Genomic DNA, 93,604 nt, shown 5'->3' with positions numbered 1-93,604 from the left:
CAGGTCCGGATCACGGAACTTTTCCAGTAATTCGAAGCTCAAAGCATAATCCTTTAGGCTGATTGCGGAACCGATTTCTTTAGGTTAGCGACAGTCATATACCCTCTGAATGATATGAGCAAATGAAAAACCCGGCGAGTCGGCCGGTACCCTCGACAGGGGTGGAAATGCGCGCGGGAAGGGGAATTCCTACTCCGCTTCCCGCCCCCGGGCCATGTTGCGGATCATGCACAGGGCGGCCATTTCGGCCGCCGCCAGGACCGGAAACATCAGGGCGGTGACGGCCACGGCCAGAGGCCCGGACAGATAATAGGCGAAGCGGTCCGGGCTGATCAGGATGGCGAGGGTCCGCGATCCGTTGAGCAGGGCGAACAGGAAGTAGCACACCCCCGCGATGGTGACCGCCCGGCTCTCCATATTGGAGAGGAAAAGGGCCATGGACAGGTTCGCGGACAGGATGAGCAGGACCACGCAGGTGATGGTCAACCGAACCTGATAGGCGGGCTCGACGAAATAAAACCAGAAAACGCCGATGGCCTCGCCCGCCAGCAGCAGGATCGACACAACCGCGGCCGTGCGCCTTATCCGGCCTTCCAGGAAGAGGTGGGTCCCTACCCAGATCACGGCCATTCCGCCGGTCAGAAGCAGATGGGTGACGAATCCCTTGATCCAGTCGCCGTAATAGAAATCCACCCCCGTGCCGATGGCCGCCAGCCCCATGGCCGAGTACCCCGTCACCCACCAGGAAACGCCCGCCAGGCCGAGATTCCGGTTCTTGCGGCGCATGCGCCAAGCCAGGCAAAGGACGGCCAGTCCGCCCAAAAAAAAGGCCATGTGCAATATGACTTCACCCTTCACCGGGTTCCTCCCATTGTGGCATGGTTAGCACAACCGCCGGGAGACCGCCAGAATACGGTAAAAAAGAATAATCAGGATGGCAGCCGGTCCGTTTTTCCGGGGGGCGCCCGCTTTCTTTTTTCGGTTCGGGCTGATAGATGAAATCCATCGGATGCGCTTGTGCATCCCGGCCAACCCGACGCGCTTCGCGTACGTATGCCATGTCCGCCAAGGAAAACACCGCCCAGGCAGCCGGTCCCCACCGGTCGCCGCTGCCCCCGCCGCCACCGGCCCTGCCCGATCCCGACCTGTTCGTCCCGGACGACGTCCAATGCGCCCGGTACTGGGAGGAGTACGCCATGCTCGACAATGTGGCCGAACACAGCCGCATGGTCGCGACCGTGGCCACCTTCCTGTCCAAGCGGGCTGTTGAACAGGGGCTGGACGTGGACGTGCCCACGGTGCGCGCCTCGGCCATGCTGCATGATCTGGCCAAGACCTACTGCATCCGCCACGGCGGCAACCACAGCCAACTGGGCGGAGCCTGGGTGGCTGAATTGACCGGAAACCCGATCATCGCCTGCGGCGTGACCCACCACGTCTACTGGCCCTTCGCCATGGACCTTTCGCGCTACTTCCCGCCCCTGGCCGTGCTCTACGCGGACAAGCGCGTGAACCACAACCGACTGGTGTCCATCGAAGATCGATTCCGGGACTTGATCATCCGGTACGGCATTCCCCTGAATCTCCAGGACCGCATCAACGAAACCAAACGACAGGCCCTGGAGCTGGAACAACTCTTATGCGACACACTCAAGGTGAATCTCAATGCATGTGATTTTGATAGCGGGCGGCTGGTCTGACGAACGCGACGTCTCCCTGTCCGGAGCCAAGAAAATTCAGGCCTCCCTCGATGAACTCGGCCACACCGTCACGTTCTTCGACCCGGCCGACGACTTCCGCAACCTCCTTTCCATTGCCCGGAACGCGGACTTCGCCTTCATCAACCTGCACGGCTCGCCCGGCGAGGACGGCCTGATCCAGGCGGTCCTCGACAAAGCGGGCTGTCCCTACCAAGGGGCGGGCCCGGCCGCTTCCTACCTGGCCCTGAATAAGGCGGCCGCCAAGGAAGTCTTCGAGGCCAACGGCATCAAGACCCCGGACTGGCAGTTGATCACCCCCACCCAGGGACGCGAAGCGCCGCTGACGCTCGATCTGCCCGTGTTCGTCAAGCCGGACAAGGGCGGCTCGTCTCTGGGCATGTCCCTGGTACGCACCGCCGAGGACTTCCCGGCGGCGCTGGACAAGGTCTTCGCCATGTGCCAATCCGCCCTGGTGGAGACCTTCATCCCCGGCGTAGAGCTGACCTGCGGCATCCTCGGCAACGAGGCCCTGCCCCTGATCCTGATCACCCCGCGGGACGGTTCCGACTTCTTCGACTACGAGAACAAGTACGCGGCCGACGGGGCCGAGGAAATCTGCCCGGCCCCGGTGGACGAGGCGCTGAGTACGGCCATTCAGGAACAGATGCTCGTCGCCCATACGGCTCTGGGACTGACCGGCTACAGCCGGGGCGACTTCATCGCCACCGCCGATGGCGAGGCCTACCTGCTCGAAGTCAACACCCTGCCCGGCATGACTCCCACCAGCCTGCTGCCCAGGGCCGCGGCCCACGTGGGCTACTCCTTCACTGGACTCATCGCCGAGCTCATTCGGCTCGGCCTGGAAGGCAGGGTTTAGATGGGGAAGAACGCCACGGACCTGGCACTCAAAATCTACGGCCTGGCCTGGAAGGCCGTCCTACCCTGCCTCCGGTTCAACGGACGGCTCAAGGACGGCTGGGAGCAACGGACCCTGGCTGGCGGCGTCCCCGCCCCGGCCCGCCTGTGGATGCAGGCGGCCAGTGGCGGCGAGGCCTACCTGGCCTGGGAGGTCCTCAAGCACCTCAAGCCGACCGGAACCGATACTCTGCGCGTGCTGGTGACCACCAACACCCTCCAAGGATACCAGACCCTGGTCCGGGCCGCCTCCGAAATCAACGGGCGCAAGGCCGGACTGGCCGTCCAGCCGTGGTACTTTCCCTTCGACGCGCCGGGGCTCATGCGCCGCATGCTCGAACGGGTCCGTCCCGAATTGGCCGTCCTCCTCGAAACCGAAATCTGGCCGGGCTTCCTGTCCGCCTGCAAAAAGAGCGGCGTGCCCGTGCTGTTGGCCAATGGCCGCATGAGCACCAAATCCCTGGCCGGTTACATGACCTGGCCGGGGCTGTTCCAAGCGTTCGCCCCGGACCGGATCATGGCCGTGTCCGAAACCGACGGCCGCCGCTTCGCCACCCTGTTCGGACGCGAACGGGTTCAGGTCATGCCGAACGTCAAGTTCGACCGCATGGGCGACACCCGGCCCATGCCCCGAAGCGCCAACCCGCTCCGGGACCTCATCGCCGCCGAGACCCCGTTCGTCATCTTCGGTTCGGTGCGCAGGGAGGAAGAGCACGACGTCACCCGCCTGGCCGCCGGACTCATGTCCGCCAGACCGGCCACCGTGCTCGGCCTGTTTCCCAGGCACATGCACCACCTGGACCTGTGGCGCAGGGCCATGGACGGGGCCGGGCTCAACTGGGTCCTGCGCTCGAAGCTCAACGGCCCGGCGCGCCCCGGCACAGTCGTCCTGTGGGACACTTTCGGCGAATTGGTCCCGGCCTACGGGCTGGCCGCGGCCGCCTTCATCGGCGGCTCACTGGCCCCGCTGGGGGGACAAAATTTCCTCGAACCCCTGACCTCCGGTGTGACCCCGGTGACCGGTCCGCACTGGAAGAACTTCGCCTGGGTGGGCCGGGAAGTCCTCGAATCCGGCTTGGCCGTGGAAGCTTGCGGCTGGCAAGACGCTCTGGAATCGTTAAAGAAAATTATCGACAACACCCCGTCACGCAGAGAGGTGGCCGCTGCTGCGGGCCGATATATTCGCGACCGCAGGGGCGGCGCGGAAGCGGTCGCCAAACAGGTTGCCGATTTGCTTAATAAGGATTAAACACGCTACCCAACAACCATGAACGAATTCCCCGAATGTCACGGCATCATCCCCGCCAGGTATGACTCCTCGCGGTTCCCGGGCAAGCCTCTGGTGGAGATCGGCGGCAAGCCCATGTTCTGGCACGTCTGGTCGCGCGCCTCGGCCTGTCCGATGATGACCAGCGTCACACTGGCCACGGACGACGCGCGCATCCTCGACGCGGCCACGGCATTGGCCGTCCCCGTGGTCATGACCCGGCGCGATCACAGCAGCGGCACGGATCGGGTGCTCGAAGCGGCCCGGGCCCTGTCCATTGACTCGGACGCGGTAGTGGTTAACATCCAAGGCGATGAACCGTGCCTGGAACCGGAGATGCTCACCGAACTGGTCCGGCCTTTCGAGAACCGGCGGGTCCGGGTGACCACCTTGGCCACATCCATCGGCCCGGAGGAAGCCGCTTCGCCCGACCGGGTCAAGGTGGTCCGCGCCAGGGACGGACGCGCGCTCTACTTCTCCCGTTCGCAGGTGCCGTTCGACCGCGACGGGAAAATGCACGGTTTTTTGCTGCACATCGGGCTCTACGGCTTCCGCATGGAGGCGCTGGAACGATTCGGCAGTCTGGACCCGAGCCCGCTGGAACAGCGGGAAAAGTTGGAACAGCTCCGTCTGCTCGAGGACGGCATCGATATTTATGTGACCGAGACGCGGCACTCCTGCCACGGGGTAGACAGGCCCGAAGACCTCGTCAAGATCAAGACCATTCTGGAGAACCATTGATGAAAGCGATTCTTGCCCTCGAAGACGGCACGATTTTCAAGGGGACGAGTTTCACCGGCCAGGGAGAGGCCTCCGGTGAGGTCATCTTCAACACCGGCATGACCGGCTACCAGGAGATCCTGACCGACCCGTCCTACACCGGGCAGATGGTCACCATGACCTATCCGCTCATCGGCAACTACGGGGTCAACCCCGAAGACGTGGAGTCGCACAAGGTCCAGGCCGCAGGCTTCATCGTCAAGGAATGTTGCAAGAGGCCAAGCAACTGGCGGTCTACCATGTCCCTGCCCGACTACCTGACCCAAGCCGGGGTCATGGGCATCGAAGGCATCGACACCCGGGCCCTGACCCGCCATCTGCGCATCAACGGCGCCCAGCGCGGCTTCATGGCCGCCGGCGACGTTGATCCGGCGGAACTGGTCGAAAAGGCCCGGTCCATCGAAAAGATGGAAGGCCTCAACCTGGCCGACCGCGTGTCCTGCGACAAGCCCTACACCTGGGACGGCAAAAAGCCCGCGTTCATCGACGACCTCAAGGACTTCGCCTGGAAGGGCGTCGGCCCCAAGCTGGCCGTATACGACTTCGGCATCAAGTGGAACATCCTGCGCCTCATGGAGGCCGAGGGCTTCGACATGATCGTGCTGCCCTCCCACTTCACCGCGGCCCAGGTTCGCGAACTCGGCCCGGACGCCGTGTTTCTGTCCAACGGCCCCGGTGATCCAGCGGCGGTGACCACCGCCGTGGAGGCGGCCCGCGACCTCTGCGAAGACCTGCCCGTGGCGGGCATCTGCCTGGGCCACCAGATTCTCGGCCTGGCCATGGGCGGAACCACCTACAAGCTCAAGTTCGGCCACCACGGCTGCAACCACCCGGTCATGGATCTCCAGACCGAGAAGATCGAAATATCCTCCCAGAACCACGGCTTCTGCGTGGATGTGGACGGCCTCGACTTCCTCGAAAAGACCCACGTCAATCTCAACGACAACACCCTGGAAGGATTCCGTCACCGCGAAAAGCCCATCCTGGCCATCCAGCACCATCCCGAGGCCGGGCCAGGTCCCCACGACAGTCGCTATTTCTTCCCAAGATTTCGTGATATGGTCAGAAAAAGCACCGGGGTATAACCCCCGACAAACCCAGCCAGGAACGCCGCATGTCCACTGATCTGATCAAATCGCGCAAGAAACTGAATTCCGTCGCCACCCTCCTGAAAAAGGGCAAATATATGCCCGCGGTTCAGGCGGTTCACGACGGGCTCATTCTCTTCCTCAAAAATCAGGTCCTGAAGAACGAACGTGACGAGTTCGAGGACATCCTCAAAAAAGTCACCTATGTCCTCAACTCGGACAAGGAGCTGCGCAAGATCTACCCCTTGGTCATCAGCTACGAGCCCGGCCAGGAGCGCCCTCTGCTCGACGCCATGCGCGAACTGCTCCAGGAGTTGCAAAAGGCCCTCAACGAGGAAGTTCAGGGCGACATGGACGCCTTCAACGCCCAGAAGCAGACCGAGTTGGAAAAAGGCCAGGCCTTCCTGGACGCCCAGGATTGGGACAAGGCCAAGGAAGTCTTCGACCAATTGGTGCGCTCTTTCAGCGGGGACTCCGAACTCAAGGCCGACATCGCCGACCGCTACCTCAACGCGGGCCGGTACAAGGAAGCCTACGCCATGTTGGACGACGCCCTGAAGGACGACCCCAACGCCATCCACCTGTACAACCGCATCGGCATGGTCCTGCGCAAAATGAAGGACTTCGAGACCGCCGAAAAATATTACCTCAAGGCCCTGACCCTGACCTCCAACGACGAATACCTGCACTACAACATGGGCCGACTCTACTACGACTGGCGCAAATGGGGCAAAATGGCCAGCTCAGCCAACAAGGCCGTGGAAATCAATCCCAATTTCGCCGAAGCCGTCAAAATGCTTAAATTCGCCCAGAAAAAAATGGGCTGACGCCGACGAAGCCATACGCCAACGAAAAGGGCTCCCAAACGGGAGCCCTTTTCGTTGGGGATACCTCCGGCGGCCAGGGGGGAAACTTTTGAAAAAATGTCCCCCCTGGACCCACTTTCCAAACTTTTTATGTGCCTGCGGCAAGGGCGTGCGAATGAGGAAGGTCCGTCCCCTTCTCCCTCGCAACATCGTAAAGAAAAGCCGTCTCCCCACGAGAGCGACAACAAGAAGTTTAGGAAGGAGAATGGGAGGGAGGCCAGGGGCGCTGCACACCCTACAGCAAACTTTCAATGTACAGGGCGGCGGCGAAGAGATCGTCGCAGACATGGTCGGCGCGGGGGGCGCATTGGGCTTCCTGTTGCGCGCCCTTGCCGGTGCGCACGAGGATGGTGCCCGCGCCGGTGTTGCGGCCCAGGTCGATGTCGGCGGCCTTGTCGCCGATCATGAAGGCCTGGGCGGGATCGAAATCGAGTTCGGCGGCGGCCCGTTGCATCAGGCCGGGCTTGGGCTTGCGGCAATTGCAGTTGTCCCCGGGCGCATGCGGGCAGAAAAAGACGCCGTCGATGACCACGCCCTGCCCGGCGAGGAGTTCGGTCATGCGCCGGTTGCAGGCAATGACCGAGTCCTCGTCATAGTAGCCGCGCCCGATGCCGCTCTGGTTGGTCAGCACGGCCAGTCCGAACCCCATGCCCTGCATGCGTTTCAATCCTTCGGCGGCCTGGGGCAAAAGCTCCACGCCGTCGGGGTCGTGCAGGTAGTGCTTGTCCCGGATGATGGTCCCGTCGCGATCGAGGAGGACGTAGCGCTTGAACATGGTCATCCAGGTCGGCCGACGAGCTTGCGGAGCATGTCGAGGGCGGCGTGAAAGCTGTCGATGGAGGCCTCGCCCGTACCCACAAGGTCGTAGCCGGTGCCGTGGTCGGGCGAGGTGCGCGGGTACGGCAGGCCGAGGGTGACGTTCACGGCGCGGCTGAAGTGCAGCAGCTTGAGCGGGGCCAGCCCCTGGTCATGATACATGGCCAACACGGCCGGAAAACGGCCTTGGGCGGCGAAATGAAAGATGGTGTCCCCCGGTACGGGCCCGACGGCCTGAATGCCTTCGGCCGCAGCCTGTTCCAGGGCCGGAATGACGGTGACGATCTCCTCGTCCCCGATGCGCCCGGACTCCCCGGCATGGGGATTGAGGCCGCAGACCCCGATGGAGCCGTCCAGGCCGAGGGTGCGCAGGAAGTCGGCGGTCAGGCGCAGGCAGTGCAGGATACGCTCACGGGTGACCAGCCCGGGGACGTCGCGCAGACGCGGATGGGTGGTCACCAGACTGACGCGCAGCTTGGGCGAGGGATCATTCGGGTCATGGCCGCACAGGTGCATGCACACGTTGTCACGGCCTACGCCAAGCTTTTCGGCCAGAAATTCGGTGTGCCCGGGGAAGTCGAACCCGGCGGCGTTGAGCATGGCCTTGTTCAGCGGGCAGGTCAGCAACCCCTCGGCCAAGCCGGATTTAAGCGCGCGCACGGCGGCATCCAGGCTGACACCGGCGGACAGTCCGCCCTCGCGGCAGGGTACGCCGGGCGGGAAGGAGACGCCGTCAAGCTCGGGCGGCTGATAAATATAGACGCCGGGTTTCTTGTCGGCGATAGCCTCAAGACTGTCGATGGGGGTGAAGAATCGCGGCGCGCCCAGCCGGGCCAGTTCTCGGTCCAGGGCAGGGGGCGGGCCGATAAGCAGAAAACGGTCCCCGGCGGTATCGCCGTTCAGGAAATGTCGGGTCACCAGCTCGGGCCCGAGGCCGCAGGGATCGCCGAGGGTTATGCATAGAGTTCGCATGGTCGTCTCTCCTTGGATGCGGTCTGTCCGGGAATATCCGGTCCCGGGAAGCTACCCCCGCCCCCGGCCCAAGTCAATGCGCGCCCGGCCGACGCTCGCGCCGAGCCAAAAAGTCGGCCAAAATTCGGGCGTGATCAAAGGCCAGCTCAGGCCAACGCCCCAGGGGAAATATTTCGGCATCGGCCGCATCGTCGCCCGCCACAAGGCTGGCCGGATCTTCGGGCACGCCGGTATAGACCACGCTCATGGTATGCCCGCGCGGATCGCGATCCGGGTCCGAATAGACCCCGAGCAATCCGGTCAGACGCACGTCCAGCCCGGTCTCCTCCTTCATCTCGCGCACGGCGGCCCGCTCACAGGTCTCGCCGTAGTCCACGAACCCGCCGGGCAAGGCCCAGCCCAATGGCGGGTTGCGCCGCTTGATGAGGACCACGCCCTCCCCGCCATCCGGCAGGTCCATGACGATGACCACATCCACCGTGGGGGTGGGATTCCGATACACCTCGATCTCGCCCCCGCAATGGGGGCAGGTCCGAATTCTGCCCATGATACGCTCCCTTGGCTGTGTTCAGACCGGACTGTCCCCAAACACGGCCGCCAAGTCAAATCCCGCGCGACCCGATTCCACTTTTTCTACCGGTCCGCTTCGTTCCAACAATGGCCTCCGCCCTCCGCAGAGGGCCGAAACTTTTCCGCAATGAGTGCCAGTCGATGCTTTAACATATTGTTTTAATTTGATTTATATTTAAAATACAAACCATACGAGAAAGGCTTCATCGGATTATCCGGTGAAGCCTTGGCTTTCTCGTGTGCAAAAAAAGGAAGAAGTTATTTGGGATATAGCAATCGGCGTGCCAACACTCTCATAAAGAGGCTGTTTTTAAATATATTTAATAATACCAACATATTGCTCGGAGAGACGTTGGAAGAAAAAAAATCCCGCACCCACAAGGGGTACAGGATTTTTTACTTCGATCCGGGAAAGGTCCATTTCCCGTGTATGTCGGTTCAAGGATTTGAACCGGCCGGGTCAGGCGTTGCGCACGGCCACGGAAAATCCCTTGTCGCACAATTTCTTGATGGAGATTTCGCCCTCGCGGATAATTTCGAGTTTGCTCGAACCGAGCATGCGGACCACGGTGGAGGCCTTGTGCCCGCGCGGCCACGGCGGATCGAAATAGGACCCGTCAACCATCTCCAGGAGCGCGGGGTCGATGTCCTCGGGCAGGGCCGCCGGGGCTTTGCCGGACAGGTTCGCGCTGGTGGCCACGATGGGTTTGCGGAACCGGCGGGACAACTCGGAGGCGAAGGGGTGACCGGACCAGCGCACCGAGGTGTAGCCCTCGTCGTCGGACAGCCAGCCGGGCAGCTCGGGCAGCGCCTTGACCAGAATGGACAGCGGCCCGGGCCAAAACGCCTCGGCCAGATCCAACAGGGAGCGGGACTTCTGGCTGGTGACAAGATCAAGCATATCCATGCCCCCGATGATCAGGGGCAGGGGCCGCTCTTCGGAACGCCCCTTGACCGTGGCCACGCGATTGCAGGCCGCTTCGCTGGTGGCGTCGCAACCAAGCGCATAGAGCGTCTCCGTGGGATAGATGACGATGCCGCCGGAACGCAGGATCTTGAGCAATTCTTGCATGAAAGTCTCCTTACCTCGAATACCATTGGAGTTTGAGGGATTCCAGTTCCTCCCTGGAGAAGGAGGGTTCGTCGTACATGCCTGCAGCGTCCCGCTGGGTGAACGCCTGATACAATATGATGGCCGCAGCGACCGACACGTTAAAGCTCTGGACCATGCCCTGCATGGGAATGTATATTTCGTCGGGAACCAGGGCGGCCAGATCCGGGGAAGTGCCCCGGTGCTCGTTGCTCAGGATGATCGCCGTGGGCTTGGTGAAATCGAAATCCATGACCGGACGGGCCGTCTCCGAAAACCCGGTCCTGAGGATGCGCATACCCTGCCCTTTGAGTTCGGCGACCATCTCGGCCGCATCGACGTGCTCGGTGCGCTCGATCCATTTCTTGGCCGAGGCCGAACTCTTCTGGGCCAGGTCCGGCCACTGGGAATCCGTATAATAGAGATGGACCCCGGCCACGCCGAAGGCGTCGCAGCTTCTGAGGACCGCCGAGACGTTGTGCGGATCCCAGATGTTGTCCATGACCAGGGTCAGGTCCGTCTGCCGCCTGGCCAACACCGCGTCGATGCGCTTTTTCCTCGCTTCCGTTATCTGTTTGGGCATGCGGGGTTGGTATCCATTCCGCAATGATTTGGCAACCCCGGACAACGGTCGGCGCCGACATGGAAGAACAGATTATAATGTGATGCGGATGATTAATCTTTATCATCATATTGACATTTTTTCACTTTACATAGGAAAAGAAGACTTGGAGACTCTTTCCCGGTAAGAAAGCGGAGTTTGTAATGCGTGCACTCATTGTCGAAGACGAATTCCTAAGCCGCAAGGTCCTGCGGTCTTTCCTGATGACCCTTTTCGACGTGGACATTGTGGTCAACGGCCGGGAAGCGGTCGAGGCCTTCAAGATGGGTCACAGCGAGAACAGGCCGTATGACCTGATCCTCATGGACATCATGATGCCCGAGGTGGACGGCATCGAGGCGCTACAAAAGATTCGAGCCCTCGAAGTGGACAACGACTATCGCCCGCGGGCCAAGGTGATCATGACCACGGCCCTGGACGATCCCCGAACGGTCATCCGAACCTTTCACGACGGCGAGGCCTCGGCCTACATCGTCAAGCCGGTCGCCAAGGACAAACTGTATGCCGAGCTGGAAAAGCTCGGGCTCCTGCACAAGTAAGATCAAGGACCCGTGATGAGCGAAGACCCGATGGTTGAGGAGTTCTTCTCCGAAGTAAACGACAAGTACTATCCCCAGGTGATGGAGGGGCTCGAATTGCTTGAAGGCGACGAACTCGCCCAAGGCATCGAGATCCTGGCCCGTCCCCTGCACACCATCAAGGGCGTCACCGGCTTCATGGCGGGGTTCGAGACGGCCTCCCACTTCACCCACAAAATCGAGGACTTCCTGAAGAAGGTACAGTCCGGCGAGGTGGAGTCCACCCCGGACAACGTGACCCTGCTCTCGCGCGGGGTAAACATGATCTTCCAGGTTCTGGAGCAGCTCCGCGAGGGCGACCTGGACACCGAAGAGCAGGAGGAGGTCCTGGGCCTGATTGCAGAAGCCTCCTCCTCCGAACAGGTCGAAAGCGAAGCCCTGGGCGCAGGCGTGGAGGTGGAGACCCGCGACGGGGTGACCATCATCAAGGTCAAGGACCCGCGCGTCCACATGGATGGACAGTTCAAGCCGATCATCTCCGCCATCCTGTCCATCGAACCCGGGGACCCCGTGCTGTTGGACCTGTCCGGGGTGCTGACCTTCGGCTCCGGGGCGTGGGCCGCCGTGGCGAGCATGGGCACCACCTTCAAGATCGCGGCCTGCAATGTCTCCCCCGACGCCCGGCAAACCCTCATAGGCTGGGGCCTCGACAAGACCATTTCCGTATATCCCGACAGGGAAACCTACTTCACCGCGCAATAAGGGGAAATCATGCAGGACAGCATCATCCAGTGCATCGAGGACATCGAGAAGCAGATTCTCGAAGTGGACGCCACCGGCCAAGGGGTCGAGGCGGTTATCGATGCCCTAGGCCTGTCGTGCATGCAGCTCTCCTCGGCCGGGGTCATCGCCCTGATCGACATGCTCAAGGACGGCATCACGCCGGTCAACAACGAAATCATCACCGCCATGCTGGGCATCTGCGAAGCCCAGAAGAAATTTTTCTTCGCCTTGGGCGGCCTGCTCCAGGGCAGCACCGACGCCCTGGCCAAGATCAAGACCGCTCCGTCCGCACCGGCCGTCGAGGAATCCGAGGAGGATGCGGCCAAGGCCTTCGAAGAACCGCCCACCGCCGAGGCCGAAGCGACCGAAGCAGAAGAGGAGGAGAAGGCGCCCGCAACGCCCGCCCTGGCCGCAAAGTCCGACAACAAACCCGACGCCAAGGGTTCGACCACGGCCATTTCCTCCATCCGCGTGGCCACGGACCGCCTCGACCGGGTCATCGAACTGGTGGGCAAGCTCATGGTCACCTACGCGGTCATCGCCCAGGGAGGAGCCACCAGCATGACGCAGATGGCCTCCAGCCTGCGCGAGTTGGACAACGTCATCACCCGCCTCCAGCAGGAGGTCAACGCCATCCGCCTGGTGCCCCTCAAGCAAATTTTCATGCCCATGCACCGGCTGGTCAAGAGCCTGTCCCAGAAGATCGGCAAGAAGCTCGACTTCGAAGTCAAGGGAGACGACCTGGCCCTGGACAAGACCATCGTCGAGTCCCTGAACGAACCTCTGGTCCACCTGCTCCGGAACGCCGTGGACCACGGGCTGGAAGATCCCGCGGGGCGCAAGGCCGCGGGCAAATCCGAGTCCGGCACCGTGACCCTGTCCGCCTGGCGCAAGGGCGACAGCGCCTTCATCCAGGTGGCCGACGACGGGCGCGGCCTGGATCCCGACCGCATCCTGGCCAAGGCCCTGGAAAAAGGGTTGGCCGATCCGGACAAGGAATACAAAACCGAGGAGATCCTCCAGTTCGTACTCCAGAGCGGCTTTTCCACCGCCGAAAAGATCACCGACGTGTCCGGGCGCGGCGTGGGCATGGACGCCGTGGTCAACGCCATCAAGGTCGCCCTGGACGGCGAGGTGTCCATCCAAAGCGAGCTGGGCAAGGGCGCGGCCTTCACCATTTCCATTCCGCTGGACCGCTCGGCCAACGAAGGCATCGTGGACGCCCTGGTCTGCAAGGTCGGCGGCGACACCTTCATCATGCCCAGCCGCGACGTGGTCGAGATTTACATGCCCCGGCGCAACGACGTGGTCGAACTGCCGGACGGCCGTGAAACCGTGGACGTGCGCGGCGAGATTCATTCCCTGCTCCGGTTGGCCGACCTCCTTGAGCTAACCCCGGAGATCGACAACATCGAGATGGCCCAAGCCATCGTGGTCCGAGTAGGCGACTACAAGGGCGCCATCCTGGTGGATGAGGTCCTCAGGCAGCAACAGGTGGTCATCACCGGCTTCACCGTCCCGGTCCAGGAAATCTTCAACATACCCATCCTGGGTTACGGTATGATGGGCGAATCCGACGCCCTGGTCATCGACGCCGAGGAGATGATCCAGCAGTTCCAGGAACGTATCACCAGGAACGCACGGTCGTCCTTGACATAAACGCCCTCCGGAGCATAGTTCACAATCTTCAGGTGTCCTCGGACTCAATAGGGAATCCCGTGCGAATCGGGAGCGGACCCGCCGCCGTGACGTTCTGCCGAACCATTTCCACACATGCCACTGGGGCTTGCCCCGGGAAGGCGGAAACGGGAGGGACCAGCCGGAAGACCTGCCTGGAGCGATCACATGGACTTGCCGCGGTGGTACGTGGGCTTGCCGCTGAGGTATAGAAGGGAAAATACGGATCCCCTTCCTCTAAATTCGAAGAGGAAGGGGATTTTCTTTCCCCACCCGCCCTTTATCGGAGAACATCATGACGTTCGTCAGAAACGCCGTCTTCCTGCTGCTCGCCCTGCTCCTGGCCGTCCCGGCCCAGGCCGGGCACCACGACGAAGGCCCGGCCAAACAGGCCGTGGTCCTGGCCGCCTTCGGCACTTCCTATCCCGAAGCGGTCAAATCCATCCTGAACATCAAGGCCAAAGTGGAACAGGCCAACCCCGGCGTGCCTGTGCGGCTGGCCTTCACCTCCAACATCATCCGCAAGATATGGCAGGAGCGCCAGAACGACGCGGCCTGGAAAAAGGCGCACGCCGACATCCCCGAGGAAGTCCTGTACGTCAAGCACCCCCTGGCGACCATCGCGGACCTCCAGAACGACGGCTACCGCGACATCACCGTGCAGTCCCTGCATGTCTTCGCGGGCGAGGAGTTCCACGACCTGATCACCCTGGTCGGCTCTCTCAGGTCCATTCGCACCCTGAAGCCGCGCCATGCGCCCTTTGTCCGGCTGGCTCTGGGCCGCCCGGCTCTGGGCATGCCCGGCGAGGCTCATCCCTATACAGAGGATCTGGCCACTGCGGCCAAGACCTTGAAAGCCGATGTGGACCGTGCCCGCAAGATGGACGCCGCCCTGGTCTACATGGGCCACGGCAACGACTACTTCTCCACCGGCATCTACTCGGAATTCCAGAAGGTCATGCGCGAAACCTACGACTACCCGATCTACATCGGCTGTGTCGAAGGGTTCCCCGCCTTCTCCGACATGGCCGTGGCGCTCAAGCATTCGGGCAAGAAGAACATCCTGCTCAAGCCGTTCATGATCGTGGCCGGCGACCATGCCTCCAACGACATGGCCGGCGACGAGGACGACTCGTGGAAGGTCCAGCTCACCAAGGCCGGATACAAGGTCACCCCGGACCTGACCGGCCTGGGCATGCTCGACGCCTGGGCCGAACTGTACGTGGCCCACGTCAAGGACGCCATGGCCCCGCGCCCGGGCGTGAAATAACCGTATGATCCACGCCGCCTCCCGCACTCCATTGCGCAATGGTCTGATCGTCGGGCTGCTCGCCGCCACGCTGGCCGGGCTGGCCCTGGCCGCCTGCGCCCTGGGGGTCATCCACATCCCGCCGAGCGAGGTCCTGCACGGCCTGGCAAGCGGATTGCGGGGGGCGGCGGACGCCCTGAACTCGACCACGGCGGGCATCCTCCTCGACGTCCGAGTGCCGCGCATCCTGACTTGTCTGGCCGTGGGCTTCGGCCTGGCCATGGCGGGCGCGGTCTTCCAGGGGCTGCTCCTCAACCCCCTGGCCGATCCATTCACCCTGGGCGTATCCTCGGGCGCGGCCTTCGGCGCGGCCCTGGCCCTGCTTCTGGGGCTGAGCTTTTTCGGCCCGGCCACGCTCCTGGCCCTGGCCTTCGCGGGCGCGGTTCTGACGCTGGCGGCCGTCATCGGGCTGGCCGGCCGGGACGGCGAACTCTCCCCGGCCTCGCTCATCCTGGCCGGGGTCATCGTCTCGGCCATTCTCTCGGCGGGCATCAGCTTCATCAAATATCTGGCCGACGAGCGCGTCTCGGTCATCGTCTTCTGGCTCATGGGCAGCTTCGTGGGCCGGACCATGAACGACGCTGCCCTGGCGGGCGCGGCCACCCTGTTCGCCTTTGCGGTCTGCCTCTATTTTGGGCGGGACCTGAACATTATGAGCCTGGGCACGCGCCCGGCGCGCAGCCTGGGCGTGGACACCGGCCGAGTCCGGTTGATCCTGCTGGTTACCGCCTCCCTGGTCAGCGCAGTCTGCGTGGCCGTGAGCGGCGTCATCGGCTTCGTCGGGCTCATCGTGCCCCATCTCATGCGCATGGTCGTGGGCCCGGACAACCGCTGGCTGCTGCCCGCATCCGGCCTGGGCGGGGCCATCCTCCTGCTCGCGGCCGACACCGTGACTCGAGCCCTGTTGCCCCACGAGGTGCCCATCGGCGTGCTCACCGCCCTCATCGGCGGCCCGGTCTTCTGCTGGATATTCAGCCAGTCGCGGAGGCCAGCCCGTGGATAATGCCACCTTCTCGCTCCAGGACCTCGGCTTCGCCTATGGAGACACCCCGGTCCTCCACGGCCTGGCCCTGGACTTCGCGCCCGGCCTGGTGCATGGGGTGGTAGGTCCCAACGGCAGCGGCAAATCCACCCTGCTCCACCTGCTCGCCGGGCACCTTGCGCCCACGGAAGGCGCGGTGCGTCTCAACGGCGAGGACATCTCGGCCTGCCCCCCGGCCCGGCTGGCGCTCCGTTGCGCCCTGGTCTCCCAGGACCAGACCCTGCGGTTCCCCTTCACCGTGGCCGAGACCGTGCTCATGGGGCGGCATCCGCACATCCCCCGGTTCAGCAGGGCCGAGGCCCGCGACCTGGAAATCGTCGAACAAGCCCTGTCCGTCATGGACCTGTTCGACCTGCGCCGCCGGGCGGTGGCCGACCTGTCCGGGGGCGAACGCCAACGCACCGCCGTAGCGCGGGGCCTGGCCCAGGAAACCCCGGCCCTGCTCATGGACGAGCCTACCTCGGCCATGGACATCCGCCACGCCATGACGACCATGGAGGAACTGACCCGGCTGGCCCGGGCGGGCCGCACCGTGGTGGCCGTGCTCCACGACCTGAACCTGGCCGCCCGCTACTGCGACACCATCCTCATGCTGGACAAAGGGACCGTTCACGCCTATGGCAACGTGTCCCGGACGCTTACTCCCGACAACATCTTCGCGGTCTTCGGCGTGCGCGCCGCTGTCCTGGACACCCAATACGGACCGCATATTGCCTATATCCAAGGAACCCGATTTTGAAACGCCTTCTCTTCACCTTCGCCTTCATTCTGCTTTTCTGCTCCACCGCCCAGGCCCGCGCCATCACCGACGACTCGGGCCGGACCATCACCTTCGACAAGCCGTTCACCCGGATCATCTCCCTGTACGGCGCACACACCGAGAACCTCTTCAGCCTCGGCCTGGACGAACAGATCATCGGTGTGTCCACAAGCGAGGACTATCCGGCCGCAGCCCTGTCCAGACCGAGCTTCAACGCCCGCGACGGAGTGGAGAAATTCCTGGCCACCAAGCCGGACCTGATCCTCATCCGGCCCATGCACATGCGCGCCTACGCCGGGCTGTGGAACGCCCTTGCGCGTCACGGCGTGACCGTGGTTTCGCTCCAGCCCGATAGCGTGGAGGCCATGTACGACTACTGGCGCACCCTGGGCAAGCTGACCGGCCGCGACCTCCAGGCCGAATACATGATCGAGGACTTCCGCGAGGGCATAAGCCGCGCCGAAGACCGGCTGGCGACCATCCCCATGGACGAACGGCCCGGCGTGTTCTTCGAGTCCATCCACAGCAAGTCCGCCACCTTCTCCCCCGGCTCCATGCCTCTGTTCGTCCTGGAAAAGGCCGGCGGCACCAACGTGGCCACCGACGCCCGCCCCCGGCACGGCACGAACATCGCGAACTACGGCCTGGAACGCCTGCTGGGCAAGGGCCCCCAAATCGACGTTTATCTGGCCCAACGCGGAACCATGAACGACGTCTCGGTGCGGGACATCGTGAACAGCCCGGCCGCCTCGCGCATCAAGGCGGTCCTGACCCGCAACGTCTTCCTGGTGGACGAACGGCTGGTCTCCCGGCCCACCCTGCGCCTGCTCGAAGGCATCGACATCATATTCCGCTTCCTCCATCCCTAGGCCCGAGTTGACGCACCCGCGCAAAACAGACACAGTCGGCTACCGGCACAAACAGAACGGATATCCATCGTGACCCAAAAAGGCACCCTCTACGGCATCGGAGTCGGCCCCGGCGACCCGGAACTGCTCACCCTCAAGGCCGTGCGCGTCCTCGGACAAGTGGACGTGATCTTTGCCGCCGCCTCCACCAAAAACGACTACTCCACGGCCTATGCAATCGCCCGGCCGCACCTCAAGGACGATGTGAAGATCGTCCGCCTCGGCTTTCCCATGACCACGGATAAGGATGCCCTGGAGGCCGCCTGGTCCGAAAACGCCCGTCTCGTGGCCGAAGTCCTGGACCGAGGCGAGGACGCCGCCTTCCTGACCCTGGGCGACCCCCTGACCTACTCGACCTACGGCTATCTCCAGCGCACGCTGCTGGCCATGAACCCGGACCTCAGGCTCCGGGCCATTCCGGGCATCACCTCCTTCCACGCCGCCGCCGCACGCATCGGCCTGGTCCTGTGCGAATCCAAGGAATCCCTGCTGATCACCTCGGGCGTGGCCGATTCCGCCCGCCTGGAGGAACAGCTCAACTGCGCCGACAACGCGGTCATCCTCAAGGCATACAAGAATTTCGACGAGATCCGCACCCTGCTGACCAAACTCCGCCTGGCCGACACCACGGTCCTGGTCTCCCGCCTGGGCATGGATGAGGAATCCATCCTCATGGACATCAAGGACGCCCCCAGCCAGCCGCATTACTTCTCCCTGGCCCTGGTCAAGAGGAACAAATCGTGAGCACCGCCATCGTCCTGGCCGCCTTCGGCTCCCGCCACAAGAACGCCATGGCCTCGCTGACCCACATCGTGCAACGGGTCAAAGCGGCCTATCCCGACCTGCCCGTGCGCGTGGCCTACACCTCCAAAACCATCCGGGGGCACATGAAAAAGGCGGGCGAAGAGGTGGATTCCGTGGCCGCCGCCCTGGACAAACTGCTCGACGAGGGCGTGACCCACGTGGCCGTCCAATCCCTGCACCTCATTCCCGGCACGGAGTTTCACGAACTCCTGGGCCTGGCCAACGAACGAGTACTCCGCGAGGGCGGCTTCCACCGCGTGGAGGTCGGCTTCCCGCTGGTTGCGGGCGAGGCGGGCATCGACGAAGTGGCCGACGCGGTCCTGACCATCGCCGAACAGGGCAAGGGCGAGAATGACGCCGTGCTGTTCATGGGCCACGGCACCAAACACGACGGCAATGTCTACTACGAGGCCCTGCACCGCGCCTTCCAGAAGCGCGACCGGTCCGTGCACCTGGGGGCCATGGAGGCCGAACCCGGCATCGAAGCGATCATCGAGCGGTTCCGGGCCGACGGCGTGAAAAAGGCGCACCTCCTGCCCTTCCTTTTCGGCGCGGGGTGGCACGCCGCCCGCGACATGGTCGGCGACTCCGCAACGAGCTGGAAGAGCCGCCTCGAACAGGCGGGCATCGAATGCGAGCCCATGCTCAAGGGGACGGGCGAATACGACTGCCTCGTGGACATCTGGTTGAGCCACCTCCACGACGCCCTGCGGCGCATGGACCGCTGCTAGGGGGCCTTCACCCCCACCTCCCTCACTCCTGAGCGGATCGCCGCCGGGCCGCCGACCGCATGTGTTCGGCCATGGCGTCCACGATGCGCGGCCAGACCGGCGTCGGCAGGTCGTGCCCCATCCCCTTGATAATCAGCAACTTCGCGCCCGGTATGAGTTGGGCCGTCTCCCGACCGCCCTCCACGGACATGAAGGGATCCCTGTCGCCGTGGATCACGAGCGTGGGTGCCTGAATCGAGGCGATGGAGGACTTTCGATAGCCGTGGGCCATGACGGCCAGTCCCTGGCGGGCCATGCCCTGCGGATAGTAGGACCGGTCAAACCCCTCGCCCAGGAGTCGCCGCAACCGCTCCTCCTCGAAGGGGAACCCGGGGCTCCACAGCTTCCGCCACATGGTCACTTGGTGCGCGACGAACGCCTCCCGCTCGGCCGGGATCGGCTTGTACACCTCGGCCAGGACGTCGTCCGCAATCTTGGGCAATTCGGGATTACCCGTGCTCGACATGATGGACGTCAGGCTCAGGACGCGGTCCGGATGCCGGTACGCAACGACCTGAGCGATCATGCCCCCGACCGAGGCGCCGCAGATGTGGGCCTTGCCGATGCCCAGGGCGTCGAGCAGGCCCACGGCGTCGTCCGCCATGTCCTCCAGGGTGTAGGCGGGCTCCACGGGCCGACCGGCCATGGCCGCCGCGATATCGGGCTCGCCCGCCTCGTCGAATTTGGTGGACAGGCCGATGTCCCGGTTGTCGAAACGGATCACATGGAATCCCCGTTCCGCCAGCATCCTGCAGAATCCGGACTCCCAGTAGATCATCTGGCTTCCCCCGCCCATAATCAGCAACAACGCGGGCCCCTTGTCGTCGCCGAACGAATCATACTCGATGTCGATGCCATTGGCCTTTATCCGGGACATGAATACCTTCCTTTTTATTGATTCCTTATCGTCTGCAATCCCTACCAGCCTTCACGGCGGCCGCCAAGCGGTTCCCCGCCGTTTACACGGGCACTGCCTTGGGCTAGTCTGCCTCCCTACGGAGAAGACGTGAGCATACTGATACACACTTTCGACGGCGAGCGCTTCGCCCTGGAGCCGCATCCGGGCGACACTCTGGCCCGGACCATCTTTCTCTCCCGGCTGTGGCACGGCGTGCCGCTGTGCTCGGGCCTGGGGAAATGCGGCCTGTGCCGCGTGCGCTTCCTTGCGAACGCACCCGAACCGGGCCGCGAGGAGCTGAAGAAACTCGGCCGGGACAAACTCGACCAGGGGTGGCGGCTGGCCTGCCTGCACCCGTCCGAACCATGCGAGATCGAACTGCCCGAACCGGTACGCAGCCCGCGCGCCGTGCGCGCCCTCAAACAGGCGAACGGCGATTTTGCCCTGGCCGTGGACCTGGGAACCACATCCATCCACTGGACAGCCCTGGTGGACGGAGAGCCCGTGGCCACGGGCCGGGAACTCAATCCGCAGATGGGCATGGGCTCCGAGGTCATGTCCCGACTGGCCGCGGCCGCCGACGCCGAAGGGCGGTTCGTGCTCCGCGCCCTGATCACCGATCACATCACCGAGCTGGCCACGCTCGCCGCGCGCAACCTGGGCGGCCAATGCGTCGGCCTGGCCATATCCGGCAACCCGGCCATGACCTATATCCTGCTCGGCAAAAAGCCAGACGGACTGGCGACCGCGCCCTACGGGCTGTCCTATTCCGGCGGCGACGAGAAACGCCTCGGCGCGGAGTTGCCGCCCGCATACATCCCGCCCCTGCTCGCGCCATTCGTCGGGGCCGACCTGTCCGCCGGGCTGACCGCCGTCGAGTACGGCGGCTCACCGCAATACCCCTTTCTGCTGGCCGACCTGGGCACCAACGGTGAATTCATCCTGGCCCTGTCACCCGAAAAGCGGCTGTGCGCCAGCGTGCCCATGGGCCCGGCCCTGGAAGGTGTGGGGTTGTCCTTCGGACGCACCGCCGGACCGGGGGCCGTCACCGGCTTCCGGCTGACCCCCAAAGGGTTGGAGACTCGCTACTTTGACGACTCGAACGCAGGCCGATCGGGGATGACCGGCACGGGCTACCTGTCCCTGGCCGCCATCCTGCGCACCCACGGCGTGCTGGACGAATCCGGACGGTTCGCCCCGGGGGCCACCCCCCTGGCCGCGAGACTGGCCGAACGGGTGGCGACAGTGGACGGCGAGCCCGCCTTCACTGTCAACGACGCGATCCGCTTTCCGGCCTCGGACGTGGAGGAAATATTGAAGGTCAAGGCGGCCTTCAACCTGGCCGTGTCCGCCCTGCTCGAAGCCGCCGGAATCGGCCCCGGCTCACTCAAGGAAATATATCTGGCCGGGGCGCTGGGCGAACACGTCCCCCCTTCCGACCTGGAGATCCTGGGCTTTATTCCCCCCGGCTGCGCGGCCCGGACCGTCAAGGCGGGCAATACGTCGCTCAGGGGCACGGAACTGTTTTTGACCGACCCGGCGGCGCGAACCTTCGCCGAGGCCCTGCCCGAAGGGTTGACCCGCGTGGATTTGACCGGCGATGCCGATTTCGGCGACCAATTTATCAAGAGGATGCGTTTCCGCTATGTCGATTGACGGCCTGTTTCCCAATTTGACCGAGGACAACTGCGAGCAACTCGCCCGCTTCGTGACTATCCTCAAGGACGTCTGGCCGCTGAAGGGCAAGCACCGCGACCAGCTCAAGTACGACATCCGCGATATGTCGCGCAGCCTGACCAACGAACGGTCCACGCGACGCAAGGAATACATGACGGACGCGAAGTTCCTGTCGCCGTACCTTTACTATTTCCTGCCCTGGAACCTGTTCCGCCTCTCCCGCCTGTTCACCGGCCTGGAGCTGGACATCCCGGAGGACGGCCAAGTGGCCGATCTCGGCACCGGTCCGCTGACCACGGTCCTGGCCCTGTGGATGGCCCGGCCGCACCTGCGCACCCGGCGGCTGTCCTTCACCTGCGTGGACATCGCGCCCAAGAGCATGCAGACGGGCGTAAAGCTCTTCCAGGCCCTGGCGGGCAAGGATTCGCCCTGGCGCATCAAGACGGTCAAGGGCGGATTCACGGAGCACCTCCGCGACAAAGCGGACCTGCTCATGGCCGCCAACGCCTTCAACGAACTGGACTGGTCCGGCCGGGCGACCCGGCCTCAGGCGGAAAAGCTGGCCGCACACATGGTCGGAGCCACCAAGGAGACCGGCCGCATCCTGGTGGTGGAAACCGGCGTACGGCTGGCCGGACGAATCATGGCCGAGATGCGAGCCCAGTTCCTGGAAAAGGGCTGCAAGCCCATCGCGCCCTGCCCGCACGCGGGCGAATGTCCCATGCCCGCCATGGGCCAGGGGCCATGGTGCCACTTCAACTTCTCCACCAAGGGCGCGCCCGACTGGCTGGAAGCCGTGTCCGCCGAGGCGTCCCTGGAAAAGGACAATGTGTCCCTCAACTTCCTCTACTTTTCGCCCGGTGGCGCAGCGCACCGGGGGCTGGTCCGGACCGTGTCCGAACCGTTCAAGCTGCATGGCGGCAAGGGGCAGTATGCCTGCTCCGACCGGGGGCTGACCTTGCTCGAATACGCACCCGGGACCCGGCCCCTGTTCCCGGGCCAAATCTTCGCGCCCGACTGGCCGTCCAACCCCCGGACGGATCTCAAGTCCAAGGCGCTCATCCTCCCCTACAAGGGCCAGAACACGAAATGAAGATCGTCGATCTCGGGCTTATCGGCTACAAAGACGCCGAGACCCTGCAACTTGAGGCCTTGGCAGCCGTGACCGCCGGCGAACGGACGAACACCCTGTTCCTGTTGGAGCACCCCAAGGTCATCACCCTGGGCCGCCAGGGCGGTATCGAGAACCTGCACCTGAACCCGGAGCAATTGGACGCCCACGGCATCGAGCTGGTCCAGACCACGCGCGGCGGGAACATCACCTGCCACTTCCCCGGACAGTTGGTGGCCTACCCCATCTGGCGGGTGGAAAAGCGCCCCGGCGGCATGCGCGAATTCTTCCACGACATGGAACAGGCGGTCATGGACACCTGTGCGCACTTCGGGGTTGAAACCATACGGCGGCCCAAGCACCCCGGCGTCTGGGTGGACGAAACCCGCAAGATATGTTCCATGGGCATCGGCGTGCGCCACTGGGTGACCTACCATGGTCTGGCCCTGAACGTGGCCCGCGACGTCAGCCTGTTCAACGCCATAACCCTGTGCGGCATCCAAGGCGCGGTGCCCACCTCCCTGTCCGCCGAAGCCGGACGGGACATAGACATGGAGGAAGTCAAGGATGTCTTCAAGCGAGCCTTTGCAAAAGCCTTTGCGGATTCCGCCGTGGCTGCGGGTCAAGCTGCCGAGTAACGAGAACTTCTCCAACACCTCGGAGCTCATCGGCGACCTCAACCTGAACACGGTCTGCCAATCCGCCAAATGTCCCAACAAATGGGAGTGTTTCTCCAAGAATGTGGCCACGTTCCTGATCATGGGGGCCATCTGCACGCGCAACTGCGCCTTCTGCAACATCGCCTCCGGGGACATGGAACCGCTGGATCCGACCGAACCGGCCCGCGTGGCCGAGGCCGCAAGACGGCTCGCGCTCAAACACGTAGTCATCACTTCGGTCACCCGCGACGACCTCCCGGACGGCGGGTCCGCGCACTTCGCGGCGACCATCCGGGCCGTACGCGAGGCCATGCCCCGCTGCACCGTGGAAGTCCTCATCCCGGACTTCCAGGGCGACGAGGCGGCGCTCGGAACCGTGCTCGACGCCGGGCCCAACGTGCTCAACCACAACTTGGAGACCGTGCCGGTCCTGTACGGGGACATCCGACCCCAGGCCGACTACCGCCAGTCCCTGACCGTGTTGGAAAACGCCAAGCGCTCACGCCCGGACATCCCGACCAAGTCCGGAATCATGGTCGGCCTGGGCGAAACGGACGAACAAATTCTGACCGTGCTGGACGATCTCGCGGCCATCGACTGCGACATCGTGACCATCGGCCAGTACATGCAGCCCAGCCGCCAACACCCCATGGTCAAGCGATACGTGGAACCCGAGGTCTTCGACCGATATGCCGAGGAAGGCAAAAAACGCGGCATCCGCCACATGTTCAGCGCCCCTCTGGTGCGGTCGAGCTACAATGCGGCGGACTTCGTTTAAACGGCGCGCGAGGGAATGAAACGGCAAGGCCGACGCGATGTTGTCATCGCGTCGGCCTTTTCCTTCCGATTTCCTTTCCCTGACGGCTAAAAGATCCAATCCCGAATGCGCAGGTCGATGCTCGGAATGCCCCGGAAGCGGTCGATCTTGGGGGTGAAGGCAAAGCGCATGGTCTTGCCGTGCACCGCGCGGGTCAGGGTGTCGGCCATACGCCACGCCTTGCCCGGCAGCTTGGTGCCGGTCGTTTCGTCTTCCAGGACGAGCTTGACGTGTTCGCCTTCCCGGCCGAACAGGGCGTGCTCGGCCACGCGTACCGGCTTGGTGGCAAAGACCGGCTCGGGGTTGCCCATGCCGAAGGGCTGGAGCAATTCCAGCTCCTTGAGCAGGGTGTTGTTGATGTTGGAAAATGCCAGTTCGTGATCGAGCTTGAGGGTCGGCGTGAGCGGTTCGGCTCCAAGGGTCTCGATCACGTGGTCGTTGAACCGCTCGCGCAGGACGGCGAGATTCTCGGGCTTGAGAGAAAGCCCGGCGGCCTGGGCGTGGCCGCCGAACCCCGCAAGCACATCGGCCACCGAGGCCAGCCCGTCATGAAGATTGAACTCTGGTATGCTCCGGCCCGAGCCCTTGAGCAGTCCTTCGGGGCCGTCGGGCGCACAAAGCAGCATTGTGGGGCGGTAGTATTTTTCCGCCACGCGCGAGGCCACGATGCCGATGATGCCCGGATGCCAGTGATCCGCGAACAGGACCAGTCCGGCCATACGGCGCATGGTTTCGGCCTGGGCCAGGGCCTCGTCCGCGATCTCCTGCTCCTGGCGGCGGCGCTCCATGTTGATGGCGTCGAGTTCCTCGGCAATGGGCATGGCCGTGTCGAAATCCTTGGCCAGCAGCAGGTTGAGCGCCTTTTCCGGGTCGCCCATGCGTCCGGCCGCATTGATCCTCGGAGCCAGATGGAAGCCGATTTGCCCCGCCCCCAGCTCTGCCTGGCGGGCATAGTCGCTGACCACTTTCAGCGCCGCCATGCCGGGCCGCCGGGCTTCCTTGATGACCAGCAGACCGTTCTTGACCAGGATACGATTCTGGCCGGTCAGCCGGACGATGTCCGCAATAGTTCCCAGCGCCACCAAGTCGAGAAGCGGGCGCACATCCACGGGCTCGCCGGGCAACAGCCGGTTCAGGGCGACCACGAGCATGAAAGCCACGCCCACCCCGGCCAAGTCGTCGCACGACCCGCCCTCTCCGAGGCGCGGATCGCACACGGCATGGGCTTCGGGCAGGGTCTCGCCGGGCAGGTGATGGTCCGTGACCACCACGGTCATGCCCAGTTCGCGGGCGCGGGCCACGGGCGCGAGGTCCGAGATACCGCAGTCCACGGTCAAAAGCAGGGTCGCCCCCTGGGCGTGAAGTGCCTCCACGCCGGGCACGTTCATGCCGTACCCTTCCTCCATGCGGTTGGGCAGGTGGTGCAGGACCTCCCGGCCGCGCAGGGCGAAGAATTCCTTGATGACCGCCGTGGCCGTAATGCCGTCCACGTCATAATCGCCCCAGACCGCGAGCTGGCGGCCCTCGTCCAGTCCCCGGGCGATGGTCTCGGCGGCCTCGGTCAGGCCGGGCACCTCGGCCGGGTTGGCCATATGCCGGAGCAGCGGACTCAAAAAGCGATCCATTTCGCCCACGTCGGTCAACCCCCGGTTCCAGAGGATTTCCACAATGAGCGGTGATACGTTCAGTTCCTCGGCCATGGCCGATGCCGACGACGGCGCGGTCCCCTCGTTGCGGGGTTTCCAGATGCAAGGCAAGATGATGATCCCGTGTGGTCAGGAGAGTATGTTCACGAATTGTTCGATGTCGTCCGAGTCAACCAACTCCTCGGCGACTTCCATAAGGTCGTCCATGTCCACGTCCACGGCCTGGCAAAGCTCGTCCACCCGCTCCCCGTAACGCCCGTCCGGGTCGTCCACGGCATGGACCACGCTGTCGGCCAGGCTGATGACGTTGGCCTCGCTGGAGAATTCCGGCGACAGGTCCGGCGAATGGTGCCAGTTAACCGGTTCCACCAGTGCGGCGGGCAGATCCCAGGAGCGCAACACGAGCGCGCCGATGACTGCGTGGTCAAGGCTCCAGTATTTTTCCTCCGCGTCACTGTCCGCCAGTTCCTCGCTCTCGGCCAGCTCACGGATGGCGGCCCAGTCCTCGGGCCGTTTCAAGGCCATGACCAACTTGCCGAAATCATGGAGCAACCCGGAAGTGAACAGATTTTCCGGCTTGCCCACGTCGGTCATGTCGGACAGTTCCTTGGCCACCATGGCCACCATGAACTGATGGGTCCAGTAGCGGCCGAGGTCAAAATCCTCGGGCATGGGATAACGCTTGGTCAGGCCGTCCACGCCGAGCGCCAGGACGATGTTGCGGATTTCGGCCATGCCCAGAACAGCGGCCGCGCGCGGCACGGACAAGACTGCGGCCTGGAGCCCGTAATAGGCGGAATTGGCCAGCTTCAGGATACGGGCGGTCAGCCCCTGATCCCGGCTCAGGGTTTCTCCCACGTCCTCCATGGAGGCCAGGGAGCCGTTGCCCGTCTGGATAAACAGCCGGCTCAAAACCTCGGGCGAGAATGGCAGGTCCTCGCGCATGAGCGGCAGTTCCTGAAGAAAACCCTGGATCTTGTCCTGATTCATGAACACTCCTGCCCCGAGCCGACCGGCGACTCACCGGACGCCTCAATCCAGCTTGATAGGCGCGGCCGGGACCGGCTTTTCCCCGTCCGCCGCTTTGGCATCACTCCTGGTGCGCGCGGCGGGCTTGGCCTCCCGCACGTCCGCGCCCTCGTCCTTGGACACGTATCCCTTTTCCTTGAGAAAGGCCCAAAATTTAAGACTCGCTTCAAGGTTCGGATTCAGCTCCAGGCTCTTGAGCAGATATTTCTTGCACCCCTCGATGTTCCCCTTCTCGAAGTAGCAGCGGGCGATGTTGTGGAACAGATGCTCGTCGTTCTGGACCAGTTGCTCGGCCCGAAGGTAATACTGCAGGGCCTGATCGTACATCCTGTTCTTGCGCATGTTGATGCCGAAATCGTTGAACAGGTGTTTATGCTCGGGGGCGAAGGCCGCTTCAAGCCCCACCAGTCGCTCGAAAATGTCGTTGGCCTTGGTCTGGTCGCCCCGGTCGAGGTAGGTCAGCCCCAGGCCGAAATTGGCACGGACGTTATCCTCGTCAATGGCCATGGCCTGCTGGTATTCGAACTCGGCGGAATAGGCCGCGCCGCGTTCGCGATGCTTTTCGCCGCGCACGATGGCCCCGTCCATCTCCTTGATGGCCGGGTAGACCGTGGAGACGTAGAATTCCGGCTCGGGATTAAACTTGGTCAGGAAATCATCGCGCGGAATACTGCGCTTGGGGCCGGACGGCACGTAGTTGCGGTTCAGGGGCTGGACGGAAATTTCGCCGGTGTCGAGTTCCTCGGCGTCCCAGTAAGTCTTCTGGATCGTCTTGCGCTGCGTGGTCCCCGTGCCGACCTTGGCCACGGTCTGTGTGGAGAAGACCCCCATGATCTTCTCCGCTCCATCCCGGACTATCTCGTGCCGAGATTCGGCACCCTGCTCCTGTTCGGCCATCCAACGCTCCTATTGAGCCCGGTCCATCTCCTCGATGATCGCCCGGGCCACTGCTTCGGGCCGTTCGGCCCTTGTCACCGGCCTACCCACCACCAGAAAGTCCGACCCGTTGCGAACCGCGTCCCCCGGAGTAACCACCCGCCGCTGATCACCGGCCTCGGCTGAAGCCGGGCGAATACCGGGGGTCAGGCAGGCGAACGAACTCCCGCAAGCCGCTTTGATCCGCTCCACCTCCAGGCCGGAGCAGACCACTCCATTTAAGCCATATTGCTTGGCTTTCACAGCCAGGTCAAGGACCATCTCCGAGGGTTCGGGAGCGCCCTCCACGGGCAGGTCGCCCGCCGCCATGCTGGTCAGCATGGTCACGGCCAGAACCAGGGGCGGCGTCTGCCCGGAGACCACGCCCTCGGCGCATCCGTCCATGGCCGCCCTGGCCATGCGTTCGCCGCCCAAGGCGTGGATGCTGACCATGTCCACGCCCAGGCTCGCCGCCGAACGCACCGCGCCCTGTACCGTATTGGGGATGTCGAAGAATTTCAGATCCAAAAAGATCTTGAAGCCCAACTCCTTGAGTCCGCAGATGACCCGGGGCCCCTCGGCCGTGAACAGTTCCAGGCCGACCTTCATCCACGGGACCACGCCCCGCAGAGTACGAGCCATGTCCAGCGCCTGCCCGGCGTCTCTAAAATCCAGTGCAACAACGAGTTCAGCCATCGTTTTCCCACGTCCTCATAATGTTGTCCAGAATGCCGGGGCGCAGCGACGGCTTGCACTTCCCGGCCAGATAGACAGCCTTGAGCTCACTGTAGGCCTCGTTCAGATCGTCGTTGACCACCCAGTAATCGAACCACTCGGCCTGGGCCAGTTCGCCAGAGGCATTGGCCAGCCTTTTCGCGATGGACTCCTCGGAGTCGGTGCCGCGCCCCTTGAGACGGCGGACCAGTTCCTCGCGGGACGGCGGAAGCAGAAAGACGAAGGTACCCTTGTAAAAGGTCTTCCTGAGCTGCTTGGCACCCTGGACATCGATGTCGAAGAGCACATCCCGCCCCCGGTGCAGCATCTCCTCCACCGGCTTGGTGGCCGTGCCGTAGAAGTTGCCGTGGACCTCGGCCCATTCGCAGAAAGCTCCCCTGCTGCGCATGGCCACGAAGGTATCGCGGGACACGAAGTGGTATTCCCGGCCGTCCTGTTCCGTGCCGCGCGGGGCGCGGGTGGTGTAGGAAATGGAAAAGCCGAAGTCCGGGTATTCCTCGCGCAACATGGCGATGAGCGTGCTCTTGCCCGTGCCGCTGGGGGCGCAGACCACCAGGACCTGCCCCAGCCGGAACGTATGATCGTCAAAGGTCACCTATTCCCCCTCGTCCGCGCTGAACCGCTGCCCGATGGTCTCGGCCTGAATGGCGGACAAGACAACGTGGTTGGAGTCGGTGACGATGATCGCCCGAGTCTTGCGACCCTGGGTCGCGTCAATAAGCCGCCCGTCTGCGCGGGCGTCCTCGCGCAGACGCCGCATGGGCGCACTGGATGGATTGACGATGGAAATAACCCGGTCAAGCACCACGAAATTGCCGAAACCGACGTTGAGTAATCCCTGTTTCTGCATGCGCACCTACTCGATGTTTTGCACCTGTTCGCGGCAGCGTTCCAGCTCCGCCTTGAAATCCACCACCAACCGGCTGACCTCGGTGTCCTGGGCCTTGTTGCCGCAGGTGTTGATCTCGCGGAAGGTCTCCTGAACCAGGAAATCGAGCTTCTTGCCCACGTCGTCCTTCTCTGCAAGGACTTCGGACAGCCGTTCCAGATGAGCGTCCAGACGGGTCAATTCCTCGGACACGTCGAGCTTGTCCGTAAGGTAGGCCACCTCCTGGAGCATGCGGTCCTCGGAAAATTCGACGTTGGCCGAGTCCAGCATGTCGGTGATGCGCTGCCGCAGCCCGGCCTTCTTGGCCTCCAAAATCTCCGGAACGCGCTCGCGGACCTTGTCCGCCAGCTCCCGCAAGGTGATCATGCGGGCCTTCAGATCGGCCACCAGGGCCTCGCCTTCCCGGGCGCGGGCATCCACCCAGTTCTTGAGCGCCGCTTCCAGGCCCTTGTTCAGGCTTTCGGCCAGCCCTGGATCGGGCTCGTTGGAGTTGTCGCGCCACAGGTTCGGCATGGCCAGGAGCCGATTATAATCCGGGTTGAAGATCTCGCCCCGGGCCTCGGCCAGCTTCTCCATCTGGCTGATCATGGCCGTAGCCATGGTTTCGTTGAAGGACACGCCGAGCACTCCGGCGTCCAGAACCTCAAGGTTCAGGGAAACGTCCACCCGGCCGCGCGAGGCGTAGGTGCGCACGATGCGCTCCCAGCCGTTCTCCAGGGAACGCAGGGAGCTGGGCATGCGCCATTTGACGTCCAAAAACCTGCCGTTGACGCTCTTGATCTCCCAGACGTGCGTCCAGGCGTGTTCATTGGTCTCGAACCGGCCAAAGCCGGTCATGCTAACTGGCATATATCTTTCCTTATGGTTGGGAGCCGCGTATTGCGCGAAAACGTCACGTTTGCGGCTTGCTGAGCTTGTTTTTATACGACAGGCGCAGCTTTGTCAGCCGCGTTTTCATGGCCTCGCCCGCGTAATCCGGGAAGGTCCAGGGAAAATCCACCCACCGCTTGCGCTGCCACATGAGGGTCAAGTCCGCCCAGATGCCGTCCTTGAGATAAACGCGGTGGGAAAAATTCTTGCCCGTGGCCAGGACCAGGGATTGCAGGGTCAGGAAGCCCGGGTCCAGGTTGAACAGCCGCCGCCCGTCCTGGGCGAAGCGCTGCTCCACCGCGTTGGTCCACAGCTTGATGTCGGCCAAATCACCGAGCGGGCGCAGTTCCTCGAAGGCGACGAGCCGCCGGGTGATGGGAGTCCCCAGTTCCTCGTCGTAATATTCGGTCTCGACGAAGGGAAACGGCTCCGAGGCCGAGAACGGGCCGAACCGCTGTTCAAGCTCCGCGCTCACCCCGGGCCAGAACGCGGACCAATCCGCGCTCAGCACGGAGATGACCAGCATCCCCGGATCGGGTGTCCTGGGCGTGCTCATGCCACCGCCTCCAAGGGCTCGACCACGACCACGCCCTTGTCCACGCGCACGGGGCGCGCCCGGGCCAGAGAACGCGGGGGGACGCCCGGCGATTCCTCGAAGCGGCAGGCCGCGTAATACTCGGACACCCCGCGCCCGCGCGCATCCTGAACCAGAACGTCGAGATGCGGCAGGGTCAGGAGCCGTTGCAGAAAGGTCGTCTTTTTTCGGCCGACCAGCTTGCGCAGTCGGGCCGCGCGCTCCTTGCGCACCGCCACGTCAACCGCGCCGGGCAGGTCCGCCGCGCGAGTGCCGGGACGTTCGGAATAAGGAAAGACATGGCCGTAGGTCAGCGGCAGGGCCCGGCACAATTCCAGGGTATGCTCGAACTGGGACTCGGTCTCGCCCGGGAACCCGGTGATCAAGTCCGCCCCCAATCCCATGACCGGCCAACGGGGCTTCAGCCGCTCCATGAAGTCCACGGCGGATTGCGGCGAATAATGGCCGCGCCCCATGGCCTTGAGCACATCCGAGTCGCCGCTTTGCAGGGACAGGTGCAGTTGCGGGCAGACCAGTCGGGACGCGCCGAGCACGTCGAGCGCCTTGTCGGTCAACTGCCCCGGCTCCACGGAGGAGATGCGCAGACGCGCCCGCCCGGCCCAGTCCAGGGCGAACGTCTTCTCCAAGCGGGCCACCAGGTCCCAGAAGTCCGGCTTGCCGGGGAGATCTCGCCCGAAATGGCGCAGGTTGATGCCGCTCAGGATGAATTCGCGGAATCCCGCCCCGAGCAGCCGGGACACCTCGGCCTCCACCTCGGCCATGTCGCGGCTCACGGATCGGCCGCGCGTCAGGGGCACGATGCAGTAGGTGCAGAAATGGGAACAGCCGTCCTGGACCTTGACCACGGCCCGGGCCCGACCGTAGCCGGTGATGGAAAAGGGCGCGAATCCCGGTTTTTCCCCGTCGAGCCCCGATTCCTCCCCGCCCGCCTCGGGGCCGTCCAGCAGCCGGGCCTTGTCCGCCTGGGCCACCACCCGGATCACGCCGGGAAGCTGCACCAGTTCGTCGGGCAGGACTTGGGCCGCGCACCCGGTGATGATGATCCCGGCCTCGGGGTTGTCGCGGTGAAAGCGACGCACGGCCTGGCGCAGATCGGCCACGGCATTGGCGGTCACGGCGCAGGAATTGACCAGGATGAGGTCCGCCTCGCGCGGGTCCGCCACCTCAACGGCCGACCGCCCGGTCCAGGCCTCGGCAATGGAGCGCGTCTCGTACTGGTTGATCTTGCAGCCCAGGGTGGCGGTATGGAAGGTTGTCATGCTAGGATTCGCCTGTCCGATTTATAAAAAATTTCATACAGCATAGCCGAGGAGTCCCCCATGAAGCAAACCACTGCCGTTCCCCGCCGATCCGGCACCGCGCCCCGCCCTCCGGCCCGACTGTCGGCCGTCCTGCTCGTCACCCTGCTGGCCTCCCTGTTGCCGACGGCCTGCGTGGGCACCTCCCTCGGCGTGGGCGTGGGCACGGGCGGCACCCGGGTGGGCGTCGGCGTGGGAACGGGCTCGACCTCGGTAGGCGTGGGCGTTGGCGGGTTCGGCATCGCCCTGAACAGTTCCGGCGACTTCCTGAACAATGGCCCGAACGAGGCCTATCTCAACAACAAGGCCGGAATCAAGCAATTGAACGACGGAAATTTCGAAGCGGCCCGAAAAATCTTCACCGACACTCTCGAAAAATACCCGGACCTGCCCGACTCTACCTACTATCTCGGCCTCACGCTCATCTATCTGGACCAGCGCGAAACGGGGTTCGGACTGCTCAAAACCTATCGGGAACCCCTTTATTACCGGGCCACCAGCGCGGTGCAACGCATGGCCGCCTATCTGGAGAAAAAGCCGGAACTGACCGCCGAGGAAATCCACAAGGCCATGAACAGGGAACGGCGCGACGGATTCAACCGGGATCTTGATGAACGGCTGGAACGCAACCGCGACTGGTAGCTACAGGGCTTCCTCGATGATCCCGCCGCCGAGCACGGTTCCGGCGTCGTCAAAGACCGCGGCCACCTGGCCGGGCGTGGGCCGGGTGTGCGGTTCCAGAAAATCGAAATACAGCCGCCCTCCGGTCAGCCGCACCGAGGCGGGCTTGGCCTTCTGCCGGTAGCGGGTCTGGACCAGCACGGTCTCGGGCCAGGACTCCGCCGGGCACATGAGATTGACCTGCCCGGCCACGCATCCCCTGGCGGCCAGATGCTCCCGGGGGCCCACTATCAGGGTATTCGCGGACACATCCTTGTCCAGGACGTAGAGCGGCTCGGACCAGGCTATACCCAGACCGCGCCGCTGGCCCTGGGTGTGCCGCCACAACCCCCGGTGCGCGCCGATGACCCGTCCGTCCGGGAGGGCTGTCGGGCCCGGACCGGGCATATCGCAGCGCGCGGTCAAAAAGTGCTGGTAGTCATCGTCCGGCACGAAGCAGATCTCCTGGCTCTCGGACGGCAGCGGCGGGGTCAATCCGTGGGCCTTGAGCATGGCTGGCACGTCCCGCTTGAACGTCCCGGCCAGAGGAAACTCGGCCAGGCGCAGCTTTTCCACCGGAACCATGGACAGGAAATAGCTCTGGTCCTTGGCCGCGTCCTCGCCGCGCACCAGCATGCGCCCCTGCTCCCGGTCCCGCATGCTGACATAATGCCCCGTGGCCAGCCGGTCCGCCCCGAGGTTGCGGGCCGCGTCGAAAAGCACCCCGAACTTCATGCGCGGGTTGCACATGGCGCACGGATTGGGCGTCAGCCCGGCCTTGTACTCGGCCACAAACGGTTTGATCACCCGGTCGTCGAAGGATTCGTGCAGGTCGAGGGCATGGAAGGGCACGCCCAGGATATCGCAGACCTCGGTCAGACCCCGGGCCACCCGCTCCCAGCCGGGATTCGGCGGCAGGAAATGGCCGTGCACGGCCATGAGCGACTCACCCCGCTCCTTGAGCAGGGTGAGCGCGAGCAGGCTGTCCATGCCGCCCGACACGGCCACGGCTATGGTCATGAGACATACCCCCGGTTCATCATGTGCGGCATCCTACGAAACCGGGGAGGAAATGGAAAGATATTATAATATGGTGGTATCCCGGGACGATGATACGATCGGCACGGTTTTCGGAACATCATCAAGGAGTCTTCCATGAAATCCCCCGCCCTTGCGGCCGCAATTTTATGCCTGGCCACCCTGCTCGCGATTCCATCGGCCCTGGCCTGCACCACCATGATCGTCACTCCCGGGGCCAGCGCCGACGAGTCCATGCTGGTCGCTCATTCGGACGACGACGAGTTGGGCGACCAGCGGATCATCTTCGTCCCGGCCCGAAAACAGGAAGGGGAGCGCAAGATATTCTCCGACGCCTACCGCTACCCGCGCATCGTCACCGGCGACCGGGGACCGGGGTACGACACGCCCGGCTTCAAGCCCACCCCATACCTGGCCAAGATCCCCTATGAGCGCATCTGGAAGCTGCTCGGCAGACGGCAGGAGACCTCATTCGCCTACTTCGACGGCAACTACGGGATCATGAACGAAAAGAACCTGATGATGGGCGAATGCACCAACGGGGCCAATTACGAGCCCCGCCCCGGCCGCAAGGGCAAAAACGGGATGCCGCAACGCATCTTCTACAGCGCGGAGCTGTCGCGCATAGCCCTTGAGAACTGCGCCACGGCCCGCGAAGCGGTCAAGCTCATGGGCGCGCTCATCGACGAGTACGGCTTTTTCTCCACCGGCGAGACCCTACTGGTGGGCGACCAAAAGGAGGCCTGGGTCTTCGAGATGTGCGCCCTGCCCGACGCCAAGTACCACTCGGCCTGGGTGGCCCAGCGCGTGCCCGACGGAGAATACTTCGTGGCCGCCAACACCTTCCGCATCCGCGACGTGGTCAAGGACGACCCGGACAACTTCCGATACTCCAAGCTGCTCATCCCCGGCCTGCGGAAGCTCGGCTGGTGGGACGAGACCAGACAGGGGCCCGTGGACTGGCTGCGCGCGGTCAGCCCCGGCGAGTACAACCACCCCTACTATTCCCTGCGCCGCGTCTGGCGGGCCATGGACCGGGTCAACCCCGACCTCGGCCTGTCCCCGTGGGTCAAGGACACCTACACCCGTGATTATCCGTTCTCCATCCCGCCCCGGAAAAAGCTGGCCGTGACCGACGTCTTCGCCCTGTACCGCGACCACTACGAGGGCACGCCGTTCGACCTGACCAAGGGCGTGGCCGCCGGGCCCTACGGCGATCCGCACCGTTTTGTCGGCCCCTACGACGGCAACCAGAACAACGTGGACAAGGAAAAGAAGTTCTACGGCGCATGGGAACGGGCCATCTCGGTCTTCTACCAGGGATACACCTTCGTCTGCCAGACCCGGCCCGACGCCCCGGACATGACCAAGGGACTGGTCTGGTTTGGCCCGGACGTCTCCTCCACCACGGTCTTCGCCCCGTTCTTCGCCAAGGCCACGCAACTGCCCAAGTCCTACCAGACCGGCTCCCCGCAGCGATACGACCCGGCCTCGGCCTGGTGGGCCTTCAACCTCCTGGCCAACTGGTCGCGCCTGAACTTCCAGCGCATGACCAAAGTGGACATCCAACCCGCGCAGCGCGCCCTGGAGGCCGACGCCCTGGCCGCGATCCCGGCCCTGGACAAGGCCGTGGCGGGCCAGCCGGAGGCCGAGCAGCGACGCATGGTCACGGACTTCGGCATGAAGACGGCGGCCAAGACGCTCGACGCCTGGAAGAAGCTGACCTACACCCTGTTCGCCAAATATTCGGATGGCTACATCAACCTGCCCGACCGCGACGCCATCCCCGTGGGCTACCCCTCCGGCTGGCTCGGCGAAACCCAGTACCGCAACGGGCCCACCAAGTACGACATGCCGTAATCGCACCGGCACGGCCTCAGCGTTCCAAAACAAAAAAGCCGGTCCCGGACATCTGTCCGGGACCGGCTTTGCATTGCTCGCGTCCGCCCCTACAACTCGGGCATGGACAGGGGCGGCAGGACGCGCTCCAGGCGCTCGGCCACGGAGAGCATGTCCGCCTCGCAGAAGGCCGGGCCCATGAGTTGCAGCCCCACCGGCATGGCCGAATCCTTGCCCAGGCCCACGGGCAGGGACATGGCCGGGATGCCCGCCAGGTTCGCGGAAATGGTGAAGATGTCCATGAGGTACATCTGCAACGGGTCGGCCTTGTCGCCCTTGACGAAGGCCGTGGTCGGGCAGACCGGACCGGCGATGAGATCGCACTGTTCGAACGCCTTGTCGAAATCCTGGCGCAGCAGTCGGCGGACCTTGGCGGCCTTGTTGTAGTAGGCGTCGTAGTAGCCGCTGGAAAGCACGTAGGTACCCATGATGATACGGCGCTGGACCTCGTCGCCAAACCCTTCGGTGCGGCTGGCGGTGTACATGTCGATCAGTTCCTCGGCCTTGGTGTTGCGGTAGCCGAACCGCACACCGTCGAAGCGCGACAGGTTGGACGAAGCCTCGGCCATGGCGATGATGTAGTAGGTGGCGATGGCGTACTCGGTCAGGGCCAGCTTGACCGGCACGGTCTCGGCCCCGAGCTTGCGCATCTCGTCCACCGCGCCCGCGCAGGCTTCCTTGACTTCCTCATCCAGCCCCGCGCCCCAGTACTCCTCGGGCAGGCCGATACGCACGCCCTTGAGGTCCTCGCGGCCCAGGGCCGCCAGGTAGTCCGGGACCTCTACGTCAACGGACGTGGAATCCTTGGGATCGTGTCCGGCCATGACCTGAAGCAGACGCGCGGCGTCCTCCACGGATCGGGTCATGGGCCCGATCTGGTCCAGGGACGAGCCGTAGGCGATGAGCCCAAAGCGGGAGATGCGCCCGTAGGTGGGCTTGAGCCCGACGATGCCGCAGAAGGACGACGGGGTGCGGATGGACCCGCCGGTGTCGGTGCCGAGCGCGCCGAAGCACTGCCCCGCCGCCACCGTGGCCCCGGAGCCGCCCGAGGACCCGCCGGGCACGCGCTCCACGTCCCAGGGGTTGGCGGTCATGAAGAAGGCGGAATTCTCGGTGGAGGAGCCCATGGCGAACTCGTCCATGTTGGCCTTGCCGATGAACACGGCGCCGGCCTCCTCCAACCTGGCCACGGCCGTGGCGTCGTAGAAGGGCACGAAATTCTCCAGGATCCTTGATCCGCAGGTGGTCTTGACACCCTTGGTGGTCAGAAGGTCCTTGAGGACGATGGGCACGCCCCACAGCGGCTTGGACGCGTCGGGTCCGGCCGCGTCCAGGGCCTCGGCCCGTTGCAGCGCCTCGTCGCCCATGACCGTGATGAGCGCCTTGACCTTGGGCTCGGTGGCCTCGATACGGTCCAGGCAGTGCTTGACCACCTCGACAACCGTCACGTCTTTGCCTTGCAGCAGGGCCGCGATCTCGGAAAGAGTCTTCGTATGCAGTTCAGACATTAATCAATCCTGAATTATTACAAAATATTACACAATGCGCGGAACAATGAAGAACTGGCCGTCCTGTTTCGGAGCATTGGCCAGGATCTCCTCGCGCCGGTAGTCCTTGCGCACCTCGTCCCGGCGCAGCACCGTGGTGTGTTGGACCGGGCTGTACAGGGGGGCCACGTCGTCCGTATCGAGCTCGCCGAGCTTGTCCATGTAGGCAAGGATATCGCCGAGCTGTCCAGCGAACAGTTCCAGCTTGTCCTCGGGCAGGTCGAGCCGGGAAAGCTTGGCGACCTTGGCCACTTCTTCGGGACTGATTTTCATAGGGAATCTCCTTTATGCGCCGCCTAAGGGGCCGACGGCAGATCGGGGCTGGCGACGGGAGTGCCCGCCTCCTCCAGCCGCTTCTCGTAATTTTCCATGCGCTTCTCACGCCGGGCCCGGGCCCGGGCGATGCGCTCGGCGAACTTTTCGGGATCCACGATGCGCTTGCCGTTGGCCGCCGGGGTGAACAGGTACAGGTTCTGGCTGGCCATGCCGTTCGTGTCCCAGGTCATGGGGGCCATGCTGAAGTCCATGTGCTCGGCCGCGTGGATGCGCTTATTGACCAGATCACTGTTCCAGGACGTGGGCAGGGTGCCGAGCTTCCCGGCGAAACGCAAAAAGTCGTAGCCCAGCGCGACCCAGAAATCGGCCTGTCCCAGCCCTTCTTCGGTCAGGGCCGCCTGGAGCGTCCGCCCGCCGTCGGAACCGTCCCACCACGCGCCGGGGCAGACCGCCAGCCGGTAGTAATGCTCGTCCACGTTGCGGGTGTCGTCCAGCGCCCGGCTCCACAGGCCGGGGCCGAGAAAGACCAGTTGGTCGCCCTCATAGAAAAAGAAATTGGGCAGCAGGGTCTGGGCCTGACGCCAGCCGTCCGGGATGAACACGGCTCCGAAGTCCGGCATGGGCAGGGGCACGTCCTTGTTGTCGCTGAAATCGGCGGGCACGTTCAGGAGCTTGCCCACGCGGTGGGTCCACTGCTTGAGCGCGTGCGGCGGATAGGACTGCATGCCCTTGATCCGCCCGCCCAGCGGTGCGGCCTCGCCGTAAAAGGTCTGCGCCATGGTTCGGCCGAATTTCTCCTCGGGGTAGAAGACGGCCAGGTCGGTGATGCCGAGCTTGTCCACGGTCAGGTGGACCAGGCTGCGCACTTCATCGTTGCGGCTGGTGAAGAACCGCCAGGCGTCGCGCCCCTCGGTCAGATCGCCCAGGGAAGACAGGAAGGCGAACACGGCGCGCTTCCGGAACACCCCGTCGGCCGGGGAACCGGCTTCATACAACCGCTTGAAGGCGTCGATGCGAAGCGGGCCGCCGACCACAGTGAAATGGCTCGGCAACTGGGCCAACCGGGTTTCCCAGCCGGGGGCCTCGGTGTTGATCACCCTGAGATCCACATCCACGCCTTCCTGGGCCAACCGCCATTGGGCCAGCCCGGCACCGCGCAGGATCTTCACGCCCACCTTGGCATAGGGTCCGGTCACGGGCAAGGCCAGAGCCAGACCGATGCGCGGCACGCCGAAGCGCGCCTCAAGCTCGGCCAGTTTGTTCCGCAACGGGAGGGGATCGGCCAGTTCGCTCGATGAGGCCAAGTCGCGCAGGGTACGCCAGTCAGCGGACCATGCGTCCTTGTCCGAGGCCGTGCGCACACCGCGCTCGAAAGCCGCCAGGGCATAGGGAAAACGCCATTGATTGGCCGGGGTGACCGCCTTGGCCAGGTCGTCCACCCGAGTATCGTCCATGTCGGCCAGCTTCCGGGAAAAGGCGTGCTCGAGCAGGGACCGGGCCCGGTCGTCCGGGGCCTTGGCGTAGAACGTGTCGAGTACGTCCAAAGCCCGGGGGGAGTCGTCGTGGGCGCGGAAATAATCCGAGTACCACAGGGCCACTTCCTGCTTGGTCTCCCAGGGCACGTTGGCGGCGTCCAGGACCCACTGCAGGTGGTTTCGCAGCCGCTCGGTCTTGCCCAGGGCGGCCATGGCCCCAAGATAGAGACGTTCCCAGTCGGCCCGTTCCAGGGCGGTGGTGTCCATGTTGGCCCACTGCTCCAGGGCGATGCGCGCCTGATGGTAATGGCCGTTTTGCGAGGCGGCCTCGGCCAGCCGGACGTAGAGGGTCGGCAGTTCGCTCTTGACCAGATCGGGACGTTCCAGGGCGGCGGCGTAATACAGCTCGACGGCCTCCCAATGTTCGGCCCGCCATGCGGCGTCGGCCTCCAGCAGGAGATTGGGCGTGGACAGCAGATCCGCACTTTTTACGGGTTGGGTCCGAGGGGCGCAGCCCCAGGCCACGAGGACGACCAGGACCAGGGCGACGGCTATCTTGACGATGTATGTGGAGTTTTTCATGGGGCGGTTCAGTGCATTGTCGGTTCGGCGACGGCCGCAGGCCGCAACCAGATAAAAAAACCCGGCCCGCAATAGTGCGGACCGGGTAATGCTATACTTCGCTTGGCCTGTGAAGGCAAGCCGAACTACTTGACTTCGGTGTAGTCGGCATCCACCACGTCGTCGTCATCCTTGGCCGAGGAGGCTCCGGCGTCGGCTCCGGCCGCGCCAGCCGCCCCGCCGGGGTTGGCGTTCTCGGCGTTCTGCTGGGCGTAGAGCTGTTCGGCCAGCTTGTGGGAAGCCTGGGCCAATTCGTCGGTGCGGGCCTTGATCTGATCGGGATCGTCGGTCTCAAGGGCCTTCTTGACGGCTTCGATCTTGCTCTCGATGTCCGCCTTCAGGGTCGAATCGACCTTGTCGCCCAGGTCGCGCAGGGACTTCTCCGAGGTGTAGACCAGGGTGTCGGCCTGGTTGCGGACCTCAATAAGCGCCTGCTTCTTCTTGTCCTCGTCGGCATGGGCTTCGGCGTCCTTGACCATCTGGTTGATCTCGTCCTCGGACAAGCCGGAGCTGGCCGTGATCTGGATGGACTGTTCGCGGCCGGTGCCCAGGTCCTTGGCGTTGACGTGCACGATGCCGTTGGCGTCGATGTCAAAGGAGACCTCGATCTGCGGCACGCCGCGCGGCGCCGGCGGAATGCCGGTCAGCTCGAAATTGCCGAGCAGCTTGTTGTCGGCGCACATGGGGCGTTCGCCCTGGAAAACCCGGATGGACACGGACGGCTGGTTATCGGCCGCGGTGGTGAAGACCTGGGACTTCTTGGTCGGGATGGTCGTGTTACGCTCGATCAGGTGCGTCATCACGCCGCCCATGGTCTCGATGCCCAGCGACAGCGGGGTCACGTCGAGGAGCAGGACGTCCTTGACGTCACCGGCCAGGATGCCGCCCTGAATGGCCGCGCCCATGGACACGACCTCGTCCGGGTTCACGGAGCGGTTGGGCTCCTTGCCGAAGAAGGACTTCACCTTCGCCTGGACCAAGGGCATACGGGTCATACCGCCGACGAGAATGACCTCGTCGATGTCGGAGGCGGACAGGCCAGCGTCCTTCAGGGCCTTGCGGCACGGCTCGGCGGTGCGGTCCACCAGGTCCTCGACGAGCTTCTCCAGCTTGCCGCGGCTGATCTTGACCATCATGTGCTTGGGACCGTTCTGGTCGGCCGTGATGAACGGCAGGTTGACCTCGGTCTCCACGGAGGAGGACAGCTCGTGCTTGGCCTTCTCGGCGGCTTCCTTCAGCCGCTGCAACGCCATGCGGTCCTTGGACAGGTCGATGCCGTTCTCCTTCTTGAACTCGTCCACCAGGTACTCGATGATCCGATGGTCGAAGTCCTCGCCGCCCAGGAAGGTGTCGCCGTTGGTGGCGCGCACTTCCACGACGTTGTCGCCGACTTCCAGGATGGAGATATCGAACGTGCCGCCGCCGAGGTCGAAGACCGCGATCTTCTCGTTGGCCTTCTTGTCGAAGCCGTAGGCCAGCGACGCGGCGGTGGGCTCGTTGATGATGCGCTTGACTTCGAGACCGGCGATCTTGCCCGCGTCCTTGGTGGCCTGGCGCTGAGAGTCGTTGAAGTAGGCGGGGACGGTGATGACGGCCTCGGTGACGGGCTCGCCCAGATAGGTCTCGGCGTCCTTCTTCAGCTTCTGCAGGATGATGGCGGAGACTTCGGGCGGAGAATACTTCTTGCCGTCGATCTCGACCCAGGCGTCATTGCCGTTTCCGGCCACGATTTTGTAGGGACAGTGTTCCTTCCACTTGTTGACCTCGGGGGAATTCGCGGAGCGACCCATGAGGCGTTTGATGGCGAAGACGGTCTTCTCGGGGTTGGTGACGGACTGACGCTTGGCGATGTCGCCCACCAACCGTTCCTTGTCGGTGAAGGCCACCACGGACGGGGTGGTCCGGCCGCCTTCGGGGTTGGTGATGCATTTCGGATCCTTACCCTCCATGACGTAAACGCAGGAGTTGGTGGTTCCAAGGTCGATCCCTATGATCTTACCCATATGTATGTCCTCCTAAGATATGAAAGTCGTATTCGACGTAAATTTTCGCTACTTTCTTCAATAATCACGCGTTGGGCCTTGTAAAGGCCGGGGTGTCAAAAAACTACGGCTTGTTGACCATGACCTTGGCCGGGCGCAGCAGCCGTCCCTTGAGGCGGTAGCCGTTCTGGACCACCTGGGCGATACAGTTGTCGCCCAGCAAAGGTTCCTCCACGGTGCCCACGGCCTCGTGGATCTCGGGGTCGAACTCGGCCCCTCTGGCCGCCTGCACCGCTTCCAGGCCGTGGCTCTTGACCGCGTCCAGGAATATCTTGCGGGTCATGTCCACGCCGACCACGAAGTTCTTGCACTCCGGGGAGAGGTTGTCGGTGTGGGCCAGGGCCAGATCCAGGTTGTCGAGGATGGGCAGCAGGTCGGCCAGGATGGACTCGCCCGCGTACTTCTTCATTTCCTCGGCTTCGCGGAGCAACCGCTTCTTGACGTTCTCGGAGTCGGCCAAGGCGCGCAGCCGAATGGATTCCGCCTCCTTGAACACGTCGCAGCCGGGGCATACCGACTCCTTGCACAGAGCGGTCAGTTCCTCCTTGCTCAGGGACACCTCGGCCTGTTCCTCGGCGGGAGCGTTCTCCACAGCCGCTTGGGAGGCCGGGCCATCGACGGCCGGTTCCTCGAATATCCGCCCCTCGTCGTCGTACAGACCGTTGATGGGCACTTCGTTTTCGTTTTTAGCCATGAAATCAATTCCTTGAGAAGCGTATTTTGTAATGAAAAGGCTCGCGGGGAGCGAGACCTGAGGGGAAAATAAGCATGGGGATAAGGTTGTCAATAACCGGGACGGCAAGAAAACCGCACGGCGAGCGTCCCTTTTGCAAACCATGAGGCGATCTCGGTGCGGACCGCTTCGCTTCGCGGCCTCGTACAGACCCGGATGCCGGGGCCTAGAGCGGCGCGGGCGGGAACTGGCCGACGCCGTCCTGGGACCGGGAACCGGCCCGTCAGATTTTGAATTGCCCGTTCTCGTAGATCAGCTTCGGGCTGCCGTCCGCGAGCCGGGCCGTGACCCGCTTGGGCTGGGTGTTGACCAGGTCCCAGTGCATGTCGGACGAGTTGAAGCCCAACTCGTACTCCAGCTCCGGCGTGAGCATCTCGGGCGGGCCGGAAAAACTCTCCAGCACCGAGCCACCCAGGGCGATGTGGCAATTGCCGTGATCCCCGCCGAAGTTCTCGTCGAGCAGCGTATGGGCCATGAACCGGTCCACCCGGGAAAACCGCTTGTCGGTCAGAGAGAACTCCCCCACCCGGCGCGCGCCCGCATCCGAGTGGAGCTGCTGCTGAACGAAGACCTGCCCCGTCTCGGCCTCGGCCCGGGAAGCCACGCCCCCGGAAAAGTCCAGGGCCATGCCGGACACCAGGTGCCCGTAACGCAGGGTCGGCTGGTCCGCGTAGTAGGTCCCGTCCACCTTGCGCGCGTCCGGGGCCACGTAGATCTCGTAGCCCGGGATGTTGGCCCCGTTCACCCCCACGAAGCGGCGGTTGTCGCCGACGCCCACGGTCAGGTCAATGTCCTCGGACTCCACCTTGAGGGCACGGATGCCCATGCCGTCGAGCCATGCGCAAACCTCGCCGGCCTCCCGTCGCAGCCGACGCCACTCGGCCGCCGGATCGGGCATATTCAGCCAGCAGGCCCGCTTCAGGGCATGGGCGTACTCGTCGAGCGTCACGCCCGCCCCTGCGGCCAGAGCCGCGGTGGGATAGAGGCAGGTGGTCCAGCCCATGTCCCCGGCATGCCTGCGCCGCTGGAGAATGCGCCGGTTGGGCGCGTCGGCCCTCCTCGCTTCGGCGATGGTGCGCGGGTCCACGGTCTGGAGGTAGGTCAATTCCTCCGGGGCGATGATGGTGACGACCCCGGCCGCCCGGGAGTAGAGTTCGGCCAGGCCGGGCTGCTGGAAGAGAAGCTGGCCGTAGCTCGAATTGAGATACCGTTCCATCTCCATGTAGGGCGTGGGCTGGGCCATGGCCACGGGCATGAGGTGCATGTCCATGAGCCGGGAATAGACCGCCTCGGCCAGGGCCAGCCCGGGGATGTCGTAGCGGATGATGACCATCTCGCTGTTGCGCAGGGGGCGTTTCCTGGACTGGTCCAACGCCCAGGTCAGGACCTCGGCGTAGTTCTCCATGTCGGTCTGGTCGTACAGCGGCACACGGGCTCCTCGGGTTCGCGCCACAAATCGGGCGGTGCCCAAGGGTAGCCAATGGGGGCGGGGACGGGCAACCGTTTTCCCTGCTCCGCCCGCTTTACATCCCGAACGGGTGGCCGTACACCGAAGGCATGCCCGTACTGCCCATACCCGATTATCGACCCCCGTTCCCTTTCGCCTCGGGCCACCTGGCCACCCTCTACCCGCCGCTCTTCAGGCTCACTCCCCTGACCGCGCCCGAACCCGAACGCGTGGAGCTGGCGGACGGCGATTTCCTGGACATGGACTGGCACCGCTCGCGCACCGGCGAGACCAACCGGCTGGTCGTCGTCAGCCATGGCCTGGAAGGCAACGCCCGGCGTAAATACGTGCTCGGCATGGCAGCCATGGCCAACACCCTCGGCTGGGACGCGGCCTGCTGGACCCAGCGCGGATGCGGCGACGAGCCCAACCGGCTGGCCCGCTGCTACCACTCGGGCGAGACCGGCGACCTGCACGAGATCATCCTGCACTGCCTGTCCACCGGACGTTACGGCAAGATCGTGCTCATAGGCTTTTCCATGGGCGGCAACCAGATCCTGAAATACCTGGGCGAGGCCCCGGACCGGGTGCCCGAGCAGGTGGTCGGCGGTGTGGCTTTCTCCACCCCCTGCGACCTCGACTCATCCGAGCGGGTCATCTCCGCCCACCGCATCTATTTCGAATATTTCATGCGCGGCCTGCGCGAGAAGATGCGCGAAAAAAGCGAGCGATTCCCGGAGCTGGTGGACGCCTCGAAACTCAAGGGCATCCGCACCCTGCGCGAATTCGACAACCGCTTCACTGCGCCCATCGGCGGATTCGCGAACGCGGCCGACTACTACGCCAAGGCGTCCTCCCTCCAGTTCCTGCGCGCCATCCGCGTGCCAACCCTCATGGTCAACGCCCAGAACGACCCGTTCCTGACCCCTTCCTGCTTCCCGGTGACCGAGGCAATGTCCAACCTGAGCCTGTTTCTGGAGACACCGCTCCACGGCGGGCACGTGGGCTTCGTGACCAAGGATCGGGACAACGTCTATTGGTCCGAACGGCGGGCCGCAGCCTTCCTCAAGACAGTTCCGGCCTAAGCTTCGCCTTTCCCCGGATGTAACAAGGCCCGCGCGCAGTCTCCTGCGCGCGGGCCTTGTCGCGTCCTTTCGCCGGGGCTCAGTTGAAGCGGCAGCGCTTTCTGACGGCCAGCAGGGCCAACAGCGGAATCGCGGTGCCGAAGACGCCGAGCACGCCCAGGACCATGGGCTTGTGGGGCCAATCCAGAGAAATAAATTGCATGGACAGGGCCGCCACGAAGAATATCTCAAAGGTCAGTATGCCAGAAGCCGCCCCCACATCCGTGTCCACCTGGTCGAGGATCATGGAGTTGGAGATGGGCCTGGAAAAGCCCACGCTCAGGGACATGCAGAACATGGGGATGGCCAGGGTCAGGGGCGTGTGCCCGCCGAGGATGAACATCAGAATAGTCGAGGCGAAGAGGAAGGCGAACGTGGCGTAGAGCATGTTCAGGGGCTTGTACGCGCCGACCATGCGGGTGCAGACGAAGGACCCGAGCATGAAGCCGATGGCGTTGGCCCCGAAATAGATACCGAAGGCCTGTTCGGAAAGCCCCAGTTCGTTGATGTACATATCCGCCGAGCCGCCGATAAAGGCGAAATGGGGCAGGGACATGAGGGCGAAGCCGGTGGCCAGGACCATGAACGGCAGGTTCCTCAACACCAGCCGATACCGTCCGGCCACGGACAGGAAACCGCCCCGGGTGAACTCCGTGAGCGGCTCCTTGAGACGCAGAACGCCGTACAGGCCGATCAGGGCCAACCCCACCTGGACGATGAATATCCAACGCCAGGAGGCGAACTTGAGCATCAGCCCGCCGATGGACGGGGCCAGCATGGGAGCCAGGGCCATGATCACCCCGATGTAGGCCAGAATCTTCTGCCGCCGCGGCCCCTCGTAGAGGTCCTTGGACAGGGCCAGGGCCAGGGACGCCCCGGCGGCCGCGCCCGCAGCCTGAAAACACCGGAACGTAAGCAGAAAGGAAATGGACGGGGCCAGAGCGCAGCCGACGGAAGCCGCGATGAACAGGAGCAGTCCGCCTATGAGCACCGGCTTGCGCCCGAAACGGTCGGACAGCGGGCCATGGATAAGCAAAAAGATGCTGAACACGCCCATAAACAGGACCATGGACAGGTTGGCCGTGGCGTAAGTGATGCCCCACTGCGCCTGCAGGGTGGGGATGGCGGGCAGATACATGTCCGTGGACAAGGGAGGGAAGGCCGCCAGCAGAGCCAGCAGGATCAGATTGGGCATGAAAACCTCGATAATGGTTGAAGGCGCAACCTTCGGGAAAGCGCGGCCGGATGTCAAGAGCGATCTTCCTCGGCGGCAAAAGGAAAAGGCCGACGCCCGAACCGGGCGTCGGCCTTGAATGTCGTCGTGGCGCAGGCTTATTCGAAGACCAGTTCTCCGCCGCGCTCGTCCACGGTCACGGTCTGGCCGTCGGCCAGGTCGCCGCCGATGAGGCGCTTGGCCAGCGGCGTTTCCAGGTTGTGCTGGAGATAGCGGTGCAGAGGCCGCGCGCCGAAGGACGGGTCGTAGGCCGACTCGGCGATGAACGCCTTGGCCCGGTCCGTCAGGGTCAGGCCGATGTTGCGGTCTTCGAGCCGCGAACGCAGCCCGTTCACCAGCAGGTCGATGATGCCGATGAGCTGTTCCTGGGTCAACGGCCGGAAGAGCACGGTCTCGTCCACACGGTTGAGGAACTCCGGCCGGAAGTGACGGCGCAGGACCTCGCGGACCTGGTCCTCCACGCCCGGCTTGAACTCGCCGGACTCGTCGATGCCGTCGAGCATGAACTCCGCGCCGAGGTTGGAGGTCATGATCACGATGGTGTTCTTGAAGTCCACCGTACGGCCATGCGAATCGGTCAGCCGCCCATCGTCCAGGATCTGCAGGAGCACGTTGAACACGTCATGGTGCGCCTTCTCGATCTCGTCGAACAGGATGACCGAGTACGGCTTGCGCCGCACGGCTTCGGTCAATTGGCCGCCCTCGTCATAGCCCACGTAGCCCGGAGGGGCGCCGATGAGCCGGGCCACGGTGTGCTTCTCCATGTACTCGGACATGTCGATCCGGATCATGTTATCCTCGGTGTCGAACAGAGCCGAGGCCAGGGTCTTGCACAACTCGGTCTTGCCCACGCCCGTGGGGCCGAGGAAGATGAACGAACCGATGGGCCGGGTCGGGTCCTTGAGCCCGGCACGGGCGCGGAGCACCGCGTCGGCCACGGCCTGGACGGCCTGGTCCTGGCCGATGACCCGCTCGTGCAGGACGTCGCCCAGTCGGAGCAGTTTTTCGCGCTCCCCTTCCAGGAGCCGGGAAACCGGGATGCCGGTCCACTTGGCGATGACCTGGGCGATGTCGTCCGGGCCGACCTCCTCCCTGACCATGCGCGGTCCGTCGCCGGTTTCCAGGGCCTCGTTGCGCTCGGCCAGTTCCTTCTCCAACTGGGGCAACTTGCCGTATTCCAGCTCGGCGGCCCGGTTGTAGTCGGGAATCCGCTTGGCCTCGTCGATCTCGCGGCGGGTGGCCTCGATCTCGCCCTTGAGGGCGCGCAACCGTTCGATGCCGGACTTCTCGTTCTCCCACTGGGCCTGCATGGCGGACTGGGATTCCTTGAGTTCGGCCAGCTTCTTTTCCAGCTCGGCCAGGCGCTCGCGGGACGCCTTGTCGGTCTCGCGCTTCAGGGCCTCGCGCTCGATCTCGTACTGCATGATCTGGCGGTTGGCCGTATCCAGCTCATAGGGCTGGGAATCAATTTCAGTACGGATCAGGGCGGCGGCCTCGTCGATGAGGTCGATGGCCTTGTCCGGGAGCTGACGGTCGGTGATATACCGGCTGGACAGCACGGCCGCCTCCACGATGGCCCCGTCCGCGATACGCACGCCGTGGTGTACCTCGAACCGCTCGCGCAGGCCGCGCAGGATGGAGATGGTGTCCTCCACGGACGGCTCTTCCACCAGCACGGTCTGGAAACGCCGTTCCAGGGCCGGGTCCTTCTCGATATACTTACGGTACTCGTCGAGCGTGGTCGCGCCGATGCAATGCAGTTCGCCGCGCGCCAGCATGGGTTTCAGAATGTTGCTCGCGTCCATGGCCCCGTCGGTCTTGCCGGCCCCCACGATGGTGTGCAGTTCGTCGATGAACATGACGATCTGTCCGGCGGATTCGGCGACCTCCTTGAGCACGGCCTTGAGCCGTTCCTCGAACTCGCCGCGGTACTTGGCCCCGGCGATAAGCGCGGACATGTCGAGCGAAAAGACGGTCTTGTCCTTCAAGCCCTCGGGCACGTCGCCCTTGACGATGCGCTGGGCCAGCCCCTCCGCGATGGCGGTCTTGCCTACGCCCGCCTCGCCGATGAGCACCGGGTTGTTCTTGGTCCGGCGGGACAGGATGCGGATGACGCGGCGAATCTCGGAGTCGCGGCCGATGACCGGATCGAGCTTGCCCGAACGGGCCTCCTCCACCAGGTCGCGGCCGTACTTCTTCAGGGATTCGTAGGTGGCCTCGGGGTTGTCCGAGGTCACGCGCTGCTTGCCGCGCACCTCCTCCAGGGCGGCCAGGACCTTGTTCTTGTCCAGGCCGAACTGCCGGTTGACCCGGCCCACGCCGGAGCTTGCGGGCTCGTCCATGAGGGTGGTGAAGACGTGCTCCACCGAAACGTACTCGTCCTTCATGCGCTTGCGCATGTCGTCGGCGGCCACCAGGGCTTTCTGCATGCGCTGGGTGACCATGACCTGATCCGGGCGTGCGCCCGAGCCGGACACGCTGGGCATCTTGGCGATCTCGGCGTCGATGGCTCCGAGATAGGCATCCGGAGCCACGCCGAGCTTGCGCAGGATCTGGCCCGCCAGGCCGTTTTCCTGGGCGACCAGGGCGTGCATCAGATGCTCGCAGTCTATCTGCTGATGACCGCTCCGAATGGCCAGATTCTGGGCCTCGGAGACGGCTTCCTGGGTTTTGCGGGTAAACGTGTTGATATCCATATGATTATTACCTCCTCACGAAATATGTCGGTCAGACGAGACGCTTGAGCTCCTCGACCTCGACCTCCAGCTCCTCGACCCGCTCAAGCAGGTCCACGATGATGGACCCGCCGTAGACCGAGACTTCGAGATCGTGGACCAGGCGCATGAGCTTGTGAATGCGGTAGACGTCCTTGAGCCGGAACAGATACTCCTCGGCCCCGGTCTTCTTGGGGCTGATCCAGCCGAGATCGACCAGTTCGCTCACCTCGGCGGGATGGATGGAGGTCAACTGGACCAACTGGGCCCAAGCCACGTATTCGCTGCGCTCGGGCAGGTTCAGGCCCGGCATGTGCATGATCATTTCCTGCAATTTTCTTGTGGTCATTATCCTACCCCTAGAACGTTCTCGGCTTGAAGGCCGAAACCTTCCCCAATTGTTCGAACAGGTCGCGCTCCTCGGCCGAAAGCCGCTCGGGGACCTGGATCATGATACGCACGTACTGGTCGCCCTTCTTGGCCCCGGAACCGAGCCCCCGGGCCTTGATGCGCAGCTTCTTGCCCGAGCCGATGCCCGGCGGAATCTTCATCTCCACGGCTCCGTCCAGGGTGGGGATGCGCGCGGTCGTGCCGAGCGCGGCCTCCCAGGGACTGAGCGGCAGATCGAGGATAACGTCCGATTCGGAAACCTTGAACATGTGATGCGGCATGAGCCGGATCTTCAGGTACAGGTCTCCCTTGGGGCCGCCGTTCATGCCGGGATTGCCCTGGCCCGCCAGCCGAATCTTCTGGCCGTCCTTGATGCCCGCAGGCACCGTGACTTCGAGAGTCTTGGTGGTCATGCGCGGGATGCCGTCGGGACCGCTGGTCTGCTCCTGCAGGGTGATGGACTTCTTGCCGCCCCGGTAGGCTTCTTCCAGGCTGAGTTCGTAGGACGCCTCCGAGTCCGCGCCCCTGCGGGGACGCGGTTTGTAGCCGCCACCAAAGTCGCCCTGGGAAAAGCCACCCGACTGGAAGCCGCCGCGAAAACCGCCGCCTCCTCCGCCGAAGATGGTCTCGAAAAAGTCGGAGAAGCCCCCGCCTCCACCGCCGAATCCGCCCCCTCCACTGCTGAAGTGGACGTTCTCGTAGCCCGGCGGCGGCTGGAAGTTCTGCCCGTGTTCCCAATTGGAGCCGAACTGATCATAGAGCTTGCGCTTTTTCTCGTCCTTGAGGACTTCGTAAGCTTCGTTGATCTCCTTGAACTTGTCCTCGGCTTCCTTGTTGTTGGGGTTGAGATCGGGGTGATACTTTCGGGCCAGCTTCTTGAAAGCCTTGCTGATCTCATCCTTGGATGCGGAGCGGGACACTCCGAGAAGTTTGTAGTAGTCTCTATATTCCATTGGGATCGTTTTCCTTGATGCTGACGAATTGTATTTATCTCAATGCTCACCTAAAATAATATGTCGTTGCGAGGTGTCAAGTCCGAAATCACGGCAACACGATATTTTTCCACAGAGTTATCCACATACCTTGGAAGGAGGAAATATGCGACGGTTCCCGTTTCCCGTCCTCGGCCCGCTGCTCCTGTGCCTGACCCTCTCGTCCATCGCCTGGACCCCTTGGGGGGCGATTTACGACAGTGCGCGCGACGAGCGCAGCGTGGGCGACCAGGCCGCGGACAAGAAGATATCCCTGGCGATCAAAAAGGACCTGGCGGACAAAGACTCCGGCGCGGCGCTCAAGATCCACGTCTACAGCTTCCTGAAGCACGTCTATCTGGTGGGGGCGATCAACGACAACGCGTTCCGCGCTTTTGCCGTAAAGACGGCCAAAGGAACCGAGGGCGTGATTAGGGTGACCACCTATTTCGTGGCCGAGTCGGACACGACGGCGGACGACCTGGAACTGGCGGCCAAGGTGCGCGCCGAACTCATCGGCAACGGCGACCTGAGTTCCACCCAGATCGAGCAGGAGGTTCTCAACGGCGAGGTCGTCCTGCTCGGCATGGTCCGGAGCAAGGCGGATGCGGCCCTGGCCGTGAAGGTGGCCCGGAGCGTCGGAGGCGTACGCAAGGTCACGTCCTTTCTGATCCCGTCCGAGTAGGGAGACGGGCCTTCGCGGCCCGGAGGGTTCAGGCCGCCGAACGGTGCGCCGCCGAGGGACGGCACTGGCCGAGGTTCAGGGCGTCGATCAGGTCCCGGGTGGAATTGACCGGCACGGTGAACCGCGTTGGGCAACGGCCCAGTTCGTCCAGGGAGTGGGCGTCGGACCCGGCCACGAAGGTCATGCCGTACCCCGTGGCCAGTTGCAGGGCTTGGCGGTTCTCGTCGGCGGTGTTGCGCCCGTTCTCCACCTCGGCGACAGCGCACAGCCCCCGGTCGAAGAGGACCGGATCGGCCGGACGCCAGGTCCGGCAGGGGTGGGCGGAAATGACCGCGCCGCCCATGGCGCGCACCTCGGGAAGCAGAACCTCGGCAGGCAGCCCCAAGGGCAGGGAACCAATGTCGCCGAAAAGAAGAAAATCGCCCTGTTCCGTGGTGTACTCCATGCCCACGACGACCAGCAGTCCGTCGGGCTGAAATCCCTCCCGGCATTGGGTCAGGATGGACATGGTGTCGTGATCGGTGATACAAACTGCGTCAAGTCCCAAAGACCTGGCGTTGACCAGGATTTCGGACGGTTTAAGGACGCTGCACGGCGAACATGTGGAGTGTACGTGAAGGTCGATCAGCATATCAATATTCTACACCCGCATCCGCCCATTGCAATGAGATTGTATACATGAGAACCATTATTAGAATAGAATTTTTCTATACATCTGCCGAGGCCACCCTTGCCTGATACATGCCTGCTCATCCTGCTGGACGGTCTGGGCGACCGTTCCCACGCAGGCCTCGGCCATCGCACCCCGCTCCAGGCGGCGGCCACGCCCTGCCTGGACCGCCTGGCCGAACTTGGAGCCACCGGTCTGTACCACGCGTCCTTCCTCGGCCAGCCCCTGCCCTCGGAAAACGCCCATTTCGCCCTGTTCGGCGGACTGCCCGACGAATTTCCAGGACGCGGCGCGCTGGAGGGGCTGGGCGCGGGCCTGGACCTCGATCCGAAGGACGTAGCCCTGCTCGCCCACTTTGCCCACATTAGCCCGGACGGGGACAACCGCCTGACCCTGCTCCACGACAAGGTGGCCGCCACCCCCGACGAGGCCGACACCCTATTCGCCGCCCTGCCGCCGTTTTCGCGCGACGGCGTGACCGCCACCCTCCACCCGGTGGGCGGATTGTTCGGCGTACTCGTGTTGCGCGGCGGAGCCTCGCCTTTCGTCACCGACACCAATCCTATGGTGGACGGCCGCCTCCTGCCCCGCCCCCTGCCCCTGCGGGCGCACGCCGACGATCCGGCGGCCCGGCGCACGGCCGCCTTCCTGACCGACTATCTGGTCCGGGCGCACCGCATTCTCGCGGACCTGCCCGGTAATCGGAAGCGGGAGCGGGCCGGACTGATCCCGGCCAACGGGCTGGTCACCCAGCGGGCCGGGCGGCTCAAGCCCTGCCCCACCTTGCGGGAACGGTACGGCCTACGCGGCCTGTCCATCGCCACCGGGGCCATGTACGCGGGCCTGGCCCGGTTCACGGGCATGGAATTCCTCCAGGCGCGCGACACCGGCGACCCGGGCGCGGACCTGGCCGAACGCATCCGCCTGGCCCTGGACCGGGCGAACGACTTCGATTTCATCCACGTGCACACCAAAACCCCGGATCAGGCGGCCCACACCAAGGACCCGGAAGCCAAGGTCCGGGCCATCGAATCCCTGGATCGGGGGCTCGCCCGGATGGCCGACGAAATCCTGGCCGACACGCGCCTGCTCCTGGCCGTGACCGCCGACCACTCCACCCCGAGTTGCGGCGCGCTCGTCCACTCCGGCGAACCCGTGCCCCTCTTGTTCGCGGGTGAGGGCGTACGCCGGGACAAGGTTGCGGTCTTCGACGAGATCGCCGTGGCGGGCGGGGCATTGGGCTGCATGCGCGGCCGCGAATTTCTGTTCACGGTCCTCAACTATCTCGACCGCGCCCGGCTGGCCGGCATCCACGACACCCCCGACCCGGTGGAGTATTGGCCGGGCGACCATCCCCCGTTCATCCTCGACCCCCAGGAGTGACCATGCACCCCCTCGGCTTCATCCACGGACGATTCCAGATCCTGCACAACGACCACCTGGCCTACCTGCTGGCGGGCAAGCGGCGGTGCGACAGGCTGATCGTCGGCGTGACCAACCCGGACGCGGCCACCACCCGCACGGAGGCCACCGACCCGAAACGGTCCAGCCGGGAGAACAACCCTCTCTCCTTCGAGGAACGCAAGGCCATGATCGAAGCCGCCCTGATGGAGGCCGGGGTGGACCGGCACGCCTTCTCCGTGATCCCCTTCCCCATCAACTGCCCGGAACTGCTCGAACCATGCGCCCCGCGCGATGCGGTCTACTTTCTGACCATCTACGACGACTGGGGGCGGGAGAAGCTCAAGCGCTTCCGTGAATTGGGCCTGGCGACCGAGGTCATGTGGGAACGGCCCGAGAGGGAAAAGGGCATCAGCGGAACGGATGTGCGCGCGGCCATCCGCGACGGCCTGGAATGGCGCCACCTGGTCCCGCCCGCCGTGGCGGCCCTGGTGGACCGCTGGCATCTGGCCGAACGGCTTCGGCAACGCTGACTCGGGCTCTCAACCGCAAACAGGGCAAAACGCCCTCACCCATCGCCTCACGCGGCAGGCGGCCCCGGCTCCTCGGGGTCGTAGTCCTTGGTCCCCGGATTATAGCAGTAGCGGCAGTGCCCGGGCCTGCGGAACCAGCGGATCAGCACAATCCCGGTAAGGAAACCGCCCACATGGGCCCACCAGGCCACGTTCTGCGAACTCTGGGCCGTGGAAGACAGGCCGGAAAGGATCTGCATGGCGAACCAAAATCCCAGGAACAGGGACGCCGGGATGCGGAAGAAAAAGGGAAAGAAGAAGACCGGAATCAGGGTCAGGACCCGTCCGTGGGGATAGAGCACGATGTACGCGCCCATGACCCCGGCGATGGCCCCGGACGCCCCGACCACCGGCATGATCGACGTCCGCTCGAAGGCCATGTGCGTGGCCACGGCGGCCAGCCCGCAGAGGACATAGAAGAGCACGAACCAGCCGTGCCCGGTGACGTCCTCGATGTTGTCCCCGAATATCCAGAGCATCCACATGTTCAGGATGATGTGCAGCCAGCCCCCGTGCAGAAACATGTAGGTCAGGAACGGCAATCCCAGGGTGTCGGGATAGCCCGCCCAGACCGCCCAGTCCGGCTCGAAAAATCGCGCCGGGACCACCCCGAAGAGATAGAACACCCGGGTCCGGGCCTCGGGCGGCAGGCTGAACACGAAGAGAAAGGCCAGGGCATTGACCGCAATGATGACCGCCACGGCATAGGGCCGGGTCACGCGCGGTACATTGTCGCGGATGGGAATCACGCGGAGTTCCTCGCGGCGTCCAGTTCGGCGGCCAATTCCGGCCACAACGCGCCCATCCAGTCCGAGAACTCCCGGTCGCGCCGCTCCCGGGCCGTCATGGCCGCCCGGTCCAGGCGGCGCGCGCCCTCGGCCAGTTCGGCCAGCCCCCGGTCGTTGTCCACCACCAGATCGCAGGCCGCCAGCTTGTCCGCCTCGGGCCATTGCCAGGAGTCGAACACGGCCAGGGTTTCGGGCGGGAGACGGCGCAGTTCGCGCAATTCCCCGGTGCGCTTGGATTCGGGGCAACGCACCCCGGCCACAAGGTCCACCGCGCCGGTCTTGTGCCAGCCCCCTTCCAGGAGCAGGGGGACCTCGGCGTAGGCCACGGGTTCGTCCCGGTGGCATTTGAAGAATTCCTCGCAACAGTGGCGAACCATGGGGTGAACCATGTCCATGACCTCCCGGCGCACGGCCTCGGACGCGCGCATGGCCGCGAACAGTCCGGGCTTGTCAACGCTGCCGTCGTCCAGGGTATACTGCCCGCCGAACCGCTGCCGGATCATGGCCGCGCCGTCGCCTCCCGGACCATACAGTTCGCCCACGCATCCGTCGGCCGAGAAACAGGGCCGGCCCAATTCGCGCAGAGCCCCGAGCAGGGCGGATTTGCCGCCGCCCGGCATGCCCACGATGCCCACTCGCAGGCATTCGCGGGTCAGCCCGGCAAGCAATGCGCGGAAATCCTCGGGCGGCGCCTGCCAGCGGGTCACCGGCTCGCCCGTCACGGGATGGGGCACGGACAGGTAGAAGGCGTGGAGCATCTGGCGTGGAGCCAGCCCGGCCAGCCGGTCGGGCCGCCGCGACCATTCGGCGTTCTCGCGCGGGCCATAGGCGGAATCCCCGAGCAGAGGATGGCCGATGTGGGCCATGTGCACGCGAATCTGGTGGGTCCGGCCGGTGTGGATGCGCACGGCAACCAGGGAGGCCAGGCCGCGCGGGCCGGTCCAGAGCACGCGGTAGTCGCTGCGCGCTTCGCGCCCACCCTTGTGCAGCACGGCCATGAGGGTCTTGTGATTCGGATGGCGGCCCAGGGGAGCGTCGATGACGCCTTGAGCGGGCTCGGGACGCCCATGGACCAGGGCCAGATAGACCTTGAAGGTCGCGTGTTCGGCGAAGCTCGCGGACAAGGCCAGCCGGGCAGCCTCGGTCCGGGCCACGGCCATGAGCCCGGAGGTGTCCTTGTCCAGCCGGTGGACGATGCCGGGCCGTTGCGGATCCATGCCGCTGTTCTCCGCCGCGATGTCCGGCCATTGATGAATCAAGAGATTGACCAGGGTGGGGCCGGGTTCGCCGGGCGCGGGGTGCACGGTCAGCCCGGCGGGCTTGACGACCATGAGCATATGCTCGTCCTCGTACACGGCCTCAAGGTCGCCCCTGACCGGCTCGGGCGGGGCAACCCGCGCCCCGGCACCGGCTTCGGGCCCAAGGGCCTGGATGACCGCCACCTGGCCCTGGGCCAGCTTCCGGTTGCCCTTGGCCTCCACCTCGCCGTCCACCAGAGCCAGGCCGGACTCGATCCAACCCTTGACCCGCCCCCGGGAAATGCCCTCCCCGGCCAGTTCGCGCCCCCAGAACTTGTCCAGGCGAGTGCCCGCGTCGGCCAGGGAAATGGTCCGTTCCCACTGCTGTTCGGATTTTTCGTTCGTCATGATTAAAGAGATATACCGGGAATCATTGGAAAGTAAAATTCAAATTGGTTTTATGTACTCACTGTTTACAAAATTGGCTCTTGACCGGCCTCCGGCATCAGCTTAGGAAGAAGAAATTTTGCGCAATTGAAACTTTCTTAGATATTATCAAAACCCAAAGAGAGGCAAAGATGGCCTTACACCTGGTTGACCACCCGCTGATCCGGCACAAGGTTGGTCTGCTCCGTCAGCACGACATTTCCACCAGTCACTTCCGGACCCTGGCCAATGAAATCACCCGGCTCCTGACCTATGAAGCCACCAAGGATTTCGAAACCGAGAAGAGAATCATCAAGGGCTGGGCTGGCAAGGTCGAGGTGGACAGCATCAAGGGCAAGAAGGTCACCGTGGTGCCCATCCTGCGCGCCGGCCTCGGCATGATGGACGGCGTCTTCGACATGATTCCCGGCGCCAAGGCGTCCGTGGTCGGCTTCTACCGCAACGAGGAAACGCTCGAACCCGTCCAGTACTACGTCAAGCTGGCCAAGAACATCGAGGAGCGCATGGCGCTCATCCTCGACCCCATGCTGGCCACCGGCGGCACCCTGAACGCGACCATCAAGCTGCTCAAGAAAGCGGGCTGCAAGTCCATTCGCGGCCTGTTCCTGTGCGCCGCCCCCGAGGGCATCGACCGTATCCTGAGCGAGCACCCCGATGTGGACATCTACACCGCGGCGGTGGACGAAAAGCTCAACGACGTAGGTTATATCATCCCCGGTCTCGGAGACGCGGGGGACAAGATATTCGGTACCAAGTAGGTAAGGGGCACGCTGCACAGCGTGCCTTTTTTTGAGCCCAGCGGAACAACATTGGAGTCGGGGGGCTCCGCAACCAAGAGAGAGGAGTCGGCAAACATGAGTGATGTGCATTCCACCGAGTACAATTTCAAACCCAAGGACGCGCTGCTCGGCGCGCAGATGCTCTTCGTGGCATTCGGCGCGCTGGTCCTGGTGCCGCTGCTGACCGGGCTGGACCCGAACGTGGCCCTGTTCACGGCGGGCGCGGGCACCCTGCTATTTCAGGTCATCACCCGAGGCAAAGTCCCGGTCTTCCTGGCATCCAGCTTCGCCTTCATCGCCCCGATCATCTACGGTGTGCAGACCTGGGGCATCCCGTCCACCATGTGCGGCCTGGTGGGCGCGGGCCTGCTCTACGTTATCCTGAGCTTTCTGATCCGCATCTACGGTTCCGGTATGCTCCGCCGCGTGCTGCCGCCCGTGGTCACGGGACCGGTAATCATGGTCATCGGCCTCATCCTGGCCCCCACCGCCGTGCACATGGCCATGGGCCGCACCGGCGACGGCGGCGCCTGGCTGGTGCCCAACACCACGGCCATGATCATCGCGGGCGTGGCCCTGCTGACCACCATCTTCACCTCTCTGCTGGGCAAGGGCTGGATCAAGCTCATCCCGATCATGCTCGGCATCGCCGTGGGCTACGCGACCTCCCTCGTCCTGGACCTGACCGGCTTCACCGCGGCCCAGCAGGCCGTCTTCGATCCGGGCCAGCTCCAGAACTGGACCGCCCCGGCCCTGATCAACTTCGCCAAGATCAGCGAGGCCCCGATCCTGGAAATACCCAAGTTCGTGCTTCCCACCTGGAACCTGGAAGCTATCCTGTTCATTGTGCCCGTGGCCATCGCCCCGGCCATCGAACACTTCGGCGACATCCTGGCCATCGGCGGCATCTCCGGCAAGGACTACGTCAAGGATCCCGGCATCCAGAACACCCTGCTCGGCGACGGCCTGGCCACTTCCCTGGCGGCTTTCCTGGGCGGCCCGCCGAACACCACCTATTCCGAAGTCTCGGGCGCCGTGGCCCTGACCCGCTCCTTCAATCCGGGGATCATGACCTGGGCGGCCATCACCGCCATCATCCTGGCCTTCGTGGGCAAGCTCGGGGCGTTCCTGAACACCATCCCGGTGCCGGTCATGGGCGGCATCATGATCCTGCTCTTCGGCGCCATCACCGTCATCGGCATCAACACCCTGGTGCGCGCGGGCAACGACCTGATGCTGCCGCGCAATCTGGCCATCGTGGCCATCATCCTGGTCTTCGGCATCGGCGGCATGAACTTCGACCTGATCGTGGTCAAGCTCGGCGGCATCGGCCTGGCCGGCATCATCGGCGTGGTCCTCAACCTGATCCTGCCCTGCAAGGACTGCAATGAGCCCCTGCCCGACGAGACCAACCCGTCCGGTCCGGATCACCACACCGACCTCTAAGCGACACGACTCCGCAAGCCCCCCCTTTTCGTCGAAGGGGGGGCCTTTCCGTTTCAAATGGACCGCGCCGCCGATAGCGGCTATGATTCGCCCGTTCAAGGAGAAAAACCATGCGTGAAACCGTGACCGGCCTGGTCCTGACCCTCAACGGCGAGCGACTGCTCGAAAAATGCCTCAAATCCCTCGACTTCTGCGACGAGTTGCTGGTGGTGGACTCGCAGTCCTCCGACCGTACCCGCGAGATTGCCGAGGCCTGCGGCGCGCGGGTCGTGGTCCGGCCCTGGCCCGGGCCGGTGGACCAGTTCCGCTTCGCCCTGGGCGAGGTCGCCACCACCTGGGTGGTCTCCTTGGACCAAGACGAGTTCCTGACGGACGAGTTGCGCCGCAACATCGAAAAAAAGCTGTCGGCCAACGAACGCGTTGCGGGCTACTACGTGCCCCGGAGCTCCTTTTATTTCAATCGGTTCATGAAGCACTCGGGATGGTATCCGGACTATCTGTTCCGCGTGTTCCGGCTTGGGAAGATGGAGGTCACGGCTTCAGGCGCACACTACCATTTCAACCCGCGCGGTGAGACCAACAAGCTGTTGGGCGACATCCTCCATTACCCGTACGAGTCCTTCCGACAGCATATGGACAAGATCAACTACTATGCCGAGGAAGGCGCGGCCGCCCTGCGCGAGAAGGGCCGGAAAGGCGGCGTATGCCGGGCCCTGCTCCATGCCCAGATGCGCTTTGTCAAACTCTACCTGCTCAAGCTCGGTTTCCTGGACGGCACAGCCGGGCTGTGCAACGCACTGGCCGGGTTCTACTACACATTTCAGAAATACATTCGCGTGGACGAGTGTGGGAAATGGGGTGATGGGTAGACAACATTTCTTCCCACTCCCCGAATAAAATTGTTCCGATATTTTCCGCCGTGTGTTAAATCTTCCCCCAACGCGATCACATCCCATTCTTTTGGAGGAATCATGGATTTAGACATCTCCAGACTGACGGAGACCCTTGCCAGCTACGTCACCGAATATGGCCTACGCATCGTCGTGGCCCTGCTCATATTCATTATTGGACGCGCCATCGCCAAGACCTTGGCCAACGGGACCCAGAAAGTCCTGCTCAAGGCCAAGGTGGACGAGACCCTGGCCTCGTTCCTGAAGAACATCACTTATTATGCGCTGGTGGCCGCCGTGGTCATCGCGGCACTCGGCCAGGCGGGCATCAACGTGACCAGCTTCCTGGCGGTACTCGGCGCCGCAGGCCTGGCCGTCGGCCTGGCCCTCAAGGACTCCCTGTCCAACTTCGCGGCAGGCGTCATGCTCATCCTGCTCAAGTTCTTCAAGAAAGGCGACTACGTCACTGCGGGCGGCCAGTCCGGCACGGTCACGGCCATCAACATCTTCAATACCGTGTTGACCACCCCGGACAACCGGGTCATCACCGTGCCCAACTCCGCCGTGCTCGGCGGAACCATCATCAACGTCACGGCCAACGACACCCGGCGCGTGGACATGACCTTCGGCATCGGCTACGACGACGACCTGCTCAAAGCCAAGAAGACCCTGGAACGCATCGTCTCCGAGGAGCCTCGCATCCTGGCCGAACCCGCGCCGGTCATTCAGGTCATGGAACTGGCCGACTCTTCGGTCAACTTCGTGGTTCGCCCCTGGTGCAAGACCTCCGATTATTGGGGCGTGTTCTTCGCCCTGACCGAAAAGGTCAAGCTCGTCTTCGACCAGGAAGGCATCTCCATCCCCTACCCCCAGCAGGATGTGCATATGTACACAGAGGACAAGTAGCGAATAAATGCCCCGTATTACCTGGTGCGATGCGCTCAGTGTCGGCTTTCCGGCAATAGATAACGATCACAAAAAGCTGATCAAACTCTTCAATGACGCGCATGGCCCGGCCGACGGCTCCATTTCACGCGAAAGCGTCGAAAAAGTACTGACCGAACTGATCGACTACACATACTGGCACTTCACCCATGAGGAAAATCTCATGGAGGAACACGACTATGACAACATCCAAGCGCACAAGCTGCAGCACCGCGAGTTGGCCGGCAACGTCCGGGAACTGCACACGCAGTTTGTCGCCGGAGACGAGATGGTGGTGGATGTGCTTCTCCCCTTTCTCCGGAACTGGCTGGTGAACCACATCCTGGGACCGGACAAACGGCTGGGGGACTTCCTGACCGGGTACCGGCGCAGGGAACTCTGATTCCCAAAGTCCCCGCCGGAACGCCAACGGCCTCCCGCACCAACAGCAACCAAAAGAATCCCCCGGGTTTGCCCGGGGGATTCTTTTGGTTGCTGTCCCTCCACTTCGCATCGGTAATGTAGGCGTCAGACCCCCATGCCGCCCTTTTGGGAAGTCGTAGGGCCTCCCCTGTTATGGGGTGTTCGCGAACCGGCTGTCTCTCTGCACAAAGGATCAGAATATCCGCTTCAATTCCGCCTTTCTCCATGCTCGACGAATCAGGGCACAGAGGCCACCGGGAAACTCCGTACGCCAATCACGACAATCCGGCCGCCCGGGGCGGCATATACCGACCACGGGCCTTGGACTCTCCACACACAAAAAAACCCCGCGCAAGCGGGGTGTTGTCGTTCCATCGCACGGGACAAAGCCCGCGACTCTACTGGGCGTCGATCCAGGCATTTGCCTCTTTGACGTCCAGCGTGCCCACATAGATGGCCCGGCCGGAGATGGCGCCTTCCAGGCCTTTCTGGGACAGCGGGTACAAATTCTTGATGTCGTCGAGGGTATGGACGCCTCCGGCCGCGATGACCGGGACCGAGGTCTTGGCGCAGAGCGCGGCCAGGGCGTCGAGGTTGACGCCGGTCTGCATGCCGTCGCGGGCGATGTCGGTGTAGACGATGAAGGCGATGCCCTCGGCTTCGAGACGGGGCAGGACGTCGTCGATGGTCAGCCCCGCGTCCTCGACCCAGCCCTTGGTCTTGAGCTTGCCGTCCACGGCGTCCAGGGAGACGCCTATGCGGCCTGGCAGGGCCCTGCATAGCTCGGAGAAGAGGTCCGGGTCCTCCAGGGCCATGGTGCCGATGATCAACCGGCGCACGCCCGCTTCGACGTACTTCTTGGCAGTGGCGATGTCGCGGATGCCCCCGCCCAACTGAACCGGAATGCGGATGGCCGCGCAGATGGCCTTGATCAGCTCAAAGTTCCTGGGCACGCCGGAAAAGGCCCCGTCCAGGTCCACCACGTGAAGATAGCGCGCGCCGAGGTCCTCCCAATAGCGCGCCTGGGCAACGGGATCGGAAGCAAACACGGTGACCTCGTCCTCCTTGCCCTGGGCCAGGCGGACGCACTCACCATTTTTGAGATCTACAGCGGGGAAGAGAATCATAATCCAAATCCTTATATCTAACTATTTGAAATTATTGAATATTTTAAGCTCATTTTCATGCATTATTCACCATTTTCCCAACTTTAGGTTGGCACAGATGTACGATTTACACACAGGGTCGAAGTCCATTCTGGATGCAGATAAAAATCGAAGATTACCCGCATCGGATATTCTATGCAGTTGGACGTTCTTTGTGCTTAAGAATTCTTGCGGTTGCAGCTCTTGTCGCGAACTCAAACCAGAGAGATTTTGCTCATGCCCTAACCCAAATCCAGATCATACAATCTCTAGGCGAAGCATTATCCTGGATGGGAAAAGAAATCAATTGAGGAGAGCCAATAAGGTTTGATCAAAAAAAAGGTGAGGCTTTTACCCCACCCTTTGTTTGGGTTGATTGGAATCATTTGAACCGGACACTGCCAGAACAGACGTCACCTTCTTCAACCTTGTCTAACCACATTTGAAGCTCTTTGATCCGTTCTTCTGTTTTGGCGGTGTATCGAAAACACCAACAGGCGTCAAAGACGCTGCCATACATGGCACGAGCGTCCTCCTCAGGATAAACCGATAGAAGAAAGGCTTCCCTGTATGCCTCCCAAGCAGATTGAGCCTCATCCAATTTTTTCAAAAAAAGCTGGTCATCTGCATATTCAACCTTGATCTTATCGATTATTGCGTCCATTTGTCGGTCTATCTCAGCCATATTACAATCAGATAACGGATCTCGTACTGAATGAGATAATGAGGCATTATCTGCTTGCTGTTGTGCAAAGGCGAAAGGACAGATCGCGAGACACAGTAACCAACCCAGCAAAAATCTATTTTTTATTATAAATTTCAACCTGATCCTCTCTTCGCTTTTTGAGTCCATCGATTACTACTTTTTCACCATTCACAGTGCCTTTGTTCCAGCGCCTCATTTCATCGGGGACCCCCTCATAGTTGCCGGAGTTGAGTTTCTTTAGCAAAGTTGATGTCTTAAATCCAGATTCGCCTACGTTAAAAACAAAATGTGTCAAGGCATCATACTCTCCCTGCGACAAATCCACTTTGACATGTTTTTTGACAATCTCCTCGGTGTTTTCACATCACTTTCAAACATTTCTTGAGCCTTTTCTTTAGACCAGCCGTCCTTGTACTCGTCATAGTCTTCTTGTGTACAGGCTCCACGATGCAATAGATGTCCATACCCAATGGTACAATTCCTCGCTCCATCGTTGTCGTAAGGCTTTTCGCGATAAACCTCGCGTTTTTTGAGGCGCTCTTTCACATCTTCACTTGAAGCCATCTCACCAGGCTTGAATCGATCAAATGTCTGAACTTTTCCTTTTTCACGTTTCGGTTCGGCATCCTTATCAGGCACCGACCGATTGTGACCATCGCCCTTCTCCACATCCTCCTCTGTTTTCATATTGGGCTCTTTTTTAGGCTCTGCCTTTTGCTCACCACCAGCATCACCTACAGTACCGGTGTCTTTCTCGGCATACATCTCGGCATCCTCCATCTTGAAGCCCGGCTTGGCACCCGGTACATCTTCGTTCTCAGACGCCCGTGCTTTCTCTACGTTAACACCGGCATATCCCAAGTACTTGTCGTACATGGCGTCGGCATCCTTCCCATCAAACTTGGCCTCGGACAGGACGTACTTGTTGATGAGGTCAAAAGCCGCATCATCGTGGGCCTGGACGCCATTTTCATCCTTGGCGCCGAGCGCGCCTTTGGCGATACGCTGCAAACCTTTGTCGAGGACATTGCGGGAACGCTCATTGAGCTTGTCCAAGGCGAACTGATGTCCTTGCTTTAAAAAGCCCTCCTTGATCCTGGACAACGAGTCCACCAGCGCCGTATGCCGCTTGCCGCCCTTGGGCACGGTGGAGAGGATGGATGACTCGTAATCGTCGAACTGCTTCTTGAGATGGATGGCGTCATTGGACGGTTCCCTGCCGGTGACGTTCTTCTGCCAGTCGGCAAGCCCTTTGCCGAAGAAGTCGTGCGCCTCGTTCTCCTTTTCAACAGTGAAGTTGAGCCGGTCCAGATCGTGGTAGGCATCCCGCTTCTGCTGTCGCTGCTGTTGAGGCTGGTGTTGATTCTTGAAACCGATGCCCATTCCCAAGGCAGCCCGGCGCTGCCCGTTGGTTGCGTTGCCAAGCACCTTCTTCTGCTCGTCGGGATTCATGGTGATGAGAGATTTTCCAAAGTCCAACATAGCCGGTTTCCTCCTGTCAGGGTGTTGATTTTCAAAAATCGAACATCCTAACTCCGGTTTTCGGTCCAGAAGACAAACGGGCGAAAAAGGATACTGAAAAGATAAAAAAAGCACAAAAAAGGGACTTGATATGGTTTCATTAAAAAGCCGGTAAACCGGCTTTCCAGTTTCAGCTCGGCACCACACCGGAAACCGATTATCCTGTCGGTAACAAAAAAACCCGCTCTCCAAAGAGAGCGGGCTGACTTTTTATTGGTCCTCAAGCGCGTTTTATTCTACGCGCGTCAAAATCATAATCCGAGTTCCGTGAGTTTCTCGTCGATCCCGTCCTGGGCCAGGCGGGTGGCGGTCACCCACTTACCGCCGCGGGCAGCGAACTTTTTGGCGTTGTAGAGGTTCTCCAACAGGGATTGCTGGGTCTCCTCGTACCGAGAACGGATCATCCGCTCGTTCTTGACATCGATAAGATAGAAATCAATGGCCACCGAGGCAGGCGTCTCCACGCCCGAGTTGCTCCCGACCCGCTCACGCCAAGTGGTCAGTTGGGGAACGAGCAGAAAGTCCGCCTGGATGCACTTACCCACGCCAAGCCAGTACTTCCACGCCGACACCTTGGGTTTGCCGGAATCCTCGAACACGACCACATCCTCGCATTGGCTCACGGCGTCCGGGGTGATGTAGTCGAAGACTTGATGGGCCTGCAGGGTGTCGGCCAAGACCATGTTCAGGGTTTCGATGGTCCCTGCGGGGGCGGGTTTGCCCTCTTCCTCAAGGTAGCCAGCCAGCAACTCCCAGTTGTAGGTGGGATTGGTGAACCCGGCCACGGCCAGCTTGCCCTCGGGACGCGGCACGGCGGCCGTGCGGGAGGTCGTACCGCAACCCGCCATGAGGAGCAGCCCCAGACAAAGCAATGCCGGGGCGATAAAAATAGCGGAACGTTTCATCAGTCGAGACTCCCTTTGGTGCTGGAAACCCCCTTTCGCCCCACGGCGGCGGCCCGGGCCAGTGCCAAGCCCAGTGCCTTGAAGGCCGCTTCCAGCAAATGATGGCCGTTTAAGCCGTATTCGAATTTGACATGCAGGTTCATGCCCGCCTTGTATGCCAGAGACTTCAGAAATTCACGCCAGACGTCCTTCTCGTCGCCCGCGATGAAATCGGGCAGGAGCGCATCGTCATAGACGATGTACGGACGGCCGGACAGGTCCACGACCACTTCGGCCAGGGCCTCGTCCATGGGGACCTTGGCCGAAGCCACGCGGTTGATGCCCCGCTTGTCGCCCAGCGCCTCGGCCAGGGCCTGGCCCAGGCACAACCCGATGTCCTCGAGGCTGTGGTGGGTGTCGATCTCCAGATCGCCCCGGCAGGTCAGGTCCAGATCGAATCCGGCCCAGAAGGCCCACAGGGTGAGCATATGATCCGCGAACCCGATGCCGGTGTCCACATTGGCTGTCCCCTCACCGTCGAGATTCAGGGTCAGCTTGATGTCCGTTTCCTTGGTGGTCCGAGCCACTGTGGCCTGGCGCATGGCGCACTCCTTTCCTGTAGAACGTAGCGTCATCTCCATACATAGAGGAAAAGACTAGAAAAATAAACAGGGCAGACACCGGCTTTTGCAGTGCCCGCCCCGAATGTGGTCGTTACGGCGCTTCTTCTCCGCTCCCGTCCGCCGCGGCGTCCAGCTCTGCCTGGGCCTTGGCCTCGGCCTCGGCTTGCTTCTTGAGATGGCGCTTCTCCTTCTTGCCGAAAAAGAAGGCTACCCAGATGCCGAGCTCGTAGAGAACGATCAGGGGCCCGGCCATAAGGCACTGGGTGAAGGGATCCGGCGGCGTCAGGATGGCCGACAGGATGAAGGCGCACAGGATGGCGTACTTGCGCTTCTTGCGCAGGCCGGTGGAGGAAACCATCCCCAGCCTGGCCAGGAAGAAGATGAACAGGGGCAGCTCGAAGACCAAACCGAAAGCGAACAACAATTTCAAGCAGAAACTGAGATATTCATTGAGCTTGGGAACAAACTGGATACCCTCGTTGGAGAACCCGGCAAAGAAGTCGAAAGCGTAGGGGAAAACCTGGAAATAGCCGAACAACGCGCCGCCGGTGAAGAACAGCCCGGAGAACAGGGCCATGGGCACCATCCACTTGCGCTCGTGGGAGTACAGGCCGGGGGCGATAAAACCCCATATCTGGGCAAACACGTACGGGCTGACCAGAAAAAGGCCCGCCACGATGGATATCTTGATGTGCGCGAAAAAGGCCTCGGCCGGGTAGGTATACTGAAAATGACCTTCCCGGGCCACGGCCATGAGGGCCTTTTGCAGGGCGCCCATGAATATCTGCATCTGCTCGGGGTGGTCGAACCCGTTGGCCGCGAGCATCTTCTGGAACACCTCGCCGAATTGCTGGTAGAACTCCGGCGTCAACAACGGCGCGGCCACGGCGGCCTGCTTCTGAAAGACATCCACCATGGGCTGCATGAGGATGTCGAACATCTGTCCGGCAAAGGAATAGCAGGCCAGCATGCCCACGCCCACGGCGATGAAGGCGCGGGTCAGGCGCGAACGGAGTTCGGCCAGATGGTCGAGCAGGGACATCTGCGCCCCCTCGCCCTCCTCATCCTCGTCTTCGTCCCCGTCGTCTTCGTCATCTTCCCCGGCGGCCTCGGGTTCTTCGTCGGAAACGACCGAAAGCGTACCGTCGGCCGGATCGTCCGCATCGTCGCCGTCGTCCGAACCGCCGTCGCCGGAGCCGTCGTCATCGGAATGACTGTCGGCCGTTTCAGACAGACCGGAATCATCCGGCTCGGGCACGTCCCGGACCGCCCCGGTTTCCGAGGTTTCGTCATCCGGAGTTTCACCGGCTTCCGCCTCGGGCTCGGTCGGCTCTCCGTCGATCAGGGACGGGTCCTCGTCGGGCGTCACCGGGCTCTCGTCAACAGGCTGCTCTTCGGTTCCCTTGACGTCGTCTTTATCGGAACTCATTCCAACCTAGGCCTTTTTCTCTTCGGACACGGGCTCGGAAGCCGAAACCGCAGTCTCCCCTGAGGTCTCGACCTCGGGGGCGGACTCGGCGGCCGCAGCCTCCTCCTTGGCCTTCTGAGCCTTGCGGCGGGCCAGTTCGGCGTCCACTTCCTTCTTGCGCGCGGCGGCTTCGGCCTTGGAGACCTCATCGTCCAGGGTGGACTTGACCTCATTGCCCACGCGCTTGAACTCGGCCACGCCCTTGCCCAGGGAACGCAACAAATCGGGCAGCTTCTGGGGGCCGATGACGATCAAGGCCACCACGCAGATAATCAATAATTCAGGTCCGCCTATTCCAAACATATGCTCACCTGGGGCTGGGGGTTACTCACTCGGGCTATTCCCATTCAATGGTGCTCGGCGGCTTGGAGGAGATGTCCAGGACCACGCGGTTGACGCCCTTGACCTCGCGGATGATCCGGTTGGACATGCGGGCCAACAGCTCCGAGGGCAGCCGGGACCAATCCGCAGTCATGGCATCCAGGGAATCGACGATGCGCAGGGCGATGACGTTCTCGTAGGTCCGACCGTCGCCCATGACGCCCACAGTCTTGAGCGGCAGCAGCACGGCGAAGCCCTGCCAGACCTTGCGGTACCAGTCGGCGGCCATCATCTCGTTCTGGACGATCTTGTCGGCCAGGCGGAGAATATGGAGACGCTCCTCGGTGACCTCGCCGATGACGCGGATGGACAATCCCGGGCCGGGGAACGGCTGGCGCCAGATGATGTGCTCGGGCAGGCCGAGCTCGTAGGCGGCGCGGCGCACCTCGTCCTTGAACAGCTCACGCAGGGGTTCGACCAGCTTGAGGTTCATGGTCTCGGGCAGGCCGCCCACGTTGTGGTGGGACTTGATAACGGCCGAGGGGCCCTTGAAGGACTCGGACTCGATGACGTCCGGGTACAGGGTGCCCTGACCGAGGAACTCGACGCCCTTGATGGCCTTGGCCTCGCGGTCGAAGACTTCGATGAACTTATGGCCGATAATCTTGCGCTTCTTCTCCGGGTCCTCGACGCCCTTGAGGTCGTTGAGGAACTCGTCGGCGGCGTCGACCATCTTGACATTCAGGTCGAAGTGTTCGGCCAGGAAGCCGATGACCTCCTCGCGTTCGCCCATGTGCAACAGCCCGTTGTCCACGAAGATGCAGTGCAGGTTCTTGCCGATGGCCTTGTGCAGCATGACCGCAGCCACGGTGGAGTCGATGCCGCCGGACAGGCCGAGCACGACCTTGCCGTCGCCGACCTGCTCCTTGAGGGCATCGATGGTGGTGTCCACGAAGGAAGCCATGGACCAGGTGGCCTTGAGTCCGGCCACCTTGAACAGGAAGTTCTGGATGATCAGGGAGCCGTCAGTGGTGTGGGCCACCTCGGGGTGGAACTGGAGGGCGTAGATCTTCTTCTCGGGGTTGCCCATGGCGGCGAACTCGATGGAGTCGCTCTTGCCCATGGGCTTGAAGCCCTCGGGGAGTTTCTCCACCCGGTCGCCGTGGGACATCCATACGGTCAGGTCGTCCTTGTCCTCCACCCCGTCGAACAGAATGCAATCGTTCTGGGCGGAGAACTGGGCCCGGCCGTATTCGCGGTCCGTGGAGGCCACCACCCGGCCACCCAGGTTGTGGGCCAGCAACTGCATGCCGTAGCAGATGCCCAGCACCGGAATGCCCATTTCGAGGTATTCCATGTTCAGTGCGGGACAACCGCCTTCCAACACGCTGGACGGACCGCCGGACAGGATCAGGGCCGAGGGCTTGAATGCCTTGACCCGCTCGGGATCGACGTTGCAGGGATGAATCTCGGAATACACCCCGGCCTCGCGCACGCGACGTGCGATCAGCTGAGTGAACTGGCTGCCAAAATCAAGGATGAGTACTCTATTGTCGTGCATGCGTTTCTCTCTAATTCACAATGCGAGAAATGAAAAGACGAATTACCATTCATGCGTCCGGGCACGGCGGTTAGCCGTCGCCCCGGTAGTTCGGCGATTCCTTGGTGATGGTCACGTCGTGGACATGGGATTCGCGCAGTCCGGCCGAGGAGATCTGGACCAGCTTGGCCTTCTGGAACAGGTCCTCGACGGTGGCCGATCCGGTGTAGCCCATGCCGGAACGCAGACCGCCGATGAACTGGTACAGGGATTCGCCAACCTTGCCGCGATAGGGCACGCGGCCGACGATGCCCTCGGGGACCAGCTTCTTGGATTTCTCCTGGAAGTAGCGGTCCGAGCTGCCCTTCTTCATGGCGTCGATGGAGCCCATGCCCCGGTACTGCTTGTAGGTGCGGCCCTGGAACAGGATGGTCTCGCCCGGGGACTCCTCGGTGCCGGCCAGGACCGAGCCCATCATGCAGGAATGCGCGCCCACGGCGAGCGCTTTGACCACGTCTCCGGAGTACTTGATGCCGCCATCCGCGATGATGCACTTGTCTGCTTCGCGGGCGGCCCGACTGGCCTCCATGACGGCGGTGATCTGCGGCACGCCCACGCCGGCCACGACGCGAGTGGTGCAGATGGAGCCGGGGCCGATGCCGACCTTGACGGTGTCCACGCCCGCCTCGATGAGCGCCTTGGCGCCCTCGTATGTGGCCACGTTGCCGCCGACCAGTTGAACGTGGGGATAGGCCGCGCGCAGCTCGCGTACGGACTTGAGGATGTTCTCGGAATGGCCGTGGGCCGAATCGAGGACCAGGAAGTCCGCGCCGGCGTGCAGCAGGGACTCGGACCGGGTCAGGCATTCCTTGCCCACACCGATGGCCGCGCCCACCAGAAGACGTCCGCGCCCGTCCTTGACCGCGTCGGGATACTTCTTGTGCTTGTTGATGTCCTTGATGGTGATCAGCCCCTTGAGGCGATTCTCCTCGTCCACCACAAGCAGCTTTTCGATCCGGTGCTGGTGCAGCTTGCGCTTGGCGTCCTCGTTGTCGATGCCCTCGGGCACGGTGATCAGATCGCGAGAGGTCATCAGTTCGGAGACCGGGGACTTGTCGTCCTGGGCGAAACGGATGTCGCGGTTGGTGATGATGCCCACCAGGAGATCGCCCTTGACCACGGGCAGGCCGGAAATGCGGTACTCGCTCATGATCGCCCGAACCTTGCCCAGGTCGTCGTCGGGGTGAACGGTGATGGGGTCGGAAATCATGCCGGACTCGGACTTCTTGACCCGGTCGATCTCGCGGGCCTGTTCGCGCACGGACATGTTCTTGTGGATGACGCCCGCGCCGCCGTGCCGGGCCATGGAAATGGCCATGCGAGCCTCGGTGACCGTGTCCATGGCGGCCGAGATCAGCGGAATGTTCAGTTTGATCTCGGGCGTAAGGTAGGTGGACACGTCCACCTCGTTGGGCAGAACGTTCGAATAGGCCGGCAACAGCAGGACGTCGTCAAAGGTAAGTGCTTTATCGAGTATTTTGCTCATGTCATTCCTCCAGAGCGTTAGTTGACTGTATATGACGAGGCCGAGCGTAGCGCCCGGCCTCAGTGTTTTCCATTATAGACCCAGGTAGGCCCGTTTCACCCGCTCGTTTGCGAGCAGTTTGTCGCAGGAGTCGGTCAAGACGACCCTCCCGTTTTCCATGACGTACCCCCGATGGCCGATCTTCAGCGCCAGGTTCGCGTTCTGCTCCACCAGGAAGATGGTCGTGTTGCTCTCGCTGTTGACCTTCCGGATGATCTCGAAGATCTGCCGAACCACCAACGGGGCCAGCCCCATGGACGGCTCGTCCAGGAGCAGGAGCGCGGGCCGGGCCATGAGCGCGCGCCCGATGGCCAGCATCTGCTGCTCGCCGCCGGACAAAGTGCCGCCCTGCTGCCGACGCCGCCGCGCCAGAATGGGGAAAAGATCAAAGCAGTATTCCATGTCCCGTTTGATTTCCGCCTTGTTGTTGCGCATGAACGCGCCCATGTCCAGGTTCTCCTGGACGGTCAACTCCGGGAAAATCAGGCGGCCTTCGGGCACCTGGCAGATGCCTTGGTGGACGATGGTGTTGGGGGAAAGCCTGGTGATGTCCTCATCCTGATACAGAACCTGCCCCATGCGCGCCTGGACCACGCCNATGCCTTGGTGGACGATGGTGTTGGGGGAAAGCCTGGTGATGTCCTCATCCTGATACAGAACCTGCCCCATGCGCGCCTGGACCACGCCGCAGATGGTCATCAGCGTGGTGGATTTGCCCGCGCCGTTGGCCCCGATCAAGGTGATGATCTCGCCCCGGTCCACGTACAGATTGACGTCGTACAGGGCCTGGATGTTGCCGTAAAAGCTGTTGACGTTCTTCAGTTCCAGCATTCTAGCCATCGTGTTCCTCCCCGAGGTAGGCCTTGATGACCTCTGGATTCGCCGCGATCTCCTCGGGCGTGCCGTCCGCGATCATCCGCCCGTAGTCCAGGACGTAGATACGGTCGGACATGGACATGACCATCTTCATGTCATGCTCGATGAGCATGATGGAGATGTTGAACAGTTCGCGGATGTGGACGATCAGATCTTCCAAATCCCGGGTCTCCTGGGGATTCATGCCCGCAGCGGGCTCGTCCAGGAGCAGAAGGAAGGGGTCCGTGGCCAGGGCGCGGGCGATTTCAAGGCGGCGCTGCTTGCCGTAGGGCATGTTCATCGCCAACTCATTGACGAACTCCGCCAAGCCGACCAGCTCCAGCAGGTCGTAGGACTTCTGGATGACCTCCTGCTCTTCGCGGCGGGCGGCCCGGTTGCGCGAGATGGCCCCCCAGATGGAGGACTTGGTCCGGCAGTGGGTGCCGATCATGACGTTTTCAAGCGCGGTCATGGACGGGAACAGGCGAATGTTCTGGAAGGTCCGGGCCATGCCCAGCTCGGTCACGATATTGGGCTTCTTGCCGTTGATGCGCCGGGTCTTTCCCTCGGCCCCGGGATCGATGAGCACATCGCCGGAAGTCGGCGTGTAGATGCCGGTGATGCAGTTGAAGAAGGTGGTCTTGCCTGCGCCGTTGGGGCCGATCAGGGCTACGATTTCCTTGTCGTTGACCACGAGATCGACTTCGTCCAGGGCGCGGATGCCCCCGAAATCCTTGCTCACGGTACTGACGTTCAGGACTGGATTACTCATGGGCGGCCCCCGTCTCTGCGACCGTGTACTTGTAGATCTTGCGTTTGGCGCTGATCAGTCCCTGGGGCCGGAAGACCATGACCAGGACCATGATGGCCCCGAACAGAAGCATGCGGAACTGGGCGAATTCGCGCAGGTATTCAGGCACCAGGATCAGGATGACGGCCCCGGCGATAACGCCCCGGATGGAGCCCATGCCGCCGATGACCACGATGGACAGGATAATGGCCGATTCCCAGAAGGTGAAGGACGCCGGGTTGATGAAGGTCGTCTTGGCCGCGAAGACCACACCGGCCATGCCCGCCCAAGTGGCGCCCAGGGCAAAGGCCATGAGCTTGGTCTTCATCTTGTCGATGCCCATGGCCTGGCAGGCGATCTCGTCCTCGCGCAGGGCCAGCCAGGCACGCCCGATACGGGAATTCTGCAACCGGTTGACGCAGAAGATGGTCAGGACCATGAGGCCTACCATGATATAGAACATGTACTGGGTGGACCCAATGACGCCGAGCTTGATGCCGAACAGGCTGGGCCGGGCGATGGAGGAAATGCCGGAGGGGCCCATGGTCACGTCGCCCCAGTTTTCCAGGACCAGGCGGATGATCTCGCCAAAGCCCAGGGTGACGATGGCCAGGTAATCGCCGCGCAGCCTGAGTACCGGGAAACCGAGCAAGAGGCCGAGCATGGCCCCGAGGATGGCGCCCACGGGCAGCATGAACCAAAAGCCCAGGCCCCAGTGCATGTTGCACAGGGCGTAGGCGTATGCGCCCACGGCGTAGAAGGCCACGTATCCGAGGTCGAGCAGGCCCGCCAGGCCGACCACTATGTTCAGCCCCAGGCCGAGCACGATGTAGACCAGGCAGGAGATCATGATATTGGTCTGATAGAGGTCGAAGACCTGGGGATAGGCGATGGCCACCAGGGCCAGCAGGGCCAGGGAGGCGTATTTGAATACGGGGTGGGATTGCAGCCGGGTCAGCAGGGACTCGTAGCGGGTCTCGCTGCGGGAGTCGTCCTTCTTGAGTTCCTTGCGGGCCAGAAGCCAGCGCCAGACGAAGGAGCCGAAGAAAATGGCCAGAGCCACATACCCGATCCGCTGCCAATGCCAGACCACGGTGTGTTCGATGGTGTTGACCCGGATAACCATGATCGGGAAGGTGAGGAAGACGAACCACAGGGCCACCAGGAAGGATTTTCGGATCGCATGGGCGTACCCGTCGCACCCGGCGGTCAGAAAGAACCTGATGAAGCTCTGGTTCATGATATTGCTTTCATTGCTCACTGTATATTCCTTGCGCGGTGAGCGGCTCATGAAGCCGCGATGAACCCTGTTAGACCTTCTGGGTCTTTTCCTTGCCCATGATGCCCGACGGCCTGAAAATCAGGATGAGGACGAGCAGCAGGAAGGCGAAAACGTCCTCGTAGTCCGAAGAGACGTAGCCTGTGGCGAAGGCCTCGGTCAGGCCGAGGACCAGGCCGCCGAGCATGGCCCCGGGCAGGGAGCCGATGCCACCGAGCACCGCGGCGGTAAACGCCTTGATGCCCGCGATGAAGCCTATGTAATAGTTGATCTGGCCGATGTGCGAGGCGATGAGCACGCCGCCCACGGCCGCCAGGCTGGAGCCGATGATGAACGTGGCGGAGATGACCATGTCCACGTTGATGCCGACCAGCATGGCCATCTTGCGATTCTGGGCCGTAGCCCGCATGGCCTTGCCCAGCTTGGTGAATTTGATGAACAGCGTGAGCCCCACGCAGGAGGCGACGGTGGCCAGGATGATGACCAGCTCGGCCGAACTCATGATCGTGCCCATCTTGTCCATGAAGTCGAAATGGGGAATGAGTTCGGGAAAGGGCAGGAAGTCCGAGGTCTGGGCGAGCATGACGTAGTTTTGCAGGAAGATCGACATGCCGATGGCCGAGATGAGCGGCGACAGCCTGGGGGCATTGCGCAGGGGCTTGTAAGCCATCTTCTCGATGGTGAAGCCATAGGCCGCCGCCCAGATGACCGCGCACACGATGGCGATGACCAGAATGGCCGGTCCCGGGAAGCCCAGCATGGTCAGCAGCCCGGCCACGATGAGCCCGGTGAAGGCGCCGATCATGTAGATCTCGCCGTGGGCGAAGTTGATCAGCTCGATGATGCCGTAGACCATGGTGTAGCCCAGAGCGATCAGAGCATATATGCTGCCTCGGGTGAGCCCACCCATGAACAGCTCAAGGAAATATTCCATTGTCGTAATCCCTGTTCATTAAATAAATCCAGGGGACGGGCTTTGGCCCGTCCCCTGGTATAGTCCGTTTGGAAGCCTGTAGTTACTTGACTTCCACGTAGTTGCCGTCTTTCACCTGGTAGACGGCGAAGCCGACACCTTCGGCGTCGCCCTTGGCGTCGAACTTGATCTTGCCCACAGGGGTCTCGACGTAGGAGGTGTGCAAGGCTTCGATCAGCTTGTCGTAATCGGTGCCGCCGGCAACCTTGACCGCGTTGAGCAGGGCCAGGGCGCCGGAGTAGGCCTCGGGGAAGAACGGGCCGGGATCAGTGCCGAATTCGGCCTTATGGGCAGCCACGGCTTCCTGATAAAGCGTGTTGGAGGAGAAGTCCATGGGGCCGGTGGCGTAGACGCCCTCGGCGTACTTGCCGGCGACCTTGATGAAGGTATCGTCCTTCACGCCGTCATCAGACATGAACGGGATCTCCATGCCCTTCTTGCGCATGCCGGTGACGATCTTGGAGGCCTCGGGATGATAGCCGCCGAAGATGACGCCCTCGGCGCCGGAGCCTTTGATCTTCTGGACCACGGCGGAATAATCCACCGCGCCGGGGGTGACGCCCTCGAACAGGACCTGCTCGATTTCCGGGTCGGCATCGATGAACTGTTTGCAGAAGGAGGCGAAGCCCTTGCCGTAGTCGCCCTTGTCGTGGATGATGGCGACCTTCTTCAGGCCCAGGGACTTGGCGAAGGCAACTTCCAGGGAAGCCTGGGCATCGTCCGGAGCGATGGTCCGGAAAAAGTTCGGGTACTCGCCGGACTGGGTCAGCGGCGGGTTGGTGGCCGAGGGGGACAGGACCACGATCTTGCCGGACAGATAGATGGGCAGCGCGGCCTTGGTGGCGCCGGAGCAGATGTGGCCGAGCACGATTTTCACACCGTCGGAGAGCAGCTTGGTGGCAACGTTGGTGGCCAGTTCGGGCTTGCACTGATCATCTTGGGGCATGATCTCGACCATGGCGCCGTTGATGCCGCCGGCGGCGTTGATCTTCTTGGCCACCAGCTTGGCGGCGTTGACCGTGGGCAGGCCGTAGGAAGCCAGGTCGCCGGAATGGGCTCCGGCCACGCCGAGAACCACCTTCTTGGCCGGAGCGGAGACCTCGCCGGTCTCGACGTCGGCCTTGACATCATTTTTCTCATCTTTCTTCGCTTCGCCGCCACAAGCCGCCAGCATGGCCGCCATGACGAGACACAGAGCAACCAGACTCAGTTTGACTCTCATTCTACCTCTCCTCGAAATGTATAAGGGTTCGTTACCACTCAATAGTGTTAAACCAATCGGCCGCCGGAAATACCGTCTCCGGCGGATAAAGCCACGGAATATGACATTGTAGTTATTTTCAGGTTGTTGTCAATCCTATATGGCTCTGCACTATAGTGGGTAACACTTCGAGATCGTTGGTGATCCTATTTATCCAACTCCTGTCGGGCGAGCTTTATCATCTCGGCATCCCCTTTTTCCAGGGACAGGACCTTTTCGAAGTAGGCGCGGGCCACGTCCGGCTTTTTGAAAGAATGCTTGTAGATGATGCCGAGGTTGAAAAGCGCCAGGGTGTCCTCGGGATCGACCTTGAGGATGGCCTCGTAGGCAGCTTCGGCCTTGGCGTACTCTTCCTTGTTGAAGTAGGCGATACCGATCGCCTTGAGCACCTCGACATCGTCCGGCTTGAGCCGCCGGGCCTTTTCCAGGGGGTCCAAGGCGCGGTCCCAGGCGCGCATCATCAGGAACGAATTGCCCAAACCGACCAGGGCCTCCAGGTCGTCGGGATTTTGCCGCACCCGGTCCATGTACTCCTTGACCCTGGACATGGCCCCGCCCATGGCCGAACCACCCTCTCCCCCGCCCGCGTCGGCGAAGCTGCGCGTGGCCTGGGACTGCACGAACAAATTGGGATTGTTCATGCGATAGATAAAACTGGTGGCGAACATGGCCGCCAGGGCGACGAACACGGCCAGGATCACGGCCTTCGGGCCGAAGGGGACGCGGCTATCCGTCATGGTCGTCTCCCAGAAGTTCCAGTTGGCGAATGCGCTTTTCCAGCCCGGCCGAACGGGAGGCCAGGAAGGCGAGATAGCCGGCCACGCCGAGCCAGACGGCCACGTTGGCGATGAAGATGTAGGTGGTTGGGGACATGGTGTATCCTCGCTGTATCGTAATGGTTATTCCTCGTCCCAGACGAGCATGGCCTCAAGGCGGGCCTTCTGGCCGAGTTGACGGATGCGGGTCAGGAGCATGGCCCCCCAGAGCAGACCAAAAGCGAAAAGCCCGGCAAAAACCGTGTACCACATGCTCGCCTCCATGCCCGAGCCCTGCCGGGCCAGGCCGTCGGGATGGGCGCTGCCCCACAGTTTGGCCGCAAAAAAGACCAGGGGCACGTCCAGAAAGGCAACAATGCCGAGCACGGCGCAAACGAGCGCCTTGCGGTCGCGGCCCATGGGGGTGTTCCGCAGGACCAGGTAGCCCGCATAGACATACCACATGATCAGGGCGGTGGTCAGCTTCGGGTCCCACAGCCACCAGTGGCCCCACTCGGCCCGGGCCCAGGTGGACCCGGAAAGCAGGGTCATGGAGGCAAGGAGGACGCCCAATTCCCCGGCCCCCGCCGCCACCCGGTCGTACCGGTCGTCGCGGGTGAACAGGTAGAGGATGGAGGCGATGAAGACCACGAAGAAGGAGACCAACGCCCACCAGGAGCACGGCAAATGCATGTAGAAGATCTTCTGCACAGGCCCGGACTGGGCGATGGGCGCGTAGAACCAGATCATGGCCTGGTGCGCGGTCAGGGCGATGCCCGCCAGAATGGCCAGGATGGAAACTTTCATAACTATTCTTCCCCACTATAGACGAACGGGAACAGGAACAATCCGGCCCCGCCGAACAGGCTGTCGAAGGCGAAAATCAGGCCGAGCCACTTGTCGTATCCCATGGTGTGCTCGGGCGAGAAGCACAAGCCGAACAAGGTGATGCCGGACAGGAGCACGGGCAGGAGCAGCGGAAACACGATGACCGACAGCAGCGACTCGCGGGCCGCCTGCCCTTGGGAAAGCGCTCCGAGCAGTGCGCCGATGATGACCAGCCCGGCGTCCGCGCCGAGCAGCGTAACCCAGAGCAGCCACCACGGGCCGTGGACCGACTGGCCCAAAAAGGCCGCCGTGGCCGGGAGAAAGACCAACTGCGAGACGAACAGCAGGGAAAACCCGGCCAGCCCCTTGCCCAGCCAGACCGCATGCACCGGAGCGGGCGAGGATAAAATACCGATGCGCGCGCCGTTCATCTCTTCGATGGCGAACAGGTCGTTGAAGACCAGGACCAGGCCGAAGGCCGAGGCCAGCCAGAAGATGGCCCCCGCAGCTTGGGGCGAAATAGCCCCGCCCAGCGGCTTGGACAGCGAAAACAGAAAGATCAGCAGCAGGCCGAGCAAAACAGCTTGGACCAGCCCCTGCCCGCCGGACAGGGAGAGCTTGAGGTCTTTTCCCGCGATGACGAAGGTGCGTTTCAGCATACGCCCTCCGGAGTGAAGCCCGAGGCCGGGCCGAAATACCGAACCCGACGTCCCCCCAGAGCCAGGACCGTGTCGGCCAAGGCCGCGTCCTCGGTAACATGATGGCTGATCCAGACCACGGCCACGCCCCGGTCGCGCAGGCCGACGATCTCCTCGCGCAACCGCCGGAGGGAGGCCGGGTCCAGCCCGGTGCCGGGCTCGTCCAGAAAGATGAGCTTGGGGGCCGCTTGATAGATGCGCGCCAGGTTCAGGCGCTGGGCCATGCCGCGCGAGAATGAACCGGCCTTCTCCTCGGCGGCGCGCTCCAGCCCTACCCGCTTCAGCAAGGCCATGAGTTCGTCACGGGTCGGGGAAAACCCGTACATGGCTCCCCAGAACTTGAGGTTTTCCAGAGCGGACAGGCCGGGGTACAGAAAGGTGGCATGGCCCAGGTAGGCGGCGTCCTCGGGATCGAGACGCAGGGAGACCTCACCCGCCGAGGGCTTGCTCAGACCGGCCATGATACGCATGAGCGTGGATTTGCCCGCACCATTGGGACCGGCCACCAGCAGGATTTCGCCAGGCCGGACCTCGCAGGATATCTCCTTGAAGACGAGCTTGTTGCCGAAGAACTTGGCCGCCCGCTTCACGATCAGCAGCGGCTTGCCCGAGCCATCCATCCTAGCGGACCTCCCCTGGCCGGGGCACGCGCCTGAGCAGCAGGAAGGCGAGCAGGCACATGATCGTACCGCCGATCCAGATCCAGTTGACCAACGGATTGACGCTGATCTTGAAGCTCGCCCTGTTGTCCTCGGTCAGGCCGAGCAGCGTGGCGTACAACTCGTCGCCGAAACTCGGCACGGTGGCCACCTCGGCGAACTGCTGGTTGGTGAAGTTCTTGTAGATGCGTTTGTCCGGCCGGAGGATGCCCGCGTCGCGGCCGTCCTTGGTCACCGCCAGAGTCGCCGTGGCCCGGGCCAGGATGTCGCCCACATTGCGGTCTTCGTGAAGGCCGGTGTAGGTCACGGTAAATTCGCCGATGCTCACGGACTCGCCCTGGGCCAGGACAACTTCGCGCTCGGTCTTGTACGGTCCGGAAAAGGCCACGCCCAGGGCCAGCAGGACCAGTCCGACGTGGACGCCGTAGGCCCCCCAGGACTGGCGCATGGCGCGCAGGGCCGGATACAGGGCGAAGAGCAGGCCCACGCCGACCAGGGCGGCCACGGCCGCCGAAGCGGTCAAGGCGGCCAGGACGTTGGTCATGCCCGACAGGTAGAATCCGGCGAAGGAAAGCACCAGTACGGCTCCCACCGCGCCGAGCCCCTTGGCGTTGCGCACGCCGCCCTTCCAGCCCAGCCAGGGACAGAAACAGAAGATCAGCACCAGCATGGCCATGAACGGCAGACATACCCGGTTGTAGAAATGGGCGTCCAACCCCATGGGGGACGCGGTCCACAACCGGCTGATAACCGGCCACATGGTCCCCAGGGTGACCACCAGGCCGAGCGCCAGGAGGAACCAGGCCGTGATGACCAGCATGCCCTGGCGGCTGAGGAAGTCGGACAGGGAGCGATGGACCTGCCGCTCGGACAGGAAGACGACCATCAGGGTGACCGCCAGGATGACGATCATGGCCCAGAACAGAGGTTGGGCCACGCCGGACGCGCCGAAGGTGTGCAGGGAGTCGATGACGCCCGAGCGGGTCAGATAGGTGGAAAAGATGCACAGGATCAGGGTCAGGGACATCAGGAAGACGTTGGTCCGCTGCAAGGCGTTGCGCCGGGATTCGATAATGGCCGTATGCAGCACGGCGGTACCCGCGAACCAGGGGATCAGGGAGGCGTTTTCCACCGGGTCCCAGGCCCAATAGCCGCCCCAGCCGAGTTCCATATAGGACCACCAGCCGCCCAGGATAATGCCCGAGGTCAGGAATATCCAGGCCAGGATGTTCCAGTTGCGGACCACTTTGATCCAGGATTTCTTCTCGCCCGCGATGCTGGAGGCCAGAGCCGCGCAGGCCGGGATGGTATACAGGGCGAAACCCATGAACAAAAGCGGCGGATGGAAGATCATGCCGGGATTGCGCAGCAGCGGATTCAGGCCGCGCCCATCGCCCGGGGCCGGAATGATTTCGATGAACGGATTTGACCAGCCGGTCAGCAGGAGCAGGAAGAAGCCCTGCACGGTCAGGAAGAACAGCCAGAAGAAAAGCCGGGTCTCCCTGCCGAGCGATTTGTAGCTGGGCGTGAACATGAAAATCATGCCCGAGACGGCGATGATCAGCTCCCAGCACAACAGCGAGCCTTCGCGGCCGCCCCACAAGGCGGTCAGCGTGTAGACGAAGGACAGGGCGTTGTCCACGTTGTTGTAGACGTATCGGAAGGAATAGTCCCGGGCGGTCAGGGCCACCAGCAGAAGGAGAGTGGAAAAGACGACGCCGCAGGCGGCGATGAGCTGGCCCCGCTCGACCACGACCAGGGCTTCCGTCTTCCTGGTCCAGGAGGCGAAGCCGGCGAAGCCGGCGAGAAAAAGGAAGGCGAGCAGGGAGAAAAGTAAACCGACGTATCCGGTCAGATGCATAGGGGCTCCTTACAACAAATTCGACAAGCGGGGAAAATGGTTGCCGGACCCTGGACCGACGGGGCCATCCGGCAAATGCAACGGCGATAGGAGAGAATGAGGCGGGACGCAATCATGTGAAAAAGATTTCACTACCCCGCCTGCCCCTGTTGCGCATCCATCTGCTTGCTTTTTTCCTCGTACTTGGAGGGACACTTGGTAACCAGGGTCCTGGCCACGAAGACCCGGCCGTCCGCGGAGAACCGGCCTTCCACGATGACTTCCACGTCGGCCTTGAAGGTGTCGGGCAACGCGCCCTTGTATTCCACCCGCAGGCTTTTGGCGTGCTCCATCTTGTCCATCAGGTTGAAATCGGCTCCGAGTTTGCCGTCGGCGATGGTCAATCCCTTGGGAGAGACCTTGCCGAACAGCCGGGCGTTGCCGATCCCGGCGCGGTCCTGAGCCAGGGCCTCGGTCACGTTGAGGAAATAGACCGAATCCTGTGTCAGGCCGGAAAAGACGAGATAGGAAAGGCCGCCCAGAAAGAGCACCAGGGCGACGGCATACACGATTTTGCTGGAATTCTTGGCCATATGGTTCCTTGCGCAGAGCGCCGCTATTGCTTTTCCTCATCCGCCGAGCCGTTGCGGACGCGGGTCAGTTCATCCCGCTGCGTGCGGGCGAGTTCCCGCATATCCACCACCTGGTCGGTCTCGTCAACTATTTCGCTGCCCAGGATTTCCTCAAGGACGTCCTCCAAGGTGACCACCCCGGCCACCCCGCCGTACTCGTCCAGGACCACGGCCAGGTGCATGCGGCTGCCCAGGAACTGGACCAGAAGCTTGTCCAGGGTGACGGTCTCCAGGACGAAACGCACCGGCCGCATGATATCCGACAGCTTGAGTTCGTCCCGGTCGTCGGCCAGGGCTTCGAGCACCAGCCGCCTGTAGACCACGCCCACGATGTCCTCGGTGTCCTCCTCGTAGACAGGGATGCGGCTATGCGGCCAGTTCGGGTGTTCCTCCCGGGCCTGGGCCACGGTCATGTCGGCCGGAAGCGAGAAGACCACGGTCCGCGGGGTCATGATGGATTCCGCGGTCTTGGAGTCCAGGGAAAGGATGTTCCGGATGGACGTCTCCTCATACTGCTTGATGACCCCGGAACGGCGCGTCAGGCTGACGATGGCCCGAATATCGTCCTCGGTGTGATCCGGTTTGGCTTCCCGATGGCGCACGGCCTTGGAGAGCACGCCCATGACGACGATCACCGGCTTGAACAACCAGACCAGCCCCCTGAGGGGATGGGCCATGGGCGGCGCGATCACGTCCGAATAAAGAACGCCCACGGTCTTGGGCATGATCTCCGTAAAGATGAGAATAATTACTGTAAAGCCCACTGTAAAGAGCCAAAGCGTATCCTCGCCGTACAGCTTGGCCCAGGCCCACCCGGCCACGGACGCCCCGGCGGTGTGCGCGCAGGTGTTCAGGGTCAGGATGGCGGTGATGGGCTCGTCGATCTTTGATCGAAGCTTGTGGAGCAACAACGCGGACTTGCTGCCGCTGTCCTTGAGCTTTTGGATGTCGGCCCAGCTCATGGAGTACAGGGCCGCTTCGGCCACGGAACAAAACGCGGACACGAAAACGGCCACGCCGACAGCGAGGAGGAGTTCAAACATGGGCTCTTTTCACTTCCTGAAAACGGGAGTCACGAACACAGTGCATTACTCAAAGGGATGTAGCAGATGCCACGAACCTGCGCAACACGCAACAGGCTTGACTTCCAAGGCGATTGAGGCGAACAGGACGGGCATGATTTCCCCCGCAGTCAAGCAACCCGCCGTGGCCTTCCGCCTCGGGCACATGGGCGACGTGGCCCTGACCACCGGCGTCCTGTCCCACTGGCGCGAAACCAGCGGAGCCGCCTTTGTTTTCGTGACCTTGGAGTCCAACCTGCCCTTGTTCGCCAACCATCCCGCCATCGCCGGGACCGTGGGGCTGACCCGGGCGGACCTGACCGACACGGGCTGGCTGCGCAAGACGGGGGAACTGGCCCGGCGATACGCGGGCGGCACGCTCATCGATCTGCACGACACCCTGCGCTCGCGCATCCTGTCCCTGCGCTGGAAGGGGGAGGTCCGCCGCTACCCCAAGTTCGGCCTGGCCCGCCGCCTGTTCGCGTGGACCCGCTCGGACCGTCTTCGCACCAGGCTCGAAGCCCTGAACGTGCCCCAACGGTACGCCCTGGCCCTGGACCCGGCCGCGCCCCCGCGCGAGGCCGTGCGGCCGCGCCTCTACCTGACCGACGCCGAGAAACAGGCCGCCGCCCGGCGGCTCGCGCCGATCGCCTGCCAGGGGCCCGTCATCGCCCTGCACCCCTACGCCACCCACCCGGCCAAACAGTGGCCCGCCGAAAACTGGCTCCGGCTGGGCGCGTTGCTCGACGCGGCGGGCATGAACTGGTTCATCGTCGGAAGAAATGAAACGCCGCTGACACGCGGCCATGAACGCGACCTGACCAACGCCACCGACCTGCGCGAGACGTGCGGCCTGCTGGAACGGGCCGACCTGCTGGTCACCGGAGACTCCGGCCCCATGCACCTGGCTTGCGCCGCGGGCACGCCGGTAGTCGCCCTGTTCGGGCCCACGGCCAAGGCCTGGGGGTTCTACCCGTCCGGCCCCCGGGACATCGTCCTGGAGCAGCCCCTGCCCTGCCGCCCCTGCTCCCTGCATGGAGCGAGGCAATGCGCGCGCGGCTTCGAGTGCATGACCGAGACCACGCCCGAGACGGTTCTCGACACGGTCCGGACCGTCCTGGCCTAATCCGCTTTCTCCGCCGGACGCTCCCGGCGTTCGCCCCAATACCGTTCCACTTCGCCAGCCCGCGCTTCGAGCCGTTCCCGGACTCCGTCCGGGACCAACAGACTCAGGTTGCGCCAATCATGCCAGCGACGGCGGATGTGCTCACCCTTGATATCCAATCGGGGGATGTCCAGCAGCCGGATGACGTTGCCGCCGGGCAGCCGCCACAGGCCCGCTCCCCCGGGGACCGCCTCGGGCCAGTGCCCCGCCACGAACCCGGCCACGCCGTCGGCCGCCTCCCAGCGGTTGACCACCACCAACGAGGCCAGGGCCGGAATCTCCAGCCCGCGCCGCCAGGTGTGCAGCTCCAGGAAGGTCGATGCGCCGAGGATGAAATGGAATTCGTCGGCCGGGCCTCCGGTGCGGTAACAGGTCAGGGTATCGCAGGTGAATGACGGGCCGGGCCGCTCGGCCTCCAACGGGTTGGCCGCCAGGCCCGGGATGCCCTTAATGGCCCGCCGGACCAGATCCAGCCGCAAGCCGAAGGGCAGCAGCCCCGCTTCCTGTTTGTGCGGCGGCTCGCCCGCCGGGACCAAATCCACCCGATCGAGCCCGAGCTGTTCGAGGACCTCCACGGCCATGCGCACGTGCCCGGTGTGCACCGGATTGAACGTGCCGCCCAAAATACCTACCTTCATTGCCGATCTCCTTATCCAGTCAGATACGGACAGGTCCGGGAAAAATCAAGGCGCGGCACTCGGACGGCGGGGCCAAGACAAAGGGCCGCCCCTGCGGACGGCCCTTGCGGTTCCGGCATCGGTTCCGAAATCGGTCATTCCCGGATCTGTCCCTCGCCCAGCAGCACGAACTTGGCGCTGGTCAATTCCTTGATGCCCATGGGCCCGTAGGCGTGGAGCTTGGAGGTCGAAATGCCGATCTCCGCGCCCAGGCCGAGCTGGCCGCCGTCGTTGAAGCGCGTGGTCGCGTTGGCCACCACCAGGGAGGCGTCCACCTCGCGGATGAAGCGCATGCAGTTTTGATAATCCTCGGACAGGATGGACTCGGTGTGGTTGGAGCCGTGCGCCGCGATGTAGTCCATGGCCTCGTCCAGGTCCCGGACCACCCGGACCGCCAGGACGAGGTCCAGGAACTCGTATCCCCAGTCCGCCTCCACGGCGGGCTCGGCAAAGGCCCCGAGCAGGGGCAGGGACCGGGGGCAGGCCTTGAACCGCACTCCCTTGGGGCCGATGGTTTCGGCCACCCGGGGCAACAGGGCCTCGGCCACGTCCTCATGGACCAACAGGCATTCCACGGCGTTGCAGCCGCTGGGGTACTGCATCTTGGCGTTCTCGATGATGGGCACGGCCTTGTCGATGTCGCAGGAGGCGTCGGCGAAAATCTGGCATACGCCCTTGTAGTGCTTGAGCACGGGCATGGTCGCCTGGCCGGTCACGGCCCGGATAAGCCCTTCGCCGCCGCGCGGGATGACCACGTCGATGTACGCTTCGAGCTTGAGCAGTTCGGTCACGGCCTCGCGGTCCGTGGTCGGCGGCACCTGGACCGCGTCGCGGGGCAGTCCCGCCCGCTCCAGGGCCCGGTGCATGAGTTCGGCCAGGCAGCGGTTGGAATGGAAGGCCTCGCTCCCGCCGCGCAGGATGACCGCATTGCCCGCCTTGAGGCAGAGGATGCCCGCGTCCACCGTGGCGTTGGGCCGGGATTCGTAGATCATGGCCACCACGCCCAGCGGCACGCGCATGCGGCCCACGAGCATGCCGTTGGGCCGCTTGACCATGGACTCGATCTCGCCCACGGGATCGGGCATGGCGGCCACTTCGCGGCACCCCTGGATCATGGACTTGAGCACCTTTTCGCTGATGGTCAACCGCTGCACGCGCGCCTTGTCCAGGCCGCGTTCGGCCGCGGCGTCGAGGTCGAGCCGGTTGGCCTCGGCAATGGCCGGGGCCTCGGCCTCCAGCAGGTCGGCCAGGATCAGCAGGGCGTCCCGCTTGGCCTGGCCCGAAGCCGCCGAGAGCCTGCGCGAGGCCGCCTTGGCCCGCTTGCCCATCTCCACCATCTGTTTGCGTATGTCCATGCTCGCACTCCTTGAAAAATGACGTGGCCGCAACCGAAGGAAATTCTGTTCCGGCAAGCCCAATTTGCTAACCTCCGCCGGGGGGCAAAGTCAATTCCCGTCTCGGCGGGCCAAATACACTTTGGACCGGGCTCCGCTGAGGAATTTACATTTTTTGTTATTTGCCGTGACAACGATTTGATTCCGGACGTTGCTTTTGGCTATTTTCCGTCCGCGCGCCAAAATAGGCTTTGACCTTTTTTACAATTTTGCTTATCAACCCCCTTGCGTTGCCGGGCCTTGCTTCCCGGCCCGTCACCCACGAAAATCACCCTCATGGAGGCATGAAAAACCCATGGCTGCAACCAATCCCATTCAATCCGACGTGCTGACCGACATCGAGTCCCGTACGCCCGAAACCCTGCACCCCATTCTCGAAGCCGCGTTCCGGTACCGCAAGCAGCTGATCCTCGCGGTCTGCGCCATTCTGGCCGTGACCGCCGCCTACGCGGGCTACAAGGCCTACGCCGCCCGGGCCGAGTCCAACGCCCAGGCCGCGCTCGGCGAAATCATGGTCACCGCCACCGGCGCCGACCGCCTGGCCAAGCTCGACGCCATGCTCCAGAACGTCACCGACTCCGTCCGGCCCGCCGTGCTTCTCGAAGCAGCCCAGACCGCCACGACCCTGGGCGACTACGCCAAGGCCGAGGGCTACTGGGAATCCCTGGTCGGCCTGACCGAAGGCGAGATGCAGTTCGTCGCCCGCCTGGGCCGCGCCAAGGCCATGGTCATGGCCGGTCGCGGCGCCGACGCCCTCAAGGAGACGAAGGATCTGGCCGGGTTGGCCTCCGCCGCCTACACCGTGCCGGTCTACCGGCAGCTCGCCCTGGCCGCCGAAGCCGTAGGCGACAAAGCCGAGGCCCTGGCCGCCTACAAGAAGCTGGCCGATGAAAACGTCGGCGACAAGCCCTACATCGAATACAAGATTTCCCAGTTGGAAAAGAATTAACCGACCATCAATAAATCATAGAGGCCGGGCGCGGATGCGTTCGGCCGCAGGAGAGTCAACATGGCAAATCCGCTCTTGGGTGACACCCCCGGCGCCACCCATCTGCTCCTCGGCAACGAAGCCATCGTGCGCGGCGCCGTGGAGGCGGGCATCCAGGTGGTAACCTGCTACCCCGGCACTCCGTCCAGCGAAGTGCCCGACACGCTCTACCGCATCTCGCCCGAAGGCAAGTACTACTTCGAATATTCGGTCAATGAAAAAGTCGCCCTGGAAGTGGCCGGCGGCGCGACCCTGGGCGGCGCCATGACCATGTGCACCATGAAGCACGTGGGCGTAAACGTGGCCGCCGACCCCCTCATGACCCTGTGCTACGTGGGCGCGCCCGGAGGACTGATGCTCCTGTCCGCCGACGATCCCGGCTGCCATTCCAGCCAGAACGAGCAGGACAACCGCATTTACGCCCGGTTGGGCGGCATGCCGGTCTTCGAACCGGCCTCGGCCCAGGAGGCCAAGGACATGGCCCGCGACGGACTGCTTCTTTCCAAAAAGCACGGCGCGCCCCTGCTCCTGCGCACCACCACCCGCGTGAACCACCTGCGCGGCGCCGTGACCTTCGGCCCGGCGCCCGATCCGGGCAAGCCCGCGGGCTTCAAGCGCAACCCGCCCCACAACGTGCCCATCCCGGCCTTTTCCCGGCCCATGCACGTCCGCCTCATGGAGCGCATGGCCGCCCTCCAGGAGGAAGCCGAGAACTCCCCGTACAACACGGTCACCGGCACAGGCAAATACGGCATCGCCTGCTCGGGCATCTCCCGGGCCTATGTGGCCGACGCCCTGGACAACGCGGGCCTGGCCGACAAGGTCTCGATCCTTGAACTGGGCTTCTCCCACCCCCTGCCCGAAAACAAGTGCCTGAACTTCCTCAAGTCCGTGGACACGGTCCTGGTGGTCGAAGAACTGGAGCCGGTCCTGGAAAACGACCTCCGCGTCCTGGCGCAGAAGCACAAGCTCGACATCGAGATCAAGGGCAAGGACGTGCTGCCGCGCAACGGCGAGTTCACCGTGACCATGGTCGAGAACGTCATCCGCGCCGAATTGGGCGAGGCCCCGGTGCCCACCTGCGAATGTTCCCTGCCCGACCTGCCGGGCCGTCCGCCGAACCTGTGCGCGGGCTGTCCGCACCGCGGCACCTATTTCGCCGCCCGCAAGGTCTTCGGCGACGACGCGATCTATTCTTCCGACATCGGCTGCTACACCCTGGGCCTGTTGCCTCCGTTGCAGACCGCCGACTTCCTGCTGTGCATGGGCTCCTCCATCTCGGCGGGCAGCGGCCTGTCCAAAGCGACCGGCCAGACCGTAGTCGGCTTCATCGGCGACTCCACCTTCTTCCACTCCGGCCTGACCGGGGTGGCCAACGCGGTCTTCAACAACCATGACATCCTGATCGTCGTCCTGGACAACCGGACCACGGCCATGACCGGCCATCAGCCCAACCCGGGCGTGGACCGGACGGTCATCGGCGAAAACGACCACCCGCTGGACATCGAAGCCGCCGTGCGCGGCCTGGGCGTCACCGAGGTGCGCACGGTCAACCCGTTCAATCAAAAGAAGACCATGGCCGCCATGGAAGAGCTCAAGGAGCTGTCCGGCGTGCGCGTGCTCATCGCCAAGGAACCCTGCCCGCTCTACACCCGCCGGGTCTACAAGAAGGTCGCCCCCCAGGTGGCCTACGTGGCCGAGTCCTGCACCGGCCGGTTCGACTGCCTGGACAAGCTGGCCTGCCCGGCTATGTACAAGGAAGGCGGCAAGGCCGCCGTTAATCCGATCCTGTGCAACGGCTGCATGCTCTGCCTACAGGTCTGCGGACACATCAAAGCCAAGAAGAGAGGCAGCTAACCATGCCCGATACCAAGAAAATCCGCATATTCATGACCGGCGTCGGCGGCCAGGGCACCCTGACCGCCACCACCCTGTTGGCCAAGACCGCCCTCAGCCAGGGCCTGACCGTGACCTCCGGCGAGATCCACGGCATGGCCCAACGCGGCGGCGTGGTCGAATCCACGGTGCTCATCGGCTGCAAATCGCCCAAGATCGGCATTGGCGAGGCCGACATCCTCCTCGGGTTCGAGCCCATGGAGACCATGCGCGCGCTGCCCTACCTGCGCCAGGGCGGCCTGGTGGTCTCGTCCACCGAGTACATGCCGCCCCTGTCCGTGGCCATGGGCAAACAGGACTGTCCGACCATCGACGACATCAAGAAGGCCGTGTCCGCCTGCACAAGCAAGGCGTACTTCATGGCCAACCAATCCATCGGCCTGGAAGCGGGTGCCGTACAGGCGGGCAACGTGGCCATGCTCGGCGCGCTGTGCGCCGCCGGTGAGCTGCCCTTCGGCCCCGAGGCCCTGGAGGCCGCCATCAAGGCAAACATGCCCGCAAAGATCCAGGCCGTGAACCTTAAAGCCCTGGAGCTCGGCGTCAACGCCCTAAACTCCTAGAGAAAGTACAATGGCAACCAATACGCAGGACCACTCCGATCTCAGCTATCTGCACACGCTGAGAACCATTCAGGAGACCTTGAGGAGGGAAACCACCCTTGAGGAATCGCTCAATGCGCTCCTGAAGACCCTGGCCCTGGACATGGAATACGTCCGGGCGTTCATGGTCATCATGGACCCCAAGACCGAGAACCTGAAGCTCTCGCTGACATACAGTCCGGCCCAGTCCGACGACGTGACCTACTCGCCGGGCCGCGGCATCATCGGGCGCGTCTTCGACTTGGGCCAGTCCATCAGCGTTCCGCGCATGTCCGACGATCCCGAGTTCCTGAACAAGGCCTTCGGGCGCAGCGAGGAGGAGCTTCGCAAGCTCGGTTTCATCTGCGTCCCGGTCATCAACCTGCGCTCGGACGAAGCCGAGGTCATCGGCGCCCTGTCCGTGGACGTGCCGCTTATCCCGGCCGACGACATGGCCGCCCACCGCGACTTTCTGGAAGTGGTAGCGGGCATCATCGCCGGGTACGTGGCCCAGTTCCAGGAGGAAATGGCCACCCAAAACCACCTGCTCTCCCAGGGACTCATGGCCGGAGCCGCCGACACGACTCCGCCCAAGGACTTCGTGGCCGCATCCAAGGCCATGCGCCTGGTCCTGCGCCAGTCCTCCCAGGTGGCCCCGAGCCGGGCCACGGCGCTTTTGCGCGGCGAATCCGGCACCGGCAAGGAATTGCTTGCCGAGGCCATCCACCAGGCCAGCCCGCGCGCGAACAAGCCGCTCATCAAGCTCAATTGCGCGGCCCTGCCGTCCGAGCTCATCGAGTCCGAGCTGTTCGGTCACCAGAAAGGCGCCTTCACTGGCGCCTTCCAGACCAAGCGCGGCCTGTTCGAAGTGGCGGATCAGGGCACCCTGTTCCTGGACGAGATCGGCGAATTATCCCTGGACGCCCAGGCCAAAGTGCTGCGGGCCATTCAGGAAAAGGAAATCCAGCGAGTCGGCAGCGAACAGACCATCACCGTGGACGTGCGTCTCATATGCGCCACCCACCAGCCGCTGGAAGAGCTGCTGGAAAAGGGGTTGTTCCGCGAAGACCTGTACTACCGCATCAATGTGTTCCCCATATTCATTCCGCCCCTCAAGGAACGGCGGGAGGACATCCTGCCTCTCGCGGAACACTTCCTGACCGAATTCACCGACGAATACGGCAAGGAAGTCAAGCGCATCTCCACGCCCGCCATCGAGCTGCTGGTCATGTATCACTGGCCAGGAAACGTGCGCGAGCTGAAGAACTGCATGGAGCGCGCGGTCCTGCTCTGCGAGGAGCAGGTCATCCGCACCTACCACCTGCCGCCGACCCTCCAGTCGGCCGAAAGCTCGGCCACCGGCACCAACCTCTCCTTCGGCGAGGCCGTGGGCAAGTTCGAGCAGGAGCTGCTCATCGACTCCCTCAAGAAGACCGGCGGCAACATGCTGCAATCCGCCCGGGACCTGCGCGTGTCCTACCGGATCGTCAACTACAAGGTGAAGAAGTACAACATAGACGTGAAGAAGTACTCGCAGACCAAGAAAAAGACCAAGAAGAAACTCGAAGTCTAGCCTCGGCGCGAAAACGGCACGAAAAAAGCGGCCCGGTTCAACCGGGCCGCCTTTTTGTTTGTCATAAGGAAAGCGTCGCTATTTAAAGGACCGGGAGAACAGATCCTCCAGCGCCTTCTTGCCGTTGTCTTCCAGGAAGCGGGTGCCGGTGCCGGTGAAATGGCCGGCGGAGATCACCGGGGCCTCCACGGCCGCCCAAGCTCCATGCTGCCATGTGAACCAGCCGTCCTTGGCCTGACCGAAGACGTACAGCTCCTTGTTGCAGATCTTGGCGAATTCCGCGCCCCAGCCGGTGCCGCCCTTGACCGTGCCGTCGTCCAGGATGGTGCCGACCACGAAAATCTGCTGGCTGGCGTCCACCTGCCACATGATGGTCTGCAGGACCTTGCGCATCTTCTCCGCGTTGGTGAACTTGCGGTTCAGCAGCCTGGATACGTAGGTCAGGCTGACGTCCTTCTGAGTCAATTCCTCGTCGGTCAGGACGCGCACGCCGCGGGTGCGCTCAATGCGGTGGCCTTCGAAGGTGAAATTGACCTCGGGCAGGCCGTAATATTCGGCGAGCTTGCCGAACTGGTTTTCGGCACCCTGGGCGCCGCCGCTGAAAAGAGTGTAATTCTGGTTGGGCATGGTCTCTCCTTGCTGTGATTGAATGCGAAATTCGGTCGCGGCCGACTGCCTGATGCGGGTACTATGCACATCCCGACGCCGCGAAGCAATGGCACTTGCCCCAAAAAAAATCAAAAATCCACCATTTTCCCGCAAAAAATAACGAATCACGCATTTCCCCGTGTCCAGCCGCTCCCTCCCCTCTCGCCATTGACTTGCCGAGGATCATACCTACCATTACTTGATAATACGAATTATTACTCCATTTGGAGGTGAGCCCGATGTCCCGTCAACCCACGATCATCGTCCTGGCCGGAGCGACGCTCCTGGCGCTCGGGCTCGGTTTGAACCTATTTTCGTCATTGGAGGAACAGGCCATGGCTGACAACGGCAATTTCGAGATCGCCACTCTGGCGGGCGGTTGCTTCTGGTGCGTGGAGGCGGACATGGAAAAACTGCCCGGGGTCATCAAGGTCGTCTCGGGCTATGCGGGCGGCAGTGAGCCCGAGCCCAGCTACGAGCAGGTCTCGAGCGGCGGCACGGGCCACCGCGAGGCGGTCCAGGTGACCTTCGACCCCGCGCGGATAGGGTACGCCCAGATCCTGGACCATTACTGGCGGCACTTCGACCCCACGGACGACGGCGGCTCCTTCGGCGACCGGGGGTTCCAATACACCTCGGCCATCTTCTACCACGACGAGACCCAACGTGGGATCGCCGAGGCCTCGAAAGAGGCTTTGGACAAATCCGCGCGCTTCGACGGGCCGGTGGTCACGCCCATCCTCGAATTCACCACCTTCTATCCGGCCGAGGGCTACCACCAGAACTACTGCCGGTTCAATCCCGTGCGTTACAAGACCTACCGCCACTTCTCGGGCCGCGACAGGTTCACGGCTGATCATTGGGGCGCGGAGGCCGACGCGGTGCTCAAGACGGCCCGTGGGAACGCGGCCAAATCCATAACCCCCGGGGACTTCACCAAGCCCGACGCGGCCACCCTCAAGCAAACCCTCACGCCGCTCCAATACGACGTGACCCAGCGAGCGGGGACGGAACCGCCCTTCGACAACCAGTATTGGGACAACCATGCGGACGGCGTCTACGTGGACGTGGTCAGCGGCGAGGTGCTCTTCTCCAGCCGCGACAAGTTCGATTCCGGCACGGGCTGGCCGAGCTTCACCAAGCCGCTGGCCCCGGAAAACCTTGTGGAAAGGGAGGACCGCTCCCTCTTCTCCGCGCGCACCGAAGTCCGCAGCAAGGGCGCGGACTCGCACCTGGGCCATGTTTTCAACGACGGCCCGCAGCCCACCGGCCTGCGCTACTGCATGAACTCGGCTGCCCTGCGCTTCATCCCCAAGGACAGGATGGAGGCGGAGGGCTACGGAAAGTTCCTGTATCTGTTCGAGTGAACGCCGCGACACGGCGACATGACCGGGGCCGTCCGTGCGGGGTGGCCCCTTTCTTCGCACCCGTCGATTATAAATCCGCAGGAAACTGATCCCGCCTCTTTTCGACGCTCCGCGCGGATGCTATGCGATGAGAAAGGAGAACCGGATGCGCCTGTCCAAAACCGCCACAGCTCTGCTCGCCGGAGTCCTTATCCTACTGCTGTTTCCGAGCCAGTGCGTTCTGGCCAAACGCGGAGTGCGGCTGGTCTGCGACATCTGGCCGCCCTACCAGACGGAGACTCAAAACGGCTATTCGGGGCTGGCCGTGGATGTCGTCCGAAAGGTGTACGCCCGCCTGGGTGTGGAGGACGTCGAAATCATGGCCCTGCCATGGAAACGGGCCCTGGACATGATCCGCTTCGGTGATGCCGACGGCCTGTTCTCGGCCAACTACACCCCGGAACGGGCCGTCTATCTTTATTATCCTGAGGAGCCGCTATTCGAATCGCCCTGGGTGGTCTGGACCCGCAAAGGGCTGACGGTACAAAACCTGGACGATCTCAAGGGCCTGAAGATCGGCGTGGTCCTGGGCTATACCTACACCCCGGAGTTCTGGAAATTCATCCAGGTCTACTGCACGGTGGAGGAAGTCCACAGCGACGAGATCAATTTCCGCAAACTCGCCCTGGGCCGGCTCGACGCCACCGTGGCCGAATATGGGAACGGCAGACTCCTGTCCCAAATCGTCCGCGGCGGCGTTCAGCCCAACGACGTGCAAATCAAGAAGGACGGCCTGTACATCGTCTTCAGCCGCGAACACACGACCCAACGCGCGGTCCGCGCTTTCTCCGGCGAGCTCAAGGCCTTCAAACAAACCCAAGCCTACCGCGACCTGCGCAAAAAATATCTCAGCTCCGACCGGTAACCGAAACGCGACGAGGAATCACGCCCCCACTCGCCCGAAGGTCTTGCCCGCGCTTCGCCGGGCCGCGTCATCACCTCGCCCCCGCGCATCAGGCATGCTTGTTCCGTCCATGGGTGGGGATATGAGAGCGGGAATCAACCGAGGTAAAAGGATTGGAAGG

Annotated in this window: 92 protein-coding genes, 1 pseudogene and 1 riboswitch; of the genes and pseudogenes, 37 read left to right on the top strand and 56 right to left on the bottom strand. The window is 63.1% G+C overall.

The genetic code is table 11. From position 1 onward, the window contains the following. Positions 1 to 189 precede the first annotated feature (189 nt). Positions 190 to 858, bottom strand: a complete 669-nt coding sequence (locus J0909_RS16095; RefSeq protein WP_207264418.1) for a hypothetical protein — start codon at positions 856 to 858, stop codon at positions 190 to 192. 200 nt (positions 859 to 1,058) lie between these two features. Here J0909_RS16095 and J0909_RS16090 point away from each other — a divergent pair, with 200 nt between their 5' ends. Genes J0909_RS16090 through J0909_RS16065 form a run of 6 tightly spaced genes read left to right on the top strand, consistent with a single transcriptional unit; the run spans position 1,059 to position 6,577 of the window. Next, positions 1,059 to 1,700, top strand: coding sequence for an HD domain-containing protein (locus tag J0909_RS16090; protein ID WP_207264416.1), 642 nt, complete (start codon positions 1,059 to 1,061; stop codon positions 1,698 to 1,700). Continuing rightward, positions 1,666 to 2,577 carry a D-alanine--D-alanine ligase family protein gene (locus J0909_RS16085; RefSeq protein WP_207264412.1) on the top strand — a complete coding sequence of 304 codons (912 nt, stop codon included), beginning with the start codon at positions 1,666 to 1,668 and terminating at the stop codon, positions 2,575 to 2,577. The genes J0909_RS16090 and J0909_RS16085 overlap by 35 nt, the downstream gene beginning before the upstream one ends. Continuing rightward, positions 2,578 to 3,864: a 3-deoxy-D-manno-octulosonic acid transferase gene (locus J0909_RS16080; protein ID WP_207264411.1), complete on the top strand. Its 1,287-nt coding sequence runs from the start codon at positions 2,578 to 2,580 to the stop codon at positions 3,862 to 3,864. Between the two features lie 18 nt (positions 3,865 to 3,882). Beyond that, positions 3,883 to 4,623, top strand: coding sequence for a 3-deoxy-manno-octulosonate cytidylyltransferase (gene kdsB, locus J0909_RS16075; protein ID WP_207264408.1), 741 nt, complete (start codon positions 3,883 to 3,885; stop codon positions 4,621 to 4,623). Further along, a complete protein-coding gene (carA, locus tag J0909_RS16070) occupies positions 4,623 to 5,747 on the top strand; it encodes a glutamine-hydrolyzing carbamoyl-phosphate synthase small subunit (RefSeq protein ID WP_207264405.1) in 1,125 nt (374 codons plus the stop codon). The genes kdsB and carA overlap by 1 nt, the downstream gene beginning before the upstream one ends. A 29-nt stretch (positions 5,748 to 5,776) precedes the next feature. Continuing rightward, entirely contained in the window at positions 5,777 to 6,577 is an 801-nt protein-coding gene (locus tag J0909_RS16065) for a tetratricopeptide repeat protein (protein WP_207264402.1), read from the top strand. Positions 6,578 to 6,851: 274 nt separating this feature from the next. On the opposite strand, the gene gmhB is transcribed toward J0909_RS16065, so the two are convergent. The 5 genes from gmhB to J0909_RS16040 form a co-directional block, all read right to left on the bottom strand. Then, a complete protein-coding gene (gene gmhB / locus J0909_RS16060; protein ID WP_207264400.1) occupies positions 6,852 to 7,391 on the bottom strand; it encodes a D-glycero-beta-D-manno-heptose 1,7-bisphosphate 7-phosphatase in 540 nt (179 codons plus the stop codon). Between the two features lie 2 nt (positions 7,392 to 7,393). Further along, complete coding sequence (pdxA, locus tag J0909_RS16055) at positions 7,394 to 8,404, bottom strand: 4-hydroxythreonine-4-phosphate dehydrogenase PdxA (protein WP_207264397.1); 1,011 nt, start codon at positions 8,402 to 8,404, stop codon at positions 7,394 to 7,396. Positions 8,405 to 8,477: 73 nt separating this feature from the next. After that, on the bottom strand, positions 8,478 to 8,951 hold the full coding sequence (locus J0909_RS16050) for an NUDIX domain-containing protein (RefSeq protein ID WP_207264394.1): 474 nt from the start codon (positions 8,949 to 8,951) through the stop codon (positions 8,478 to 8,480). Between the two features lie 483 nt (positions 8,952 to 9,434). Next, positions 9,435 to 10,046 (bottom strand): L-threonylcarbamoyladenylate synthase, encoded by a 612-nt coding sequence (locus J0909_RS16045; protein WP_207264393.1) that lies wholly within the window; start codon positions 10,044 to 10,046, stop codon positions 9,435 to 9,437. Positions 10,047 to 10,056: 10 nt separating this feature from the next. Next, positions 10,057 to 10,647 carry a TrmH family RNA methyltransferase gene (locus tag J0909_RS16040; protein WP_207264392.1) on the bottom strand — a complete coding sequence of 197 codons (591 nt, stop codon included), beginning with the start codon at positions 10,645 to 10,647 and terminating at the stop codon, positions 10,057 to 10,059. A 182-nt stretch (positions 10,648 to 10,829) separates the two neighbouring features. On the opposite strand from J0909_RS16040, the gene J0909_RS16035 reads away from it, so the two are divergent. The 9 genes from J0909_RS16035 to J0909_RS15995 all read left to right on the top strand — a co-directional run bounded on the left by J0909_RS16035 (position 10,830) and on the right by J0909_RS15995 (position 19,218). Next, entirely contained in the window at positions 10,830 to 11,225 is a 396-nt protein-coding gene (locus tag J0909_RS16035; protein WP_207264391.1) for a response regulator, read from the top strand. 15 nt (positions 11,226 to 11,240) lie between these two features. Further along, positions 11,241 to 11,966, top strand: a complete 726-nt coding sequence (locus tag J0909_RS16030; protein ID WP_207264390.1) for an Hpt domain-containing protein — start codon at positions 11,241 to 11,243, stop codon at positions 11,964 to 11,966. A gap of 9 nt (positions 11,967 to 11,975) precedes the next feature. After that, the gene (locus J0909_RS16025) at positions 11,976 to 13,646 is read left to right on the top strand and encodes a chemotaxis protein CheA (protein ID WP_207264389.1); all 1,671 of its coding nucleotides are present in this window, start codon (positions 11,976 to 11,978) and stop codon (positions 13,644 to 13,646) included. Positions 13,647 to 13,659: 13 nt separating this feature from the next. Beyond that, a riboswitch (cobalamin riboswitch) is annotated at positions 13,660 to 13,837 on the top strand. 122 nt (positions 13,838 to 13,959) lie between these two features. After that, entirely contained in the window at positions 13,960 to 14,934 is a 975-nt protein-coding gene (locus J0909_RS16020; RefSeq protein ID WP_207264388.1) for a sirohydrochlorin cobaltochelatase, read from the top strand. Between the two features lie 4 nt (positions 14,935 to 14,938). Beyond that, positions 14,939 to 15,976: a FecCD family ABC transporter permease gene (locus tag J0909_RS16015; RefSeq protein WP_207264387.1), complete on the top strand. Its 1,038-nt coding sequence runs from the start codon at positions 14,939 to 14,941 to the stop codon at positions 15,974 to 15,976. Continuing rightward, positions 15,969 to 16,754 carry an ABC transporter ATP-binding protein gene (locus J0909_RS16010; protein ID WP_207264386.1) on the top strand — a complete coding sequence of 262 codons (786 nt, stop codon included), beginning with the start codon at positions 15,969 to 15,971 and terminating at the stop codon, positions 16,752 to 16,754. The genes J0909_RS16015 and J0909_RS16010 overlap by 8 nt, the downstream gene beginning before the upstream one ends. Then, positions 16,751 to 17,644, top strand: a complete 894-nt coding sequence (locus J0909_RS16005) for an ABC transporter substrate-binding protein (protein ID WP_207264384.1) — start codon at positions 16,751 to 16,753, stop codon at positions 17,642 to 17,644. Before J0909_RS16010 ends, J0909_RS16005 begins: the two co-directional genes overlap by 4 nt. Positions 17,645 to 17,713: 69 nt before the next feature. Continuing rightward, on the top strand, positions 17,714 to 18,427 hold the full coding sequence (gene cobI / locus J0909_RS16000) for a precorrin-2 C(20)-methyltransferase (RefSeq protein WP_207264382.1): 714 nt from the start codon (positions 17,714 to 17,716) through the stop codon (positions 18,425 to 18,427). After that, positions 18,424 to 19,218 carry a sirohydrochlorin cobaltochelatase gene (locus J0909_RS15995; RefSeq protein WP_207264380.1) on the top strand — a complete coding sequence of 265 codons (795 nt, stop codon included), beginning with the start codon at positions 18,424 to 18,426 and terminating at the stop codon, positions 19,216 to 19,218. Before cobI ends, J0909_RS15995 begins: the two co-directional genes overlap by 4 nt. 22 nt (positions 19,219 to 19,240) lie before the next feature. Here J0909_RS15995 and J0909_RS15990 read toward each other — a convergent pair whose 3' ends face one another. Further along, entirely contained in the window at positions 19,241 to 20,134 is an 894-nt protein-coding gene (locus J0909_RS15990) for an alpha/beta fold hydrolase (RefSeq protein ID WP_207264378.1), read from the bottom strand. Positions 20,135 to 20,263: 129 nt separating this feature from the next. Here J0909_RS15990 and J0909_RS15985 point away from each other — a divergent pair, with 129 nt between their 5' ends. From J0909_RS15985 to lipA, 4 genes are read left to right on the top strand one after another with little or no spacing between them, the layout of a single operon-like run. Next, complete coding sequence (locus J0909_RS15985; RefSeq protein WP_207264376.1) at positions 20,264 to 21,811, top strand: ASKHA domain-containing protein; 1,548 nt, start codon at positions 20,264 to 20,266, stop codon at positions 21,809 to 21,811. Next, a complete protein-coding gene (locus J0909_RS15980; RefSeq protein ID WP_207264374.1) occupies positions 21,801 to 22,925 on the top strand; it encodes a small ribosomal subunit Rsm22 family protein in 1,125 nt (374 codons plus the stop codon). Before J0909_RS15985 ends, J0909_RS15980 begins: the two co-directional genes overlap by 11 nt. After that, positions 22,922 to 23,581 (top strand): lipoyl(octanoyl) transferase LipB, encoded by a 660-nt coding sequence (gene lipB / locus J0909_RS15975; protein ID WP_207264372.1) that lies wholly within the window; start codon positions 22,922 to 22,924, stop codon positions 23,579 to 23,581. Before J0909_RS15980 ends, lipB begins: the two co-directional genes overlap by 4 nt. Beyond that, entirely contained in the window at positions 23,511 to 24,380 is an 870-nt protein-coding gene (lipA, locus tag J0909_RS15970; RefSeq protein WP_207264370.1) for a lipoyl synthase, read from the top strand. Before lipB ends, lipA begins: the two co-directional genes overlap by 71 nt. Before the next feature lie 86 nt (positions 24,381 to 24,466). Here the strand turns inward: lipA and recJ are convergent, their stop codons facing one another. The 9 genes from recJ to J0909_RS15925 are packed head-to-tail and all read right to left on the bottom strand — an operon-like array spanning position 24,467 to position 32,357. Continuing rightward, on the bottom strand, positions 24,467 to 26,176 hold the full coding sequence (recJ, locus tag J0909_RS15965) for a single-stranded-DNA-specific exonuclease RecJ (protein ID WP_207264368.1): 1,710 nt from the start codon (positions 26,174 to 26,176) through the stop codon (positions 24,467 to 24,469). 18 nt (positions 26,177 to 26,194) lie between these two features. Further along, a complete protein-coding gene (locus J0909_RS15960) occupies positions 26,195 to 27,055 on the bottom strand; it encodes an HDOD domain-containing protein (protein WP_207264366.1) in 861 nt (286 codons plus the stop codon). 42 nt (positions 27,056 to 27,097) lie between these two features. Beyond that, a complete protein-coding gene (locus J0909_RS15955; RefSeq protein ID WP_207264364.1) occupies positions 27,098 to 27,991 on the bottom strand; it encodes a tetratricopeptide repeat protein in 894 nt (297 codons plus the stop codon). Between the two features lie 9 nt (positions 27,992 to 28,000). Beyond that, positions 28,001 to 28,705 (bottom strand): orotidine-5'-phosphate decarboxylase, encoded by a 705-nt coding sequence (pyrF, locus tag J0909_RS15950; RefSeq protein ID WP_207264362.1) that lies wholly within the window; start codon positions 28,703 to 28,705, stop codon positions 28,001 to 28,003. After that, entirely contained in the window at positions 28,698 to 29,339 is a 642-nt protein-coding gene (gmk, locus tag J0909_RS15945) for a guanylate kinase (protein ID WP_207264360.1), read from the bottom strand. The genes pyrF and gmk overlap by 8 nt, the downstream gene beginning before the upstream one ends. Continuing rightward, complete coding sequence (locus tag J0909_RS15940) at positions 29,340 to 29,594, bottom strand: DUF370 domain-containing protein (protein ID WP_207264358.1); 255 nt, start codon at positions 29,592 to 29,594, stop codon at positions 29,340 to 29,342. It lies immediately after the preceding gene. A gap of 6 nt (positions 29,595 to 29,600) precedes the next feature. Beyond that, entirely contained in the window at positions 29,601 to 30,482 is an 882-nt protein-coding gene (locus tag J0909_RS15935) for a YicC/YloC family endoribonuclease (protein ID WP_207264357.1), read from the bottom strand. Positions 30,483 to 30,525: 43 nt separating this feature from the next. Then, positions 30,526 to 31,059, bottom strand: a complete 534-nt coding sequence (locus J0909_RS15930; RefSeq protein ID WP_207264356.1) for a DUF4416 family protein — start codon at positions 31,057 to 31,059, stop codon at positions 30,526 to 30,528. Beyond that, positions 31,056 to 32,357, bottom strand: a complete 1,302-nt coding sequence (locus J0909_RS15925) for a MiaB/RimO family radical SAM methylthiotransferase (protein WP_207264355.1) — start codon at positions 32,355 to 32,357, stop codon at positions 31,056 to 31,058. The genes J0909_RS15930 and J0909_RS15925 overlap by 4 nt, the downstream gene beginning before the upstream one ends. A gap of 60 nt (positions 32,358 to 32,417) precedes the next feature. On the opposite strand from J0909_RS15925, the gene J0909_RS15920 reads away from it, so the two are divergent. Further along, positions 32,418 to 33,038: a tetratricopeptide repeat protein gene (locus J0909_RS15920; protein ID WP_207264354.1), complete on the top strand. Its 621-nt coding sequence runs from the start codon at positions 32,418 to 32,420 to the stop codon at positions 33,036 to 33,038. Here J0909_RS15920 and mnmA read toward each other — a convergent pair whose 3' ends face one another. Next, on the bottom strand, positions 33,039 to 34,076 hold the full coding sequence (gene mnmA, locus J0909_RS15915; RefSeq protein WP_207264353.1) for a tRNA 2-thiouridine(34) synthase MnmA: 1,038 nt from the start codon (positions 34,074 to 34,076) through the stop codon (positions 33,039 to 33,041). It abuts the gene before it with no gap. A gap of 135 nt (positions 34,077 to 34,211) precedes the next feature. On the opposite strand from mnmA, the gene J0909_RS15910 reads away from it, so the two are divergent. Next, the gene (locus J0909_RS15910) at positions 34,212 to 35,954 is read left to right on the top strand and encodes a dipeptidase (protein WP_207264352.1); all 1,743 of its coding nucleotides are present in this window, start codon (positions 34,212 to 34,214) and stop codon (positions 35,952 to 35,954) included. Positions 35,955 to 36,043: 89 nt separating this feature from the next. Here the strand turns inward: J0909_RS15910 and gatA are convergent, their stop codons facing one another. From gatA to J0909_RS15880, 6 genes are all read right to left on the bottom strand, one after another. Further along, on the bottom strand, positions 36,044 to 37,501 hold the full coding sequence (gene gatA, locus J0909_RS15905; protein WP_207264351.1) for an Asp-tRNA(Asn)/Glu-tRNA(Gln) amidotransferase subunit GatA: 1,458 nt from the start codon (positions 37,499 to 37,501) through the stop codon (positions 36,044 to 36,046). Positions 37,502 to 37,528: 27 nt separating this feature from the next. After that, positions 37,529 to 37,813, bottom strand: coding sequence for an Asp-tRNA(Asn)/Glu-tRNA(Gln) amidotransferase subunit GatC (gene gatC, locus J0909_RS15900; protein WP_207264350.1), 285 nt, complete (start codon positions 37,811 to 37,813; stop codon positions 37,529 to 37,531). Between the two features lie 23 nt (positions 37,814 to 37,836). Further along, positions 37,837 to 39,873, bottom strand: coding sequence for a type 1 periplasmic-binding domain-containing protein (locus J0909_RS15895; RefSeq protein ID WP_207264349.1), 2,037 nt, complete (start codon positions 39,871 to 39,873; stop codon positions 37,837 to 37,839). Positions 39,874 to 39,998: 125 nt separating this feature from the next. Beyond that, positions 39,999 to 41,915, bottom strand: coding sequence for a molecular chaperone DnaK (gene dnaK / locus J0909_RS15890; RefSeq protein ID WP_207264347.1), 1,917 nt, complete (start codon positions 41,913 to 41,915; stop codon positions 39,999 to 40,001). Between the two features lie 103 nt (positions 41,916 to 42,018). Then, positions 42,019 to 42,648 carry a nucleotide exchange factor GrpE gene (locus J0909_RS15885; protein WP_207264346.1) on the bottom strand — a complete coding sequence of 210 codons (630 nt, stop codon included), beginning with the start codon at positions 42,646 to 42,648 and terminating at the stop codon, positions 42,019 to 42,021. Between the two features lie 262 nt (positions 42,649 to 42,910). Further along, positions 42,911 to 44,116, bottom strand: coding sequence for an aminopeptidase (locus J0909_RS15880; protein WP_207264345.1), 1,206 nt, complete (start codon positions 44,114 to 44,116; stop codon positions 42,911 to 42,913). Between the two features lie 128 nt (positions 44,117 to 44,244). On the opposite strand from J0909_RS15880, the gene J0909_RS15875 reads away from it, so the two are divergent. Further along, positions 44,245 to 45,219: a YheT family hydrolase gene (locus J0909_RS15875; RefSeq protein WP_207264344.1), complete on the top strand. Its 975-nt coding sequence runs from the start codon at positions 44,245 to 44,247 to the stop codon at positions 45,217 to 45,219. A 79-nt stretch (positions 45,220 to 45,298) separates the two neighbouring features. On the opposite strand, the gene J0909_RS15870 is transcribed toward J0909_RS15875, so the two are convergent. The 4 genes from J0909_RS15870 to J0909_RS15855 form a co-directional block, all read right to left on the bottom strand. Further along, positions 45,299 to 46,453, bottom strand: coding sequence for a multidrug effflux MFS transporter (locus J0909_RS15870; RefSeq protein ID WP_207264343.1), 1,155 nt, complete (start codon positions 46,451 to 46,453; stop codon positions 45,299 to 45,301). 137 nt (positions 46,454 to 46,590) lie between these two features. Beyond that, positions 46,591 to 49,188 carry an ATP-dependent chaperone ClpB gene (gene clpB / locus J0909_RS15865; RefSeq protein ID WP_207264342.1) on the bottom strand — a complete coding sequence of 866 codons (2,598 nt, stop codon included), beginning with the start codon at positions 49,186 to 49,188 and terminating at the stop codon, positions 46,591 to 46,593. Positions 49,189 to 49,219: 31 nt separating this feature from the next. Next, positions 49,220 to 49,555: a chaperone modulator CbpM gene (locus J0909_RS15860; protein ID WP_207264341.1), complete on the bottom strand. Its 336-nt coding sequence runs from the start codon at positions 49,553 to 49,555 to the stop codon at positions 49,220 to 49,222. A 10-nt stretch (positions 49,556 to 49,565) separates the two neighbouring features. After that, complete coding sequence (locus J0909_RS15855) at positions 49,566 to 50,549, bottom strand: DnaJ C-terminal domain-containing protein (RefSeq protein WP_207264339.1); 984 nt, start codon at positions 50,547 to 50,549, stop codon at positions 49,566 to 49,568. A 145-nt stretch (positions 50,550 to 50,694) separates the two neighbouring features. Between J0909_RS15855 and J0909_RS15850 the strand changes: the two genes are divergently transcribed. After that, a complete protein-coding gene (locus J0909_RS15850) occupies positions 50,695 to 51,252 on the top strand; it encodes a BON domain-containing protein (RefSeq protein WP_207264337.1) in 558 nt (185 codons plus the stop codon). A 28-nt stretch (positions 51,253 to 51,280) separates the two neighbouring features. Here J0909_RS15850 and J0909_RS15845 read toward each other — a convergent pair whose 3' ends face one another. Further along, positions 51,281 to 51,883: a PHP domain-containing protein gene (locus J0909_RS15845; protein ID WP_207264336.1), complete on the bottom strand. Its 603-nt coding sequence runs from the start codon at positions 51,881 to 51,883 to the stop codon at positions 51,281 to 51,283. A gap of 99 nt (positions 51,884 to 51,982) precedes the next feature. On the opposite strand from J0909_RS15845, the gene J0909_RS15840 reads away from it, so the two are divergent. Then, the gene (locus J0909_RS15840) at positions 51,983 to 53,305 is read left to right on the top strand and encodes a BPG-independent phosphoglycerate mutase family protein (RefSeq protein ID WP_207264334.1); all 1,323 of its coding nucleotides are present in this window, start codon (positions 51,983 to 51,985) and stop codon (positions 53,303 to 53,305) included. A gap of 2 nt (positions 53,306 to 53,307) precedes the next feature. Next, the gene (locus J0909_RS15835) at positions 53,308 to 53,856 is read left to right on the top strand and encodes a nucleotidyl transferase family protein (protein WP_207264332.1); all 549 of its coding nucleotides are present in this window, start codon (positions 53,308 to 53,310) and stop codon (positions 53,854 to 53,856) included. A 47-nt stretch (positions 53,857 to 53,903) separates the two neighbouring features. Here J0909_RS15835 and J0909_RS15830 read toward each other — a convergent pair whose 3' ends face one another. Together J0909_RS15830 and J0909_RS15825 are read right to left on the bottom strand one after the other, a co-directional pair. Continuing rightward, on the bottom strand, positions 53,904 to 54,644 hold the full coding sequence (locus tag J0909_RS15830; RefSeq protein WP_207264330.1) for a rhomboid family intramembrane serine protease: 741 nt from the start codon (positions 54,642 to 54,644) through the stop codon (positions 53,904 to 53,906). Beyond that, positions 54,641 to 56,329 carry a dephospho-CoA kinase gene (locus J0909_RS15825; RefSeq protein ID WP_207264328.1) on the bottom strand — a complete coding sequence of 563 codons (1,689 nt, stop codon included), beginning with the start codon at positions 56,327 to 56,329 and terminating at the stop codon, positions 54,641 to 54,643. The genes J0909_RS15830 and J0909_RS15825 overlap by 4 nt, the downstream gene beginning before the upstream one ends. 170 nt (positions 56,330 to 56,499) lie before the next feature. On the opposite strand from J0909_RS15825, the gene upp reads away from it, so the two are divergent. The 5 genes from upp (at position 56,500) to J0909_RS15800 (ending at position 60,810) form a co-directional block, all read left to right on the top strand. Beyond that, positions 56,500 to 57,126 (top strand): uracil phosphoribosyltransferase, encoded by a 627-nt coding sequence (gene upp / locus J0909_RS15820; protein WP_207264326.1) that lies wholly within the window; start codon positions 56,500 to 56,502, stop codon positions 57,124 to 57,126. A gap of 96 nt (positions 57,127 to 57,222) precedes the next feature. Further along, the gene (locus tag J0909_RS15815; protein ID WP_207264324.1) at positions 57,223 to 58,593 is read left to right on the top strand and encodes a uracil-xanthine permease family protein; all 1,371 of its coding nucleotides are present in this window, start codon (positions 57,223 to 57,225) and stop codon (positions 58,591 to 58,593) included. 110 nt (positions 58,594 to 58,703) lie between these two features. After that, positions 58,704 to 59,462: a glycosyltransferase family 2 protein gene (locus J0909_RS15810; RefSeq protein ID WP_207264322.1), complete on the top strand. Its 759-nt coding sequence runs from the start codon at positions 58,704 to 58,706 to the stop codon at positions 59,460 to 59,462. 102 nt (positions 59,463 to 59,564) lie between these two features. Next, positions 59,565 to 60,389, top strand: a complete 825-nt coding sequence (locus J0909_RS15805; RefSeq protein WP_207264320.1) for a mechanosensitive ion channel family protein — start codon at positions 59,565 to 59,567, stop codon at positions 60,387 to 60,389. 7 nt (positions 60,390 to 60,396) lie between these two features. Then, positions 60,397 to 60,810 carry a bacteriohemerythrin gene (locus J0909_RS15800; protein WP_207264319.1) on the top strand — a complete coding sequence of 138 codons (414 nt, stop codon included), beginning with the start codon at positions 60,397 to 60,399 and terminating at the stop codon, positions 60,808 to 60,810. 418 nt (positions 60,811 to 61,228) lie between these two features. Here the strand turns inward: J0909_RS15800 and hisA are convergent, their stop codons facing one another. The 23 genes and pseudogenes from hisA to J0909_RS15685 all read right to left on the bottom strand — a co-directional run bounded on the left by hisA (position 61,229) and on the right by J0909_RS15685 (position 82,236). Beyond that, complete coding sequence (gene hisA / locus J0909_RS15795; RefSeq protein ID WP_207264317.1) at positions 61,229 to 61,957, bottom strand: 1-(5-phosphoribosyl)-5-[(5-phosphoribosylamino)methylideneamino]imidazole-4-carboxamide isomerase; 729 nt, start codon at positions 61,955 to 61,957, stop codon at positions 61,229 to 61,231. 400 nt (positions 61,958 to 62,357) lie between these two features. Next, a complete protein-coding gene (locus J0909_RS15790; protein WP_207264315.1) occupies positions 62,358 to 62,660 on the bottom strand; it encodes a lysozyme inhibitor LprI family protein in 303 nt (100 codons plus the stop codon). Between the two features lie 115 nt (positions 62,661 to 62,775). After that, a complete protein-coding gene (locus J0909_RS18595) occupies positions 62,776 to 63,006 on the bottom strand; it encodes a lysozyme (RefSeq protein WP_207264313.1) in 231 nt (76 codons plus the stop codon). Beyond that, entirely contained in the window at positions 62,973 to 64,163 is a 1,191-nt protein-coding gene (locus tag J0909_RS15780; RefSeq protein WP_207264311.1) for a lysozyme family protein, read from the bottom strand. Before J0909_RS15780 ends, J0909_RS18595 begins: the two co-directional genes overlap by 34 nt. 290 nt (positions 64,164 to 64,453) lie before the next feature. Continuing rightward, entirely contained in the window at positions 64,454 to 65,107 is a 654-nt protein-coding gene (locus tag J0909_RS15775; RefSeq protein WP_207264309.1) for a hypothetical protein, read from the bottom strand. Further along, positions 65,107 to 65,688, bottom strand: coding sequence for an imidazoleglycerol-phosphate dehydratase HisB (gene hisB / locus J0909_RS15770; RefSeq protein WP_207264307.1), 582 nt, complete (start codon positions 65,686 to 65,688; stop codon positions 65,107 to 65,109). Before hisB ends, J0909_RS15775 begins: the two co-directional genes overlap by 1 nt. A gap of 112 nt (positions 65,689 to 65,800) precedes the next feature. Continuing rightward, on the bottom strand, positions 65,801 to 66,751 hold the full coding sequence (gene tatC, locus J0909_RS15765) for a twin-arginine translocase subunit TatC (RefSeq protein WP_502757449.1): 951 nt from the start codon (positions 66,749 to 66,751) through the stop codon (positions 65,801 to 65,803). Positions 66,752 to 67,144: 393 nt separating this feature from the next. Then, positions 67,145 to 67,480, bottom strand: coding sequence for a Sec-independent protein translocase protein TatB (gene tatB / locus J0909_RS15760; RefSeq protein WP_207264303.1), 336 nt, complete (start codon positions 67,478 to 67,480; stop codon positions 67,145 to 67,147). A 34-nt stretch (positions 67,481 to 67,514) separates the two neighbouring features. Beyond that, positions 67,515 to 69,059 (bottom strand): glutamine-hydrolyzing GMP synthase, encoded by a 1,545-nt coding sequence (gene guaA, locus J0909_RS15755; protein ID WP_207264302.1) that lies wholly within the window; start codon positions 69,057 to 69,059, stop codon positions 67,515 to 67,517. Between the two features lie 70 nt (positions 69,060 to 69,129). Further along, complete coding sequence (gene guaB, locus J0909_RS15750; protein ID WP_207264300.1) at positions 69,130 to 70,584, bottom strand: IMP dehydrogenase; 1,455 nt, start codon at positions 70,582 to 70,584, stop codon at positions 69,130 to 69,132. A gap of 72 nt (positions 70,585 to 70,656) precedes the next feature. Further along, a complete protein-coding gene (locus J0909_RS15745; RefSeq protein ID WP_207264423.1) occupies positions 70,657 to 71,454 on the bottom strand; it encodes an ABC transporter ATP-binding protein in 798 nt (265 codons plus the stop codon). A 1-nt stretch (position 71,455) separates the two neighbouring features. Then, entirely contained in the window at positions 71,456 to 72,250 is a 795-nt protein-coding gene (locus tag J0909_RS15740) for an ABC transporter ATP-binding protein (RefSeq protein WP_207264298.1), read from the bottom strand. After that, a complete protein-coding gene (locus J0909_RS15735; RefSeq protein WP_207264421.1) occupies positions 72,243 to 73,508 on the bottom strand; it encodes an ABC transporter permease subunit in 1,266 nt (421 codons plus the stop codon). The genes J0909_RS15740 and J0909_RS15735 overlap by 8 nt, the downstream gene beginning before the upstream one ends. 70 nt (positions 73,509 to 73,578) lie before the next feature. After that, positions 73,579 to 74,481 carry a branched-chain amino acid ABC transporter permease gene (locus J0909_RS15730; RefSeq protein WP_207264296.1) on the bottom strand — a complete coding sequence of 301 codons (903 nt, stop codon included), beginning with the start codon at positions 74,479 to 74,481 and terminating at the stop codon, positions 73,579 to 73,581. Between the two features lie 82 nt (positions 74,482 to 74,563). Beyond that, positions 74,564 to 75,742 carry a branched-chain amino acid ABC transporter substrate-binding protein gene (locus tag J0909_RS15725; RefSeq protein WP_207264294.1) on the bottom strand — a complete coding sequence of 393 codons (1,179 nt, stop codon included), beginning with the start codon at positions 75,740 to 75,742 and terminating at the stop codon, positions 74,564 to 74,566. 185 nt (positions 75,743 to 75,927) lie between these two features. Continuing rightward, positions 75,928 to 76,518 (bottom strand): tetratricopeptide repeat protein, encoded by a 591-nt coding sequence (locus tag J0909_RS15720; RefSeq protein WP_207264292.1) that lies wholly within the window; start codon positions 76,516 to 76,518, stop codon positions 75,928 to 75,930. After that, positions 76,508 to 76,654: a CcmD family protein gene (locus J0909_RS15715; protein ID WP_207264290.1), complete on the bottom strand. Its 147-nt coding sequence runs from the start codon at positions 76,652 to 76,654 to the stop codon at positions 76,508 to 76,510. Before J0909_RS15715 ends, J0909_RS15720 begins: the two co-directional genes overlap by 11 nt. A gap of 26 nt (positions 76,655 to 76,680) precedes the next feature. Then, entirely contained in the window at positions 76,681 to 77,343 is a 663-nt protein-coding gene (gene ccsA, locus J0909_RS15710) for a cytochrome c biogenesis protein CcsA (RefSeq protein WP_207264288.1), read from the bottom strand. Positions 77,344 to 77,345: 2 nt separating this feature from the next. Continuing rightward, positions 77,346 to 78,023, bottom strand: coding sequence for a heme exporter protein CcmB (locus J0909_RS15705; protein WP_207264286.1), 678 nt, complete (start codon positions 78,021 to 78,023; stop codon positions 77,346 to 77,348). Next, positions 78,017 to 78,601 (bottom strand): annotated as a pseudogene (locus tag J0909_RS15700) (ABC transporter ATP-binding protein); the annotation flags it as partial. The gene J0909_RS15705 and the pseudogene J0909_RS15700, both read right to left, overlap by 7 nt. An 82-nt stretch (positions 78,602 to 78,683) precedes the next feature. Beyond that, positions 78,684 to 80,582: a heme lyase CcmF/NrfE family subunit gene (locus tag J0909_RS15695; protein WP_207264282.1), complete on the bottom strand. Its 1,899-nt coding sequence runs from the start codon at positions 80,580 to 80,582 to the stop codon at positions 78,684 to 78,686. Positions 80,583 to 80,713: 131 nt separating this feature from the next. After that, on the bottom strand, positions 80,714 to 81,154 hold the full coding sequence (locus J0909_RS15690; protein WP_207264280.1) for a cytochrome c maturation protein CcmE: 441 nt from the start codon (positions 81,152 to 81,154) through the stop codon (positions 80,714 to 80,716). A 23-nt stretch (positions 81,155 to 81,177) separates the two neighbouring features. Further along, a complete protein-coding gene (locus tag J0909_RS15685) occupies positions 81,178 to 82,236 on the bottom strand; it encodes a hemolysin family protein (RefSeq protein WP_207264279.1) in 1,059 nt (352 codons plus the stop codon). A 133-nt stretch (positions 82,237 to 82,369) separates the two neighbouring features. On the opposite strand from J0909_RS15685, the gene J0909_RS15680 reads away from it, so the two are divergent. Further along, the gene (locus J0909_RS15680; RefSeq protein WP_207264277.1) at positions 82,370 to 83,380 is read left to right on the top strand and encodes a glycosyltransferase family 9 protein; all 1,011 of its coding nucleotides are present in this window, start codon (positions 82,370 to 82,372) and stop codon (positions 83,378 to 83,380) included. Here the strand turns inward: J0909_RS15680 and J0909_RS15675 are convergent. Together J0909_RS15675 and J0909_RS15670 are read right to left on the bottom strand one after the other, a co-directional pair. Continuing rightward, on the bottom strand, positions 83,377 to 84,057 hold the full coding sequence (locus tag J0909_RS15675) for a nicotinate-nicotinamide nucleotide adenylyltransferase (RefSeq protein WP_207264275.1): 681 nt from the start codon (positions 84,055 to 84,057) through the stop codon (positions 83,377 to 83,379). The genes J0909_RS15680 and J0909_RS15675 overlap by 4 nt on opposite strands. A gap of 134 nt (positions 84,058 to 84,191) precedes the next feature. Then, the gene (locus tag J0909_RS15670) at positions 84,192 to 85,451 is read right to left on the bottom strand and encodes a glutamate-5-semialdehyde dehydrogenase (protein ID WP_207264273.1); all 1,260 of its coding nucleotides are present in this window, start codon (positions 85,449 to 85,451) and stop codon (positions 84,192 to 84,194) included. 334 nt (positions 85,452 to 85,785) lie between these two features. On the opposite strand from J0909_RS15670, the gene J0909_RS15665 reads away from it, so the two are divergent. Genes J0909_RS15665 through J0909_RS15650 form a run of 4 tightly spaced genes read left to right on the top strand, consistent with a single transcriptional unit; the run spans position 85,786 to position 90,525 of the window. Continuing rightward, a complete protein-coding gene (locus J0909_RS15665; RefSeq protein ID WP_207264272.1) occupies positions 85,786 to 86,439 on the top strand; it encodes a YfgM family protein in 654 nt (217 codons plus the stop codon). A gap of 60 nt (positions 86,440 to 86,499) precedes the next feature. Further along, positions 86,500 to 88,335 (top strand): indolepyruvate ferredoxin oxidoreductase subunit alpha, encoded by a 1,836-nt coding sequence (gene iorA / locus J0909_RS15660; RefSeq protein ID WP_207264270.1) that lies wholly within the window; start codon positions 86,500 to 86,502, stop codon positions 88,333 to 88,335. A gap of 2 nt (positions 88,336 to 88,337) precedes the next feature. Beyond that, complete coding sequence (locus tag J0909_RS15655) at positions 88,338 to 88,934, top strand: indolepyruvate oxidoreductase subunit beta (RefSeq protein WP_207264268.1); 597 nt, start codon at positions 88,338 to 88,340, stop codon at positions 88,932 to 88,934. Positions 88,935 to 88,944: 10 nt separating this feature from the next. Next, positions 88,945 to 90,525: a sigma-54-dependent Fis family transcriptional regulator gene (locus J0909_RS15650; protein ID WP_207264266.1), complete on the top strand. Its 1,581-nt coding sequence runs from the start codon at positions 88,945 to 88,947 to the stop codon at positions 90,523 to 90,525. Between the two features lie 78 nt (positions 90,526 to 90,603). Here J0909_RS15650 and J0909_RS15645 read toward each other — a convergent pair whose 3' ends face one another. Next, a complete protein-coding gene (locus J0909_RS15645) occupies positions 90,604 to 91,152 on the bottom strand; it encodes a hypothetical protein (RefSeq protein ID WP_207264264.1) in 549 nt (182 codons plus the stop codon). A 260-nt stretch (positions 91,153 to 91,412) separates the two neighbouring features. On the opposite strand from J0909_RS15645, the gene msrB reads away from it, so the two are divergent. Both msrB and J0909_RS15635 read left to right on the top strand, forming a co-directional pair. Then, positions 91,413 to 92,540, top strand: coding sequence for a peptide-methionine (R)-S-oxide reductase MsrB (msrB, locus tag J0909_RS15640; protein WP_207264262.1), 1,128 nt, complete (start codon positions 91,413 to 91,415; stop codon positions 92,538 to 92,540). Between the two features lie 145 nt (positions 92,541 to 92,685). Next, positions 92,686 to 93,444 (top strand): substrate-binding periplasmic protein, encoded by a 759-nt coding sequence (locus tag J0909_RS15635; RefSeq protein WP_207264260.1) that lies wholly within the window; start codon positions 92,686 to 92,688, stop codon positions 93,442 to 93,444. The last annotated feature ends 160 nt before the right edge of the window (positions 93,445 to 93,604 follow it).

It is taken from the genome of Desulfovibrio sp. Huiquan2017, assembly GCF_017351175.1.
Lineage (GTDB): Bacteria > Desulfobacterota > Desulfovibrionia > Desulfovibrionales > Desulfovibrionaceae > Pseudodesulfovibrio.
Note: the sequence above shows the minus strand (reverse complement) of the source record. Positions and strands in the feature narration are given on the sequence as shown.

Coding starts and splice junctions, on each gene's coding strand:
- J0909_RS16090 (WP_207264416.1), top strand. CDS start 1,059: ATGTCCGCCAAGGAAAACACCGCCCAGGCAGCCGGTCCCCACCGGTCG.
- J0909_RS16085 (WP_207264412.1), top strand. CDS start 1,666: ATGCATGTGATTTTGATAGCGGGCGGCTGGTCTGACGAACGCGACGTC.
- J0909_RS16080 (WP_207264411.1), top strand. CDS start 2,578: ATGGGGAAGAACGCCACGGACCTGGCACTCAAAATCTACGGCCTGGCC.
- kdsB (WP_207264408.1), top strand. CDS start 3,883: ATGAACGAATTCCCCGAATGTCACGGCATCATCCCCGCCAGGTATGAC.
- carA (WP_207264405.1), top strand. CDS start 4,623: ATGAAAGCGATTCTTGCCCTCGAAGACGGCACGATTTTCAAGGGGACG.
- J0909_RS16065 (WP_207264402.1), top strand. CDS start 5,777: ATGTCCACTGATCTGATCAAATCGCGCAAGAAACTGAATTCCGTCGCC.
- gmhB (WP_207264400.1), bottom strand. CDS start 7,391: ATGTTCAAGCGCTACGTCCTCCTCGATCGCGACGGGACCATCATCCGG.
- pdxA (WP_207264397.1), bottom strand. CDS start 8,404: ATGCGAACTCTATGCATAACCCTCGGCGATCCCTGCGGCCTCGGGCCC.
- J0909_RS16050 (WP_207264394.1), bottom strand. CDS start 8,951: ATGGGCAGAATTCGGACCTGCCCCCATTGCGGGGGCGAGATCGAGGTG.
- J0909_RS16045 (WP_207264393.1), bottom strand. CDS start 10,046: ATGCAAGAATTGCTCAAGATCCTGCGTTCCGGCGGCATCGTCATCTAT.
- J0909_RS16040 (WP_207264392.1), bottom strand. CDS start 10,647: ATGCCCAAACAGATAACGGAAGCGAGGAAAAAGCGCATCGACGCGGTG.
- J0909_RS16035 (WP_207264391.1), top strand. CDS start 10,830: ATGCGTGCACTCATTGTCGAAGACGAATTCCTAAGCCGCAAGGTCCTG.
- J0909_RS16030 (WP_207264390.1), top strand. CDS start 11,241: ATGAGCGAAGACCCGATGGTTGAGGAGTTCTTCTCCGAAGTAAACGAC.
- J0909_RS16025 (WP_207264389.1), top strand. CDS start 11,976: ATGCAGGACAGCATCATCCAGTGCATCGAGGACATCGAGAAGCAGATT.
- J0909_RS16020 (WP_207264388.1), top strand. CDS start 13,960: ATGACGTTCGTCAGAAACGCCGTCTTCCTGCTGCTCGCCCTGCTCCTG.
- J0909_RS16015 (WP_207264387.1), top strand. CDS start 14,939: ATGATCCACGCCGCCTCCCGCACTCCATTGCGCAATGGTCTGATCGTC.
- J0909_RS15990 (WP_207264378.1), bottom strand. CDS start 20,134: ATGTCCCGGATAAAGGCCAATGGCATCGACATCGAGTATGATTCGTTC.
- J0909_RS15980 (WP_207264374.1), top strand. CDS start 21,801: ATGTCGATTGACGGCCTGTTTCCCAATTTGACCGAGGACAACTGCGAG.
- lipB (WP_207264372.1), top strand. CDS start 22,922: ATGAAGATCGTCGATCTCGGGCTTATCGGCTACAAAGACGCCGAGACC.
- lipA (WP_207264370.1), top strand. CDS start 23,511: ATGTCTTCAAGCGAGCCTTTGCAAAAGCCTTTGCGGATTCCGCCGTGG.
- J0909_RS15960 (WP_207264366.1), bottom strand. CDS start 27,055: ATGAATCAGGACAAGATCCAGGGTTTTCTTCAGGAACTGCCGCTCATG.
- J0909_RS15955 (WP_207264364.1), bottom strand. CDS start 27,991: ATGGCCGAACAGGAGCAGGGTGCCGAATCTCGGCACGAGATAGTCCGG.
- pyrF (WP_207264362.1), bottom strand. CDS start 28,705: ATGGCTGAACTCGTTGTTGCACTGGATTTTAGAGACGCCGGGCAGGCG.
- J0909_RS15940 (WP_207264358.1), bottom strand. CDS start 29,594: ATGCAGAAACAGGGATTACTCAACGTCGGTTTCGGCAATTTCGTGGTG.
- J0909_RS15935 (WP_207264357.1), bottom strand. CDS start 30,482: ATGCCAGTTAGCATGACCGGCTTTGGCCGGTTCGAGACCAATGAACAC.
- J0909_RS15930 (WP_207264356.1), bottom strand. CDS start 31,059: ATGAGCACGCCCAGGACACCCGATCCGGGGATGCTGGTCATCTCCGTG.
- J0909_RS15925 (WP_207264355.1), bottom strand. CDS start 32,357: ATGACAACCTTCCATACCGCCACCCTGGGCTGCAAGATCAACCAGTAC.
- J0909_RS15920 (WP_207264354.1), top strand. CDS start 32,418: ATGAAGCAAACCACTGCCGTTCCCCGCCGATCCGGCACCGCGCCCCGC.
- mnmA (WP_207264353.1), bottom strand. CDS start 34,076: ATGACCATAGCCGTGGCCGTGTCGGGCGGCATGGACAGCCTGCTCGCG.
- J0909_RS15910 (WP_207264352.1), top strand. CDS start 34,212: ATGAAATCCCCCGCCCTTGCGGCCGCAATTTTATGCCTGGCCACCCTG.
- gatA (WP_207264351.1), bottom strand. CDS start 37,501: ATGTCTGAACTGCATACGAAGACTCTTTCCGAGATCGCGGCCCTGCTG.
- gatC (WP_207264350.1), bottom strand. CDS start 37,813: ATGAAAATCAGTCCCGAAGAAGTGGCCAAGGTCGCCAAGCTTTCCCGG.
- J0909_RS15895 (WP_207264349.1), bottom strand. CDS start 39,873: ATGAAAAACTCCACATACATCGTCAAGATAGCCGTCGCCCTGGTCCTG.
- dnaK (WP_207264347.1), bottom strand. CDS start 41,915: ATGGGTAAGATCATAGGGATCGACCTTGGAACCACCAACTCCTGCGTT.
- J0909_RS15885 (WP_207264346.1), bottom strand. CDS start 42,648: ATGGCTAAAAACGAAAACGAAGTGCCCATCAACGGTCTGTACGACGAC.
- J0909_RS15875 (WP_207264344.1), top strand. CDS start 44,245: ATGCCCGTACTGCCCATACCCGATTATCGACCCCCGTTCCCTTTCGCC.
- J0909_RS15870 (WP_207264343.1), bottom strand. CDS start 46,453: ATGCCCAATCTGATCCTGCTGGCTCTGCTGGCGGCCTTCCCTCCCTTG.
- clpB (WP_207264342.1), bottom strand. CDS start 49,188: ATGGATATCAACACGTTTACCCGCAAAACCCAGGAAGCCGTCTCCGAG.
- J0909_RS15860 (WP_207264341.1), bottom strand. CDS start 49,555: ATGACCACAAGAAAATTGCAGGAAATGATCATGCACATGCCGGGCCTG.
- J0909_RS15855 (WP_207264339.1), bottom strand. CDS start 50,549: ATGGAATATAGAGACTACTACAAACTTCTCGGAGTGTCCCGCTCCGCA.
- J0909_RS15850 (WP_207264337.1), top strand. CDS start 50,695: ATGCGACGGTTCCCGTTTCCCGTCCTCGGCCCGCTGCTCCTGTGCCTG.
- J0909_RS15845 (WP_207264336.1), bottom strand. CDS start 51,883: ATGCTGATCGACCTTCACGTACACTCCACATGTTCGCCGTGCAGCGTC.
- J0909_RS15835 (WP_207264332.1), top strand. CDS start 53,308: ATGCACCCCCTCGGCTTCATCCACGGACGATTCCAGATCCTGCACAAC.
- J0909_RS15825 (WP_207264328.1), bottom strand. CDS start 56,329: ATGACGAACGAAAAATCCGAACAGCAGTGGGAACGGACCATTTCCCTG.
- upp (WP_207264326.1), top strand. CDS start 56,500: ATGGCCTTACACCTGGTTGACCACCCGCTGATCCGGCACAAGGTTGGT.
- J0909_RS15815 (WP_207264324.1), top strand. CDS start 57,223: ATGAGTGATGTGCATTCCACCGAGTACAATTTCAAACCCAAGGACGCG.
- J0909_RS15810 (WP_207264322.1), top strand. CDS start 58,704: ATGCGTGAAACCGTGACCGGCCTGGTCCTGACCCTCAACGGCGAGCGA.
- J0909_RS15805 (WP_207264320.1), top strand. CDS start 59,565: ATGGATTTAGACATCTCCAGACTGACGGAGACCCTTGCCAGCTACGTC.
- J0909_RS15800 (WP_207264319.1), top strand. CDS start 60,397: ATGCCCCGTATTACCTGGTGCGATGCGCTCAGTGTCGGCTTTCCGGCA.
- hisA (WP_207264317.1), bottom strand. CDS start 61,957: ATGATTCTCTTCCCCGCTGTAGATCTCAAAAATGGTGAGTGCGTCCGC.
- J0909_RS15790 (WP_207264315.1), bottom strand. CDS start 62,660: ATGGCTGAGATAGACCGACAAATGGACGCAATAATCGATAAGATCAAG.
- J0909_RS15780 (WP_207264311.1), bottom strand. CDS start 64,163: ATGTTGGACTTTGGAAAATCTCTCATCACCATGAATCCCGACGAGCAG.
- J0909_RS15775 (WP_207264309.1), bottom strand. CDS start 65,107: ATGAAACGTTCCGCTATTTTTATCGCCCCGGCATTGCTTTGTCTGGGG.
- hisB (WP_207264307.1), bottom strand. CDS start 65,688: ATGCGCCAGGCCACAGTGGCTCGGACCACCAAGGAAACGGACATCAAG.
- tatC (WP_502757449.1), bottom strand. CDS start 66,751: ATGTCCCTGCTCGACCATCTGGCCGAACTCCGTTCGCGCCTGACCCGC.
- tatB (WP_207264303.1), bottom strand. CDS start 67,480: ATGTTTGGAATAGGCGGACCTGAATTATTGATTATCTGCGTGGTGGCC.
- guaA (WP_207264302.1), bottom strand. CDS start 69,059: ATGCACGACAATAGAGTACTCATCCTTGATTTTGGCAGCCAGTTCACT.
- guaB (WP_207264300.1), bottom strand. CDS start 70,584: ATGAGCAAAATACTCGATAAAGCACTTACCTTTGACGACGTCCTGCTG.
- J0909_RS15740 (WP_207264298.1), bottom strand. CDS start 72,250: ATGAGTAATCCAGTCCTGAACGTCAGTACCGTGAGCAAGGATTTCGGG.
- J0909_RS15735 (WP_207264421.1), bottom strand. CDS start 73,508: ATGAACCAGAGCTTCATCAGGTTCTTTCTGACCGCCGGGTGCGACGGG.
- J0909_RS15730 (WP_207264296.1), bottom strand. CDS start 74,481: ATGGAATATTTCCTTGAGCTGTTCATGGGTGGGCTCACCCGAGGCAGC.
- J0909_RS15725 (WP_207264294.1), bottom strand. CDS start 75,742: ATGAGAGTCAAACTGAGTCTGGTTGCTCTGTGTCTCGTCATGGCGGCC.
- J0909_RS15720 (WP_207264292.1), bottom strand. CDS start 76,518: ATGACGGATAGCCGCGTCCCCTTCGGCCCGAAGGCCGTGATCCTGGCC.
- J0909_RS15715 (WP_207264290.1), bottom strand. CDS start 76,654: ATGTCCCCAACCACCTACATCTTCATCGCCAACGTGGCCGTCTGGCTC.
- ccsA (WP_207264288.1), bottom strand. CDS start 77,343: ATGAAAGTTTCCATCCTGGCCATTCTGGCGGGCATCGCCCTGACCGCG.
- J0909_RS15705 (WP_207264286.1), bottom strand. CDS start 78,023: ATGCTGAAACGCACCTTCGTCATCGCGGGAAAAGACCTCAAGCTCTCC.
- J0909_RS15695 (WP_207264282.1), bottom strand. CDS start 80,582: ATGCATCTGACCGGATACGTCGGTTTACTTTTCTCCCTGCTCGCCTTC.
- J0909_RS15690 (WP_207264280.1), bottom strand. CDS start 81,154: ATGGCCAAGAATTCCAGCAAAATCGTGTATGCCGTCGCCCTGGTGCTC.
- J0909_RS15685 (WP_207264279.1), bottom strand. CDS start 82,236: ATGTTTGAACTCCTCCTCGCTGTCGGCGTGGCCGTTTTCGTGTCCGCG.
- J0909_RS15680 (WP_207264277.1), top strand. CDS start 82,370: ATGATTTCCCCCGCAGTCAAGCAACCCGCCGTGGCCTTCCGCCTCGGG.
- J0909_RS15675 (WP_207264275.1), bottom strand. CDS start 84,057: ATGAAGGTAGGTATTTTGGGCGGCACGTTCAATCCGGTGCACACCGGG.
- J0909_RS15670 (WP_207264273.1), bottom strand. CDS start 85,451: ATGGACATACGCAAACAGATGGTGGAGATGGGCAAGCGGGCCAAGGCG.
- J0909_RS15665 (WP_207264272.1), top strand. CDS start 85,786: ATGGCTGCAACCAATCCCATTCAATCCGACGTGCTGACCGACATCGAG.
- iorA (WP_207264270.1), top strand. CDS start 86,500: ATGGCAAATCCGCTCTTGGGTGACACCCCCGGCGCCACCCATCTGCTC.
- J0909_RS15655 (WP_207264268.1), top strand. CDS start 88,338: ATGCCCGATACCAAGAAAATCCGCATATTCATGACCGGCGTCGGCGGC.
- J0909_RS15650 (WP_207264266.1), top strand. CDS start 88,945: ATGGCAACCAATACGCAGGACCACTCCGATCTCAGCTATCTGCACACG.
- J0909_RS15645 (WP_207264264.1), bottom strand. CDS start 91,152: ATGCCCAACCAGAATTACACTCTTTTCAGCGGCGGCGCCCAGGGTGCC.
- msrB (WP_207264262.1), top strand. CDS start 91,413: ATGTCCCGTCAACCCACGATCATCGTCCTGGCCGGAGCGACGCTCCTG.
- J0909_RS15635 (WP_207264260.1), top strand. CDS start 92,686: ATGCGCCTGTCCAAAACCGCCACAGCTCTGCTCGCCGGAGTCCTTATC.